Source organism: Pseudomonas sp. IT-347P, from assembly GCF_949768005.1.
Classification (GTDB): Bacteria; Pseudomonadota; Gammaproteobacteria; order Pseudomonadales; family Pseudomonadaceae; genus Aquipseudomonas.
Map to the genome: position 1 here is coordinate 114236 of NZ_CATKPQ010000033.1, position 113889 is coordinate 228124.

General features: G+C 60.0%; 105 protein-coding genes and 1 pseudogene (2 of these 106 only partly in view). 68 read left to right on the plus strand and 38 right to left on the minus strand.

What is annotated here, in order from left to right; genetic code table 11:
• The 3 genes in view from ACM6IV_RS13290 to ACM6IV_RS13300 are tightly spaced (at most 3 nt apart) and all read right to left on the minus strand, a layout consistent with a single transcriptional unit that may run on beyond the window.
• Positions 1-692, minus strand: the beginning of a protein-coding gene (locus ACM6IV_RS13290; RefSeq protein WP_414870341.1) for a mannose-1-phosphate guanylyltransferase/mannose-6-phosphate isomerase. The gene continues 751 nt to the left of window position 1, outside the view; only the first 692 of its 1443 coding nucleotides appear in the window; the start codon lies at positions 690-692; the stop codon falls past the left edge of the window.
• Positions 693-695: 3 nt separating this feature from the next.
• On the minus strand, positions 696-1667 hold the full coding sequence (gmd, locus tag ACM6IV_RS13295) for a GDP-mannose 4,6-dehydratase (protein WP_414870342.1): 972 nt from the start codon (positions 1665-1667) through the stop codon (positions 696-698).
• Positions 1664-2578 carry a GDP-mannose 4,6-dehydratase gene (locus ACM6IV_RS13300; protein ID WP_414870343.1) on the minus strand — a complete coding sequence of 305 codons (915 nt, stop codon included), beginning with the start codon at positions 2576-2578 and terminating at the stop codon, positions 1664-1666. The genes gmd and ACM6IV_RS13300 overlap by 4 nt, the downstream gene beginning before the upstream one ends.
• 427 nt (positions 2579-3005) lie before the next feature.
• Here ACM6IV_RS13300 and ACM6IV_RS13305 point away from each other — a divergent pair, with 427 nt between their 5' ends.
• The 7 genes from ACM6IV_RS13305 to ACM6IV_RS13335 all read left to right on the plus strand — a co-directional run bounded on the left by ACM6IV_RS13305 (position 3006) and on the right by ACM6IV_RS13335 (position 12225).
• Positions 3006-4631 (plus strand): glycosyltransferase, encoded by a 1626-nt coding sequence (locus ACM6IV_RS13305; RefSeq protein ID WP_414870344.1) that lies wholly within the window; start codon positions 3006-3008, stop codon positions 4629-4631.
• Complete coding sequence (locus ACM6IV_RS13310; RefSeq protein WP_414870345.1) at positions 4625-5929, plus strand: glycosyltransferase; 1305 nt, start codon at positions 4625-4627, stop codon at positions 5927-5929. Before ACM6IV_RS13305 ends, ACM6IV_RS13310 begins: the two co-directional genes overlap by 7 nt.
• Positions 5926-6801 carry a class I SAM-dependent methyltransferase gene (locus ACM6IV_RS13315; protein ID WP_414870346.1) on the plus strand — a complete coding sequence of 292 codons (876 nt, stop codon included), beginning with the start codon at positions 5926-5928 and terminating at the stop codon, positions 6799-6801. Before ACM6IV_RS13310 ends, ACM6IV_RS13315 begins: the two co-directional genes overlap by 4 nt.
• Positions 6798-7952, plus strand: coding sequence for an acyltransferase family protein (locus ACM6IV_RS13320; protein WP_414870347.1), 1155 nt, complete (start codon positions 6798-6800; stop codon positions 7950-7952). Before ACM6IV_RS13315 ends, ACM6IV_RS13320 begins: the two co-directional genes overlap by 4 nt.
• Positions 7946-8773: a class I SAM-dependent methyltransferase gene (locus ACM6IV_RS13325; RefSeq protein ID WP_414870348.1), complete on the plus strand. Its 828-nt coding sequence runs from the start codon at positions 7946-7948 to the stop codon at positions 8771-8773. The genes ACM6IV_RS13320 and ACM6IV_RS13325 overlap by 7 nt, the downstream gene beginning before the upstream one ends.
• A 142-nt stretch (positions 8774-8915) precedes the next feature.
• Complete coding sequence (locus ACM6IV_RS13330) at positions 8916-10100, plus strand: DUF3142 domain-containing protein (protein WP_414870349.1); 1185 nt, start codon at positions 8916-8918, stop codon at positions 10098-10100.
• The gene (locus ACM6IV_RS13335) at positions 10087-12225 is read left to right on the plus strand and encodes a hypothetical protein (RefSeq protein WP_414870350.1); all 2139 of its coding nucleotides are present in this window, start codon (positions 10087-10089) and stop codon (positions 12223-12225) included. The genes ACM6IV_RS13330 and ACM6IV_RS13335 overlap by 14 nt, the downstream gene beginning before the upstream one ends.
• Here ACM6IV_RS13335 and ACM6IV_RS13340 read toward each other — a convergent pair.
• A complete protein-coding gene (locus ACM6IV_RS13340) occupies positions 12222-12851 on the minus strand; it encodes a LysE family translocator (RefSeq protein ID WP_414870351.1) in 630 nt (209 codons plus the stop codon). The two genes, ACM6IV_RS13335 and ACM6IV_RS13340, sit on opposite strands and share 4 nt — an antisense overlap.
• 144 nt (positions 12852-12995) lie before the next feature.
• On the opposite strand from ACM6IV_RS13340, the gene ACM6IV_RS13345 reads away from it, so the two are divergent.
• Positions 12996-13469, plus strand: a complete 474-nt coding sequence (locus tag ACM6IV_RS13345; RefSeq protein ID WP_414870352.1) for an Lrp/AsnC family transcriptional regulator — start codon at positions 12996-12998, stop codon at positions 13467-13469.
• Between the two features lie 131 nt (positions 13470-13600).
• On the opposite strand, the gene lpdA is transcribed toward ACM6IV_RS13345, so the two are convergent.
• Complete coding sequence (lpdA, locus tag ACM6IV_RS13350) at positions 13601-15001, minus strand: dihydrolipoyl dehydrogenase (protein WP_414870353.1); 1401 nt, start codon at positions 14999-15001, stop codon at positions 13601-13603.
• 210 nt (positions 15002-15211) lie between these two features.
• On the opposite strand from lpdA, the gene hflK (ACM6IV_RS13355) reads away from it, so the two are divergent.
• The 6 genes and pseudogenes from hflK (ACM6IV_RS13355) (at position 15212) to cfaB (ending at position 22558) form a co-directional block, all read left to right on the plus strand.
• Positions 15212-17173 (plus strand): protease modulator HflK, encoded by a 1962-nt coding sequence (hflK, locus tag ACM6IV_RS13355; RefSeq protein WP_414870354.1) that lies wholly within the window; start codon positions 15212-15214, stop codon positions 17171-17173.
• Entirely contained in the window at positions 17170-18207 is a 1038-nt protein-coding gene (gene hflC / locus ACM6IV_RS13360; RefSeq protein ID WP_414870355.1) for a protease modulator HflC, read from the plus strand. Before hflK (ACM6IV_RS13355) ends, hflC begins: the two co-directional genes overlap by 4 nt.
• Positions 18204-19253 carry a protease modulator HflK gene (gene hflK, locus ACM6IV_RS13365; protein ID WP_414870356.1) on the plus strand — a complete coding sequence of 350 codons (1050 nt, stop codon included), beginning with the start codon at positions 18204-18206 and terminating at the stop codon, positions 19251-19253. The genes hflC and hflK (ACM6IV_RS13365) overlap by 4 nt, the downstream gene beginning before the upstream one ends.
• Positions 19250-21157 carry a heavy metal translocating P-type ATPase gene (locus ACM6IV_RS13370; RefSeq protein WP_414870357.1) on the plus strand — a complete coding sequence of 636 codons (1908 nt, stop codon included), beginning with the start codon at positions 19250-19252 and terminating at the stop codon, positions 21155-21157. Before hflK (ACM6IV_RS13365) ends, ACM6IV_RS13370 begins: the two co-directional genes overlap by 4 nt.
• Positions 21158-21184: 27 nt before the next feature.
• Positions 21185-21286, plus strand: a pseudogene (locus ACM6IV_RS13375) (DUF2063 domain-containing protein); the annotation flags it as partial.
• An 84-nt stretch (positions 21287-21370) separates the two neighbouring features.
• Positions 21371-22558, plus strand: coding sequence for a C17 cyclopropane fatty acid synthase CfaB (gene cfaB / locus ACM6IV_RS13380; RefSeq protein ID WP_414870358.1), 1188 nt, complete (start codon positions 21371-21373; stop codon positions 22556-22558).
• A 33-nt stretch (positions 22559-22591) separates the two neighbouring features.
• Here the strand turns inward: cfaB and cls are convergent, their stop codons facing one another.
• Entirely contained in the window at positions 22592-24031 is a 1440-nt protein-coding gene (gene cls, locus ACM6IV_RS13385; protein ID WP_414870359.1) for a cardiolipin synthase, read from the minus strand.
• A 131-nt stretch (positions 24032-24162) separates the two neighbouring features.
• On the opposite strand from cls, the gene ACM6IV_RS13390 reads away from it, so the two are divergent.
• Positions 24163-24681: a DUF3617 domain-containing protein gene (locus tag ACM6IV_RS13390; RefSeq protein WP_414870360.1), complete on the plus strand. Its 519-nt coding sequence runs from the start codon at positions 24163-24165 to the stop codon at positions 24679-24681.
• Between the two features lie 81 nt (positions 24682-24762).
• Here the strand turns inward: ACM6IV_RS13390 and ACM6IV_RS13395 are convergent, their stop codons facing one another.
• Genes ACM6IV_RS13395 through folE2 form a run of 6 tightly spaced genes read right to left on the minus strand, consistent with a single transcriptional unit; the run spans position 24763 to position 29969 of the window.
• Positions 24763-26094 (minus strand): dihydroorotase, encoded by a 1332-nt coding sequence (locus ACM6IV_RS13395; RefSeq protein WP_414870361.1) that lies wholly within the window; start codon positions 26092-26094, stop codon positions 24763-24765.
• A 3-nt stretch (positions 26095-26097) separates the two neighbouring features.
• The gene (locus ACM6IV_RS13400) at positions 26098-26658 is read right to left on the minus strand and encodes a carbonate dehydratase (protein ID WP_414870362.1); all 561 of its coding nucleotides are present in this window, start codon (positions 26656-26658) and stop codon (positions 26098-26100) included.
• On the minus strand, positions 26655-27530 hold the full coding sequence (locus ACM6IV_RS13405; protein WP_414870363.1) for a metal ABC transporter substrate-binding protein: 876 nt from the start codon (positions 27528-27530) through the stop codon (positions 26655-26657). The genes ACM6IV_RS13400 and ACM6IV_RS13405 overlap by 4 nt, the downstream gene beginning before the upstream one ends.
• Before the next feature lie 11 nt (positions 27531-27541).
• Positions 27542-28408, minus strand: coding sequence for a metal ABC transporter permease (locus ACM6IV_RS13410; protein ID WP_414870364.1), 867 nt, complete (start codon positions 28406-28408; stop codon positions 27542-27544).
• A complete protein-coding gene (locus ACM6IV_RS13415; RefSeq protein WP_414870365.1) occupies positions 28408-29076 on the minus strand; it encodes a metal ABC transporter ATP-binding protein in 669 nt (222 codons plus the stop codon). The genes ACM6IV_RS13410 and ACM6IV_RS13415 overlap by 1 nt, the downstream gene beginning before the upstream one ends.
• Positions 29073-29969, minus strand: coding sequence for a GTP cyclohydrolase FolE2 (folE2, locus tag ACM6IV_RS13420; protein WP_414870366.1), 897 nt, complete (start codon positions 29967-29969; stop codon positions 29073-29075). The genes ACM6IV_RS13415 and folE2 overlap by 4 nt, the downstream gene beginning before the upstream one ends.
• Positions 29970-30053: 84 nt before the next feature.
• Between folE2 and ACM6IV_RS13425 the strand changes: the two genes are divergently transcribed.
• Positions 30054-31256, plus strand: a complete 1203-nt coding sequence (locus tag ACM6IV_RS13425; protein ID WP_414870367.1) for an N-acetylmuramoyl-L-alanine amidase — start codon at positions 30054-30056, stop codon at positions 31254-31256.
• On the opposite strand, the gene ACM6IV_RS13430 is transcribed toward ACM6IV_RS13425, so the two are convergent.
• On the minus strand, positions 31253-31630 hold the full coding sequence (locus ACM6IV_RS13430; RefSeq protein ID WP_414870368.1) for a glutamine synthetase: 378 nt from the start codon (positions 31628-31630) through the stop codon (positions 31253-31255). The two genes, ACM6IV_RS13425 and ACM6IV_RS13430, sit on opposite strands and share 4 nt — an antisense overlap.
• A 221-nt stretch (positions 31631-31851) precedes the next feature.
• On the opposite strand from ACM6IV_RS13430, the gene zigA reads away from it, so the two are divergent.
• Both zigA and ACM6IV_RS13440 read left to right on the plus strand, forming a co-directional pair.
• On the plus strand, positions 31852-33057 hold the full coding sequence (zigA, locus tag ACM6IV_RS13435; protein ID WP_414870369.1) for a zinc metallochaperone GTPase ZigA: 1206 nt from the start codon (positions 31852-31854) through the stop codon (positions 33055-33057).
• Entirely contained in the window at positions 33057-33701 is a 645-nt protein-coding gene (locus ACM6IV_RS13440) for a DUF1826 domain-containing protein (protein ID WP_414870370.1), read from the plus strand. The genes zigA and ACM6IV_RS13440 overlap by 1 nt, the downstream gene beginning before the upstream one ends.
• 4 nt (positions 33702-33705) lie before the next feature.
• Here the strand turns inward: ACM6IV_RS13440 and ACM6IV_RS13445 are convergent, their stop codons facing one another.
• Positions 33706-34062, minus strand: coding sequence for an NADH:ubiquinone oxidoreductase (locus ACM6IV_RS13445; RefSeq protein ID WP_414870371.1), 357 nt, complete (start codon positions 34060-34062; stop codon positions 33706-33708).
• Between the two features lie 29 nt (positions 34063-34091).
• Here ACM6IV_RS13445 and ACM6IV_RS13450 point away from each other — a divergent pair, with 29 nt between their 5' ends.
• The gene (locus ACM6IV_RS13450) at positions 34092-35057 is read left to right on the plus strand and encodes a CobW family GTP-binding protein (RefSeq protein ID WP_414870372.1); all 966 of its coding nucleotides are present in this window, start codon (positions 34092-34094) and stop codon (positions 35055-35057) included.
• Positions 35058-35086: 29 nt separating this feature from the next.
• On the opposite strand, the gene ACM6IV_RS13455 is transcribed toward ACM6IV_RS13450, so the two are convergent.
• The gene (locus ACM6IV_RS13455) at positions 35087-35500 is read right to left on the minus strand and encodes a DUF3301 domain-containing protein (RefSeq protein WP_414870754.1); all 414 of its coding nucleotides are present in this window, start codon (positions 35498-35500) and stop codon (positions 35087-35089) included.
• Between the two features lie 117 nt (positions 35501-35617).
• Between ACM6IV_RS13455 and pdxY the strand changes: the two genes are divergently transcribed.
• Positions 35618-36490: a pyridoxal kinase PdxY gene (gene pdxY, locus ACM6IV_RS13460; protein WP_007912061.1), complete on the plus strand. Its 873-nt coding sequence runs from the start codon at positions 35618-35620 to the stop codon at positions 36488-36490.
• Positions 36491-36615: 125 nt separating this feature from the next.
• Here pdxY and ACM6IV_RS13465 read toward each other — a convergent pair whose 3' ends face one another.
• A complete protein-coding gene (locus ACM6IV_RS13465) occupies positions 36616-37098 on the minus strand; it encodes an acyl-CoA thioesterase (protein WP_041073853.1) in 483 nt (160 codons plus the stop codon).
• A gap of 279 nt (positions 37099-37377) precedes the next feature.
• Here ACM6IV_RS13465 and ACM6IV_RS13470 point away from each other — a divergent pair, with 279 nt between their 5' ends.
• A complete protein-coding gene (locus ACM6IV_RS13470; protein ID WP_414870373.1) occupies positions 37378-39141 on the plus strand; it encodes a cation:proton antiporter in 1764 nt (587 codons plus the stop codon).
• 21 nt (positions 39142-39162) lie between these two features.
• Here ACM6IV_RS13470 and ACM6IV_RS13475 read toward each other — a convergent pair whose 3' ends face one another.
• The 3 genes from ACM6IV_RS13475 to uvrD form a co-directional block, all read right to left on the minus strand.
• On the minus strand, positions 39163-39570 hold the full coding sequence (locus tag ACM6IV_RS13475) for an SMI1/KNR4 family protein (RefSeq protein WP_122596783.1): 408 nt from the start codon (positions 39568-39570) through the stop codon (positions 39163-39165).
• Positions 39571-39708: 138 nt separating this feature from the next.
• Complete coding sequence (locus ACM6IV_RS13480; protein WP_122604635.1) at positions 39709-40584, minus strand: Tim44 domain-containing protein; 876 nt, start codon at positions 40582-40584, stop codon at positions 39709-39711.
• Between the two features lie 298 nt (positions 40585-40882).
• Positions 40883-43066: a DNA helicase II gene (gene uvrD / locus ACM6IV_RS13485; protein WP_414870374.1), complete on the minus strand. Its 2184-nt coding sequence runs from the start codon at positions 43064-43066 to the stop codon at positions 40883-40885.
• Between the two features lie 257 nt (positions 43067-43323).
• Between uvrD and ACM6IV_RS13490 the strand changes: the two genes are divergently transcribed.
• The 3 genes from ACM6IV_RS13490 (at position 43324) to ACM6IV_RS13500 (ending at position 47630) form a co-directional block, all read left to right on the plus strand.
• Positions 43324-46194, plus strand: a complete 2871-nt coding sequence (locus ACM6IV_RS13490; RefSeq protein WP_414870375.1) for a putative bifunctional diguanylate cyclase/phosphodiesterase — start codon at positions 43324-43326, stop codon at positions 46192-46194.
• A gap of 127 nt (positions 46195-46321) precedes the next feature.
• Positions 46322-47188 carry a transcriptional regulator HexR gene (gene hexR / locus ACM6IV_RS13495; RefSeq protein WP_007962240.1) on the plus strand — a complete coding sequence of 289 codons (867 nt, stop codon included), beginning with the start codon at positions 46322-46324 and terminating at the stop codon, positions 47186-47188.
• A 238-nt stretch (positions 47189-47426) separates the two neighbouring features.
• Entirely contained in the window at positions 47427-47630 is a 204-nt protein-coding gene (locus ACM6IV_RS13500) for a PA3496 family putative envelope integrity protein (protein ID WP_414870376.1), read from the plus strand.
• Here ACM6IV_RS13500 and ACM6IV_RS13505 read toward each other — a convergent pair.
• Positions 47572-48534, minus strand: a complete 963-nt coding sequence (locus tag ACM6IV_RS13505) for a LysR family transcriptional regulator (RefSeq protein WP_414870377.1) — start codon at positions 48532-48534, stop codon at positions 47572-47574. The genes ACM6IV_RS13500 and ACM6IV_RS13505 overlap by 59 nt on opposite strands.
• 189 nt (positions 48535-48723) lie before the next feature.
• Here ACM6IV_RS13505 and ACM6IV_RS13510 point away from each other — a divergent pair, with 189 nt between their 5' ends.
• Both ACM6IV_RS13510 and oadA read left to right on the plus strand, forming a co-directional pair.
• On the plus strand, positions 48724-50139 hold the full coding sequence (locus tag ACM6IV_RS13510; RefSeq protein WP_414870378.1) for an acetyl-CoA carboxylase biotin carboxylase subunit: 1416 nt from the start codon (positions 48724-48726) through the stop codon (positions 50137-50139).
• Positions 50140-50150: 11 nt separating this feature from the next.
• Complete coding sequence (gene oadA / locus ACM6IV_RS13515; RefSeq protein ID WP_414870379.1) at positions 50151-51959, plus strand: sodium-extruding oxaloacetate decarboxylase subunit alpha; 1809 nt, start codon at positions 50151-50153, stop codon at positions 51957-51959.
• Positions 51960-52156: 197 nt separating this feature from the next.
• On the opposite strand, the gene ACM6IV_RS13520 is transcribed toward oadA, so the two are convergent.
• Entirely contained in the window at positions 52157-54454 is a 2298-nt protein-coding gene (locus ACM6IV_RS13520; protein ID WP_414870380.1) for an autotransporter domain-containing protein, read from the minus strand.
• 506 nt (positions 54455-54960) lie between these two features.
• Between ACM6IV_RS13520 and ACM6IV_RS13525 the strand changes: the two genes are divergently transcribed.
• Positions 54961-56313: a type II toxin-antitoxin system HipA family toxin gene (locus ACM6IV_RS13525; protein ID WP_414870381.1), complete on the plus strand. Its 1353-nt coding sequence runs from the start codon at positions 54961-54963 to the stop codon at positions 56311-56313.
• The gene (locus tag ACM6IV_RS13530; RefSeq protein ID WP_414870382.1) at positions 56310-56588 is read left to right on the plus strand and encodes a helix-turn-helix domain-containing protein; all 279 of its coding nucleotides are present in this window, start codon (positions 56310-56312) and stop codon (positions 56586-56588) included. Before ACM6IV_RS13525 ends, ACM6IV_RS13530 begins: the two co-directional genes overlap by 4 nt.
• Before the next feature lie 32 nt (positions 56589-56620).
• Here ACM6IV_RS13530 and ACM6IV_RS13535 read toward each other — a convergent pair whose 3' ends face one another.
• Both ACM6IV_RS13535 and ACM6IV_RS13540 read right to left on the minus strand, forming a co-directional pair.
• Entirely contained in the window at positions 56621-57457 is an 837-nt protein-coding gene (locus tag ACM6IV_RS13535; RefSeq protein WP_414870383.1) for an amino acid ABC transporter permease, read from the minus strand.
• On the minus strand, positions 57454-58275 hold the full coding sequence (locus ACM6IV_RS13540) for an ABC transporter substrate-binding protein (RefSeq protein WP_414870384.1): 822 nt from the start codon (positions 58273-58275) through the stop codon (positions 57454-57456). The genes ACM6IV_RS13535 and ACM6IV_RS13540 overlap by 4 nt, the downstream gene beginning before the upstream one ends.
• A 113-nt stretch (positions 58276-58388) precedes the next feature.
• On the opposite strand from ACM6IV_RS13540, the gene ACM6IV_RS13545 reads away from it, so the two are divergent.
• Complete coding sequence (locus ACM6IV_RS13545) at positions 58389-59288, plus strand: homocysteine S-methyltransferase family protein (protein WP_414870385.1); 900 nt, start codon at positions 58389-58391, stop codon at positions 59286-59288.
• A gap of 63 nt (positions 59289-59351) precedes the next feature.
• Here ACM6IV_RS13545 and ACM6IV_RS13550 read toward each other — a convergent pair whose 3' ends face one another.
• The 3 genes from ACM6IV_RS13550 to ACM6IV_RS13560 are packed head-to-tail and all read right to left on the minus strand — an operon-like array spanning position 59352 to position 61116.
• The gene (locus tag ACM6IV_RS13550) at positions 59352-60023 is read right to left on the minus strand and encodes a GNAT family N-acetyltransferase (RefSeq protein WP_414870386.1); all 672 of its coding nucleotides are present in this window, start codon (positions 60021-60023) and stop codon (positions 59352-59354) included.
• Positions 60024-60035: 12 nt separating this feature from the next.
• The gene (locus ACM6IV_RS13555; protein ID WP_414870387.1) at positions 60036-60482 is read right to left on the minus strand and encodes a GNAT family N-acetyltransferase; all 447 of its coding nucleotides are present in this window, start codon (positions 60480-60482) and stop codon (positions 60036-60038) included.
• Between the two features lie 10 nt (positions 60483-60492).
• On the minus strand, positions 60493-61116 hold the full coding sequence (locus ACM6IV_RS13560; protein WP_414870388.1) for an FMN-binding negative transcriptional regulator: 624 nt from the start codon (positions 61114-61116) through the stop codon (positions 60493-60495).
• A 92-nt stretch (positions 61117-61208) separates the two neighbouring features.
• On the opposite strand from ACM6IV_RS13560, the gene ACM6IV_RS13565 reads away from it, so the two are divergent.
• The gene (locus tag ACM6IV_RS13565) at positions 61209-62759 is read left to right on the plus strand and encodes a PLP-dependent aminotransferase family protein (RefSeq protein WP_414870389.1); all 1551 of its coding nucleotides are present in this window, start codon (positions 61209-61211) and stop codon (positions 62757-62759) included.
• Between the two features lie 59 nt (positions 62760-62818).
• Here the strand turns inward: ACM6IV_RS13565 and ACM6IV_RS13570 are convergent, their stop codons facing one another.
• On the minus strand, positions 62819-63844 hold the full coding sequence (locus tag ACM6IV_RS13570) for a histone deacetylase family protein (RefSeq protein WP_414870390.1): 1026 nt from the start codon (positions 63842-63844) through the stop codon (positions 62819-62821).
• A 141-nt stretch (positions 63845-63985) separates the two neighbouring features.
• Positions 63986-64978: an AraC family transcriptional regulator gene (locus tag ACM6IV_RS13575; RefSeq protein ID WP_414870391.1), complete on the minus strand. Its 993-nt coding sequence runs from the start codon at positions 64976-64978 to the stop codon at positions 63986-63988.
• A 307-nt stretch (positions 64979-65285) separates the two neighbouring features.
• On the opposite strand from ACM6IV_RS13575, the gene ACM6IV_RS13580 reads away from it, so the two are divergent.
• Entirely contained in the window at positions 65286-65669 is a 384-nt protein-coding gene (locus ACM6IV_RS13580) for a hypothetical protein (protein WP_414870392.1), read from the plus strand.
• A 72-nt stretch (positions 65670-65741) separates the two neighbouring features.
• Here ACM6IV_RS13580 and ACM6IV_RS13585 read toward each other — a convergent pair whose 3' ends face one another.
• The 3 genes from ACM6IV_RS13585 to aspA all read right to left on the minus strand — a co-directional run bounded on the left by ACM6IV_RS13585 (position 65742) and on the right by aspA (position 70329).
• Entirely contained in the window at positions 65742-66758 is a 1017-nt protein-coding gene (locus tag ACM6IV_RS13585; protein WP_414870393.1) for an asparaginase, read from the minus strand.
• A gap of 170 nt (positions 66759-66928) precedes the next feature.
• Positions 66929-68371 (minus strand): alanine/glycine:cation symporter family protein, encoded by a 1443-nt coding sequence (locus tag ACM6IV_RS13590; RefSeq protein WP_414870394.1) that lies wholly within the window; start codon positions 68369-68371, stop codon positions 66929-66931.
• A gap of 533 nt (positions 68372-68904) precedes the next feature.
• Positions 68905-70329 (minus strand): aspartate ammonia-lyase, encoded by a 1425-nt coding sequence (aspA, locus tag ACM6IV_RS13595; RefSeq protein WP_194935750.1) that lies wholly within the window; start codon positions 70327-70329, stop codon positions 68905-68907.
• Positions 70330-70509: 180 nt separating this feature from the next.
• Here aspA and ACM6IV_RS13600 point away from each other — a divergent pair, with 180 nt between their 5' ends.
• The 5 genes from ACM6IV_RS13600 (at position 70510) to ACM6IV_RS13620 (ending at position 74323) form a co-directional block, all read left to right on the plus strand.
• A complete protein-coding gene (locus tag ACM6IV_RS13600) occupies positions 70510-71418 on the plus strand; it encodes a LysR substrate-binding domain-containing protein (protein ID WP_414870395.1) in 909 nt (302 codons plus the stop codon).
• A 332-nt stretch (positions 71419-71750) separates the two neighbouring features.
• The gene (gene purE, locus ACM6IV_RS13605; protein ID WP_007954291.1) at positions 71751-72242 is read left to right on the plus strand and encodes a 5-(carboxyamino)imidazole ribonucleotide mutase; all 492 of its coding nucleotides are present in this window, start codon (positions 71751-71753) and stop codon (positions 72240-72242) included.
• Between the two features lie 10 nt (positions 72243-72252).
• Positions 72253-73335 carry a 5-(carboxyamino)imidazole ribonucleotide synthase gene (locus ACM6IV_RS13610; protein ID WP_414870396.1) on the plus strand — a complete coding sequence of 361 codons (1083 nt, stop codon included), beginning with the start codon at positions 72253-72255 and terminating at the stop codon, positions 73333-73335.
• 112 nt (positions 73336-73447) lie between these two features.
• Positions 73448-73693, plus strand: coding sequence for a GlsB/YeaQ/YmgE family stress response membrane protein (locus ACM6IV_RS13615; RefSeq protein WP_007920223.1), 246 nt, complete (start codon positions 73448-73450; stop codon positions 73691-73693).
• Positions 73694-73786: 93 nt separating this feature from the next.
• Entirely contained in the window at positions 73787-74323 is a 537-nt protein-coding gene (locus tag ACM6IV_RS13620; RefSeq protein ID WP_027610367.1) for a DUF3299 domain-containing protein, read from the plus strand.
• A gap of 124 nt (positions 74324-74447) precedes the next feature.
• Here the strand turns inward: ACM6IV_RS13620 and ACM6IV_RS13625 are convergent, their stop codons facing one another.
• Together ACM6IV_RS13625 and ACM6IV_RS13630 are read right to left on the minus strand one after the other, a co-directional pair.
• Positions 74448-75347, minus strand: a complete 900-nt coding sequence (locus tag ACM6IV_RS13625; RefSeq protein WP_414870397.1) for a D-hexose-6-phosphate mutarotase — start codon at positions 75345-75347, stop codon at positions 74448-74450.
• Positions 75348-75406: 59 nt separating this feature from the next.
• Positions 75407-75811, minus strand: coding sequence for an acyl-CoA thioesterase (locus ACM6IV_RS13630; RefSeq protein ID WP_003229628.1), 405 nt, complete (start codon positions 75809-75811; stop codon positions 75407-75409).
• A gap of 377 nt (positions 75812-76188) precedes the next feature.
• Between ACM6IV_RS13630 and ACM6IV_RS13635 the strand changes: the two genes are divergently transcribed.
• From ACM6IV_RS13635 to ACM6IV_RS13670, 8 genes are all read left to right on the plus strand, one after another.
• The gene (locus ACM6IV_RS13635; protein WP_414870398.1) at positions 76189-77487 is read left to right on the plus strand and encodes an MFS transporter; all 1299 of its coding nucleotides are present in this window, start codon (positions 76189-76191) and stop codon (positions 77485-77487) included.
• Between the two features lie 233 nt (positions 77488-77720).
• The gene (locus tag ACM6IV_RS13640) at positions 77721-78719 is read left to right on the plus strand and encodes a phosphate ABC transporter substrate-binding protein PstS (protein ID WP_042608073.1); all 999 of its coding nucleotides are present in this window, start codon (positions 77721-77723) and stop codon (positions 78717-78719) included.
• Between the two features lie 479 nt (positions 78720-79198).
• Entirely contained in the window at positions 79199-81232 is a 2034-nt protein-coding gene (locus tag ACM6IV_RS13645; protein ID WP_414870755.1) for an ABC transporter permease subunit, read from the plus strand.
• A gap of 16 nt (positions 81233-81248) precedes the next feature.
• Positions 81249-82919: a phosphate ABC transporter permease PstA gene (pstA, locus tag ACM6IV_RS13650; protein ID WP_007920248.1), complete on the plus strand. Its 1671-nt coding sequence runs from the start codon at positions 81249-81251 to the stop codon at positions 82917-82919.
• 169 nt (positions 82920-83088) lie between these two features.
• The gene (gene pstB, locus ACM6IV_RS13655; protein WP_007920249.1) at positions 83089-83922 is read left to right on the plus strand and encodes a phosphate ABC transporter ATP-binding protein PstB; all 834 of its coding nucleotides are present in this window, start codon (positions 83089-83091) and stop codon (positions 83920-83922) included.
• A 71-nt stretch (positions 83923-83993) separates the two neighbouring features.
• Positions 83994-84755 (plus strand): phosphate signaling complex protein PhoU, encoded by a 762-nt coding sequence (gene phoU, locus ACM6IV_RS13660; protein WP_007954334.1) that lies wholly within the window; start codon positions 83994-83996, stop codon positions 84753-84755.
• 177 nt (positions 84756-84932) lie between these two features.
• Positions 84933-85883, plus strand: a complete 951-nt coding sequence (locus ACM6IV_RS13665) for a response regulator (protein ID WP_414870399.1) — start codon at positions 84933-84935, stop codon at positions 85881-85883.
• A gap of 207 nt (positions 85884-86090) precedes the next feature.
• Positions 86091-86987: a peptidoglycan DD-metalloendopeptidase family protein gene (locus tag ACM6IV_RS13670; RefSeq protein ID WP_414870400.1), complete on the plus strand. Its 897-nt coding sequence runs from the start codon at positions 86091-86093 to the stop codon at positions 86985-86987.
• Positions 86988-87115: 128 nt separating this feature from the next.
• Here ACM6IV_RS13670 and ACM6IV_RS13675 read toward each other — a convergent pair whose 3' ends face one another.
• From ACM6IV_RS13675 to phoB, 3 genes are all read right to left on the minus strand, one after another.
• Positions 87116-88456 carry a hemolysin family protein gene (locus ACM6IV_RS13675; RefSeq protein ID WP_016772486.1) on the minus strand — a complete coding sequence of 447 codons (1341 nt, stop codon included), beginning with the start codon at positions 88454-88456 and terminating at the stop codon, positions 87116-87118.
• 122 nt (positions 88457-88578) lie between these two features.
• Positions 88579-89901: a phosphate regulon sensor histidine kinase PhoR gene (phoR, locus tag ACM6IV_RS13680; protein WP_414870401.1), complete on the minus strand. Its 1323-nt coding sequence runs from the start codon at positions 89899-89901 to the stop codon at positions 88579-88581.
• Between the two features lie 38 nt (positions 89902-89939).
• Positions 89940-90629: a phosphate regulon transcriptional regulator PhoB gene (gene phoB, locus ACM6IV_RS13685; protein ID WP_007896474.1), complete on the minus strand. Its 690-nt coding sequence runs from the start codon at positions 90627-90629 to the stop codon at positions 89940-89942.
• Between the two features lie 151 nt (positions 90630-90780).
• Between phoB and ACM6IV_RS13690 the strand changes: the two genes are divergently transcribed.
• Entirely contained in the window at positions 90781-91164 is a 384-nt protein-coding gene (locus tag ACM6IV_RS13690; protein WP_414870402.1) for a hypothetical protein, read from the plus strand.
• Between the two features lie 113 nt (positions 91165-91277).
• Here the strand turns inward: ACM6IV_RS13690 and ubiA are convergent, their stop codons facing one another.
• Positions 91278-92168 carry a 4-hydroxybenzoate octaprenyltransferase gene (gene ubiA / locus ACM6IV_RS13695; RefSeq protein ID WP_414870403.1) on the minus strand — a complete coding sequence of 297 codons (891 nt, stop codon included), beginning with the start codon at positions 92166-92168 and terminating at the stop codon, positions 91278-91280.
• The gene (locus tag ACM6IV_RS13700; RefSeq protein WP_414870404.1) at positions 92168-92728 is read right to left on the minus strand and encodes a chorismate--pyruvate lyase family protein; all 561 of its coding nucleotides are present in this window, start codon (positions 92726-92728) and stop codon (positions 92168-92170) included. Before ACM6IV_RS13700 ends, ubiA begins: the two co-directional genes overlap by 1 nt.
• Positions 92729-92929: 201 nt before the next feature.
• On the opposite strand from ACM6IV_RS13700, the gene ACM6IV_RS13705 reads away from it, so the two are divergent.
• The 23 genes from ACM6IV_RS13705 to icmH all read left to right on the plus strand — a co-directional run.
• The gene (locus ACM6IV_RS13705; protein ID WP_003177199.1) at positions 92930-93097 is read left to right on the plus strand and encodes a rubredoxin; all 168 of its coding nucleotides are present in this window, start codon (positions 92930-92932) and stop codon (positions 93095-93097) included.
• A 20-nt stretch (positions 93098-93117) separates the two neighbouring features.
• A complete protein-coding gene (locus tag ACM6IV_RS13710) occupies positions 93118-94266 on the plus strand; it encodes an NAD(P)/FAD-dependent oxidoreductase (RefSeq protein ID WP_414870405.1) in 1149 nt (382 codons plus the stop codon).
• Between the two features lie 190 nt (positions 94267-94456).
• Positions 94457-94732, plus strand: coding sequence for an HU family DNA-binding protein (locus tag ACM6IV_RS13715; RefSeq protein WP_003213368.1), 276 nt, complete (start codon positions 94457-94459; stop codon positions 94730-94732).
• A gap of 638 nt (positions 94733-95370) precedes the next feature.
• Positions 95371-96933, plus strand: a complete 1563-nt coding sequence (tssA, locus tag ACM6IV_RS13720; RefSeq protein WP_414870406.1) for a type VI secretion system protein TssA — start codon at positions 95371-95373, stop codon at positions 96931-96933.
• Between the two features lie 32 nt (positions 96934-96965).
• The gene (gene tssB, locus ACM6IV_RS13725) at positions 96966-97469 is read left to right on the plus strand and encodes a type VI secretion system contractile sheath small subunit (protein WP_414870407.1); all 504 of its coding nucleotides are present in this window, start codon (positions 96966-96968) and stop codon (positions 97467-97469) included.
• Positions 97470-97494: 25 nt separating this feature from the next.
• Complete coding sequence (gene tssC / locus ACM6IV_RS13730; protein WP_016772499.1) at positions 97495-98970, plus strand: type VI secretion system contractile sheath large subunit; 1476 nt, start codon at positions 97495-97497, stop codon at positions 98968-98970.
• 9 nt (positions 98971-98979) lie between these two features.
• Positions 98980-99387, plus strand: a complete 408-nt coding sequence (gene tssE / locus ACM6IV_RS13735) for a type VI secretion system baseplate subunit TssE (protein ID WP_007920274.1) — start codon at positions 98980-98982, stop codon at positions 99385-99387.
• Positions 99388-99398: 11 nt separating this feature from the next.
• A complete protein-coding gene (locus tag ACM6IV_RS13740) occupies positions 99399-99899 on the plus strand; it encodes a PAAR domain-containing protein (RefSeq protein ID WP_095119779.1) in 501 nt (166 codons plus the stop codon).
• A gap of 14 nt (positions 99900-99913) precedes the next feature.
• Positions 99914-100738, plus strand: a complete 825-nt coding sequence (locus ACM6IV_RS13745) for a hypothetical protein (protein WP_414870408.1) — start codon at positions 99914-99916, stop codon at positions 100736-100738.
• Positions 100728-101072 (plus strand): hypothetical protein, encoded by a 345-nt coding sequence (locus ACM6IV_RS13750; protein WP_110718146.1) that lies wholly within the window; start codon positions 100728-100730, stop codon positions 101070-101072. The genes ACM6IV_RS13745 and ACM6IV_RS13750 overlap by 11 nt, the downstream gene beginning before the upstream one ends.
• 22 nt (positions 101073-101094) lie before the next feature.
• On the plus strand, positions 101095-101502 hold the full coding sequence (locus ACM6IV_RS13755; protein WP_401168064.1) for a hypothetical protein: 408 nt from the start codon (positions 101095-101097) through the stop codon (positions 101500-101502).
• A 23-nt stretch (positions 101503-101525) separates the two neighbouring features.
• Positions 101526-101903, plus strand: coding sequence for a hypothetical protein (locus ACM6IV_RS13760; protein WP_122660257.1), 378 nt, complete (start codon positions 101526-101528; stop codon positions 101901-101903).
• Entirely contained in the window at positions 101900-102316 is a 417-nt protein-coding gene (locus tag ACM6IV_RS13765) for a hypothetical protein (RefSeq protein ID WP_150647521.1), read from the plus strand. Before ACM6IV_RS13760 ends, ACM6IV_RS13765 begins: the two co-directional genes overlap by 4 nt.
• Entirely contained in the window at positions 102309-102734 is a 426-nt protein-coding gene (locus ACM6IV_RS13770) for a hypothetical protein (protein ID WP_122660255.1), read from the plus strand. Before ACM6IV_RS13765 ends, ACM6IV_RS13770 begins: the two co-directional genes overlap by 8 nt.
• Before the next feature lie 27 nt (positions 102735-102761).
• Entirely contained in the window at positions 102762-104549 is a 1788-nt protein-coding gene (tssF, locus tag ACM6IV_RS13775) for a type VI secretion system baseplate subunit TssF (protein ID WP_122594482.1), read from the plus strand.
• Positions 104513-105520, plus strand: coding sequence for a type VI secretion system baseplate subunit TssG (gene tssG, locus ACM6IV_RS13780; protein WP_007920288.1), 1008 nt, complete (start codon positions 104513-104515; stop codon positions 105518-105520). The genes tssF and tssG overlap by 37 nt, the downstream gene beginning before the upstream one ends.
• An 11-nt stretch (positions 105521-105531) precedes the next feature.
• A complete protein-coding gene (gene tssH, locus ACM6IV_RS13785) occupies positions 105532-108189 on the plus strand; it encodes a type VI secretion system ATPase TssH (protein WP_414870409.1) in 2658 nt (885 codons plus the stop codon).
• A 10-nt stretch (positions 108190-108199) separates the two neighbouring features.
• Positions 108200-109720: a sigma-54 interaction domain-containing protein gene (locus ACM6IV_RS13790; RefSeq protein ID WP_414870410.1), complete on the plus strand. Its 1521-nt coding sequence runs from the start codon at positions 108200-108202 to the stop codon at positions 109718-109720.
• A 93-nt stretch (positions 109721-109813) separates the two neighbouring features.
• Positions 109814-109954 (plus strand): hypothetical protein, encoded by a 141-nt coding sequence (locus tag ACM6IV_RS13795; protein ID WP_003229566.1) that lies wholly within the window; start codon positions 109814-109816, stop codon positions 109952-109954.
• An 18-nt stretch (positions 109955-109972) separates the two neighbouring features.
• A complete protein-coding gene (tagH, locus tag ACM6IV_RS13800; protein ID WP_414870411.1) occupies positions 109973-111169 on the plus strand; it encodes a type VI secretion system-associated FHA domain protein TagH in 1197 nt (398 codons plus the stop codon).
• Positions 111170-111174: 5 nt separating this feature from the next.
• Entirely contained in the window at positions 111175-111675 is a 501-nt protein-coding gene (gene tssJ / locus ACM6IV_RS13805) for a type VI secretion system lipoprotein TssJ (RefSeq protein WP_186613293.1), read from the plus strand.
• A gap of 2 nt (positions 111676-111677) precedes the next feature.
• Positions 111678-113009 (plus strand): type VI secretion system baseplate subunit TssK, encoded by a 1332-nt coding sequence (gene tssK, locus ACM6IV_RS13810; RefSeq protein WP_064389585.1) that lies wholly within the window; start codon positions 111678-111680, stop codon positions 113007-113009.
• 5 nt (positions 113010-113014) lie between these two features.
• Positions 113015-113889 carry the 5' portion of a type IVB secretion system protein IcmH/DotU gene (gene icmH, locus ACM6IV_RS13815; RefSeq protein WP_007920301.1) on the plus strand. 1 nt of this gene lie beyond the right edge of the window, so 875 of the gene's 876 nt are visible here — the first part of the coding sequence; the start codon lies at positions 113015-113017; its stop codon straddles the right edge of the window (only 2 of its three bases are visible, at positions 113888-113889).

The window sequence follows — 113889 nt, forward strand, 5'->3', positions numbered from 1 at the left end:
CTGGCGGCCATGCAGGCTCGGGTCTGCTCCAGCAGCTCGGGTGCATGCTGCTGCAACTCTGCAATCACGTTGGCGGTGGTGAAGCAGAACATGCCCGAATTCCACAGGAAGTTGCCGCTCTCCAGATAATGCGTAGCCGTTTGCAGGTCGGGTTTCTCGACGAAGCGCTGCACTTTCGCCGCGCCTTTGGCATCCAGCGGGGCACCGGTCTCGATGTAACCGAAGCCAGTTTCCGGTGCGGTCGGGATCACGCCGAAGGTCACCAGATAACCCTCCCTGGCCAGATTGACCGCGTGCTCGACCGCTGTTTTCAGTGCGTCCTGATTGACGATCAAATGGTCGGCGGGCATCACCACCATGATTGCGTCGTCACCGTGCAGCGCTTGCAGCGACAGGGCGGCGGCGGCAATCGCCGGCGCGGTGTTGCGCCCGGCCGGCTCCAGCAGAAAGTGGCCGCGATGGCGCGACACATGCGCCGCGCCATAGTGATCCTTGCTCTGGAAGTAGTACTCGCGGTTGGTCACCGTGACAATGTCGCCCCAGCCGTCGAGTAACCCGGCGGCACGCTGATAGGTCTTGCCCAGCAGCGACTGGCCGTCGGGCAGGGTCATGAACGGCTTGGGATGGCCCTCGCGGGACACCGGCCACAAACGGGTGCCGGCACCGCCGGACAGAATCACGGGGATCAGCATGGCCTACTCCTTGGCGACGCGTTTCATGTCCGCATCCATCATCATGCGGATCAAGGTATCCAGGTCGGTTTTCGGCTTCCAGCCCAGCACTCGCTGAGCCTTGGCCGGATTGCCGAGCAGCACTTCAACTTCCGCCGGGCGGAAGAACGCCGGGTCGATCTTCACGTAGTCGCGGTAGTTGAGGCCCACGTGATCGAAGGCGATACGGCACATTTCCCGCACCGTGGTGGTGACGCCGGTGGCGACCACGAAATCGTCAGGTTTGTCCTGTTGCAGCATCAGCCACATGGCTTCGACGTAATCACCGGCAAACCCCCAATCGCGTTTTGCATCGATGTTGCCCAAGGCCAGCTCATGCTGTTTGCCTTGTTTGATGCGTGCAGCGGCATCGGTGACCTTGCGGGTCACGAACTCGATGCCGCGCAAGGGCGATTCGTGGTTGAAGAGGATGCCGCTGCTGGCGTGCAGGTTGAAACTTTCGCGGTAGTTGACGGTGATCCAGTGGCCATACAGTTTGGCCACACCGTAAGGACTGCGCGGATAGAACGGTGTGTTCTCGTCCTGCTGCTCGGCCTGGATCAGACCGAACATTTCGCTGGTCGAAGCCTGATAAAACCGGGTGTGCGGGCTGAACTGGCGGATCGCTTCAAGCACGTGGGTGACACCCAGGCCATCGACAATGCCGGTGGTCACCGGTTGATTCCACGAGGCGGCGACAAAGCTTTGCGCGGCAAGGTTATAGATTTCGTCCGGTGCCGACTGGATGACCGCACGCTGCACCGAGCAGGCATCGGCCATGTCCCCGTCCAGGTAGACGATGTCGGCTTCGACCCCCAACTCGCGCAGGCGCCAGCGTGAATCGCTGCTGCGCCGTGCGACCAGTCCGTGAACCTTGTAGCCCTTGTCGAGCAACAGTTTTGCCAGATAAGCGCCATCCTGGCCGGTGATCCCTGTGATCAATGCACTTTTAGTCATTGTTGTTTTACTCGCTTCTCCCAGTCGGACAGGATCGCCCGCAGGGATTGTTGTGTAGTGATTTCAGGCGTCCATCCAGTGGTCTGCGTCAGCCGGGTGTGGCTGCCGCAAACGCGACGCTGATCGGCACGGCGCATGCGCGCGGGATCTTGCACCAGTTGCATTTCGACTTCGGCCAGATCGCCGAGCTGCTCGATCAGGCTGCGAATGCTTTGCTCGCGGCCCGAGCAGATGTTGTAGACCTGCCCGGGCGTCCCTTTTTCCAGCAGTGCAAAATAGGCCGAAATCACATCGCCGACATCGAGGAAGTCTCGCGTGACGTCGATATCGCCGACTTCCAGTTGCGGCGCTTGCAGGCCCTGCTTGATGCGGTTGATCTGACGGGCGGCACTGGCGATGACAAAGCTTTCTTTCTGGCCGCTGCCGATGTGATTGAACGGGCGCGCCACCAGCACCGGCCAGCCTTCGCTCAGGCCCCATTGCAGGCTGAGAAACTCTGCCGAGAGTTTGCTTACTGCATAAGGATTGCGCGGGCAGGGCGGTTGTTGCTCGGTGATCGGCAGGTCGCTTTCGCTCACCTGGCCGTAGACGTCACCGGAACTGACATACAGGAACGTGCCAGCGAAACCGCGCGCCTTGAGGGCTTGCAGCAGGTTGAGGGTACCGAGCAGATTGATCTCGAGCGTACGCGCCGGATCGCGGAAGGCTTCGGGGACGAAGGTCTGGCCGGCCAGATGAATGACGGCATCCGGCAGCTGCGGCCACAGGTCGGCGAGGCTGTGTGGATCAGTAAGGTCGTAGAGAGACGCGGCAGGCACCAGCTCCCACGACGAGTCCGGCAATGCCAGACGCGACTGAATATGTTGTCCCACGAATCCATTGAGACCCGTGACGAACAGACGCTTTTTCAAACAGCGGCCCCTTGGTGTTGAACTTGCGCCACTTTCTCACAGGCTTCAGGGAAAGGTCTGTCAGACCGAAGGAAAAGCCGGGTGAAAGACTGGCGAAGTCAGTTGTTGTAGTTGTTTGTTACCAATCTGTTCCAATTGCTCGGCAATTTCAACAGGGCAAACCGTGACCGGTCGGTTCTCGTCAGCGTAGTACGATTTATTCCCGGCGGGCGGTTCCCGGATCCTTGATGGATGTGTTTAGAATGGCCCTCGTCGCTATATCCTCCGGTCTGCCGTGGGCGTAGCGCAACGGGGTGAAACTGACCACTAAAACAAAAACGAAGACGGGTCCGAGGTTGCTGGACAAGCCGCGGCCATGCCGACTTGATCCAGCGCCCGTTCGTCATAGCATGAGGTTGCCGGGACGGCTGCTTCATCGTGGGATGCCATGAATTTCATTCTTTACTCGGACGTCAACGCCCGCTCCATCAGCCAAAGTCTCGGGCGTCCCGAATATAGCTATTACTTTGTGCTCAAGGCTTATCGCCCGGTGCTGGAAAGTCTTGGCCGCGTGCATGTGGTGGCGTCAGCTGACGACGTCGATCCGCTGTATCTGCAATTGCGCCAGGCCGGTGAGGAGTGTTTGTTCCTTTCGTTTGCTCCGCCACACAAGACCCCGATCGGCCTGCAGTGCCCGATGGTGTGCGTGATTGCCTGGGAATATGACTCGATCCCCAACGAATACGCTGACAACGACGCCTGCCACGACTGGCGCCAGACGCTCACCCGGCATGGCCGGGTGATTACGTTGTCCACCCATACGGCGCAGGCCATCCGGCGCAGTCTGGGGGACGATTTCCCCGTGCTGGTATTGCCCACACCGCTGTGGGAGCGTTTCGCTCAGGTACGACGAGATTATCCAAGTGTCCCGGTAAACCCCGGCAGCACATTGCAGATCAAGGGCTGCATCATCGACAGCCACGCGCTGGGACTGTCGGCTGATGGCTTGATCGCACCGATACTCAACGAGCAGGAACTGCAAACACCGCCAGTGATCGAGCAAGTGCCGGAGCCGATCCCGCAACCGCCGCCGGCATTGACCCTGCGACGGCGTGCTTTCATCACCAGGCATTACCTGGCCGAAGGCTACAAAGCCGTCACGATGGCTTCCGAACATCGACCCCTGTTTCTGCTCAAGCACAATCTTTTGCAGTGGTACCGCGAAGCCGTCAGTGATTTGCTGCCGGGTGCGGTGCGTGACAACCGCGCCGGGTTGCCCGGCCCTGTCGAACCTGTTCCGCCGGCTCCCGCCGTGAGTGAAACGCCGGCGGTGGCTGAGCACCCGCAAGCCTTGCTGCCCGATACCAGTCAGCACGTACAAATCGACGTCAGCGGCGTGGTGTATGTCAGCGTGTTCAACCCTGAAGACGGACGCAAGAACTGGCATCACCTGATCACCGCGTTCTGCTGGGCCATGCGTGATGTCGACGACGCGACGCTGGTGCTGAAAATCACCCAGAACGATCTGTCGAGCTATTACGTCCATCTGATTACATTGCTCTCGCAACTTTCGCCATTCGCCTGTCGCGTGGTGGTCATGCATGGCTATCTGGAAGAGGACGAATTCGCCCGGCTGTATGGCGCTGCGAGTTTCTACGTCAATGCGTCACGCTGCGAGGGTTTGTGCCTGCCATTGATGGAGTTCATGTCGTGTGCACGGCCGGTAATCGCGCCAAACCACACCGCCATGGGCGACTACATCGACGAACGCGTTGCCTTTATCGTCAAGTCCAGCCGCGAGCCGACCATCTGGCCGGATGACATGCGCATCCTCTACCGCACTCTGCGCCATCGTCCCGACTGGGGATCGTTGAAAACCGCCTACGAGGACAGCTACGCCATGGCCAAGAATCATCCACAGGCTTACCTGGCGATGGCCGCTGCCGCCGATGAACGCATGCGTGAATACTGTGGGTTGGCGCAGGTGCAGGAGCGCGTGGAGGCGTTTTTCGGTCTGAAGGCCGATAGCGAAAATGCCTCGTTGGCGGTCGAGACCGGAGCGGCATCATGCTGATCATCATTCATTCCGAAACCAACAAGAGCAACATCCAGCAGAACCTCGGCCGGCCGGAGTACAGCTACTACTTCGTGCTCAAGGAGTTTCGCCCCGTGCTGGAACGCATCGGTCAGGTGATTGAGGTGAGCAACCCTGACGAATTGGTGGATCGTTTGTATTTCGACTGCTTGAGCCGCGGGGAGGACTGCGTCTTTCTGTCGTTCTCGCCGCCGCACCGCACGCCCGTCCATTACGCCTGCCCGACCATCCCGGTGTTCGCCTGGGAATTCAGCACCATTCCCACCGAAAGCTGGCAGGGCGAACCCCGCCACGATTGGCGTGTGGTGCTGCAGGCGTGTGGCCGGGCGATTACGCATTCGACATTCACGGTGAACGCGGTGCGCGACGTGATGGGGGCGGACTACCCGATCTGCGCGATACCGGCGCCGGTGTGGGACCGCTTTGCCGCTCGTGGCGAGCCATTGGCCAAGCGTCCGGTGGTTGACCCGGTGACGCTGAGTCTGCGCGGATTGCTGATCGACAGTCGTCGCACGGACTTGCGGCCGTATGGCCCGGCCGGATTGCGCGAAGGCATACCGGTGTCCTTTGCCGGACCGGCAGAAGAGTGCCAACTGCAGCTGGAGGGCGTGGTCTACACCTCGGTGTTCAACCCTTACGACGGCCGCAAGAACTGGCAGGATATGATCAGCGCGTTCTGCGCGACGTTTCGCGAGATCAGCGATGTGACCCTGGTGCTCAAGCTGACCCACCATGACATCGCCGACGCACTCACCGACATGCTGCACCACCTGTACAAGAACCAGTCGTATCAATGCCGGATCGTGCTGATCCACGGTTATCTGGCGGATGCCGATTACGAAGCGCTGGTGCAGGCCACCAGCTACGTGGTCAACAGCTCTTACGGTGAGGGACAGTGCCTGCCGCTGATGGAATTCATGTCCTGCGGCAAACCGGCGATTGCGCCGTTGAACACCGCAATGGCTGATTATGTGAGCAGCGATAACGCCTTTATCGTCGACTTCACCGAAGAACTCACCGCCTGGCCTCATGACCCGCGCGCAGCCTATCGCACGATGCGTTACATCACCGACTGGGATTCGTTATGTCTGGCGTATCGCGCCAGCTATGACGTGGCAAAAACCGATCAGCCGCGTTACGCCGCCATGTCTGCCGAGGCGATTCACAGCCTGCAGCGCTTCTGCAGCCAGGCCGGTACCGAGCAGAGATTGCGCACGTTTCTCGCGCAGTCACTGCCAGCCCCCGGATCGTTGCCTGCACAAGTCTCGGTCGCATGATCCGGCGCCTGCTTGCTCGATGGCGTCCGGCGCCTGCCGCGCAACTGCCGCCGGCCCCGTCTGCCAAGGTGTCGCCACGCGACGTCGGCTTACATGACGCCGTGCTCGACGGTTGGTTTTTGAATGACAGCGGCGAGTTGCTCAAGGGCTTTGCGATCACCGCTGAAGATACGTTGCTGGATGTGGGGTGCGGCGAAGGCGTGGCGACACTGTTTGCCGTGCGCCAGGGCGCTTCAGTGATTTTTACCGACAGTGAACACACCAAGGTGCACGAGCTCGCCCGGCAGGTCGAAGCGCAAGGCGGCAAAGCCAGTCTGGGTCTGGTCAGTAACAGCCTGCCGTTGCCGTTGGCTGACGGCTGCGCCAGTAAAGTGGTGTGCATGGAGGTGCTGGAGCATATCGATCAGCCCCAACCGTTCATGGCCGAACTGGTGCGCATGGGGCGCCCCGGTGCGCAGTATCTGTTCAGCGTGCCGGCACCGACCGGCGAACACCTGCAAAAAGGCATCGCCCCGGACAGTTACTACCAGTCGCCCAATCATGTGCAGATTTTTACCCCGGAGCGCTTCGCTGCACTGGTTGAAGAGGCCGGCCTGGTGATCGAACATCGTCAGGCCAGCGGGTTCTTCTGGGTGATGGGCATGATCTTTTTCTGGGCGGGCGAACGGGCTGCCGGGCGTGACCCGGGCGGTGCGGTGCGTGACCGGATTCAGGAGCCCTTCATGCCGTTGATGGAGAATTGGGCCAAGACCTGGCAGGACCTGCTCGCTCAGCCGGGCGGGCTGGCGATCAAGCAGACGCTTGACCGCTTCATGCCCAAGAGCCAGGTGATCATCGCCCGCAAGCCAACGGGTGTGGGGGAGGCACCATGAGCGGCAAGCGCATCATGGACATTGAAGTCCTGCGCGCAATTGCCGTATTGGGCGTGCTGTTTCATCACTTGCAGGGAAGCCTGTTCACCGATGTCGTGCCGTCGTTGGAAAAGATCCATGCCTGGGCGCAGCCGTGGTGGGGTGTCGATCTGTTTTTTGCCATCTCCGGGTTTGTCATTGCCCGAAGCCTGATCCCGGCGCTGCAAGGCTGTACAACCCGCCAGGAATATTGGCAGCAGACGCGCAATTTCTGGCTTCGCCGGGTTTTCCGCTTATTGCCGTCGGCCTGGTTATGGCTGGCGCTGATGTTGCTGGCGTGCATGTTTCTCAATCGTTCGGGGGCGTTCGGTACGTTGTCCGCCAACCTGCAAGCGACGTTGGCCGGGGTGTTGCAGTACGCCAACTTCCGGTTTGCCGACAGTTTCTTGCGCTACGAGTACGGCAGCAGTTTCGTTTACTGGAGCCTGTCGCTGGAGGAGCAGTTCTATCTGCTGTTCCCGCTACTGATTCTGCTCTGTCGCAAATATCTGGTCTGGGCACTGCTGGCACTGGTCGCGGTGCAGATCTTCACCCTGCGCACGCCGTTGTTGATGGTGGTGCGTACTGATGCGCTGGCCCTCGGCGTATTGCTGGCGATGTGGAGCTCGCAACCGAGTTATCAGCGTTGGCGGCCGCATGTTCTCGATCGGCCATGGGTCGGGATTTCGGCATTGATTCTGATCGGCGCACTGTTGAGCTTTATGGCTACCGATCGCTTCACGTTCGCCTGGTACCGTATCGGTTCAATTGCCGTACTGAGTGCAATACTGGTGTGGATCGCATCGTATAACCGCAATTACCTGATGCCCGCTGGCGCGATGCAGCGGTTGCTGGGGTGGATCGGTAGCCGGTCCTATGGCATCTACCTGATTCACATACCCGCCTATCAATTGGTACGGGAAATGATCTTTCGCTTGCAGAGCGCCGGTCTCTCCAGCCCTGCCGGTCACCCGGTGCTGACGCTGCTGATCGCCTTCGGCCTGATCGTGTTGCTCAGCGAACTCAATTACCGCCTGGTCGAAATGCCCATGCGCAACCGTGGTGCCGCGCTCGTGCGGCGCCTTGGTTCATCCCGATCCACCGTCCCGTCCTCTGGAGCCACCTCATGCTGAGCCTACTGAAGAAACTTACAGCGGCGACGCCGGCAGCGGTCCCGACCCAGCCCGGGGAACCGGTTGCCAGCAGGGTCGATCCGTACGAGCTCGGCTTGTACGATGCCAGGCTCAGCGGCTGGTTCAACCAGGAGACCAACGAGCTGTTCAAAGGCTTTGTGGTGAGCGCCGATGACACCCTGCTCGATGTCGGCTGCGGTGATGGCGGCAATGTACATTTCTGCGGCATGCGTGGGGCGAAGATCATTATTGCCGACATCGACGAGGCCAAGATCGAAGCGACCCGGCAGCGCCTCAGCGACACCCTGGCGCGGGATATCGAATGCCACGTTACCGATTGCAACCCGCTGCCGATTGCCGACGGCACGGCCACGCGCGTGGTGTCCACGGAAGTCATCGAGCACGTCGACGACCCGGCGCAGTTCCTTGCCGAACTGGTGCGCGTCGGCAAACCGGGCGCCCTGTACCTGCTGAGCGTGCCGCACCCGAGCTCTGAAGACCTGCAAAAAGACATCGCCGCGCCCCAGTATTTCCAGAAACCCAACCACATTCGCATCATCAGCGAAGAACAGTTCAAGGCACTGGTCAGTGAAGCGGGGCTGGAGATCATCAGCCACAGCCAATACGGTTTTTACTGGTCGATGTGGATGCTGCTGTTCTGGGAAGCCAAGGTCGATTTAAGTCACCCGGATCACCCGTTGCTCAATCACTGGGCCGAGACCTGGCAAGCGGTGCTGGGCTCACCGCGTGGTGCGCAGATCAAACAGGCGCTGGATGCGGTGGTGGCGAAAAGTCAGGTGATCATCGCCCGCAAACCCTGAACATTTTCCCTGTGGGAGCAGGCTGGCGAAGAGGCCGTGTCAGTCGACCTAGGGGGGGATGCCACAACGCCTTCGCGAGCAGGCTCGCTCCCACAAGGATTTGTGTAACCTTGCAGCTTTGGGGTGTCAGGGGTTGGAAGGTATGCGGTTTCTCGTCGGGCTGTTGGCATTGATTGCGCTCTCTGCTTGCAAGCAACACGACACGCCTCCCCTCGACCAACAACTCTACATCTGGCAACGCCTATGGACGCCCAGCCATGAGGCGGCGTTGCGCGACAGCCGCGATGACTTCTCGACGCTGCGCGTTCTGGCGCTTCAGGCCTTTCCAAACGCCGGATGGAGTCGGGCGCGGATCGATGCGCACTTATTGAAAGTTGATGGCCGTCCGGTGATCGCGGTGATTCGTCTCGACGGACAGCTCAACTCGCTGGATCAGCATCAGGTCACCACGCAGATTCTCCAGGTGCTTGCCGATTGGCAGGCGCAGGGCCTGACGCTGAGCGGTGTGGAGATTGATCACGACGCGGGGAACGCGCGTTTACCGGCTTACGCGAAATACCTCAAACAGCTGCGCTCGGCATTGCCGGTGTCACTGCCGCTGAGCATCACCGCACTGCCAGCCTGGCTCGACAGCGCGCAATTGCCCGCGCTGCTGCAAACCGTCGACAGCAGCGTGTTGCAAGTCCACGCCGTCAGCGATCCGCGGCGCGGTCTGTTCGATCCTGATCAAGCCTTGAAGTGGGCCAACGCATGGGCGCGCGTCACCGACAAACCGTTTTATCTGGCGCTGCCGGCGTACGGCGTGGCGTTGTTGCCCGATGACGGCGGGGCGCCGGTGGTAGAGAGCGAGGTGCAACTTGAACGGGGTGGTGAACGCCGCGAGTTGCTGGCTGATCCGCTGCAGCTGCGCCAGCTCGGTCAAGCATTGCGTGAAGATCCGCCGGCGCATCTGTCAGGGCTGATCTGGTTTCGCTTGCCGCTGGCCAATGATCGCCGCGCCTGGAGCCTGACCACCCTGCGCGCGGTCGCCCGTGGTGATCAACTCGTCAGTCAGCTCGGCGTGACGTTCAGCGAACACGACGGCCTCTACGACATCAGACTCGATAACCCCGGCAACCTCGACAGTGCCTGGCCCGCCAAAATCACCTTGCGGGCAAAAAGCTGTGAAGGTGCCGATGCGCTCGCAGGTTACACGTTGCAACAAAGCCCGGATCTGCTTACCTTCACCCGCCTGCGCGACGGCCGCTTGCCGGCGGGTGGGCAGCGCGCCATCGGTTGGGCGCGCTGCGCCAATATTGATCAAGGAGGTTCGCATGTTGACCCGTAACTGGCCCCGCCATCTGCTCTGCCTGAGCCTAAGCCTGCCGCTGGGGTCGGCGCTGGCGTGCGGACCGGATTTCCCGATGCGCCTGCTCGACAATCGCGGTCAGACGCTGGCGGATCTGCCTGAAGGCAGCTTCAGTTTCGAACTCAGTCGCCTCGGCAAAACCATCGCCGGGCTGAAGAACGTCACCGCTGCGACACATAATCCGAACGATGTGTACGGTGACGAAAACGCCTCCGCCGAGTCTCGGGAAATCGCCGAACACGCCGGCCTGAGCGCCGAGCAGCAAGGGTTGGTCAAACGGTTGCGTGGCCTGACCGATGCGCGTCAGGTCGAGGCGCAGGGCGCCAGTCTGCCGGCGGAAATTCGTTTGTACGTCGCCGGTGCAGTGGCATTTGCCACGGGCGAACATCAACTCGCGATCGAATATTTCAACAAGCTGCTGGCCTTGCCGGGGGAGCAGCGTCCTTTGCGCAGTACCTGGGCGGCGTATTCGCTGGGCCGCAGCTGGTTTGCCATGAGCAGCGAAGGCGCGGATGCGGTCGAGGCGCTGGAGCAAGCGCGCGGCGCCTTCCGCCAGACCCGCCAGATGAGCATTGACGGTTTCAGCGATCCGCTGGAGCTGGGTGTCGCCAGCCTTGGTGAAGAGGCGCGGGTCCTGCGCACCGGTGGCGACTGGAGCGGCGCCATCGAGTTGTATGAAGCGCAAAACCGCCATGGTTCGGGCGTGGGCTACACCTCGCTCAAGCAATTGATGAATGAACTGGCCGAGTTACCCGAGGCAGAGCTGGCCGGATTGTTCCAGCACAAAGCGGTGCAGCAACTGGTCACGGCATCGCTGGTCAGCCGCGCTGGCTGGTCGTATGGCGATGAACCCCCGAACGAGAAAAAGCTCGTCAAGTTGCTGCAGAACAGCACGCGCGGCAGCCTCGAAAACGCAGATCGTCTGGCGGCGATGAGTTATCAGCAGGGCGACTACGCTGGCGCCAAGGCCTTCCTCGACAACGCTGGCGACGGCGGCCTGGCGTGGTGGCTGCGGGCGAAACTGGCAGTACGTGACGGCGATAAGAATGCCGCTGCAGCCGCTTATTCGAAAGCCGCGCAGGCCTTCCCGCAGAATGAAGACTGGGGTTATCGACGCACGCCCGACTGGGCATTCGAAAGCGTTCAGCCCAAGTGCCGGGTTGAAGGTGAGAGTGCGATTCTCGCGTTGCAGCGCGGCGAATATTTGCAAGCGTTCGTGCAGTTGTATCGCAGCAATAGCACCTATTGGTTCGACGCCGCGACTGTGGCTGAGCGTGTGTTGACGGTTGAGGAATTAAAACGCTACGTCGATGAAAACGTGCCGGCGCCGCCAGCGTTGACCCAGCAGGAGCGCGACAATTACGTGCCGCTGCCAGTGGCCGCCAGCCTGCGCAATCTGCTCGGTCGGCGCTTGTTGCGCGAAGGGCATTACGCCGATGCGGTCGCTTATTTCGACAATCCCGACCTGCAAAACAAGGCTCGACTCTACGGCGAGCAACGGCTGAAGGCCGATGCCGCCTGGTGGCCGACCAAACGTGCCAGTGCCTTGTACAACGCCGCGTGGACGGCCCGCGAGTGGGGCATGGATATTCTCGGTTACGAGATGGCGCCGGACTATGCCACGTTCGGCGGCAACTACAGCCTGGAATCCACTGAGCTGAAAGTCGGTCCGCTGGTGAGCGAAGCCGAAGTGCAACGGCAGGTTGCCAGCCAGGCGAAACCGGATCAGCGCTATCACTACCGTTTTGTCGCCACCGAACTGGCCGGGCGCGCCGCTGACAATCTGCCGCATACCAGTCAGGCGTTTGCTGCCGTGCTGTGCAATGCCGCGGGCTGGAACAGCAGCCTCGAAGATCAGGGCGCGCTGTATCAGCGTTACGTCAAGGAAGGTCCGTTCGTGCCGTGGGCGGCGGATTTCGGCAATCAGTGCCCGTACCCGGATTTCGAAAACGCCGACAAGCGTTACGTCACTCAAGTGACGGATGCCGTGCGCGCTTTGCTGCGGCCGTACAAGTGGCCGGTGCAGATCGGCGCGATCGTGCTGGTCGCGGCCGCCGCGTTGCTGTTGATCAGCCGTCGCCAGCGCAAGGCGCGCAAAGGCTAAGCCTGCTGGACGAACGTCAGGCGCAAGGCGAAACCGATCAACAGGCTGCCGAACAGCCATTGTTGAACGCGCTGGGCCGTTGGACTGTGTTGCAGCCAACGACCCAGGGCGGCGCCCGTAAGGGCGTAAGCGCTGTCGAACAGCAGGCCGACGCCGACCAGCAGCATGCCGAGCACGGCGAACTGGCTCAGCACCGGGGCGCCATCCGTGACGATGAATTGCGGCAGCAGCACCGAGCAGAACAACAGCGCTTTGGGGTTGAGCAGGTTGGTCAGCAAACCGCGGCGGACGGCTTCGCGCCATTGCCCGTGTGCCTCACCAGCCTCACCGCCGTTCAGGTTCGGCAGCAGGGTGCTGCGCAGGCATTGAATGCCGATCCATAGCAGATACGCCGCCCCTGCCAATCGCACCACCTCGAATGTCCATGGCGCCGCTTTGAACAGCGCCGCCAGCCCCAGTGCCGCCAGAGCCACGTGGCAACCACGGGCCACGCCCAGACCGATAGCGGTGGCCAGTGCCGCGCCGCGTCCCTGCCGGGCACCGGTTTGCAGCAGCAGGATCATGTCCGGACCGGGCAACAGATAGACCACCACCAATGCCAGGATAAACAGCCAGAGACTTGCCATGTTGCAGCCCTTTCGTTGTCGATTCGGTGCGCCAAGTCTAGAGCCGAAGGGCAGGGCAGGTGCTTGCGTAGTCAGCTTCAAAAACACGCCGGATTGGCATAACCTGCTGGTTTTTAGCGTTATGACTATCGGGATCTGCCAACCATGAAACTCGACGCCTACGACCGCAAGATTCTCGCGGCGCTGCAACGCAACGGACGCCTGAGCAATGTCGAACTGGCGGATGAAATCGGCTTGTCGGCCTCACCGTGTCTGCGCCGGGTGCGGATGCTCGAAGAGGCCGGGGTGATTCGTGGTTATCAGGCCAATCTTGATCGGGACGAAGTGGGGCTGGGGCTGACGGTGTTTGTCGGGGTCAAGGTCGAGCGCCACAACGATGAACAGGCCGCGGCGTTTTACAAAGCCGTGACCGCTTTGCCGGAAGTGATTTCGGCGTTTCTGGTGTCGGGTGAATCGGACTTTCTGTTGCAAGTGGTGGTGCCGGATTTGCGTGCGTATGACCGTTTTCTCAGTGGCTGCCTGCTGAAGCTGCCGGGGGTGAGCGACATTCGCAGCAACTTTGCGATTCACACGGTGAAGACCCCGGGCGCTTTGCCATTGGGGCATCTTCCTGCCTGAGTCCGAGTTGTCGCCAATCGCGAGCAGGCTCACTCCTACATAGATCGCGGCGTTTCGGAGGGACCCGGGTCAGCTGTAGGAGTGAGCCTGCTCGCGATAGCGGACGCCCAGTCACCAGATAATTTTCCTGCTTACATCTGCGTTGCCATCCCCTCGACGTTCATTGCCGCCTGACGCAACGCTTCCGACCGCGTTGGATGCGGATGGCAGGTCAGCGCAATGTCCTCAGCCGACGCACTGAACTCCATCGCTACACAAAATTCGCCAATCATTTCACTCACGCTCGGACCGACCAGGTGTACGCCGAGGACTTCATCGGTGCGCTCGTCGGCGATGACTTTGGCAAAACCCTCGGTCTCGTGGTTGATCTTCGCCCGGCTGTTGGCGGTGAACGGGAATTTGCCGACCTTGTAGGCGCGCCCTTCAGCCTTGAGCTGCTCTTCGGTCTTGCCGACGCTGGCCAGCTCCGGTCTGGTGTAGATCACGTTGGGGATCAGCTCGTAATTGACCTCGCCGGCCTTGCCGTGGATCTGCTCGACGCAGGCCATTGCTTCATCTTCAGCCTTGTGCGCGAGCATCGGGCCGGAGGTCACGTCGCCGATCACCCAGACGCCAGCGGCTTCGGTGCGGTGCTGTTTGTTGGCGAGCATGCCGCGCTTGTCAGTACTCAGGCCGACGTTCTCCAGACCGAGGCCTTGGGTGTAAGGACGGCGGCCGATGGCCACCAGCACGTAATCGGCTTCCAGCAACTCGGCTGTGCCACCAGCGGCCGGCTCGACGCTGAGCTGTACGCCGTTGGCGGAAGAGGTGGCGCTGGTGACTTTCGAACTCAGCTTGAAGGCGATGCCCTGTTTGCTGAGCGCGCGTTGCAGGGTTTTGCCGGCCTCGCCATCGACGCCCGGGCAGATGCGGTCGAGGTATTCGACCACCGTGACCTGCGCGCCCAAACGCCGCCACACCGAACCCAGTTCCAGGCCGATCACCCCGGCACCGATCACTACCAGATGCTTGGGCACTTCGTTGAGGGACAGCGCACCGGTCGAATCAAGGATGCGTTTATTGTCGATCTCGACGCCGGGCAGGGGAGTGGGCTCGGAACCGGTGGCGATAATGATGTCTCTGGCCGTGAGCTCGACTTTGCTGCCCTGATCATCGGTCACTGTGACCTTGCCCGGGCCGTCGATGTGGCCCCAGCCTTTGATCCAGTCGACCTTGTTCTTGCGAAACAGAAACTCGATGCCTTTGGTCAGGCCGGCCACGCTCTCGTCTTTCTGTTTCATCATTTGCGCGAGGTTCAACATCGGTTTGACCTCGATGCCGAGGTTGGCGAATTCCGCACCCATCGCTGCATCGTAAAGCTCTGATGCATGCAGCAAGGCTTTGGACGGCATGCAACCGACATTCAGGCAGGTGCCGCCGAGGGTCGCCCGGCCTTCGACGCACGCGGCCTTGAGGCCCAACTGACCGGCGCGGATTGCCGCGTTATAACCACCGGGGCCGCCGCCCAGAATCACCACGTCATAGTTGCTCATGCGCTTGCTCCTGATGGATGGATGCGGATCGCTAAAAGTAGTACCGGATAAAAATTACGAACGTAATATGTGCGTATCCGGACATTTCGGTCAAGGCTTCAGGCAAGCGACAGGTTGAGCATCTTTGAATAAGGGTAATTGTGTACGAATATTTCACGCTTTTCGTTATATCGTAACGCTATGCAGTGTGGCTGATGAATTTGGGGTGATATGCAAGTCGATCTGGAAGTGGATGGCACGCAAGTGACCGCCCTGCCGCGCTTTCAGCAGGCGGCCGCGCAGAGCCGGCGTCTGCGCCGATGGATGTTCGGCCTCGGCGGATTGGCCGGGGCAGGGTGGATGCTGGCGTTTTTTGTCGGGCTGTTTGCCCCGCAGTCATTGTGGTTGCCGCTGCTGATCAATCAGAGCGCCGCGCTGCTGGTGCTGGTTGCCGGGCTGCAATCGGCGTGGTGGGTGACGCGATGGCGTGCGCGGGTGATCAATCCTGTTGTGCTGGCGCCGCTTGCCGTGGAGGAACACTCCGCGCCGCAAGGTTGGTATGAGCGGCTGCTGGATCGCTTGAGTCAGCGCGGTCTGCATCTGCTTGGTCAGATCGGTGCGGCGACGCTGTGGTTGGGCGGTTGGGCGCTGCTGGTGGTGCTGAGTATCGATCAGGCGTGGAATCTGACCTTGCCCGCCGCTGCCGTGGGTCTAGCCGCAACGGTGGGCGCCGCGTTGGCCTTGTTGCTGGCGTTCGGTTTGCTGGTGCTGGAGCGGCAACTGGCCCAGGAACACCCGACGCAATGGCCCGAAGCGGGTTCACTGGCGCAACTGACGCGTGTGGCGATCATCAGTCTGGTGCTGGGTGCGCTGTGTTTGTTGTTCGCTGCCGAGAACGCCGTGTGGCCAGTTCGCGTTGTCGTATTGATCGGTATCTTGCCGGGACTGGTCGCAATCGAGTTGTTATTACGCGCCATTCTGTCCATCTTCAGTCCCCGCCGCGAACTGCTTGAGCCGACACTGCTGGCACGCAGCTTTGTCGCCGATATGCTGCGCTGGCCGCCACAACCGTTGCTCGCTTTGCAACATGAATTGCACAACCGGTTTGGTATCGATTTGCGGCAGATCTGGGCGGTCAGTTACATGCGCCGCGCCTTTTTTCCGGTGCTGGCGCTGGTAGCGGCAGTGGGTTGGTTGCTCACCGGTATTCATGAAATTCCGCTGCAGGGGCGTGGCATTTATGAGCGCTTTGGCAAACCGGTGCAGGTGTTCGGCCCGGGCTTGCACGGCGGTTTGCCTTGGCCGCTGGGGCGGGTTTTGCACGTCGAAAACGGCGTGGTGCATGAGCTGGCGACGAGCGTCGGCGAGAACCCGATCCCGTTGCAAGTCGACCCTGCAGAAGGCCCGGCGCCAATCAGCGCCAACCGTTTGTGGGACGCCAGCCACGTCAACGACAAGTCTCAAGTGATTGCCAGCAGCCGTGGCGAGCAGCAGAGCTTTCAGATCGTCAACATGGATGTACGCTTCGTCTATCGCATCGGCCTCACTGATCAGGCCGCGCTGGCGGCGACCTACAACAGCGCGGATGTGCCGACGCTGATCCGCAGCACTGCCAGCCGGATTCTGGTACACGACTTTGCCTCGCGCACGCTGGACGGTTTACTCGGTGAAGACCGGGTAGGGCTGGGCGAAGAGATTGGTCGCGCGGTGCAAAGCGATTTGGAAAAACTCAATAGCGGTGTGGAAATTCTCGCCACGGTCGTCGAAGCCATTCACCCGCCGGCCGGTGCTGCCAATGCCTATCACAGCGTGCAAGCCGCGCAGATCGGTGCGCAGGCGTTGATTTCCCGTGAGCGCGGCGCGGCAGCTGAAGCGAGCAATCAGGCGCAGTTACAGGCCAGCCTTGCGCGCGATCAGGCCAGCGCCAATGCGCGTGAGACCCAGGCCACGGCGCAGGTGGCGGATCTGCGCTTCAGCGCCGAGCAAAAAGCCTACGCCAGCGCTGGCCAGGCCTTTGTGCTGGAGCAATACCTCGGCCAGCTCGGCCAAGGCCTGAGCAAAGCCAAATTGCTGATACTCGATCACCGTCTGGGCGGCAGCAGCAATGCGCCGACCATCGACCTGCGTACGTTCACGCTGCCGGCTGACCCGACGCCCGCGCGCACCACCGCTCAACCAGGAGTCGCCCATTGAGCCAGTCGCACACACACGATCATCCTGACCACCGTGGCCACGATCACAGTCATGGCGGGCATCACCATCACCACGGCCACCATCACGGTGCGCCGGAGGAGGCGGGGCGTTTTCCCTGGCGACGGATGGGCTGGGCAGCCTTGTTGGTAGCGTTTGCCGTTGCGGCGGCGAGCCTGGTGCAAGTGCGCTCCGGTGAGGCCACGGTTATTACACGGTTTGGCAATCCTTCGCGGGTGTTACTCGAGCCGGGTTTGAATTGGCGCTGGCCGGCGCCTTTCGAGGCGGCGATCCCGGTCGACTTGCGTTTGCGCACCACGTCCAGTGGCTTGCAGGACGTCGGCACCCGCGACGGATTGCGCATCATTGTGCAGGCCTACGTGGCGTGGCGGGTGCAGGGCGATGCGGACAATGTGCAGCGATTCATGCGTGCGGTGCAGAATCAGCCGGACGAAGCGGCGCGGCAGATTCGTACGTTTGTCGGCTCGGCGCTGGAAACCACCGCCAGCAGTTTTGATCTGGCGAATCTGGTCAACACCGATGCCAGTCAGGTGCATATCGCCGATTTTGAAGCGCAGCTGCGCCAACAGATCGATCAGCAATTGCTTGCGACCTATGGCGTGCGGGTTGTGCAAGTCGGCATTGAGCGTTTGACTTTGCCATCAGTGACGCTCACCGCTACGGTCGATCGCATGCGCGCCGAGCGTGAAACAATTGCCACTGAGCGTACGGCCATAGGCAAACGCGAAGCCGCGCAAATCCGTTCAGCCGCTGAGCGCGATGCGCGAATTGTGCAGGCTGACGCGACGGTGAAAGCGGCGGATATCGAAGCGCAGTCTCGCGTCGAAGCCGCGCAGATTTATGGTCGTGCGTACGCCAGTTCGCCGCAGCTCTACAATTTGCTGCGCTCGCTCGACACTCTCGGCACCATCGTTACGCCAGACACCAAACTGATTCTGCGCACCGACGCCGCGCCATTCCGTGTATTGGTCGACGGCCCGCCGACACTCGACAGCAAAACCGGGTCGCAGCCATGAATGAACAAGTTCCACGTGGAACACATGCGCTGAACAGTCCGTGGATTCAAGCTGGGCGGCTGGCATTTTTTGCCTTGTACGCGGTGACGATCCTGGCGGCATTGGCCTGGGTGTTTTCCAATGTGCGGCAGATTGATCCGCAAAATCGCGCAGTGGTTTTGCATTTCGGCGCGCTGGATCGCGTCCAGAATGCCGGGTTGCTATTGGCTTGGCCGCAGCCATTCGAACAGGTAATTTTGCTGCCAGCAGCCGATCGGGTAATCGAGCGTCGCGTCGAGAATCTGTTGCGCAGTGACGAGGCGCTGAAGGCCGATCGGGTCGCTTCCTTTGCCACCCCCCTGAGTGATGCGCTGGCTGGATCCGGTTATTTATTGACCGGTGATGCCGGCGTGGTGCAACTGGATGTGCGGGTGTTTTACAAAGTCACCGACTCTTATGACTTCGTGTTGCAGGGCGATCATGTATTGCCGGCGCTTGATCGTCTGGTCACACGCAGCGCGCTGGCGCTGACCGCCGCACGCGATCTGGACACCATTCTGGTCGCTCGTCCGGAATTGATCGGCGCTGACAATCAAGCCGCAGAGCGTCGAGAAAAACTTCGTGGCGATCTGGTGCAAGGCATCAACAAACGCCTGGCCGAGTTGAAGGCAGGCGGGCAGGGCATCGGTATCGAGGTGGCGCGAGTCGATGTGCAATCGAGTCTGCCCGATCCCGCGGTCAGTGCTTTCAACGCGGTGCTGACTGCCAGTCAGCAGGCCGACAAAGCTGTAGCCAATGCGCGTACCGAAGCCGAGAAACTCACCCAGACTGCCAACGAACAAGCCGACCGCACGCTGCAGGTTGCTCACGCGCAGGCCGGCGAGCGCTTGGCCAAAGCCTCCGCCGACACGGCCACGGTGTCGAGTCTGGCCAAAACTACCGACCCGCAAATGCTGCTGCGCCTGTACCGCGAGCGCATGCCGAAGATTCTCGGTCAGGCCGGATCGGTGACCACGGTTGACCCGAAAGACGATTCCCGCCTGATCATTCAGGGAGCCACTAAATGACTGCGACGACCGCCGCACCGAGCCTGTTGTCCTCGGCCGAACAATGCCGCGCTGCACGGCAACTGACCTTGGCGATGCTTGCGCTGGGGCTTTTGGGTCTGGGTTTGATCTGGCGCTGGCAGATGCCCGAGCAAACCGGCGTCAGTCAGTTGCTGTTGGGGGTTGCTTCTTTATTGGTCGCCGTGCCAGTGATGCGTTCGGCGTGTTACAGCCTGCGCTATCCGAGCCTGCACGGCATTACTGATCAACTGATCGCCCTGGCCATGCTCGGCGCCTGGGCGACCGGTGATCTGCTGACCGCCGCGTTGCTGCCGATCATCATGATCTTTGGCCATGTACTGGAGGAGCGCAGCGTCATCGGCTCACAGGAAGCGATCCACGCCCTCGGTCAACTGACGCGCAGCCGTGCGCGCAAGGTTCAGGCTGACGGCTCGATCATCGAGGTAGACAACGGCGCGCTGAAGGCCGGTGACACCGTTGAAGTGCGCGCCGGTGATCGGGTTCCCGCCGATGGGCGAGTGTTGTTTGGTCAGGCCAGTCTCGATACTGCGTCGATTACTGGTGAATCGGTGCCGGTCGAGGCGGGTGTCGGCATGGTGGTGTTCGGCGGTGCAATCAATCTCGACGGGCTGCTGCGTATCGAAGTAACGCGCACTGGCGATGAATCGACGCTGGGCAAGGTCATCGCATTGATGCAGAACGCCGAGCGCTCGAAACCGCCAATCACCCGCTTGCTCGAACGATACGCCGGCAGCTACATGGTGCTGGTTTTGCTGCTGGCGGCAGTGACCTGGTTTATCACTCACGATGCGCAGGCGATGCTCGCAGTGTTGGTCGCTGCCTGTCCGTGTGCGTTGGTGCTGTCGGCTCCGGCCACGGCGATTGCCGGTGTGGCGGTGGCCGCACGTCACGGCATTCTGATTCGCAGTTCGGCGTTCCTTGAGGAACTGGCCGATCTGACCTCGCTGGTGGTCGACAAGACCGGCACCCTGACTTACGGCACTTTGCGTTTGCAATCGATCAACAACCCGCGTGCGGAGTCATCCATGATCATTGCGCTCGCTGCCAGTCTCGGCGCGGCGAGCAGCCATCCGGTCAGTCGTGCGCTCGCGGGGTTGGTCAGCCAGGAAGACAGTTTGGCGCTCAGCGATATCCATGAGCGCCAAGGCCTCGGCGTTGTTGCCATGACGGAGCAGGGCGAATCTGCTCTCGGCCGCCCTGAGTTGTTCGCGCAACTGGGCATCATCACGACACCGGTTCCCGATCACGACGGACCCATCGCCGGGTTGGCATTGGACGGTGAATTCCTTGCCTGGTTGTTGCTCGCCGACACGGTTAAACCGGAAGCCCGTTTCGCCCTCGACGAGCTGCGCGAGTTGGGACTCGGCCGGCAGTTACTGCTGACGGGCGACCGCCACAGCGTGGCTCAGTCACTGGCTAAAGAGGTTGGCTTGCATGAGATCGAGGCCCAGGCCTTGCCGGAAGACAAACTCAATCGTGTGCTCAAGGAAATCGACAATGGTTTCCGGCCGATGGTGGTCGGTGATGGCATTAACGATTCCCTCGCGCTGAAGGCGGGCGTGGTCGGTGTGGCGATGGGTGCGGGGGGAGCGGACATCGCACTGGCCTCGGCCGATATTGTGTTGATTGGCAGTGACCTGCGCCGACTCGGTACCTGTGTGCGGCTCAGTCGCCAGTGCCGCAGGACATTGCAGGTCAATGTGATCATCGGCCTGGGCTGGACGCTGGCCATTGTGGTGTTCGCTGCATTCGGCTGGCTCGGTGCCGCCGGGGCGATGATCGCTGCGCTGCTGCACAACCTCAGTACGTTGCTGGTGCTCGGTAACGCCGGGCGCTTGCTGCGCTTTCAGGAGCCGTTGCTCAAGCTCAAGGCCGAACGATGAATTGTTGTCGACTTCCTCGAACTGTAAGCATCGTTGGCAGTCACTTATTGTGAGGGCGCGCCACTCAAAGCGGTTACCTGGTTGAAACAGTGGATACAGGACTGTTTGCTGGAGCGTCTGCAACCATAGACAGGGTTAATCAAATCGATAGCCTGCTATTTTTCTGGGATGGTCTACCCTCAGATCAGACGTCTGAAACAAGGGGGATTTTCCATGCTCGCGCAACTTCCACCGGCCTTACAGAATCTGCAGCTTCCGCTTCGCCTGCGGCTCTGGGACGGTCATGAATTCAATCTGGGACCGACGCCCAGCGTCACCATCGTGGTCAAGGACCCACAGATGGTTAGCCAGTTCACCCATCCAAGCCTCGATGCGCTCGGAGCGGCATTCGTTGAAGGCAAGCTTGAGCTGGAGGGCTCGATCAGCGAAGTTATCCGGGTCTGCGACGAATTGAGCAGTGCCTTGCTCGATGAAGACGAAGGCAGCCAGCCAGTGCGGGCCTTGCACGACAAGGAAACTGACGCCAAAGCCATCTCCTACCACTATGACCTGTCCAATGCGTTCTACCAGCTCTGGCTGGACAGCGACATGGCCTATTCCTGCGCGTATTTCGAAACGGGCAGCGAAACCCTCGAACAGGCGCAACAAGCCAAATTCCGCCACTTATGCCGCAAGTTGCGTCTGCAGCCGGGTGATTATCTGCTGGACGTCGGTTGCGGTTGGGGTGGACTGGCCAGATATGCCGCGCGGGAGTTCGGGGCGAAGGTATTCGGCATCACCCTGAGCAAAGAACAATTGGAACTGGCCCGCGAACGGGTCAAAGCAGAAGGTCTGGAAGACCAGGTCGAACTGCAATTGCTCGACTATCGGGATCTGCCCCAGGACGGGCGTTTCGACAAGGTGGTCAGCGTCGGCATGTTCGAACACGTGGGCCATGCCAACCTGGCCGAGTACTGCAAAACCCTGTTTGGCGCGGTGAAGGACGGCGGTCTGGTGATGAACCATGGCATAACCGCCAAACACACCGACGGCCGTCCGGTGGGACGCGGTGCCGGGGATTTCATCGAGAAATATGTATTCCCCAACGGCGAGCTGCCGCACCTGGCGATGATCTCGGCCGAGATCAGCGAAGCCGGGCTGGAGATTGTCGACGTCGAAAGCCTGCGCCTGCACTACGCACGCACGCTGGATCACTGGAGCGAGCGGCTTGAGGACAACCTCGAAGCGGCTGGCAAACTGGTGCCGGATCAAGCGCTGCGCATCTGGCGTCTGTACCTGGCCGGCTGCGCTTATGCGTTTGCGCGTGGCTGGATCAATCTGCATCAGATCCTCGCGGTGAAGGCACATGCGGATGGCAGTCATGAACTGCCGTGGACTCGCGACGACATCTATAACCCTTGATCCTTGTTGAGTCCTCTGCGTGTGAGGGGACTCTCAAAGAATCGGTGAAATCAGCCGGGCGATCCGCATGCCGATCTGTTGCAGGCGGTGGATCTCCCGGCTTTCTTCTTTGGCGACTTCGTAGGCTTGCTCGAAATCGGCAATGAGCATGTTTTCCACGCTGGCGGCGAAGTCGCTGTCGACGGTCAGCAGCATCACTTCGAAATTCAGCCGGAACGAACGGTTATCCAGGTTGGCGCTGCCGATTGCACTGATCTCACTGTCGATCAACACCACTTTCTGATGCAGGAAACCGGGTTCGTAACGGAATACCCGCACGCCGGCACGCACGGCTTCAAAGGCGTAGAGGCTGGAAGCGGCGTAAACGATGCGGTGATCGGGGCGCGATGGCAGCAGCACTCGCACATCGACGCCACGCAGCACCGCCAATCGCAGTGCGGCGAATACGGCTTCGTCGGGAATGAAATACGGGCTGGTGATCCACACCCGTTCGGTCGCCGCGTGGATCGCTTCAACAAAGAACAGCGAGCAGGTTTCGTAGGCATCCGCCGGGCCGCTGGCGAGCAATTGGCAGAGCACGCCGTCGTCCGGGTATTCGTCGGGCAGGATCAGTGGCGGCAGGGTGCGCGCCGCCCAGAACCAGTCTTCGGCAAAGGATTCCTGCATGCACGCGACCACGGGGCCGCGTACCTTCACATGAGTATCGCGCCATGGCGCCAGCGGTGGTTTTTCACCCATGTACTCATCGCCGACGTTATGACCGCCGACAAACCCGACGACGCCGTCGACCACGACAATCTTGCGGTGGTTACGAAAGTTGACCTGAAAGCGATTGAGCCAGCCACTGCGCGTGGCGAAAGCTTTTACTTCGACGCCGCCATCGCGTAGTGCCTGCACATAACTGTGGGGCAGGGCATGGCTGCCAATGCGGTCGTAAAGCAGATGGATGGCTACGCCCTCAGAGACTTTCTTCAGGAGCAGATCACGCAAGCGCTGACCGAGCCGATCATCGTGGATGATGAAAAACTGCACCAGCACGGCTTCTTTGGCTTGATCGATGGCGTGGAAAATCGCCTCGAAGGTGGCCGCACCGTTGACCAACAATTGCACTTCGTTGTTGGCCAGACACGGCATGCGCCCGAGTTTGGGCATCGCGCGTAGCGAGGCGTAGGCATTTGAAGCGCGCGCGGTCAGGGCCTCTTCCACCCAAGGGCGCCAGTTCAACTCGGAGATGGCTTGGCGCATGTGCTCGTTCGCCTGACGCCGTGCCTTGATGTAACCATCGAAGGTGCTGCGTCCGAACACCAGGTACGGAATAAGCGTGAGATACGGAATGAAGATCAGCGACAATGCCCAGGCGATCGAGCCTTGAGCCGTGCGTACGGTGAGCACCGCGTGAACGGCGGCGATCAAGCCGAGGGTGTGTATCAGGGCGATCAGATAACCGAAAATGTGCGGTCCAAAATAATCCATGGGGCAGCCTTGCTCCGGAAGATTCAATGCTTAACAGACCATGTTCTGTCGCGAATGTCGCTATTTAATTGGGGCATGAACCGAAGCCATTGGCCGACGTCTAACGGCCACTACTGATCAGGAGTTTTTCGATGAACGTTCGTCTGCTGGGTTTGGCGCTGGGCCTGGGTTTGGCATTGCCGCTGGTTGCGCAGGCGCAGATGCTGCAGCCGGGGCTGTGGGAAATGACATCGAGTAACGTCAAGGTCGATGACCAGCCGATGGATGTGCAATCGATCCTCGGGCAGCTGCAGGGCCAGATGACCCCGCAACAGCGCGCGGCGCTGGAGAAGAACGGGATCAACATCGGCGGCAAGGGCATTCGTGCCTGCCTGACGCCGGAACAGGTGGCGACCAACGATATTCCATTGGCCGACCCGCAATCGGGTTGCAAACAGCAGATCACTGATCGCACGGGCAACCAGTGGAAATTCCGTTTCAGTTGCCCGAAAGCGCAGGGCACCGGGGTGGCGACATTCCTCAGTGATCGTGAGTTCACCACCGTGGCCAACGGTACGTTCAACGCAATCGGGATCAATCAGAAGGGCAGTCTGGAGACTCGCGCGGTTTGGTTGGGCCAGGACTGCGGCACCGTTAAACCCAGGGCCTGAAAGCTTCGTGAGCAAACCCGCTCCCACATTGGAATGCATCCAAGTGTGGGAGCGGGCTTGCTCGCGAAGGCTTCATAACATTTAGCGCATAAACCTGAGCGCCAGCCCGCGACACCCATCATTCACCCGACCCTCCCGCCAGGCAATCTGCCCCGACACGATTGTCGCAATCACCCGATGCCGAAAGCTGCGCCCGGCAAACGGCGTCCATCCGCACTGCGACAGAATCGGCTGCCGATCGACCTCCAGCCTCTGCGCTTCAACCAACACCAGATCCGCCCAGTACCCTTCACGCAGGTATCCACGATCGGGAATCGCAAACAGGTCCGCCGCTCGATGGCTGGTCTTCGCCACCAACGTAGTGATCGGCAGCACATCGTCCGCCACCAATTCCATCAGTGCCGGCAACGCGTGCTGTACTAATGGCAAACCCGCAGGTGCTTGCGCATAAGGTCGCTGTTTTTCCTCCCTGGTATGCGGTGCATGGTCACTGCCAATCACATCCAGCCGATTGCTGTTCAGGGCCGCGCGCAATGCATCGCGATCGGCCCGGGTTTTGATTGCCGGATTGCATTTGATCAGGTTGCCGAGGTGGGAATAGTCGCGATCATCAAACAGCAAATGGTGCAGACAGACTTCCGCAGTGATGCGTTTTTGCGCCAGCGGCCTGTCCTCGAACAACGCCAGTTCACGTGCCGTGGTCAGATGCAAAACATGCAGGCGCGTGCCATGACGTTTCGCCAGATCAACCGCCAGCGAAGAAGAGCGATAACAGGCTTCGGCATTGCGGATGAGCGGGTGAGCGCCGGGGGGGATTTGTTCACCGAACAACTCGCGCAGGTTGGCTGCGTTGGCGTCGATCGTCGGCGTGTGCTCGCAATGAGCCAACAGAATTGTCGGCACCTCGGCGAACAGCCGCTCAAGGATCTGCGGATCATCCACCAGCATGTTGCCGGTCGACGCGCCCATGAACACTTTCACACCGGCCACTTCGCAGGGATTGAGTGCCGCCACCGTGTCGAGGTTGTCCTGGCTCACGCCAAAGTGAAAGCCGTAATTGGCCACTGAGGACATCGCAGCCCGGCGCTTTTTATCCGCCAATGCGTCGAGGGAGAGGGTGGCGGGACTGGTGTTAGGCATGTCCATGAAGCTGGTGATGCCACCCGCGACCGCCGCACGTGACTCGGAATGAAGGCTGCCCTTGGCAGGCGCACCGGGCTCACGAAAATGCACTTGGTCGTCGATCATCCCCGGCAGCAGCCATTGGCCGTTCGCATCGATTTCCACTTGGGCGTTTTCGCCTTCGATGCTGCGGGCAATCTTGACGATGCGTCCATTGCTGAGCAACAGATCGCCGTCGAACACACGTCCTTCGTTGACCATTCTTGCGTTGCGGATCAGCACGCTGCTCATGGCTCAGAACTCGTTCTGCAGGGCTTTGTAGCCACGCACCAGATCGACGTTGGTGCGCGCCACGTCTTCGGAAAACTCCGAGGCACTGACGCTCACCGGTGGGAATTGCGAGAGGTCGGTGTTCGGACCGATACGGGTGGTGGAGGGCACATAAAACGCGTCCGGCAAATCGCGACCATCGACCACCGAGTTGTGCCGCACCACGCAACCGTTGCCGACGACGCAGTTGAACAGCACGCTGTTGAAGCCGATGAACACCCGGTGGCCGACGACGCAGGGACCGTGCACGATCGAGCGATGGGCGATGGAACTGTACTCGCCGATGGTCACCGCCGCGCCGGATTTGGAATGGATAACCACGCCATCCTGGATGTTCGAATTCGCGCCGATGGTGATCGGCTCCATCGCGCCCGATGCGTCCACTTCATCGGCACGGATTACTGCGTAGGGCCCGACGAAAACGTTTTCGCCGATCACTACTTTGCCGCAGATGATCGCGGTCTTATCGACGTAGGCCGACTCGGCAATGTGCGGTAAATCACCTGAAGGATTCTTGCGGATCATGGCTGGCTCAGTGCGTCGCAAAGGGTGTTGAGGTTGTATTCGAACAGACCGGTGAAGGTACTGGCGGGACCACTGGCCGCGAGAGCATCCGAGTAGAGCGTGCCGCCGATGTGTGCGCCGCTCTCGTCGGCGATCTGCTGGAGCAGGCGTGCGTCCTTGATGTTTTCCATGAACACCGCTTTGACGTGGGTCTGACGAATCTGGGTGATCAATGCAGCGACTTCGGCCGCCGAGGGTTCGCGTTCGGTGGATAGACCTTGCGGCGCCATGAAGTCGATGCCGTACGCCTGACCGAGATAACCGAAAGCATCATGGCTGGTAACGATCTTGCGGTTGCCCGGAGGCAGCGCACCGAGTTTGGCTTTGGCTTCTGCGAGGAGGGCGTAAATCTGCTTCAGGTAGGTTTTGCTGTTGCGTTCGTAGTCGGCTTTGTTCGCAGGATCGGCGGCACTCAGGGCTTTGGTGATATTGGCGACGTACAGCTCGGCGTTCGCCAGATTGTGCCAGGCATGCGGGTCGGGCACGGTTTCGCCGTCTTCATCCAGCGAGCGTGGAATCACGCCGCGGCTGGCGCTGACGACCGTGGCCTTGGTCTCCGTACTGGTGACCAGACGATCCAGCCATGGCTCGAAACCCAAGCCATTCTTGATGACCAGTCTGGCCTTGAGCAGAGCTTTGGCATCGTCCGGTGTTGGTTCATAAGTGTGGGCATCGGCGTCAGGGCCGACCATGTTAGTGATCTGCACATGCTCGCCGCCGACCTGATGGACCATATCGGCGAGGATGCTGAAGCTGGTGACCACGGGCAGTTTTTCCGCGGCCGACAATGACATCGACAGCATCAGGCTGAACAGCACGAGTAGAGCGCGCATCGGGAAACACCTCATTGGGATGTGAGCAAAGGCGGGCGGCGCAACAGACCGTGCACCGGCCCGAACACCACGGACAACAGATAGCCGAGGCCTGCGACCAGCACGATGGCCGGGCCGCTCGGCAGCGAGTAGTAGAACGACAGCAGCAAGCCGAACCAGACCGAGAGGCAGCCGATGATGGCCGCGATGGCAATCAGGGTCGGTAGACGACGGCTCCAGAATCGCGATGCAGCGGCGGGCAGCATCATCAGTCCGACCACCATCAGCGCGCCGATGGCCTGGAACCCGATCACCAGATTGAGGACGACCAGCGTCAGGAAGACGCCGTGGGCAAGGGGGCCGAGGCGGCTGACCATTCTCAAGAACAACGGGTCGAGGGTGTCGAGCAGCAGCGGTTTGTAGATCAGGGACATGGCCATCAGGCTGAATCCCGAGACCCACAACATGCCGGTGAGTGTTGGCCCGTCGACGGCCAGTGCCGAGCCGAACAGCAGGTGCAACAGATCGAGGCGTTTGCCGGCGATGCCGAGGATGAGTACGCCACAGGCCAGTGAGATCGGATAGATTGCCGCGAGGCTGGCGTCTTCGCGCAGGCCGGTGCGACGGGTAATCCAGGCGGCGAGGCCGGCCATGCTCAGACCTGCGCCCAAGCCTCCCAGCGTTAACGCGGGCAGACTCAGTCCGGCAAACCAGAAACCCAATGCCGCGCCGGGAAGAATGCCGTGGGCGACGGCGTCACCGATCAGGCTCATCCGTCGCAGAATCAGGAACACGCCGAGCGGCGCGGTGCTGCACGCTAACACCAGTCCGCCGAGCAGGGCGCGGCGCATGAACACGAATTCATTGAATGGTTGCCAGAGATGGGCGACGGTGAGCATCAGGCCACCTGCGTGTGAGGGGTTTGCTGAATGAGTTCTGCGCTCGTGCCGAACACGCAATCACGGTTTTTGATCAGCAACGTTTTGGGGATGTGTTGGCGCACGGCTGCGAGGTCGTGACACACCACGACCAGAGTTCGACCCTCGCCGTGCCAGGCGTGGATGTGCTGCCAGAGCAACTGCTGACCGAGTTCATCGAGTGCGGCGTGGGGTTCGTCGAGCAGCAGCACGGGCGCGTCAGTCAGACTCAATCTGGCGAGCAGGGCGCGTTGCAGTTCACCGCCGGACAGGGCCATGATTGGACGGTGCTGGAGTCCGCTCAGGTGCCAGTTCGCCAGTGCGTCTTCCATGCGCTGGCTGCGTAGTCGGGTCGAGAGCCTGCGTCCCCAGAAACCGGCGGCGATCAGTTCTTCGAGGCTGATGGGGAATTGGCGATCCAGATGCTGTTGCTGGGGCAAGAAGGACAACCCGCTTTGGCGTGGAACGCTCAGAGCGACATTGCCTGCCAACGGCTTTTGCAGCCCGGCAATGACCTTCAGCAGGCTACTTTTGCCGCAGCCGTTGGCGCCGATGATCGCCGTCAGGCTGCCGCTTTCGAACTCCAGGCTCAGGGGCGCAGTCAGTGGTTGTCCAGGTGCACCCCAACTCAGGGATTGGCAGCGGATCATGCTTGCTCTCGCTGCCAGCGGCTTTCGGCGACGGCGTCGTGGGCGTGCAAACTTTCGGCATGGATCACTCGCAGGTGAAATGCACTGACTCCCGGCGTGCGTCGCAGGGCCAGATTCAATCGGCGCGCGGCATCTTCGCAGAACATCAGGTTTTGCCCGTTGGCGAGAGCGAAGGCTTGTTCATCTGCGCGCTTCACCGCAGTTTGTACGGCAGTGCCGAGCGCGGCTTCAGCGTCATTGATGATTACGCTTAGCGGTAACTCATCAATGAAATCGTCGAGGTGAAGGTGCAGTTGTGCTGTGCTGCGTTGGCTATGAGGCGTAGCAAGGATGCCTTGGGTCGAGCCAAGCCACGCCAAAACGTCGGCGTGCTGAAGATTTTTGTTAGCGAAGTCGTCGATGAATTGTTGCTGGATCAACTGTCGCGCCAATGCCGCAGAGCAAGGGCAAGTGGAGGAGTAGGGCACGTCGATTTTGAGTTCCACGTGGAACACTTCATTTATCAGACTGGCGAAAATGCTCGCCGGATAAGACTTCCACCCGGCCAGTGGGCTGATAAGCGCTGCCCTTTTCAGCAGTAGGTCGGTGTGGATATTCAGGTAGGCGCGGGTGGATAAACCTTGATGGCTTTGCAGGAAATGCTTGAGCACCTGATGCAGTCGCGCTGGGGATAGGCTCTTCCGTTCGAGTGCTTCCAAGGCCAGATACAGCCGTGACATATGAATGCCGCGCGCGTCGCCATCATCAAGACTTACACCCGCATCAGCCTTGGCGCTCAGGCGTTGACCCTCTAACAAGACAGGTAACGCAATCCCGTGCATGCCCACCCATTCGAGCGGCAAAGCCTGGCGAGTGACCTGCGCGGCGATATCCGGAAGTGTCATCGAATTCATGTTCGGAACCATCGTGTTGATTGAATTGAATGTTACATTATAACAATACAACCGACGATGCTTTTTTCATGAACAGGTTTTCATATGCACAGACGCCATCTGCTTAATCTGATCCTGGCCAGCGCGGCTTTGGCCCTACCTTTCAGTGTGTCAGCCACGCAGATTCGCAACGCACGCCTGTGGCGCTCGGATGAAAAACTGCGGTTGGTGTTCGATTTGAGTGGTTCCGTCCGTTACAAAACCTTCGCGCTAACGGCTCCGGAGCGTTTGATTATTGATGTGTCCGGTGCGAGCGTCGGCGCTGATTTGAATCAGCTGGCGCTAAAGGGAACGGTGATTCGTTCGATTCGTTCCGCTCCGCTTGGTCGTGGGGATACGCGGATTGTTTTGGATCTGAACGATCCGGTGCTGTTGAACAGCTTCCTTTTGGCGCCGCAGGACGGCCAAGGTCATCGCTTGGTTCTGGATTTGGTCAGCGTTAAATCCACGCCCAATACGCCGATAGTTCCACGTGAAACATCTCCGATTAAGACGCATCCGAGACGCGACATTATTGTTGTTGTTGATCCTGGGCACGGCGGAAAGGATCCCGGCGCAGTCGGCGCAAAGGGAGAAAAAGAAAAAGATGTGGTGCTTGCCATCGCGCAGCTGCTCGCCAAACGCCTGAAAAAAGAGAAAGGCTTCGACGTGAAACTGGTGCGCAATGACGACTTTTTCGTACCGTTGCGCAAGCGCGTGGAGATCGCGCGTCAGCACAAGGCCGACATGTTTATCTCGGTGCATGCCGATGCAGCTCCGCGTCTTACCGCTTCCGGAGCGTCGGTCTACTGCCTGTCGGAGGGCGGTGCGACATCGGCGACGGCACGCTTCATGGCGCAGCGTGAGAACGGCGCGGACCTGCTCGGCGCCACCCGTCTGCTCAATCTGAAAGATCAGGATCCGATGCTGGCGGGGGTGATTCTCGACATGTCGATGAACGCTACGATCGCCGCCAGTCTGCAGTTGGGCAGTACGGTGCTTGGCAGTCTCGCCGGCATCACCACACTGCATCAGAAGCGCGTGGAACAGGCAGGTTTCGCGGTTCTGAAATCGCCAGATGTACCCTCGATTCTGGTGGAGACCGGCTTCATTTCCAACGTGCGTGACAGTCAGCGACTGGTCACGGCGCGGCACCAGCAAGCCGTGGCCAACGGATTGTTTGAAGGGTTGCAGCGTTACTTTGAAAAGAACCCGCCGATCGACAGCTACATGGCCTGGCAGCAAGTGCAGCAAAACCCGCCGGTTTAGCAGCCGGTCATGCGGCTGCAGGTGAATTTGGCACTGCTGCCGCCCGAACTGGAGACACGGTTGATGGTCGTCCAGCCGACACGCCGGGTATAGCCAACCCAAACCTCGCCATCAGAGGCGATGCCGGTAAAGAACGTCAATTGCCCGAAACGACTGTTGGTCTGCGCCCAATAACGCCGACCACTTTTCTCAAATCCACGCAGATAAAGGGTGTCGCCGGCTGTGTTGACGCTATAAGCGTTCCCTTCGGCGTCGACACACGCCAAGAGGTTGGCGCTGCGTGTGCAGCTGGCGAGCGCTGGTAATTGCGCAAAAGCGTTGCCGGCCAGCAGCATCCCAAGGCTCAAGATTGAGCATTTCAGCGCACTTTTCATGGTGATTTCCGAACTCGGGATGGGCACAGCCTGCTGTTCTTGATCGATCAAGACAAGAGAAGGCTGGTTTCTTTCTGTTGTTATACTATAACATTAATCCGAATTAAGCTTTGGCAGGTCGATTTAAAGGCGTCGGTTTTCTACATGATCCATGTGGGAAGCGCGAAAACGCCACGCGCAGCAAAAGCGCTGATTGACTGCCTCCTGAAGAGGATTATCCAATGTCAGAAAAGTTACCCGTCACCGTACTTTCAGGATTTCTAGGTGCTGGAAAAAGTACACTTTTGAATTACGTACTACGTAATCGAGACGGTTTGCGAGTAGCCGTCATCGTCAATGATATGAGCGAGATCAACATTGATGGCAGCGAAGTGCAGCGAGATGTCAGCCTGAATCGTGCGGAAGAAAAAATAGTCGAAATGAGTAACGGCTGTATCTGCTGTACGTTACGCGAAGACCTGCTGGAAGAGGTCAGCAAGCTCGCTCGTGAAGATCGCTTCGATTATCTGCTGATCGAATCCACCGGGATTTCCGAGCCGATGCCCGTGGCAGAAACGTTTACCTTCCGCGATGAGCACGGCCAGAGCCTCTCCGACATCGCGCGTCTGGACACGATGGTCACTGTAGTCGACGGTATGAACTTCCTGCCGGACTACCAGGCAGCGGAAAGCCTCGCTTCCCGTGGCGAGATCCTTGGCGAGGAAGATGAGCGCTCCATCACTGATCTGTTGATCGAGCAAATCGAGTTCGCCGACGTGCTGTTGATCAGCAAGATCGATTTGATCAGCCAGCGCGAGCGCGAAGAATTGATCGCCATCCTCCAGCGTCTCAACGTCCGTGCGGAAATCATCCCGATGGTGATGGGCGAGGTGCCGTTGGCAAAGATCCTCAATACCGGATGCTTTGACTTCGAGAAAGCTGCACAGGCACCGGGATGGTTGCAGGAATTGCGCGGTGAGCATGTGCCGGAAACCGATGAGTACGGCATCGCCTCCACCGCCTATCGCGCTCGCCGGCCCTTTCACCCGCAACGTTTTTTCAGCTTTATTGACCGTCCGTGGCTGAACGGTAAATTGCTGCGCTCCAAAGGTTTCTTTTGGCTCGCGAGCAAACCCACAGACGCCGGCAGTTGGTCGCAGGCCGGTGGTTTGATGCGCCACGGTTTTGCCGGGCGCTGGTGGCGTTTCGTGCCGAAGGAACAATGGCCGCAAGATCAGGACAGTACCGCTGCCATCATGGAAAACTGGACGCCGAGCGTAGGAGACTGCCGCCAGGAAATGGTGTTCATCGGTCAGAACATCGATTTCCTACAGCTCTCAGCCGAACTGGACGCCTGCCTGCTCACCGATGAGGAAATGTCCCTCGGTGTAGAGGGTTGGCGTTCGCTTCCCGATCCGTTCGGCCCTTGGCATGAAGAGGCCGCCTGATGCTTGCCCTCAAACAAACGCAAATCCGCACGCGTCATCAGCACCAAGGCCCGACCCCAAAAACGCTGACGCGCATTCTCGACGACGACACCAACCTCGCCGTCTGGCAACGCCAACTGCCGTTGCACATTAGCGAATTTGCCCACCTGCTGCTGTCGCTCAATGAACCCTTGGCGCAGTCTTTGTGCCTCGAGTTGCCGGATGAGGACGCCGAGCCTGATCTCACTGGCCTGGCATCAGGCTTTCGTGATCTTGAAGGCTACGAGGGCTTTATCGCCGACCTGAAATGGCTGGTCAGCGCCTTCGCCTGCTTGCTGGGTGCGCGGCGAATCGGACTGCGCCTGCGCGTCCTCGATAAAGCCATGTGCCCACGCTTCCATGTCGATCACGTGCCGGTACGCCTGATTACGACCTATGCCGGCGGTGGCAGCCAATGGTTGAGGGAGGGCGCGATGGATCGTACTCAGATGGGGCAGGCCAACGCCGAGCCCCACCTGCAAATCCAGCAACTCAACAGCGGTGAGGTGGCATTGTTTAAAGGCGAGAAATGGCACGGCAATGAAGGCTTCGGCCTGATCCACCGCTCGCCGCAACCGGCGGTGGGCGAGCGCCGTCTGATACTGACCCTCGACTGGCTCGGTTGACGCCTCAAGGCTTCAGCCACTTACCCTGGCTCTGGCCTTCGCAATAGGGCTTTAGATACGCTGCGTCCGTGGCCACACCGTAATAGTGGATATCCTGGCGATAAGGCATATTGGCGACTTGCGCGTTGCTGCATACGCCAAACGCACCGCTCGGGCACCGATCGACGTACTGTACGTCGACTTTCTGCCCGGCCAGCGTCGGTTGGCAAAAACCGTCGTTGAACAGTTTCTCCGGAATATTGCGGTTCTGCTGGCAGACTTTGACGTCGAGCCGCTCGCCCTGACTGTGCACCACGCAGGCCTGGGCCCATGCTTCGCTCGACAGCAGCGCCATCAGCAACGACCATCCCCTCCAACGCATCTTTGAATCTCCCAAGAAAGCTCCCGGCCATGTTGCAGAACATTCCCACCCATGTCATTGCTGGCCCTTTGGGCGCTGGCAAGACCAGCCTGATTCGCCAACTCATGGCCCAGCGTCCGGACGGCGAGCGTTGGGCGGTGCTGATCAACGAGTTCGGCCAGATCGGTCTCGACGCCGCCTTGTTGACGAGCGATGCCGATGGTATCGCACTCGGTGAAGTAGCCGGCGGCTGCCTGTGTTGCGTCAACGGCGCGCCGTTTCAGATCGGCCTCGGGCGTTTGCTGCGCAAGGCGAAACCGGATCGCCTGTTCATCGAACCGTCCGGACTGGGGCATCCGGCGCAGTTGATCAAACAGTTGAATGAGGCGCCGTGGCTGGGTGTGCTGGCGGTGCAGCCGTGTGTGCTGGTGCTGGATGCTCAAGCGCTCAACGCGGGAAAGGTTCTGCCGGCAGCGCAACAGCAAGCGTTGGCCAGTGCGGGATTGTTGCTGCTGAACAAGGCGGAAAACCTTGATGAAAATGAACGGCAGAGCATCGCCGGTCAGCTTCCGCCGGTCCGGCATGTCTGGACGCAGCAGGCGCAACTCGCCTTGAGCGAGCTACCGGGGCTGGCGGCGCAAGCGGTCAGCGGTGTGGATAACCTGGTGGTGCCCAGAGGATTGGCGCAGATGCCGGCAGTCTGGAGCGACCCGACGCTGCCGATTTGCCTGAGTCAGGCGCAAGAGGGGGGCTGGAGCATCGGATGGCGCTGGCATCCGGGGCAAACGTTCGACACGCGTCGCATTGCCGATTGGCTAACGCGGCTCAATTGGAAAAGGGCGAAACTGGTTATCCACAGCGTGGATGGCTGGGTGTCGGCGAATGCGCTGGAGCACGCAGCGTTGATCTGGCAGGCCAGTGAATGGCGAAAAGATTCGCGAATCGAGTTGATCTTCAGTGAGGCGCAGGATGTTGAGGTGCTTCAGAGAACGTTGTCGGAGTGCCGTGAAGGTTAATACCAGCAGATCGCAGCCATCGGCAGTGTTTACGGTTTCCACTTGGTGTGTTCTTGCCGCCACTGGCTCAACTCGATGACTTCCGCCCGTGGTTTGTGCACTTCAACCACCGGCGGCGTGTCATCGAACGGTGCCGGGTAGGGCGCCAGTTCGATCTGCGCACTGTGCGCGCCAAACTGGGTGATGGTGCCGTTATGGCGGGTTTCGCCGGTCACGGTGAACTCGAAGTTGTACACCCGCGCCAGCCGTCGGCGACCGTTGGCGTCCTTGATGAATCCGATCTTCCTCAGGGCAACGTTGCCGTCGAGCAACTCGACCCGTACGTTCAGGCAATGCTGTTTGACCCGCTCCAGCGCGCGTTCGCGCAAGCCGTGGTTGTGCCACAGCCAGGCGCCGGCAGTGGCGAACAGTATCAGCACGAAGATGTTTTCCAGGGTCAGCATCAACATCGAACTCCAAAAGATAGCGTCAGCTTAACTGCGTCGCCGGTCTGTCGTACAGGCTGCGTTTCGTCGCATACTGCGCGGCTTGAATTTCAATCGTTTTACGGAATGACCCGAATGAAACGTACGCCTCATCTGCTCGCCATTCAGTCCCACGTGGTGTTCGGCCACGCTGGCAACAGCGCCGCGGTTTTTCCGATGCAGCGGGTCGGGGTCAATGTCTGGCCGCTCAACACCGTGCAGTTTTCCAACCACACCCAATACGGTCAGTGGGCCGGTGAGGTGCTGGCGCCGCAACAGATTCCCGAGCTGGTCGAAGGTATCGCGGCGATTGGCGAGCTGGGTAATTGCGATGCGGTGCTGTCCGGTTACCTCGGCAGCGCGGCGCAGGGGCGGGCGATTCTCAGCGGCGTCGAGCGCATCAAATCGGTTAACCCGAAGGCGTTGTATTTATGTGATCCGGTGATGGGCCACCCGGAGAAGGGTTGCAGCGTGCCGACCGAGGTCAGCGATTTCCTGCTGGAAGAGGCCGCGGCCGTGGCGGACATCATGTGCCCGAACCAGTTGGAGCTGGACAGCTTTTCCGGACGCAAGCCGCAGTCGCTGTTCGATTGCCTGGCGATGGCACGGGCGCTGCTGGCGCGTGGGCCGAAAGCGGTGCTGGTCAAACATCTGGACTATCCAGGCAAACCGGCCGATGGTTTTGAAATGTTGCTGGTGACAGCCGAAGGTAGCTGGCATCTGCGCCGTCCGCTGCTGGCTTTTCCGCGTCAGCCGGTGGGCGTGGGCGATCTGACGTCCGGCCTGTTTCTGGCGCGGGTGCTGCTGGGCGACAGTTTGGTGGCGGCGTTCGAATTCACCGCAGCGGCGGTGCATGAGGTGTTGCTGGAGACTCAGGCGTGTGCCAGTTATGAGTTGCAACTGGTGCGGGCGCAGGACCGGATTGCACATCCACGGGTGAAGTTTGAGGCTACCGCGATCAGTCTGTAAGAGCGCGTCGCCACATTCGCGAGCAAGCCCGCTCCCCCATTGGATCTGTGGCGTACACAAAACCAATGTGGGAGCGGGCCTGCTCGCGAAAGCTATAGACCAAACAGCATCAATCCAAAGGCTGATCAGGCGTCGCCCTTGATCTCCTGATAGCGCTTTTCCAGCTCCTGGCGAATCTGCCGGCGTTGCTGCGCCTGCATATAACGACGCTTGTCTTCGCTGTTCTGTGGTTGCAGCGGCGGCACCGGTGCCGGCTTACGCTGGTCATCCACCGCCACCATGGTGAAGAAGCAGCTATTGGTGTGGCGCACCGAGCGCTCGCGGATGTTTTCGGTGACGACTTTGATGCCGACTTCCATCGAGGTGTTGCCGGTGTAGTTGACCGACGCGAGGAAGGTCACCAGTTCGCCGACATGGATCGGCTCGCGGAAAATCACCTGATCCACCGACAGGGTTACCACGTAGCGGCCGGCATAACGGCTCGCGCAGGCGTAGGCCACTTCGTCGAGGTATTTGAGCAGGGTGCCGCCGTGAACATTGCCAGAGAAGTTGGCCATGTCGGGGGTCATCAGTACCGTCATCGACAGCTGGGCGTTTCCGGGTTCCATAACGTTCTCACGGATCAAGGCTGGTTACTGGAAGCACCTCTGCGGGTGCCTGGTCGCTTTTCAAAAGCACCGTTATCGGGACGCCGGGCGACTGGCCGCCGTCACGCCGGATTCGATCTGTTTCCATATATTGCACCGCCTTCCAGGCGGAAGTCGCGGTGTTACCCTGCAAAAGCCCGCCTCAAGGGCAATTCCCACACGAAAAGCGGATTTTTACCTAGCTCGCTCAGACATTTCTGACGTCTGTGCGCGAGCCTCGTCATTCAAGGAGCCCACGCCATGCATGCCATCAGTTTTATTCAGGACTTGGCAGTGATCATGTTGGTCGCAGGTGTGGTGACCGTGTTGTTCCACCGGTTCAAGCAGCCGGTGGTGCTTGGTTACATCGTCGCTGGTTTCATCATTGGCCCGCACACGCCGCCGTTCGGTCTGATCCACGATGAAGAAACCATCAAGACCCTCGCCGAGCTCGGGGTGATTTTCCTGATGTTCTGCCTCGGCCTGGAGTTCAGCCTGCGCAAGCTGTTCAAGGTCGGTGCCACGGCGTTTATCGCGGCATTCCTCGAAATCGTCCTGATGATCTGGATCGGCTACGAAATCGGCCGCTGGTTCGACTGGAATACCATGGACTCGCTGTTCCTCGGCGCGATTCTGGCGATCTCCTCGACCACCATCATCGTCAAAGCCCTCAATGATCTGAAGATGAAGAACGAGCGCTTCGCGCAGTTGATCTTCGGTGTGCTGATCGTCGAAGACATCCTCGGCATCGGCATCATTGCGCTGCTCTCCAGTATTGCCGTCAGCGGCACGGTCAGCTCTGGCGAAGTGTTTTCCACGGTCGGCAAGTTATCGCTGTTCATGATCGTCGCGCTGGTCATCGGTATTCTGCTGGTGCCGCGCCTGCTGGCCTACGTGGCCAGATTCGAAAGCAACGAAATGCTGCTGATCACCGTGCTGGGGTTGTGTTTCGGCTTCTGCCTGCTGGTGGTCAAGCTTGAATACAGCATGGTGCTTGGCGCGTTCCTGATCGGCGCGATCATGGCCGAGTCGCGACAATTACTGAAGATCGAGCGGCTGATCGAGCCGGTCCGCGACCTGTTCAGCGCGATCTTCTTTGTCGCCATCGGGCTGATGCTCGACCCGCTGATTCTGCTCGAGTACGCATGGCCGATTGCGGTGATCACCGTAGCCGTTGTGCTCGGGAAGATGTTGTCCTGCGGCCTCGGAGCGTTTATCGCCGGCAATGACGGACGCACCTCACTGCGCGTGGGGATGGGCCTGTCACAGATTGGCGAATTTTCCTTCATCATCGCCGCGCTCGGGATGACCTTGCAGGTGACCAGTAACTTCCTCTATCCGGTCGCCGTGGCGGTGTCGGTGATTACCACGTTGCTGACGCCGTATCTGATTCGCGCGGCGGATCCACTGTCGATCAAGCTGTCGGCGGCCGTGCCCAAGCGTTTGGGGCGTGTGCTGGGCATGTACGGTGAGTGGCTGCGCAGTATCCAGCCGCAAGGCGAGGGCGCGATGCTGGCGTCGATCATCCGCAAGATCTTGCTGCAGGTCGGAGTCAATCTGGCACTGGTGATCGCGATTTTCTTCGCCGGCGCGTATTTCGCCGAGCGCATCTCGCTATGGCTACAGGACTGGATCAGTGATCCGAGCTGGCAGAAGGCGTTAATCTGGGGCGGGGCGCTGTTGCTGTCGTTGCCGTTCCTGATCGCCGCCTATCGCAAGCTCAAGGCGCTGTCGATGCTGCTGGCGGAGATGGGCGTGAAGCCGGAGATGGCCGGGCGTCACACGCAGCGAGTGCGCCGGGTGATCGCCGAAGTGATCCCGATCCTCTCGCTGCTGGTGATTTTCCTGCTGTTGGCAGCCTTGTCGGCCAGTATCTTGCCGACCAACAAGTTGCTGGTGCTGATCGCCGTGGTCGCGGCCGCCGTTGCAGCGCTGCTCTGGCGCTGGTTCATCCGCGTGCACACGCGGATGCAGGTGGCGTTGCTGGAAACCCTCGACAACCACAAGGAGTCGTCAGGGCATTGACCCGCCGGGGCGGCTGGCCGATCAGCTTTCCAGCCAGACGTCCCGCGCCCAGTGCCATACCGATTCCCAGGTTTCTTCGGCAATCAGCTCTTCTTCCGCCTGCCACAGCACCACGGTGCCATCTTCCTCAACGCAGTAGTAGTCGTCACCGTCCTGACAGATCGGGATCAGGCTGCGATCAACACCGACATCCCAGGCGTTGGCGGCAACCTCCGGCAAATAGGTGTGGGACTGCGGGTCGGTGACGGTCACCGGCTCGAGGCTGCCGTAAACCACATCGCTGACGGTCAGCAGAAACTCTTTGAAGACAAATGGAATGTCGATGAACAGTTGTTCTTCGATTTCGACCAGCAGATCTTCGTCAGGCAACTCCAAAGGAACCGGCACGGGTTCGTTGGCTTCACGCAGTTGTTCGATGATTTCTTCCACGTCCGGGATCCTCTTGCTTGAATGGCGCGGTTTATATGGGCCGGTTTATACAGTAGCTCGCTATAGATGCAACCGCGAAATAGAAAACCCCAGCCGAGGCTGGGGTTTTTTATTACGGCAGGTGACGCCCGGAAGGGATCAGCCGTTCTGGCGGATACCGGCCACGAGCCAAGGCTGGTTTTCACCCTGCGGACGTTCCATGTTCCAGCTTTCGCTGAACACTTCGCCCTGGTCGAAGCGCGAGGTTTTCGACACACCGCTGAAGGTCAGGGTGGCGATGGTCTTGTCGGCACGGTCATCGACGCCGTCCAGTTGCACCTGAAGGTTGTCGATGTAGGTCGACTGGAAGCCGTCGCCCAGATCCGCACGCTCACGCTTGAGGAACTCAAGCATTTGCGGGGTCACGAACTCGGCGATCTTGTCCATTTCGTTGGCGTCCCAGTGCTGTTGCAGCGACTGGAAGTGGCTGCGTGCAGCTTCAAGGAAGTTCTGCTCGTTGAACCAGGCGGGTGCGTTGATCACCGGACGAGCGGCAGCAGGCGCGGCCGAACCACCGAAGATCGAGCCCATGGCAGCTGGCTTCTGCTCGAACACTTCACGCTGCATCGGCGCGCCGGCCGGAGCGAACTGCTCTTGCTGCTTGCGTCGACGCGCGGCGATGAAGCGGAAGATCACGAAAGCGATCACGGCCATGATCAGGATGTCGAAGATCTGCATGCCCTGGAAGCCGCCGCCCATGAACATTGAAGCGAGCAGGCCACCGGCGGCGATGCCGGCCAGAGGGCCGAGCCATTTCGAAGCACCGCCGGCCTTGGCGGCAGCGCCTGCGGCACCGGCAGCACCAGCGGTTGCAGCGGCACCGCCGACGCCTGGAGAAGAAGGAGCCATCTGGCTGGTCTGGTGCGTCGGCGCAGCGCCGGCGCTTTTGCCACCACCAAAGCGCTTGGCGTTGGCGTCGAGGCTCATCGTCAGGCCGATGCACAACGCCATGGCGATGCTAAGAAAACGTTTCATAAAGGGTATTCCCGTTTGTGGAGACACGCGCGCCATGTTGCACAGCTGAAGTGTTACTGGCTAGCGAGAGAGTGTTTCGGGCTTTTGCCTGACAGGTCGCGTTCAGCTTCGCGAGGCAATCAGCCTATGTACTTTTGTCTGTAGGAAAAGGAGATAGGTTCAGAGGGATTGTTGGCTCAGAACAGCGAACTCTGTGGGAGCGAGCCTGCTTGCGAAGGCGTCGTGTCAGACAAATGAATGCTTGATGACACACCGCTTTCGCGAGCAGGCTCGCCCCCACATGGTTCAGTACAGGTCGCTAGATGGCTTCCAGCTTGGCGTAGCCGAGCATCAGCCACTTGCTGCCTTCGCTGAAGTTCACCTGTACTCGGGCCTGGGCGCCGGAACCTTCGAAATTGAGGATCACCCCTTCGCCAAAGATCGAGTGGCGCACCGCCTGACCGAGGCTGAAACCCGTTTCCGGGATTTCGCTGCCGCTGAACAGGTTGCTGCCGCTCATCGACTGATTACCGCCGAACGGTCGGCTGACGCTGTTCGACAAACGCACTTCCTGAATCAGCCCTTTCGGTACTTCGCGTACGAAACGCGAAACCTTGTTGTAGGTTTCGCTGCCGTACAGGCGTCGGGTTTCGGCATAGGTCATCACCAGATTCTGCATCGCCCGGGTAATGCCCACATAGGCCAGACGCCGCTCTTCTTCGAGACGACCCGGTTCTTCCAGGCTCATCTTGTGCGGGAACAGGCCTTCTTCCATGCCCACGAGGAACACGTAAGGGAATTCCAGGCCTTTGGCGCTGTGCAGGGTCATCAGCTGAATGCTGTCTTCGTGCTCGTCGGCCTGGGTGTCGCCGGCCTCCAGCGACGCATGACCGAGAAACGCCGCCAGTGGCGTCAGTTCTTCATCTTCTTCGGTGTTCTCGAAGTTGCGTGCGGCGCTGACCAGTTCCTCAAGGTTTTCCACCCGGGCCTGGCCTTTCTCGCCTTTTTCCGCCTCGTGATAAGCGATCAGGCCGGACTGCTCGATCACGGTTTGCGTCATCAGGTGCAGCGGCATCTCGGCGCATTTGGCGGCGAGGTTCTCGATCAGCTCGATAAAGGCACCGAGGGCACTGGCTGCGCGACCGGTCAGGCCTTTGTTGGCGACCAGTTGGCGCATCGCTTCCCACATCGACACATCGCTGTGACGGGCGTGCTCGCGAATGGCCTCGACAGTTTTTTCACCGATGCCACGGGCTGGAACGTTGATGACCCGCTCCAGCGCCGCATCGTTGCCACGTCCTTCGAGCAAACGCAGGTAGGCCATGGCGTTCTTGATTTCGGCACGCTCGAAGAAGCGTTGACCACCGTAGATGCGATACGGAATGCGTTCGCGCAGTAAAGCTTCTTCGAGAACGCGCGATTGGGCGTTGGAGCGGTACAGAATCGCGATATCGCTGCGAGCGAGGCCGGTTTTCAGCGCACTTTCGATGGTTTCGACAACGTAGCGTGCTTCATCGTGTTCGTTGAACGCGGCGTACAGATTGATGGCTTCGCCGTCACCGCCGTCGGTCCATAGCTCTTTGCCCAGACGCCCGGTGTTGTTGGCGATCAGGGCGTTGGCCGCCTTGAGGATGCCGGCGGTGGAGCGATAGTTCTGCTCCAGACGAATGGTCACCGAATCCGGGAAGTCGGACGAGTACTGATGAATGTTCTCGATCTTCGCGCCACGCCAGCCGTAAATCGACTGGTCGTCGTCGCCGACCACCATCAGGCTGTCGCCACCCTTGCCGAGCAGGCGCAACCAGGCGTACTGCACGGCGTTGGTGTCCTGGAACTCGTCCACCAGAATGTGCCGGAAGCGTTTTTGATAATGCGCCAGCAGGCCCGGGTGATCGCGCCACAGGTCAAGGGCACGCAGGAGTAATTCGGAGAAATCGATGACGCCGGCACGCTGGCACGCCGCCTCGTAGGCTTCGTAAATGCCGCGCATGGTCGCCAGGTACAGATCGCCGCTGGCCTGAATGTGTTGCGGGCGCAGGCCTTCGTCTTTCTGGCCATTGATGAACCATTGCGCCTGACGCGCCGGCCAGCGTTGCTCGTCGAGGCCCAGTTCGCGGATCACTCGCTTGACCAGGCGTTGCTGGTCATCGCTGTCGAGAATCTGGAAGGTCTGGCTCAGGCCCGCTTCCTGCCAGTGCGCCCGCAGCAAGCGGTGCGCCAGGCCGTGGAAGGTGCCGACCCACATGCCGGCCGGGTTGATCCCCAGCAACTGCTCGATGCGGTGACGCATCTCGGCAGCGGCCTTGTTGGTGAAGGTCACCGACAGAATGGAGTGGGGCGAGGCGTTTTCGACCTGGATCAACCAGGCGATACGGTGCACCAGCACTCGGGTTTTACCGGAGCCAGCACCGGCCAGGACCAACTGACGGCCAACGGGGGCTGCTACGGCCTGGCGTTGGGCATCGTTGAGGGAGTTCAGCAGAAGGGAGAGATCATCGCGCATCGGGGCATTCTAGGGTGCGCCGCAGGCCCGGGCAAACCGAGCTTTGCATTAGCCGATGAAACTCCCGTCGATGACGACCGGTCGGTCACTGGCTACAGGCATCGGCCCGCCGCGCTTCAAGGGTTTGAACGGCGGCAAAGGGTGGAACAGTTTCGCTGAAATTATGATGTGGGGCAGTTTGGCAACGGGATCGGCTTGTGTATGCTCCGTCCACGTTTCGGGCGCACGCCCTCCTTATAAGAACAAGAACGTTGCCCATGACCCTCAGCTCCGAACTGTCGGGCCCCTCCGTGGAACCCCGGGTTATCCGCAAGCACTATGCCGTCGAGATGGCGGTCGAGCGCACGCGTCTGCTGTATCAGGGCTCGTTGTTGCCCACACTGTTCATGTTGATCAATGGTCTGGTCTGCGCCGCTTTGCTCTGGAGCCCGCAGCGCTACTTCGTGGTCAGCGTCTGGTTGGTGTGGTTGCTGTCGCTGGTGGCGTTGCGGGTGATTCAGGTGGCGGCGTTCGACTCGGCAATTCCTGATCGTCAGGCGCAACCGATCTGGCGGCGGATGTTTCTGCTTGGCTCGACCCTGACCGGCCTGACCCTGGCCGGCGCCGGCATTGCCCTGGTGCCTGCCGACAACTTCATTCAGCAGGCCTGGGTATTCGGCCTGATCGGCGCCGCAACCCTCTCGGCCAGCGTTGCTTATGCGGTGAGCCTGCCGGCGTTTCTGTCGTTTACCTTGCCCTGTCTATTGCCGGCGATCGGTTATCTGTTCTGGGGCGGTGACGAGCAGGCGCGCGGCTGGGGCTGGCTCGGCCTGATCCTGCTCGGCTCGCTGAGTGTGGTGGCGTGGCAGGTCAATCGGCTGATCGATCGCGGCTTGCTGCGGCGCTTCCAGAATCAGCATTTGATCGAACACCTGCAACAGGCGCAGTCGCGCAGCGAACAACTCAATCAGGAGTTGGCCCAGGAAATCGACCAGCGCCGCTGTGCTGAAGGGAAGCTGCGCGAAGCTCAAGTTGAACTTGAGGGCCGCGTCGCCCAGCGCAGCCTTGAGCTGGACGTGGCCAATCAGGCCCTGAGTAAAAGCGAGGCGCGGCTGGCGCTGGCGTTGAAGGCCAGTGAGCTGGGTCTGTGGGACTGGAACCTGCAAACCGACGAGGTTCACCACACGCAGATTCAGGAGCTGTTCGGCCTTGCTCCGGAATACGTTACGGCGATCCTGCGCGACCTCAAGCCACGTCTGCATCCCGACGATGTGCCGACGCTGAAATATGCGTTGATCGAGCATTTGAAGGGGCGCACCGAGGACTATCAGATCGAATACCGCGTGCGTCACGGCGATGGCCATTGGGTCTGGATCGAAGACCGTGGCCGCGCCGTAGAGCGCAGCGACAGCGGCCGAGTGATCCGCATGGTCGGCACCCGCCGCGACATCAGTGCCAGCAAAAGCCTTGAAGAGCAGCAGCGCCTGGCGGCGACCGTATTCGAAGCGGCCAGCGAAGGCATCGTCATTCTCGACCCGAACTATGCGCTGATCGCGATCAATCAAGCGTTCAGCCGCGTCACCGGTTACGACATCGAAGACATGCTCGGGCGCAACGTCGTCGAATTACCCTGCAGCCGCGATGCTCGCCGCCATTACGTGGCGATCCGGCATGCCTTGGAGCAACACGGCAGTTGGCAAGGCGAGCTGGTGGAGACTCGTAAGAACGGCGAGCTGTATCCGCAGTGGCTGCAGCTGAATGCGGTGCGCGATAGTCGGGGAAATGTCAGTCATATCGTCGGCTTCTTCGCCGATCTGTCGGCTCGCCGTGAATCCGAAGAGCGCATGCGTTACTTGACCCATTACGACGAGCTCACCGGGTTGGCCAACCGCTCACTGTTCCGCGAGCGTTTGCATGAAGCGCATCAGCGTTCGCGTCAGGGCCGGCGCAGTCTGGCGTTGCTGCACATCAATCTGGATCGTTTCAAATTGCTCAACGACAGTCTCGGCCATGAGATTGCTGACCAGTTGCTACAGAAAATGGCGCGGCGTTTGGTCAACGCCTTGCCGGAAGCGGACACCATTGCCCGCCTGTCTGGCGACGAGTTTGCCGTGCTGTTCGATGCCTACGGCAACCTGTCGAGTCTGGCCCGGGTCGCCACGCGCCTGTCGAGCAAGCTGCGGCTGCCACTGACGGTCGAAGGACATGAGCTGGTGGTCAGCGCCTCGATGGGCATCAGCATGCTGCCGGACAATGCCCGGGAAATCTCCGCACTGGTCAGCCAGTCGAACATGGCCATGCAACACGCCAAGCACCTGGGCGGCAACAACTTCCAGTTCTACACCGATAGCCTGCAGGCCAGCACCCTTGAGCGTTTGCAGCTGGAAAACCAGTTGCGCAAAGCTATCGAAGACAAGCAGCTGAAAGTGTTCTATCAACCGAAGCTGTGCCTGCTAAACGGGCGTTTGAATGCGGCAGAGGCGTTGGTGCGTTGGGATCACCCGACCATGGGCCGGGTGCCGCCGGGGGATTTTATCGGGCTGGCCGAGGAAACCGGTTTGATCGGACCGATCGGCGAATTCGTCCTGCGTCAGGCGTGCTGGCAGGCCTGTGAGTGGCAGCGTCAGGGGCTTGAGCCGATCCGTGTTTCGGTGAACCTGTCGGTGCATCAATTGCGTCAGGGCAAACTGGTCAGCCTGGTGCGTCAGGTGCTGGAGGAAACCGGTCTGACGCCGCACTATCTCGAACTGGAACTGACCGAGAGCCAGTTGCTCGACAGCGTCGAGCACATCATCGCGACGTTCCAGCAACTGCGTGATCTGGGAGTGAAACTGGCCATTGATGACTTTGGCACCGGGTATTCGTCGCTGAGCTACCTCAAGCGCATTCCGGTGGATTACGTGAAGATTGATCAGGCGTTCATTCGCGGTCTGGGGCAGGGCAGTGAGGATGCGGCGATCACTCGGGCGATTATTGCCATGGCGCATGGCTTGTCGCTGAAGGTGGTGGCTGAAGGTGTCGAACGCCAGGAGCAACTGGATTTTTTACGCGCCGAGCGTTGCGATGAAGTGCAAGGTTATCTGATCAGCCGTCCGGTCGAAGCCACTGCTCTGGCTGGGCTTTTGCGCGAACAGGACAAACCGCTTTAAGGGCTACATGCGCTCCATCGCGCCTGATACGGGGACATGGAGTTACGCATTGAGCAGGCAAAAAGCCAATTCATGTAGTATAACTACAAGCGTGCTACATCCTTGCCCATAAGAAGAGTCCAGCCCCTTGAATCTGCTGCAACACATCGCCCAGTCACGTCACCTGTTACGCAAGTCGGAGCTCAAGGTCGCCGACCACGTGCTGCTTGACCCGGCGGCGGTGATGCACAGTTCCATGGCCGACCTGGCCCACAGCGTTGGCATCAGCGAGCCGACCATCGTGCGCTTCTGCCGCGCCATCGGTTGCTCCGGTTTCCAGGATCTCAAACTCAAACTGGCGCAAAGCCTGGCCGCCGGCGCCAGCTTCGGCCAGTTCGCGATCCATGAAGACGACTCGGTTGCCGATTACAGCCTGAAGATTTTCGACACCACGTTGCACACCTTGATGGAGGTTCGCGAGAAGCTCGATCCGGTAGAGCTGCAGCGTGCAGTGACGCTGATGTCGCAGGCGCAACGGGTCGAGTTCTACGGCTTCGGCGCGTCGGGCGCGGTGGCGGCTGACGCGCAGCACAAGTTTTTCCGGTTGCTGCTGACCGCTGCGGCGTATTCCGACCCGCATATGCAGGCGATGTCGGCGGTAACGTTGAAACCGACCGACGTGGCGATCTGCATTTCCCAGTCCGGGCGTTCCAAGGATCTGCTGATCACCGCCAACCTGGTGCGCGAGAGCGGCGCGTCGTTGATTACCCTGTGCCCGAGCCAGACGCCGCTGGCCGAACTGTCGACCGTCAATCTGGCAATCGATGTGCACGAAGACACCGAAATTTACACGCCGCTGACTTCGCGTATCGCGCATCTGGTGGTGATCGATGTGCTGGCGATGGGCGTGGCGATGGCGCGTGGGCCGAGCCTGGTCAATCACCTGAAGAGCGTCAAGCGCAGTTTGCGTAGCTTGCGCTTGTCGCCGAAAGCCGTGAAAGCGCTGGATGACTGAAGTCATCCAAGGTCGTTCCGACCTTGACCGCGAGCAGGCTCGCTCCCACATTTGATCTCGGTAAGACACAGAATTTGTGCTCACAGACGATCTGCTGTGGCAGCGAGCCTGCTCGCGAAGGCGTCCTCATAAACACCAAACCCTTCGCAAGTTTCACCGCATTGTCATCCCCGCGCAGCCAAACCGTCATCCGTCCTGCCTATCGTGAAACTCCCGTACTCGCCTTGGGAGAATCGAAATGGCTCAGCCCTACGAAGAACGCAACAGCGCCGCGAAAACCCGTCGTCAGCAGGAAGACCAGCGCCGCATGGAGTTTCGCCGCGCTATCGAAGATCGCTTCGAACTGCGCCAGCTTCAGGCCGAAATCGGCGATTTTCCCGAGATCAACCACTGGCAGGCTGCTCCCGCAGTTTCCCGTCGAAGCGCTCAACCAGCGCGCTGATCTGTACCCGTTCACTGCGGATAAACGCCAGGAAGGCGTGCGCCACCGGTGACAAGCGTTTGGCTTTGGCTTGCACCAGGCACCAGCTACGGAACAGCGGCAGTTCTTCGACTGGCAGCTCGACGAGTCCGCCGGTCGCCAGCTCCAGGTTCAGGGCATGGCGCGTCAACAGCGCCAGGCCCAGACCCGCCAGCACGCATTCACGCTGAGCTTCGGCCGAGGCGACTTCCTGAGTCTGGGTGAAGTGCACGCGTTTCTCTTTGAAGTACTCTTCGCAAGCCAGTCGTGTGCCCGAACCGGGTTCGCGGATCAGCAGCGTGTAGGGTTCCAGATCCTGCAACCGCAGCGGGCCCATGTGTGCCAGCGGGTGATCCGGGCGCGCCACGGCAACAATCGGATTGTTGAGAAACGGCAGGAATTCCAGGCCCATGTCCTGCGGCACCATCGACATGATTACCAGATCGTCGCGGTTGTCCGAAAGTCGCCTGATCACTTGGCCACGGTTGACTACGGTCAGTTGCAGATTCACTTCCGGGTGCTGACGCTTGAACGCGGCAAACAGGTGCGGCACGAAGTATTTGGCGCTGGACTCCACTGCGAGCTTCAGTTGGCCTTGCAGCGAGCCCTGCATGTCCGACAGCTGCATATCGAGGTTTTCCAGGCGTCCGAAAATGTCCCGGCTGGCGCGTTGAAGAGCCTCGGCGGCCTCGGTCATGTAGAGTTTTTTGCCGACATAATCGAATAAGGGCTGGCCGATCAGCTCTTCGAGCTGACGAATCTGTAGGCTGACGGCCGGTTGTGTGAGAGACATTTCGTCAGCTGCGCGGCTGTAGGAGCGTAAATCACACACTTCGTTGAAAATCTGCAATTGGCGCAATGTCATACGCATCAAGGACTTACGCATTTTTATAGGCTCTGACGGCAGGCTGATCGCTTAACTATAAGTCTTTACTTATGCCTGACCCAATTTTTATTCATTTTTGTTAATCCCTTGTGAGCGCTAGTGTGGACCTGCGACTAAATTGAAACATTTGGTCACGCGTCGACCTGGGTCTAGCAGGTCGTGGTGCCACCGGCTCAAGGGAACCTCCAAGTGATAACAAAGATCCTGATCGCCAACCGTGGTGAGATTGCCGTACGAATCGTACGAGCCTGCGCCGAAATGGGCATTCGCTCGGTTGCGATTTTTTCCGACGCCGACCGGCATGCGCTGCATGTGAAGCGTGCGGACGAAGCGCACAGCATCGGTGCCGAGCCACTGGCCGGTTACCTGAACCCGCGCAAGCTGGTGAACCTGGCGGTGGAAACCGGCTGCGATGCGCTGCACCCCGGTTACGGTTTCCTCTCGGAAAACGCCGAGCTGGCCGACATCTGCGCCGAGCGCGGGATTAAATTCATTGGCCCGTCGGCTGAAGTCATTCGCCGCATGGGCGACAAGACCGAAGCGCGCCGCAGCATGATCAAGGCCGGTGTGCCGGTGACGCCGGGCACCGAAGGCAACGTTGCCGATATCGAAGAGGCTTTGGCTGAGGGCGACCGCATCGGTTACCCGGTGATGCTCAAGGCCACCTCCGGTGGTGGCGGTCGTGGTATTCGTCGCTGCAACAGCCGCGAAGAACTGGAACAGAATTTCCCTCGGGTGATTTCCGAAGCGACCAAGGCCTTCGGTTCGGCCGAAGTGTTCCTGGAAAAATGCATCGTCAATCCCAAGCACATCGAAGCGCAGATCCTCGGCGACAGCTTCGGCAACGTCGTGCACCTGTTCGAGCGTGACTGTTCGATTCAGCGCCGCAATCAGAAACTCATCGAAATCGCCCCGAGCCCGCAACTGACCCCGGAACAGCGCGCCTACATCGGCGACCTGTCGGTGCGTGCGGCCAAGGCGGTGGGTTACGAGAACGCCGGCACCGTGGAGTTCTTGCTCGCCGAGGGCGAGGTGTATTTCATGGAGATGAACACCCGGGTTCAGGTGGAGCACACCATTACCGAGGAAATCACCGGGATCGACATCGTTCGCGAACAGATCCGCATCGCCTCCGGCCTGCCGCTGTCGGTGAAGCAGGAAGATATCCAGCACCGCGGTTTCGCCTTGCAGTTCCGCATCAACGCCGAAGACCCGAAAAACAATTTCCTGCCGAGCTTCGGCAAGATCACCCGTTATTACGCCCCCGGTGGGCCGGGCGTGCGCACCGACACGGCGATCTACACCGGCTACACCATTCCGCCGTTCTACGACTCGATGTGCCTGAAGCTGGTGGTCTGGGCACTGACCTGGGAAGAGGCGTTGGACCGTGGCCTGCGTGCGCTGGACGACATGCGCCTGCAAGGGGTGAAAACCACTGCTGCCTATTACCAGGAAATCCTGCGCAACCCGGAATTCCGAAGCGGCCAGTTCAATACCAGCTTCGTTGAAAGCCACCCGGAACTGACCAACTACTCGATCAAGCGCAAACCCGAAGAGCTGGCCCTGGCCATCGCCGCCGCCATCGCCGCCCACGCAGGCCTGTGAGGAATACAACAATGAGCAAGAAGATCTTCGTTACCGACACCATCCTGCGCGACGCTCACCAATCGCTGCTCGCCACCCGCATGCGCACCGAAGACATGCTGCCGATCTGCGACAAGCTCGACAAAGTCGGCTACTGGTCGCTGGAATGCTGGGGCGGGGCGACGTTCGACGCCTGTGTGCGCTTTCTGAAAGAAGACCCGTGGGAGCGCCTGCGCCAACTGCGTGCGGCGCTGCCTAACACGCGCCTGCAAATGCTTCTGCGCGGGCAGAATCTGCTCGGCTACCGCCACTACAGCGACGACGTGGTCAAGGCGTTCGTCGCCAAGGCTGCGGTGAATGGCATCGACGTGTTCCGTATCTTCGACGCGATGAACGACGTGCGTAACCTGCGTGTGGCCATCGAAGCGGTGAAAGCTGCTGGCAAACATGCGCAAGGCACCATCGCTTACACCACCAGCCCGGTGCACACCATCGATGCGTTCGTCACTCAGGCCAAGCAGATGGAAGCCATGGGTTGCGACTCGGTGGCGATCAAGGACATGGCCGGTCTGCTGACCCCGTATGCCACTGGCGAACTGGTTCGCGCGTTGAAGGCCGAGCAATCGCTGCCGGTGTTTATCCACTCGCACGACACCGCAGGTCTGGCGACCATGTGCCAGCTCAAGGCGATCGAAAATGGCGCCGATCACATCGACACCGCGATCTCCAGTTTCGCCTCTGGCACCAGCCACCCGGGCACCGAGTCGATGGTCGCGGCGCTCAAAGGCACCGAGTACGACACCGGGCTGAACCTTGAACTGCTGCAAGAGATCGGCTTGTACTTCTACGCCGTGCGCAAGAAATACCATCAGTTCGAAAGCGAATTCACCGCCGTCGACACCCGTGTGCAAGTCAACCAGGTGCCGGGCGGGATGATCTCCAACCTCGCCAACCAATTGAAGGAGCAGGGTGCTCTCAATCGCATGGCCGAAGTGCTGGCGGAAATCCCGCGGGTGCGTGAAGACCTCGGCTTTCCGCCGCTGGTAACTCCGACCTCGCAGATCGTCGGCACCCAGGCGTTCTTCAACGTGCTGGCCGGCGAGCGCTACAAGACCATCACCAACGAAGTGAAGCTCTACCTGCAGGGCGGCTACGGCAAGGCACCGGGCGTGGTCAACGAGAAACTGCGTCGTCAGGCCATTGGCAGCGAAGAAGTCATCGACGTGCGTCCGGCCGATCTGCTCAAGCCGGAAATGACCAAGCTGCGGGCCGACATCGGTGCACTGGCGAAATCCGAAGAAGACGTGCTGACCTTCGCCATGTTTCCGGACATCGGTCGCAAATTCCTCGAAGAGCGTGCCGCTGGCACCCTGACGCCAGAAGTGCTGCTGCCGATTCCGGAGGCTGGCAGCGTTGCTTCGGCGGGCGGCGAAGGCGTACCGACCGAGTTCGTCATCGACGTCCACGGCGAGACCTACCGCGTCGACATTACCGGTGTCGGCGTCAAGGCCGAAGGCAAGCGTCATTTCTACCTGTCCATCGATGGCATGCCGGAAGAAGTGGTGTTTGAACCGCTCAACGAATTCGTCAGCGGCGGTAGCAGCAAGCGTAAGCAAGCGTCGGCACCGGGCCACGTCAGCACCACCATGCCGGGCAACATCGTCGATGTGCTGGTCAAGGAGGGCGACACCGTCAAGGCGGGCCAGGCTGTGCTGATCACCGAAGCGATGAAGATGGAAACCGAAGTCCAGGCCGCAGTTGCCGGCAAGGTCACCGCGATTCATGTGGCCAAGGGCGATCGGGTGAATCCGGGTGAAATCCTGATCGAGATCGAAGGCTGAAATAACCGCCGCGATCCAACGCTTTAAACCTCGGGGGGGCATGTGCTCCCCTTTTTTTGCCTGCGATCGGTCTGATTTACACACATTCCTTGTAGGAGTGAGCCTGCTCGCGATGGCGCTAGATCAGTCAAATTTAGTGAGCCTGATACGCCGCCATTGCGAGCAGGCTCACTCCTACAGGGGAAATGTTCAGGCCGTCAGAACGCCATGCGCCATTGGCCCATCACGCCGTGAGTCCGGCTGTCAGTGGCCATTTCAGCGGTGAGACCCACACCGACCGTGTGATTGGCGGAAAGCCCGAGGTCAAGGCCGGCGTCCACGGACAGGCTGTTGCGATCCAGCGCCGCACCGGCAATTTCAAAGCGTTTGCCACCCTTGACCAATTGCTGGCGGGTCTCGTTTTCAATCTCGCCAAAGGTGTGTTTCCAGCCGGCACTGAATCGCGGTGTCAACGTCATGCCGTTGTCCAGTCGATTGATTTTCGCTGTGCGCAGGCCAAATGTACTACTGAGGTTGTCACGGGTTTGCCCAAAGACTTTCAGCGCCGCATCCCCGCCTTTTTCACGGTAGCTGTCGCGTTGATAGCGCTGATAGCCGAGGCTGGCGAACGGCTCGAGCGTCGCGTTATGCCGGCCAACGTTGAGCGCCAGTTCGGCAAAGGCTTGCTGGGTGTTGGCGTCGTAATTGCCCTTGAGGCGATCGCTGAAGCCGTTGAAGGCTAAGCGGCGTTTGCTGTCACCGTCATGACTGGCGTAGGTCGCACCGAGGCGCAGCGACACGGGGCCGTCCTGGCGCACGGCGTAGGCGCCGAGGTGCCAGCTGTCTAGAGCACCGTCATATTGGCGGGCGTCGAGTCTGGTCTGCGATTGACCGCCGAGCAGGCCGACATGCCATTGCTCGTTGAGCCGCCAGTCGGCCCCCATGACCAGGCCATGGGTGGCGTGTTTGAGCGTGCTGTCGAACTCGCGGTCGACCCTGCCGCCGTGACCGAGTGCCTGAATCCATACCCGCCCGGATTCGGCAGCGCCGGCGGCCTGACGCGGCGAGTTGCCGGACCGGTAGGCCGAACCGTAACGGCTATTCAATTGCTGCATGGCCGAAAGCATGCTCGCGCTCACCGGAGTGATGCTGCTCAGGGTGGCTTTGGCGAGGTTGGCGTTGCTGCCGGCGGCGAGTTGTTCGATGGCGAGGGGGGCGGTGGATTTGTCGCTGGTCAACAACGCGGCGACTGCTGCGTTTAGAGGTTTTTCTGGTTGAGGGGCTGGCTGCCCGGTAGTGCCGTTGGCGCGCGCAGCAACGGTTTCGTCCGGCATTGCCGGGGGCGCTGGCGGCGTAGTTGCAATCGATTCAGCTACTGATGCAGTCAATTCAGCTGCTGATGCAGTCAATGGTGCTGCTGATGCAGTCAATGGTGCTGCTGATGCAGTCAATGGTGCTGGTGCTGGTGCTGGTGCTGCGGATGCCGGGGCGGCTTGTGGCTCTTCAATACTGTTGGCAATCGCACGACCATTGTCAGTCGTAGCCACGCTCTCAATGTCTGCCTCGTTACGGAAATAAGTCAGCCCGACTTTTTTCTCCTCGTAATGCAACGCTGGCGTCATGAAGGCCAGTTTGTTTTCGATGTTGGCGAAGCGACCTTCGATGGACGCAGCGGTGAGGATGGTGTGTCGGAAGCTACGCGGGTAATCACCGGCAGTGACCAGCTTCAGGGTTGCATCGCCAAGCCGTGCAGTGCCGCCGACCACGATCGTCGGGCTGTCACCGTCAGCATCAACGGCATATGAAAGCACGGCTGTCCTGGCCAGGTTCAGGTCTCCCGCAAGCGTTGGCGCGCGGTAAACCTCATCGACCGAAAGATGACCGTGGACGTTCAGATCATTCAGCGTCCCCCAACCCGCATATTGGCCGTTTTCCTGAACAGTGACGTCTCCTCCGATCAGTCCCTGATTGGTGAGATCGCCGCCACTCAGGACGGTGGCATTGCCGACAATCGAACCTGCGTTGATCAGGATGCCTCCGGCTACCGCATCCCCCAAAATGTTCCCCTCATTGGTCAGTAAAGCTTTCGGCCTGACCAGGACGCCAACATTGAAATCGCCGTCGCCATTTCGACGCCAGGCGCCTTGCTTGACCTCCAGCCCAGCGAAGTTGATGGTTTTCCCCAGCGTTCCCTTGGCAGCATCGAGTTGCAGGACATTGACGCCACCCCCGCCATCGACCAGTCCGGCAAAGCTGCCCCGGCTGCCCACGGTAATAAGGTCGTTGCGATCATCGAACCGCAGGGAAATACCGTCGGTGGCGCTGACCTTTGATTTGGTGGGAGGGTGTTTGACGGTGTCAGGATCACTGATAAAGGTGTCGAGTATCCCGATCAGTCTATCCGCGTTGGGTAAGGGTTTAGGGGGGAGTTCAGCGTAAGCGAAGGGGGAGCATCCCAGCGTTAACGCGATCGCCAGGGCGATTTTTTTTGCTTGGTACGTGTGTTGAGCGGGCATCGAATAGAGCCTTTCTTTGGGAGAAGACCCAACTCTATTGATGCACTCCAAAAACCGATGTCGGCTGCTTCTCGCGCACTTGCAGGCGACATCGTTTCATTTTGAAGAAAATGATCACGGGATCCGTAACCAAGGTTTTTACTCGGCCGCAGCGGCCCCTTTTCCTACAACGAATCAAGACCCCGCCAGCTGTTCAATCTCAAAAACTCATTTGCCACCGCCCGATCAGCCCGTGATTGCGACTGTGGCTGCCGGTCATGAACGCTTGCCGCGTGGACTGCTGACATCGCCGTAGGTGTGTTTCCAGTCAGCGACAATGCGCGGCGTCATGCTCATTCCGTTATCCAGATTGTCAGGTGCATTGTTTTGCATTCGAATATGGATGATTGGCTCCGATCTGCATTTTTTTGCAGATTAACGCGTTCTGTCAGGCTTGAGATGCACTATATTGCATCCAGCACCCAAGAAAGACCTGTTGAAATGCATTTAAATGCAGGTGGAAAAGCATGTACGACCTGACCTTACAAATATTCACGGCGGGTAAATGGCAAGACGCGATGACTCTGAGCTTCGACGATCCTGAAAAGGGTTTCGAGAGTCGCTGTAGTTTTGGTTACGAGACGGCCTACCTTGCTGAAAATATTGAAGCCATAGGCTCCCCGTTTTCCAGGGCCGTGAGTGCATTGTATCCATTGGATTGGGACGGTCGCCGTTCCAAAACGCCGGCCTTTGTGCACGACATTGCCCCAGCAGGGGCAGCCAAACGCTTTTTGCTTGCGCGTCTAGGTCAAGAAAAACCGGCGAACATCAGCGCTGATTTATATCTGCTCGGTCGCAGCACGCCAGCCCCCATCGGCAATATGCGCATAAAAGAGTCGGCCGAGGTGGTCGATGAGCGTAAGCCAATCGGATTCAAGCGTGAAGATGTCATCCACCGTGACAACCGCTTTCTTGAATACGCCTACGAACTGGGCGCGGCGATTGGTGGCGCTACCGGCGCGGGGGGGGAAGCACCGAAGCTGCTGTTGGCCGAAAACAAGGACGGTCTTTTATACCCAGATGCGGTACTAAACGACGGAGAAGTTCGGCAGCACTGGTTCGTGAAGTTTTCCAGGAGTAAAGGGAGTCTGACCGATCAAGACATCCTGCGAAGCGAATTCCATTACTACAAGGCACTCCAGAAACTCGGCATCGAAACGGTCGCGGGCGAAGGCGTGGCACTGGAAGAAGCGAACAAACCAAGTTTGTGGATGCAGCGTTTTGATCGCAAGGTGAGCGATGGCGAGGTAAGCCGCTTGGCTGTCGAATCGATTTACTCGTTGGCTCAAGTGACGACGCCGGGAAGTGCGATGAACCATATGGAGGTCATCCGCATGCTCGCCGGGCTCTGGCGCAAAGCAGGGCAGGCCAGTCAGATACCCGCTCTTGTGACGGACTACTTACGCCGGGACCTGATCAACAAGATCCTTGGTAACTCGGATAACCATGGTCGTAACACCGCGATCATTCGTCAGGCAAACAACTTTCGCCTGGCGCCGATTTATGACCTGGCGCCTATGGTCATGGATGACGAGGGCGTGACCCGTACGACCAAATGGCCAAGAGAACTGGAGAGAGCGGGAGACGTCGATTGGCGTGGAGTGTGCTGCGCATTGGCGGACATTGCTGAACCGGATGACCCATTGGCAACGCTGTGTGAGGCGTCAGCTCTTTTCGAACGATTGCGCGAAGATGTCCAACGTCTGGCGGCGCTGCCCGACATACTGACGGCCAGTGGTTTGCCCGACAGAACAATGAACCACCCGGGCGTTCATCTGAAAAATCTGGAGCAACGCTTGAAAGAGTGGGACCTGCAATGAGCATGACGGTAGCCGAGCGCACGGTGCTCATCGAAAGCATTCAAGAGGCGCTGGCCCAAGGGACGCTGGAGATCGGTGAAGCCGTTCGCCGTTTGCGCGTGGAAGTGACCGGTCTGCATCAGACCCAGTTCGCCAAGATGTGCAAAATATCGGTGCGCACACTGGTACATATCGAACACGGCGAGGGCAATCAGACACTTAAATCGTTGAATGCGGTGTTTCGTCCGTTTGGTCTGAAAATGGGCGTCGTGCGGGTTCGCCGAGAGATCAATTAAAACCCGACGCTGCCCGCAAGGTGTCGATCACCCTAGCTACGCCGCACGTAAGCCTTGCCGTAATGCCGCTCCATCCGCGCCTGAATCAACTCCAGCCCAATTGACATCAACCAATAAATGATCGCCGCCGTCGTCAGCATTTCGATGTAGCGGTAGCTTGAGCGTCCATAGGACTGGGCGAGAAACATCACTTCCCAGACCCCCATCACCGAAATCAGCGACGAGTCTTTGAGCATCGAGATGAACTGGTTGGTGGTGGGCGGGATGATCGTGCGCATGGCTTGCGGCAAGGTGATGCGCCAGAAAATCACTGTCTCGCGCATTCCCAAGGCCAGCGAAGCTTCGCGCTGGCCGTGGTCGACGCCGAGGATGCCGGCGCGAAAGATTTCACTGAGATAGGCGCCGTAGTTCAACGACAGGGCAATGATGCCTGCGACGATGGCGCCAGGCACGATGCCCAGTTGCGGCAAGCCCAGGTAAATCAGCAGGATCTGGATAAGCAGTGGCGTACCGCGAAAGAACGAGGTGTAAAAACTGGCGATGCCGAACGCCACGGCGCTTTTCGACAGGCGTGCCAGTGCCGTGATGAAGCCCAGCAATGACGAGGCGACGATCGAACACACACAGAGGAAAAGCGTCAGCGCCGCACCCTGCAAGAAGCCATTGGGCGCCAAGTGCAAGCCGAGCAGATTGGGCAGTTTGTCGAGGATGATCGAGAACTTCAGATCGAAGCTCAGGAAGAACCCGGCGAACAGGCAGAACAACGCTGCCCAGGTCAGGTACAGCCGCGTGCGAAAACCGAACAGTCGTTGCAAGCGTGATTCAGCCACCGGTTGCGGTGGCTGTGGAGGTGTCGGGAAAGAAGTCATTGGCTGATGTCAGCGCCGATCCATTTTTGCGACAGCTTGCTCAGGGTGCCGTCCTGTTTCAGTTGCGCGAATACCTCGCGCACTTTGGCATCCCATTGCGCGTCACCCTTTTCGATGGCCACCGAGTTTGGCTCCGAATACAGCGGCGCGCCGGCCAGTTTGAAGCGTTTGTCTTGATCAAGACGCGGCTGTGCGGTGACGAGGTTGGTGAGGATTGCATCCAGGCGCACGCCCGGGCCCAGCCCCAGATCCTGAAAGGCGACGTTGTCGGTGTCGTACGGCGCGATCTGCACATCCTCGAACGGGTACTGCAACTGCGTGTCTTCGGCGCCTTCGATCACCAGGTTCTTGTTCAGATAGCTTTCGTAACTGGACGCGCTGGTGAGGCCGACTTTTTTGCCACTCAGATCCTTGGCGTCGTGGATCCGCTCATCCTTGGCGTTGACCACGATCACGGCCGGCGAAGCGTAGTAATCGACCGGGAAATCGAACACTTCGGCGCGGGCCTTGCTCGGCGTCATCGAGCAGATGCAGATATCGTAGCGTCCGCTCCAGCGGCCGGCGGCAATGACGTCCCACGATGGCGTTTCGAGGCGCAACTTGACGCCCAATTTATCGGCTACGGCTTTGGCGACATCCACGTCGAAGCCATCGAGTTGGTTCTGCTCATTGAGAAACGAGAACGGTGGATAGCTTTCCATCAGCACGCCGACCAGTTCCTTCTTTTGCTCGATGCGGTCCAGCGTAGTGCCACCCAAGGCTTGCGTGGAGGCGGCCAGAATGGTCAGGCTCAGGGCCAGTAGTGGTTGAAATTTCACAGTCGATCCCTGAGAAAAAAAGAGGTTGTTATTAACCGGATGGTGCGTATTAAATAGTTATAAGAACGACTCTGATAGTGAGTTATTTTCATAAGCATATGAGTGAAAAGCATATGGGCGCAGCAAGCACGATTATTCTCGATGGCGGCATGGGCCGTGAGTTGCAGCGCGCCGGTGCGCCATTTCGTCAGCCGGAGTGGTCGGCGCTGGCGTTGAGCGAGGCGCCGCAAGCGGTCGAGGCGGTACACGCCGCTTATATCGCCAGTGGCGCCAACGTGATTACCACCAACAGTTACGCCGTGGTGCCATTCCATATTGGCGAAGCGCGCTTCGCCGCTGAAGGGCAGGCGCTGGCAGGATTGGCTGGTGAGCTGGCGCGGCGCGCGGTGCAGGCCTCGGGGAAATCCGTGCGTGTGGCCGGCTCATTGCCGCCGCTGTTCGGCTCCTATCGTCCGGATCTGTTCGAAGCCGCCCGAGTGACCGAGTTGCTGGCGCCCTTGGTCAATGGCCTGGCACCGCACGTTGATCTGTGGCTGGCGGAAACCCAGAGTTCGATCGTCGAGGCGCGCGCCATTCACGCGGGGTTGCCGAAGGATGGTAAACCCTTCTGGTTGTCGTTCACCTTAAAGGATGAAGACACTGATGAAGTGCCACGCTTGCGCTCCGGTGAGCCTGTTGCCGAAGCCGCTGCAGTAGCCGCTGAGTTGGGCGTCGAAGCGTTGTTGTTCAATTGCAGTCAGCCGGAAGTGATCGGCGCCGCGATTGATGCCGCGCGTAACACCTTCGAGCGTCTGGGCGTGAAAATTCACATCGGTGCCTACGCCAATGCGTTTCCACCGCAGCCAAAAGAAGCCACCGCCAATGACGGCCTTGATCCATTGCGCGAGGATCTTGATCCGCCGGGTTATCTGCACTGGGCGATTGACTGGCAGCAGCGGGGCGCCAGCCATTTGGGCGGTTGCTGCGGGATCGGGCCGGAACACATTGCGGTGCTGGCGCAAAAGCTGGGCTGACAGCAGAGCAAAAGATTGTCCGAACGCGGCCCGGGCCTTCGGACGATCTTTTGCTTCGACGATTTACCTACGGCATTCAACCAAGCCTTTCACCTGCCCGTCGGGCGTCTGATTTTCATCGGACAGCCACCGCACGAAACCTGCCGCAATCGCCGGCCACTCGCCATCCAGTATCGAGTACCACGCGGTGTCACGGTTCTGGCCCTTGACCACCATGTGCTGACGGAACACGCCTTCGAAGCTGAAACCCAGACGCTCGGCGGCGTATTTGGAGCGGGCGTTGCCGTTGTTGCATTTCCATTCGAGGCGGCGGTAGCCAAGGTCAAAGGAATATTTGGCCAACAGGTACACCGCTTCGGTGCTTCTCGGCGAGCGCTGCATCGGCGCACCGAAGGTGACGTGGCCGATTTCGATACGGCCCTGGGCTGGAACGATCGACATCAGGCTGAGGATGCCTTGCACCTGACCGCTGGCGCGATCAACGACGCTGAAGAAATACGGGTCGCTGGCGGCCGCGTGGTTGTTCAGCCAGGCGTTGAACGCATGGCGCTCCGGAAACGGCCCGTAGGGCAAATAATCCCAGAGTTTCGGGTCGGCACCAGGACCTTCGAGGGCGGCGAACAGCTGGTCGCCGTGGCGCGCCGGGTCGAGTCGTTCCAGGCGAATGAAGCGGCCTTCGAGCAGGGTGGCAGTGGGGGCGGGGACGCCTTTCCAGTCAGCAAGTGAAGCGGTCATGCGTGCGTCTCCTTAAAGGGCTTTGCGAAACTGGATGAAGCCCGGGCGTTCGGCGATGCGCTCGTAGAGCTGGATCGCAGTGGCGTTGGTTTCATGGGTCAACCAATGGACTTTGCAGCAGCCATCAGCCTTGGCGGTAGCGTAGACGTGTTCGATCAGCAGACGGCCGACGCCGCTGCCACGAGTCTCCGGCACCACCAGCAAGTCCTGCAGGTAGCAGGAGTTTTCGATGCTCCAGTTCGAACGATGATAGATGTAATGCACCATGCCCACCGCTTTGCCATCGGCCCACGCCAATGCCGCGTGGGTCGGTTCGCTCGGGTCGAGAAAGCGCTGCCAGGTGCTGTCGGTTACAGCGTCTGGCAGTTCGGTATTGTAGAAACGCAGGTAGGCCTGCCACAGCGGCAGCCACGCAGCGTGGTCGTCGGCGCTGACCGGGCGAATGTCGATTTGACTCATGGGGATTTCCTTAGCGCACCAAGCGGGCGAGGGTTTGATCATTGATGTCCGGGCTGGCGGCCAGACCTTCGCGCACGCCGGCAATGTCTTCGGCGCTGCGGTTCTGGCTGAGTTTGCGCTTGCCTTCGAGACGATCAATGGGAATGGCAAAGCCGACAATCGCTTTGAGCATGCCGTCGATGTAATCGGCCGGTGCGTCGGCAACCGACCACGGTTGCGCGCGGCCGGCTTCATGACGGTCGGTGAGGGTGCTGACGATGTCGAGCAGGCGCCCGCCGTCGCTGAAGGTTTCGGCGTGGCCATAGGCGTGCACGGCGATGTAGTTCCAGGTCGGCACGACTTTGCCGTGCTCGGCCTTGCTCGGGTAAAAGCCAGGGCTGACGTAGGCATCGGCACCGGCGAAGATCAGCATGGCTTCGGCGCCGTCGCGCAGGTCTTTCCACTGTGGATTGGCGCGAGCCAGGTGTCCGTACAACGTGCCGTACTCGCCTTGTTCGCAATGCAGCAGCACCGGCACATGGCTGGCCTGCAAACCGTTTTCGCCGTGGGTCACCAGAATGGCGAGGCGGGTGGCGAGGATCAGTTCGTGCAGTTGGGACAACTCTTCGATGGCAAAGGCGCGTGGCGTGTACATGGGCAGATTTTCCTTGGCGAATGCCAGCATCCTAGGCAGGCTATTGGTCTGTTGTAAGAGCCATTGATGAGCAATTTCATAGGTCCATTGCCATGACCGACTCACCGCCGTTATCCATGCCCTTCAACCCTGCGGGTATCGAGCTTGATCGCCGTCAGGGCTTGAGCCGCCAGTTGTATCAGGCTTTGCGCCTGCGGGTGCTGGATGGACGGCTGGCAAGCGGCACGCGCTTGCCGGCCACTCGCGATCTGGCGGCGGCGCTGGGGATTTCGCGTAACAGTGTGGTGCGCGCCTACGATCAGCTCTACGCCGAAGGCTTCATCGAGGGGCGAGTCGGTGACGGGACTTATGTCGCACAGGTGATGCCGGTGGCTTCGCCGAAGAAATTATCCACAAAACTATCCACAGGGTTTTCAACAGGCTTACCCACAGCCTTATCCACAAATTGGCTGGATTTGCCTGTGGTTCCATCCAGTAAAGTTATCCACAGTGGCGGTTTTTCGCGCATCGAAAACAATCATTTACCGAGGCCGCCCAGTGGTCCGCCGCGAGCATTTCGGGTCGGGGTGCCGGCATTCGATCTGTTCCCTTTTGAGGTGTGGGCCAAGCTGAATGCGGCTTTCTGGCGTAAGCCGGATCTGGAGCAACTGTGCTACGGCGATCCGTCCGGCGATGCGCGTTTGCGCGCCATGATCGCCGCCTATCTGCGCAGTTCGCGCGGCATGCAGTGCTCGCCTGAACAAATAGTGATCACCAGCGGCGCACAGCAAGGCATCAGCCTTTGTGCACAGTTGCTGGTGGAGCCGGACGATGGTGTGGCCATCGAGAATCCGGGCTACCGCGCGGCCGGTCATGCGTTTGCGGTGGCGGGCGCTCGTTTGCACGGTATTGCCGTGGACGAAGAGGGCATGGACTGCTCGGCCTTGTCGGCCTTCGGGGACTGTCGGGTGGCGTATGTGACGCCTTCTCATCAGTACCCGACCGGCGTGGTGATGAGCCTTGCCCGGCGCCTCGAACTGCTCGCCTGGGCCGAGCGCAGCCAAGGCTGGATTGTCGAGGACGACTACGATGGCGAGTACCGCTACACCGGTGCACCACTGGCGCCGTTGGCGGCACTCGATCGGCAGGGGCGGGTGCTGTATGTCGGCACGTTCGGCAAGGTTGCCTTTCCGGCGTTGCGCCTCGGTTATCTGGTGCTGCCGCCGGCGCTGGTCGATGCTTTCTCGCAGCGCCGGGCGGTGGATGTCCGCCATTCCGAGGTGAGTACCCAAGCGGTGATGGCCGAATTCATGGCGGCCGGGCATTTCCAGCGGCATATCCGGCGCATGCGCCGCGCGGCCCTGAGCCGCCGCAATACCTTGCTCGACGGTTGGCCAACCGCCATCGACGGGGTAGGCGATTTGCCCGCCGTCTCCGCCGGGCTGCACCTGGCCGTCGCCGTGGACAGCATCGAGCGTGAGCAGCAGTTGATTGCGCAAGCCGCTGGCGCGGATGTGGAGATCAACGGCTTGAGCAGCTACTGGCTGCCGGACTCCACGACGCCGCTGGATCAGCGCGCCGGACTGGTACTGGGCTTTGCAGCCGTACCTGAACCGGGCATTACAGCGGCACTGAAGCGCTTGCAGCAGGCTTGGCAGGCTTGAGCAACAGCGCCTGCGCAGCCTGGGCGGGTCTGGCTTTTACGGTTGCAACGTGAGCTGGATTATTGTTCGAAGCCCTCCAGCACGTTCACTGCGTTGATGCCGATTTCTTCTACGGCATAGCCGCCCTCCATGACGAACAGCGTCGGTTTGCCAAGGGCGGCGATGCGTTTGCCCATCGCCAGGTAATCCGGGCTGTCGAGTTTGAACTGCGAGATCGGGTCATCCTTGAAGGTGTCGACGCCGAGCGACACGACAATGACGTCGGCGCCGTAGCGATTGATCTCGTCGCAGGCCTGATCCAGCGCTGCACTCCAGACGTCCCAACCGGAGCCGGCGGGCAGCGGGTAATTGAAGTTGAAACCTTCACCGGCGCCTTCGCCACGCTCATCCTCGTAACCAAGGAAGAACGGAAACTCCGCTTCCGGGTGACCGTGGATCGAGGTGAACAGCACGTCGCTGCGCTCGTAGAAAATCGACTGCGTGCCGTTGCCGTGGTGGTAGTCGACGTCGAGGATCGCAACCTTTTTGTGGCCCTGATCAAGGAAGGCCTGCGCAGCGATGGCGGCATTGTTGAGGTAGCAATAGCCGCCCATCAAATCGCTGGCGGCGTGGTGTCCCGGCGGACGGCACAGGGCGAAGGCACTGCGTGCGCCGCGCTGAATTTCGGCTTGCGCGGTCAAGGCCACTTGCGCTGCGCTATACGCTGCTTGCCAGGTGCCGGCGGTGATCGGTGCGCCGCCATCGAAGCTGTAATAGCCGAGCTGACCGTGCAGGCTGGTCGGTTTGATTGCACGTAGCGTGCGCGCCGGCCAGGTGTAGGGCAGCAGATCGCCGTCGGTGTTGAATTCCGTCCAGCGCGCCCACGCGCCTTTGAAGAAGTCGAGGTACTCGCGGCTGTGGATGCGGGCGATCGGCTCCAGACCGAAATCCTTCGGCGCTTCGACCGCGCCGAGGTTTCGGTGTTTAACGCGCTGCAGAACGTGGTCGGCACGCGACGGCATCTCGAAGCACGGTTTGAGCTGGCCATCGATGAGTTCGCAACGGCCATGGTGCAGGTGATGATCGTCCGAGTAGATCGTCAGCATTTGTTGTTCTCCGCAGGGCTGATTCGGTTGCCCTCAGTGTTGCGGCCCGCGGCGAATCGGAAAACGGCAGGAAAGGCCAAAAGGGGATGGATATGGCCAAAAACACTGACCGCAATTCGCCCCTTTTAGGTCTGTTGATCTTCAGGCCCTGAACTGACTCGGTGCCACGCCGCTCCAGCGCACAAACGCATGGCGGAAACTGGCTGTCTCACTGAACCCGAGCGTTTCGGCAATGCGATAGATCGGCAACTGATCCTCACACAACATCTGCTTGGCCCGCTCGAAGCGCAATTCGTCGAGCAGCTCCTGATAGCTGCTGCCCATGTCCTTGAGATGCCGGCGCAGGGTGCGCGGCGAGCATTTCATTTGCTGGGCCAATCCCTCCAGCCCAGGCGCCGCATTCAACTGTGCACTGAGCAACTGACGGATTCGCCCCAGCCACGCCTGACGCCCGGTGAACTCCAGGTTTTGCTTGCGGCAGCGTTCGGCCATGGCTTGATGAGTGATGGCATCGGCCAGCGGCAGCGGTTGATCGAGCCAGTGGCGATCAAAGGCGAAGGCATTGTCCTTGGCGGCGAAATGCAGCGGGCTGTCGAAGTGCTCGGCATAACTGTCGCGATAGTCCGGGGCATCGTGTTCGAATCGGGTCGCGAGCAAGGGCAGCGGATGCCCGAGCAGGTCATCACAAATGACTTTCAGCGACACCAGGCAGAATTCGGCGTTGAACACCGCCATCGCCGCACTCTCACGATAGTCGGCAGCGACGAACCAGATACGCTCGCCATCGTCTTCCAGGCCCAGTTCGAAAAGTGTTCCCAACAGCGCCGGATAACGGATCGCCAGACGCAAAGCGTCACCGAAGGTGGCACAGGTGAGCAGGGCGTAACCAAGGATGCCGTAGCAGGAAACGTGCATGCGCCGGCCCAATTCCAGACCGATATCGTGTTTGAGCGCTACCGCGTTGGCGCAGACCTGCATCTCCTGATTGGTGGTGATGCGCGTGTCGGCGCGCTGCAGATCCGCCGCCGTGATGCCGCTGCCGGCCAGCAACGCCTCGCTCGACAAGCCTTCGGCGTTGAAGGTGTTGAGGATCAGAGAGACGGCGTTGAGGGTGGTGAGGTGGGAGTGGAGCATGGGTGCTTCCAGGTCAGGGGCCTGATTGAAGGTTAGCAAGGTGCATGCCGGGCAGCAGTCTGCTCAGGGAGCAGAAGGATCTTACTGTTTCACGGGGATAATTAAATATATTGGATTTGTCTCGTGAGATTAAGCAGATAATCAGTTGTCGGCAACTGTCAATGTTGACAGTTGTAAGGTGTGCAAGGTGTAGGTATATCGTAGGGTTGTTTTCGTTTGTAAGTTCCTTGCGTTTTAATGTTTGTCGGTCAATAAAGTTTTGCTTTTTAGTATAACTATCTGAATTCTGGAGTAAGGGAATACAATTATGAGTGCTAAAGAAACGGAAATAAATTTTAAGTCTGGTCGCTCGAAAAAAACCATAAACGGCACGATGAAAGCGGAGGTTGATGGGGCCGCTAAAGAGTTTGCCGCTTTCTTCTTTATTGAAGAGAGTAATGGTATTAGTGCAGCCTTTGGCAAGCGGGAGGGAGATTACGTGTCAGTGAGTAATATCGATGGTTATCTGCTTGTTTCCTATAATGTTGAAGGTGCTTCAATTCCTTGGGATACTGACGGCAGGGTGTTGGACATTAAGAAAGATTCTGTCAGTGGTAGATATTTTGGGAATTTTACGGCGCAATTCAGTGCGAGTGTTCCGCCCGATATCCCTAAAGCAGTGAGCGGTATCTTTGAAGTATGGGAAGATTGATAGTTATTGCGAGCCGCTGTCTTTGAGGTTCAATGAGAGCGGCTCGTCATTTCAATCCACGACGATGCTGGTTTAATTCTCAGGGTTGATCAGCTCGCCGCAGAGGTCGAGTTCAATCAGTCGGCGGACTTCAGCTGTTTCAACGCCTGCACCGAGCAGACCGTGCAACTTGCCGAACGCCGCCTCGCGGGTCATGCCGCCACCGGACAACACGCCAACGCCACGCAGCCGGCTGCCGGCCTCGTAAACGTCCAGCTCGACTCCACCTTCATGGCATTGCGTTACGGCAACTACTACCACGCCGTTATCCCGTGCCCGGTCAAGGCTTGCCAGAAACTCAGGGTTGTCGCTCGGCCCGGTGCCGCTGCCGTAGCACTCCAGTACCAGACCCTGGATGCCGCTGTCGAGCAGTCCGTCGAGGACTTCCGCGCTGATGCCGGGGAACAGTGGCAACACCGCCACCTTGGCCAGTTGCTTCGGCTGGTTGTAGTTCAACGATGCTGGGATCGAAGGCGCTTTGACACCGCCGCCCTGACGCTCCAGACGCTTGAACGGATGACGGCCGAAGCTGCGCACTTTCGCGCAACGGGTCGGCGCCAGCAGTTCGCCGTGGAAGTACAGATGCACGCCCGGCGCCAGGCCTTGGCCGAGGGCAACCAGTGCGCCGCTGAGGTTTTCCCAGGCATCGCTGTCAATCACACCTGCGGGCAACATCGAGCCGGTAAAGCACACGCGGGCATTCAGTCCCAGCAGCTGGAAGCTCATCGCCGCCGCACTGTAGGCCAGCGTGTCGGTGCCATGCAGGATCAACACGCTGTCGCAGCCTTGCACATCGACGGCATCGACCACTGCTTCGCGCAGTTGCTGCCAATAGGCGGGGGTCATGTTGGCGCTGTCGATCAGTGGCGACATCTCGCGAAAGCGCCACTGCGGCACAACGAGTTCAGGCTGACTGTGCAGGTAGTCGCGCATCCGCGTTTCGAAACCGGAGGCCGGGGCCAGACCGTTGGCGCTGGCCTGCATACCGATGGTGCCACCGGTGTAGAGCACCATGACGTGTTGGGCGGCGGGGTAGGAATTGGCAATCATCTGAGGTCTCCACAAGAGATGACATTGTAGGAGTGAGCCTGCTCGCGATAGCGGTTTGTCAGCCAACATAAATGTTGAATGAAGAACCGCTATCGCGAGCAGACTCACTCCTGCAAGTTATTGCATCACAATAACTGACGGGCGCAGGGGATGCGCCCGTCATTCACCTGTCAGCGTTGCGCTGCAGGCACGCCTTGCGGCTCGGCTTCGGTCTTGCCGGCTGGCGGGTTGGCCGGCCAGGCATTCAGGTCCAGATCCAGATCGGCAAATTTGCTGGAGTCGAACACGGGTTGCTTGACGCCCGCGCGGCGCTGCTCGTCGTAGTCGCGCATCACGCGCATGCCGACCTTGAACAGCATCGCCAGGGCCATCAGGTTGACGAAGGCCAGGCAGGTCATGGTGATGTCGGCGAAGGCGAACACGGTCGAAAGATCCTGCATCGAACCCCATACCACCAGCGCCAGTACCAGACCGCGGAAAACCATCAGCAGGGCGCGGTTGCGGCTGAGGAACTGCAGGCTGTTCTCGCCCAGGTAGTAGTTGTAAAGGATGCAGGTGAAGACGAACAGCGACAGCGCGACGCTGACGAATATACGACCCCAGTCACCGACCACGGCGGCCAGCGAGTTCTGCGTCAGGACGATGCCGTCACCTTCGAAGCCCGGAGTGTAGAAGCCCGACAACAGGATCAGCAGCGCGGTGCAGGTGCAGATCACGAAGGTGTCGAGGAACACGCTGAAGGCCTGAACCACGCCCTGAGCGCCCGGGTGTTTCACCGAGGCCACGGCGGCGACGTTCGGCGCACTGCCCAGGCCCGCTTCGTTGGCGAACACACCACGCTTGACGCCCATGACGATGGCGCTGCCGAGCAGGCCGCCGAAGGCCGGGTCGAGGCCGAAGGCGCTCTTGAAGATGGTTTCCAGCATGGCTGGCACGTGTTCGATCTGCGTGCCGATCACGTACAGGGTCACGCCGATATAGGCCAGGGTCTTGACCGGTACCAGCAGGTCGGACACTGCGGCGATGCGCTTGATGCCGCCGATGAAGGTGATGGCCAGCAGCACCGCGAGGACGATACCGGTGTGGCTCGGATCGAAATCAAAGGCGTTCTGCAGCGAGTGGGTCACGGTGTAGGACTGCAGGCCGATGAAGGCGAAGCCGTAGGTGACCAGCAGCAGGATCGAGAACACCACCGCCATGCCTTTCAGTTTCAGGCCGTGCTGGATGTAGTAGGCCGGGCCGCCACGGTACAGGCCGTCACCATCGGCGCGCTTGTAGACCTGAGCCAGGGTGCATTCGAAGAAGCTGCTGGACATGCCGACCAGTGCGGTCACCCACATCCAGAACACCGCACCCGGCCCACCGAGGGTCACGGCGATGCCGACACCGGCGATGTTGCCTGCACCGACGCGGCCGGCGAGGCTGAGCATCAGGGCCTGGAACGAGCTGAGTTGCCCGCCGCTGCTTTTCAGGCTGTCGCGGAACACCGCGAACATGTGCAAGAAGTGGCGCAATTGAACGAAACGCGAGCGAATCGTGAAGTAGCTACCGAGCCCGACAATGAGCACGATCAGTACTTTCCCTGAGAGGAAGTCGTTGATGACTTCGAGCATGGATTTTTCCTCGCTGTTTTTTGTGTGAGCAAATGCTGGATGGTAGAAATATCGTGTTACACCGGTGCGCGCGCGGCACGACAGGTGAGGCGATGGTTTCGTCCCGGATCCATTTCGCGGGTTTGTTATTAGTTCGGGTTTCGCATGGGTTATGGCCTCGTTACCGACGACCGCTCATGCGAAGAGGGGCGGCACTATACCGATCAGTGGCGCGCCCGTCTGCACAGTCGTGGTGCAAGCGACGAAACGAGGCTTTGAAACACCCGGCGTTACCGGCGCCGGGCTTGTGTGGGGGCTGCTCTTGTGTGGGAGCGGGCTTGCTCGCGAATGCGCTGTGTCAGGTTCCGTTGATGTCGACTGAAACGACGCTTTCGCGAGCAAGCCCGCTCCCACCTGAAGCAGTCCCCAGACATACGGGTCTCAGGGCAGAAAGTTAAAAAAAAGGGCTCGGGGACTAAATCCCCAAGCCCTCAAAAGGTGAGAGGTGTCTAGTCCCTCGACCTGGTGAGCGGTGCTACACGTAACGCGTCGGTTCAGGCTTTAAGCGGAACCAGACGCGGAGCAATCATGTTTTCCGGGCGCAGGATGTCGGCGAGCATGGCTTCGTCGAGCAGACCTTCTTCGCGCACCAGTTCCAGCACGCCGCGGCCGCTTTCAAGAGCAAGACCGGCGATGCGGGTGGCGTTTTTGTAGCCGATGTACGGGTTCAGTGCGGTGACCAGACCGATCGAGTGTTCGACCAGTTCGCGGCAGCGCGCTTCGTTGGCGGTGATGCCGACGATGCAGTGCTCGCGCAGCATGTCCATGGCGCGTTGCAGCAGGCGGATCGAGTCGAAGATCTTGAAGGCGATCAACGGCTCCATCACGTTCAGCTGCAGTTGGCCGCCTTCGGCTGCCATGGTCAGCGCCAGATCGTTACCAATGACCTGGAAGGCCACCTGGTTCACGGCTTCCGGGATGACCGGGTTGACCTTGCCGGGCATGATCGAGCTGCCTGGCTGACGTGCCGGCAGGTTGATTTCGTTGATGCCGGTGCGTGGGCCGCTGGACAGCAGGCGCAGGTCGTTGCAGATCTTCGACAGCTTGACCGCGGTGCGCTTGAGCATGCCGGAGAACAGCACGAAGGCGCCCATGTCGGAAGTCGCTTCGATCAGGTCGGCCGCCGGCACTACCGGTTGACCGCTGATCAATGCCAGACGCTGTACCGCCAGCGCTTGATAACGCGGGTCGGCGTTGATGCCGGTACCGATCGCGGTGCCGCCCAGGTTCACTTCAGTCAGCAGTTCCGGGGCCAGCGTCTTCAGACGGGCCAGGTCTTCGCCCATGGTGGTGGCGAAGGCACGGAATTCCTGGCCGAGGGTCATCGGCACGGCGTCTTGCAGCTGGGTGCGGCCCATCTTCAGGACGTGATCGAACTCTTTGCCCTTGGCCGCGAACGCCTGAATCAGGCTGTCGAGGCTGGCCAGCAGGGTGTCGTGACCCAGCAGCAGACCCAGGCGGATCGCCGTCGGATAGGCGTCGTTGGTCGACTGCGCCATGTTGACGTCGTCGTTCGGGTGCAGGTACTGGTACTCGCCTTTCTGGTGACCCATGGCTTCCAGAGCAATGTTGGCGATCACCTCGTTGGCGTTCATGTTGGTGGAAGTACCGGCGCCACCTTGAATCATGTCGACCACGAACTCTTCGTGGAAATCACCGCGGATCAATCGGGCACAGGCTTCGCTGATGGCAGCGTGCTTGGCTTCGCTCAGGTGACCCAACTCGCGGTTGGCGTCAGCAGCGGCCTGTTTGACCATTGCCAGACCGACAACCAGTTTCGGGTAATGCGAAATCGGAACGCCGGAGAGACGGAAGTTGTTCACCGCTCGCAGGGTCTGGATGCCGTAATACGCTTGAGCCGGTACTTCGAGGGCGCCAAGCAGGTCGTTTTCTGTGCGGAAAGATGCAGCGGAGGACATGATAGAAATCATCTCGATATGGACCCGGTCTGTGCCGGAACGCTGCGAATGCTAGGCTTGTGGGAAATTTTGGGCCAATGCTGTTCAGCGCTGCCCTATGCACATTCGGCATAATGCCCGTGTGACGCCGCGTACGCGGCAGACGTGTGACCTGTTTTGGTGCGTGTCCGGGAGGACGTGATGAATCTGGAAAGCAAATGGCTCGAGGACTTCAGTGCTCTGGCCGCCACCCGCAGCTTCTCGCAGGCGGCTGAACGGCGCTTCGTGACCCAGCCGGCCTTCAGCCGACGGATCCGCAGCCTGGAGGCTGCATTGGGACTGACCCTGGTCAATCGCTCGCGCACGCCGATCGAACTGACGGCGGCGGGGCAGTTGTTTCTGGTGACCGCACGCACCGTGGTTGAACAACTCGGGGAAGTGTTGCGCCATTTGCATCATCTGGAAGGCGGGCAGGGCGAAGTGATGCAAGTCGCGGCTGCTCACTCGCTGGCGCTGGGCTTCTTCCCGCGCTGGATTGCGCAGCTGCGAAATGAAGGGTTGAACATCGCCACGCGGTTGGTCGCGACCAACGTTGGCGATGCGGTGCATGCATTGCGTGAAGGTGGCTGCGATCTGATGCTGGCGTTCTACGACCCGGATGCGGCGATGCAGATGGATCCGGAGATCTTTCCCTCGCTGCATTTGGGCCAGACGGAAATGCTCCCGGTGTGTGCGGCGGATGCCGAGGGCAAGCCGATGTTCGATCTGGAAGGTGATGCGAGCGTGCCGTTGCTGGCTTACAGCGCCGGGGCGTTTCTCGGGCGTTCGGTGAATGGTTTGCTGCGCCAGCGTCAGTTGCGCTTTACCACCATTTACGAAACCGCCATGGCGGACAGCCTGAAGAGTATGGCGCTGGAAGGGCTGGGCATTGCCTGGGTGCCGCAACTGAGCGTGCGCGCGGAACTGGCCCGTGGCGAGCTGGTGGTGTGCGGCGGCCCACAGTGGCATGTGCCGCTGGAGATTCGCCTCTATCGCTGTGCGCTGGTGCGCAAGGCCAACGTGCGATTGCTGTGGCGCAAGCTCGAAGGCGGCGCTGCCCAAAACTCTTGAACCCACCCGCAGCCCCTGTGGGAGCGAGCTTGCTCGCGAAAGCGGTGTGCCAGACAACATCAATGTTGCCTGACACTCCCTCTTCGCGAGCAAGCTCGCTCCCACAAGGGATTTGCGGTGTTCTGTCGCTGACCTTCAGGTCAATAAAACCGGGCATTTGCAGCAGATGACAGATGGTCGTGCGGGGGGCTGTTTATTGCTTTCTTTGCGGTATACTGCGCGGCCTTCGGCCGGCACGTCCGGCCATTTTTCGTACAATCAAGCCACGCAACCTGCGTGGCTTGTTGTTTTATGACGCGCCTGCGGGCGCTCCAGAGAGAAGAGGCGCGACGATGAGTGCACTGGTTGGCGTGATCATGGGCTCCAAGTCCGATTGGTCCACCCTTAGCCACACCGCCGATATGCTGGAAAAGCTCGGCATCCCGTACGAGGTCAAAGTGGTCTCTGCCCACCGCACCCCGGATCTGCTGTTCCAGTACGCCGAAGAGGCTGAAGGCCGCGGCATCGAGGTGATTATCGCCGGTGCCGGTGGCGCAGCCCACCTGCCAGGCATGTGTGCGGCCAAGACCCACCTGCCGGTGCTGGGTGTGCCGGTGCAGTCGGCCATGCTCTCGGGCGTCGACTCGCTGCTGTCGATCGTGCAGATGCCAGCGGGCATTCCGGTCGCCACTCTCGCTATCGGTAAAGCGGGCGCAATCAACGCCGCGCTGCTCTCGGCGAGCATCCTCGGCGCCAAGCATCCACAGTTCCACGCGGTACTGAAGACCTTCCGTGCCGAGCAGACAGACAGCGTCCTGGACAATCCAGACCCACGTATTGCCTGAGGTTGTTGAGATGAAGATCGGTGTAATCGGTGGCGGCCAGTTGGGTCGCATGTTGGCTCTGGCGGGCACCCCGCTGGGCATGAACTTCGCTTTTCTCGACCCTGCGCCGGACGCTTGCGCCGCGGCCCTGGGCGAACACCTGCGGGCCGATTACGGCGATCAGGATCATCTGCGCCAACTGGCCGATGAAGTTGATCTGGTGACCTTCGAATTCGAAAGCGTCCCGGCCGAAACCGTGGCATTCCTCTCGCAATTCGTCCCGGTCTACCCGAGCGCCGAAGCCCTGCGCATCGCTCGCGACCGCTGGTTCGAAAAGAGCATGTTCAAGGATCTGGGCATTCCGACCCCGGCTTTCGCCGACATTCAGTCGCAAGCCGATCTGGATGCCGCCGTGGCTTCGATCGGTCTGCCGGCCGTGCTGAAAACCCGCACCTTGGGTTACGACGGCAAGGGCCAGAAAGTCCTGCGCAAGCCGGAAGACGTGGCTGGTACTTTTGCCGAACTGGGCAGCGTTGCCTGCCTGCTGGAAGGCTTCGTGCCGTTCACCGGTGAAGTCTCGCTGATCGCCGTGCGTGCCCGCGATGGCGAAACCAAATTCTATCCGCTGGTGCACAACACCCACGACAGCGGCATCCTCAAGCTGTCGGTGGCCAGTACCGATCACCCGTTGCAGGCGCTGGCCGAAGATTACTCGAGCCGTGTGCTCAAGCAGTTGAACTACGTCGGCGTGATGGCGTTCGAGTTCTTTGAAGTCGACGGTGGCCTCAAGGCCAACGAAATCGCCCCACGCGTGCACAACTCCGGGCACTGGACCACTGAAGGCGCCGAGTGCAGCCAGTTCGAAAACCACCTGCGCGCCGTTGCCGGCCTGCCGTTGGGTTCGACGGCCAAGGTTGGCGAGAGCGCAATGCTCAACTTCATCGGTGTGGTTCCGCCGGTCGAGAAAGTCATCGCTATCGAAGACTGCCATCTGCATCACTACGGCAAAGCCTTCAAGGCCGGGCGCAAGGTCGGTCACGCCAACCTGCGCTGCGCCGACATGGCCAAGTTGCAAGCGCAGATCGTCAAGGTCGAGGCGCTGATCGCCGAGTAACGACAGTTTCATGCGGCAGCGGCGGAACCATTCAAGGGCCGCCGTTCTCTCATGGCAGGATGCCAAAGTCTGACTAGGCTTTCGCATATCTACCAAATCAGAGGGAAATGCCATGGGAATTATCGGAACCATCTTTATCGGCTTGATCGTCGGCCTGCTGGCGCGGTTCCTGAAACCGGGCGATGACAGCATGGGCTGGATCATGACCATCCTGCTCGGTATCGGCGGTTCGCTGGCGGCCACTTACGGCGGCCAGGCTCTGGGCATCTATCACGCGGGCGAGGGCGCAGGTTTCATCGGTGCACTGGTCGGCGCGATCGTGTTGCTGGTGATCTACGGTCTGATCAAAAAGAACTGATCCAAAGCGACAAAGCCCTCTCTGCCAAAGTGGCCGGGAGGGCTAGAATGCTCGGCGATTCACTGTTCCTTCCTTCCTATACCGAGCACCTTCATGCGCCGTCTTCTGTTGACTCTCCTTTTACTGGGCAGCGGTTTGGCCCACGCCGGCGAACTGCCGGAAACCGACTGGCTCGAACTGATGCCCAAGTCGGACCAAAAGGCCCTCGAGGCCATGCCTGAAATCGACCATAACTCCCCGGAAGCCACCGGCACTTTCACCGAGAAGGGCGGGATGAAACAGGCCAAAGGTCTGCCGGCGGTGATGTACTCGACCAAAACCGTGGCCTCGATGAACGACAAACACATCCGCATCGGTGGTTACCCGGTGCCGCTGGAGTCCGACGCCAAGGGCCGCAGCACGTTGTTTTTCCTCGTACCGTATCCGGGCGCGTGCATCCACGTGCCGCCACCGCCACCGAATCAACTGGTGCTGGTGCGTTATCCGAAGGGTTTGAAGCTGGATGACATCTACACGCCGCTGTGGGTGACCGGCACGCTGAAGATCGAGAAGGTCAGCAATGATCTGGCTGATGCGGCGTATGCGCTGGAGGCGGACAAGGTGCGGGTGGTGCAGGAATCTGATCTCTAAGACCTGCACATAACAAATGTGGGAGGGGGCTTGCTCCCGAAGGCTATGCGTCAGTCAATGGATTCGTCGACTGACCATCACCTTCGGGAGCAAGCCCCTCCCACAATAGGTTTTGCGGTTTTGGTTAGAGCGGTTTGCTGGCGACGCTGACGCCCATCGTGTGGCTCGCACCCGGTGCCAGCGTGACCACGTCGTCCATCACGTTAGCGGTCTCGATGCACAGCATGCGCTGCCAGCCATCGTTATCCATGTCGGCCAACGCTGCCGCGCGATCGATCCACGGGTTCCAGATCACCGCCGTGCGCGAACCGGTGGCGGTCAACACAATGCGCCGTTCCCAGGTCGGGTCGACGATGCTCAACTGTGGCGGAGCGTCGAGGTAGATGCGGTCGGTTTCGCCGGCAAACTGCAGGTCACCTTGCTGACTGTTGATCTTCCAGTCATCCAGCGTCTCGATGTATTTCAAGCCATCCACGCCGTCGACGTGCACCTGGCGCACGTCGCTCACGGCGAAATATGTATGCAGCGCCTGACTGAGGGTAACGGTATCGGTGCCACGGTTATGGCTGGTCAGGCTGTAATGCAATTGATCCGACAGATGCAGGGTCAGGGTCAGATCGACTTCGTGCGGCCAGCCCGGCAGACCCGCTTCGGGATAAGGCAGCCTGAATTGGACCTTGATACCGCCAGCCTCTGATTCGATACCGCCCAGCTCCCAATCCATCGCCCGTACCAGACCGTGTGCGGGGGCCGGTTGCTCACCGGTATACATGGCCTGCACGCTCTGCGGGTTGCGTTCGAACTTGCCGAACCACGGCCAGCACACCGGCACGCCGGCGCGAATGCTTTTGCCAGTCTTGAACTCGGCCTTGTCGTTGAGCCAGATGATCGGCGGCTGGCCATCGACCTGATAACTGAGGATGTGCGCGCCTTGCTGGGCCACCAGTACTTCGGCCTTGCCGTGGCGGATGCGCCAGCAGTTCAGTTCATCCTGTTTCACGGCTTCAACGTTGGGCGTGTTCATGGGACAGCTCTCGATCAGACACTTGGGACGATTTATCGACCGCAAAACGGCCGCGAGGTTTAACGCGCGCGCGGTGGCACCGAGCGAGTGCGCCCGCTGCCGTCGATGGCAACGAAGACGAACACCGCTTCAGTGACTTTACGCCACTCGCTGGACAGCGGGTCGTCGCTCCACACTTCGACCATCATCTGAATCGAGCTGCGGCCGATCTCCAGGGTCTGGGTATAGAAGGACAATTGCGCGCCAACGGCGACAGGAACCAGGAACGCCATGCGATCGATGGCGACGGTAGCGACGCGACCGCCAGCGACGCGGCTGGCCATTGCGGTGCCAGCCAAATCCATCTGGGCCACCAGCCAGCCGCCGAAAATATCGCCAAAGCCGTTGGTTTCGCGTGGAAGTGCGGTGATTTGCAGGGCCAGGTCGCCCTGTGGGATCGGATCTTCTTGTTCGAGCTCTATCATGCCGGGGGGCCTCTGACCCGTGACTCTTCGTGGGTATTGCGGGTGGTAGCCGTCTTCAAGAAAAACGATTCAACACCGAACACACTGCGTTCGTCACGTTTTCCATCAGGCGCCTAAAGGGAAACTCTGCGAAAAAGGCTAAATCCCGAGCAAAGGCCGGGCCAACAACGTTTTCGCACAGTAACCTCTTACAAATCCTGCGCAGGTGGCGAGTATATCGGTCGGTAGACTCCGCGACGACCATCCGGTTCTGATTTTGACCGTCAATTACGCGCCTCTATGTGCTTTTTCGAACAATTTGCTATGGTGCCGAACCTGTCCAAGCCACCGCCAGCGTTGTTGTGGCGACAGATTCGACTATAAGAGAAGCCCTTGCCATGACCACAGCGCCTTCGAGCCTCGCGCAGCCCGAGCAACCCGCACGACCGTTGACCCGCAATGACTACAAGACTCTGTCGCTGTCCGCCCTCGGCGGGGCGCTGGAGTTCTACGATTTCATCATCTTCGTCTTCTTCGCCACTGTGGTCGGCAAGCTGTTCTTCCCGGCCGACATGCCAGAGTGGCTGCGCCTGATGCAGACCTTCGGCATCTTTGCTGCCGGCTATCTGGCGCGGCCGCTGGGCGGCATCGTCATGGCGCACTTCGGCGACCTGCTGGGGCGCAAGAAGATGTTCACCCTGAGCATTTTCATGATGGCCGTGCCGACCCTGATCATGGGCCTGCTGCCAACGTACGCGCAGATCGGCCTGTGGGCGCCGATCCTGTTGCTGCTGATGCGGGTCATTCAAGGCGCGGCGATTGGTGGGGAAGTGCCGGGCGCGTGGGTCTTCGTTTCCGAACACGTGCCGCAGAAGCATATCGGTTATGCCTGCGGCACCCTCACCAGCGGCCTGACCGCCGGTATTCTGCTCGGCTCGCTGGTCGCTACAGCGATCAACAGCATTTATACACCTGCCGAGGTTTCCGATTACGCCTGGCGGATCCCGTTCCTGCTCGGCGGCGTGTTCGGCCTGTTTTCGGTGTATCTGCGCCGCTGGCTGCACGAAACCCCGGTGTTCGCCGAACTGCAATTGCGCAAAGCGTTGGCCGAGGAAGTGCCGCTGCGTGCGGTGTTGCGTGATCATCGCGGGGCGATTGCGATCTCGATGCTGCTGACCTGGTTGCTGTCCGCCGGCGTCGTCGTGGTGATTCTGATGACCCCGACCGTGTTGCAGACGGTTTATCACTTCTCGCCGACCACGGCGCTGCAAGCCAACAGCCTGGCGATTATCTTCCTCAGCCTCGGCTGCATTGGCGCCGGCGCCCTGGCCGATCGCTTCGGCGCTGGTCGTGTATTCGTGTTCGGTTGCCTGGGCCTGCTGATCAGTTCGTGGACCTTTTACCACAGCCTCGCCGATCACCCGGACTGGCTGTTCCCGCTGTATGCGCTGACCGGATTGCTGGTCGGCACTATAGGCGCGGTGCCGTACGTGATGGTCAAGGCGTTCCCGCCGGTGGTGCGCTTCAGCGGGCTGTCGTTCTCGTACAACGTCGCTTACGCGATCTTTGGTGGCTTGACGCCGATGGTGGTCAGTCTGCTGCTGAAGGAAAGCGCGATGGGCCCGGCCTACTACGTGGCGGTGCTGTGCGCGATGGGGATTCTGGTCGGGGCATGGCTGTGGAAGAAGGGGCGCTGATCCAGACTCCGCATCAGTTGTTCTGATGCCATCGCGAGCAGGCTCACTCCTACATTTGGAACGCATTTCAAGTGTAGGAGTGAGCCTGCTCGCGATGGAGGCAACACGAATCATCCTGCAAAGAATCGAATGCTGGCCTTTCATCCAATTGTCATATTTCAGCCATAGAGTGTTCACACGGCCTGCTGATACTTGGCCCCGACTTAACACACCCTATCTGCTAGGAGTAAGGCATGAAACTGAAGCGTTTGATGGCGGCAATGACTTTTGTCGCTGCTGGCGTTGCGACTGCCAACGCGTTCGCCGCTGTTGACCCTGCTATCCCGAGCTACACCAAGACCACTGGTGTGTCGGGCAACCTGTCCAGCGTCGGCTCCGATACCCTGGCCAACCTCATGACCCTCTGGGCTGAGAACTACAAAAAAGAATACCCGAACGTCAACATCCAGATTCAGGCCGCTGGCTCCGCCACTGCGCCACCGGCGCTGACCGAAGGCACCTCCAATCTGGGCCCGATGAGCCGCAAGATGAAGGACACCGAACTGGCGGCCTTCGAGCAGAAGTACGGCTACAAGCCAACCGCTATCCCGGTTGCCGTGGATGCCCTGGCGGTATTCGTGCACAAGGACAACCCAATCCAGCACCTGACCATGGAACAGGTTGATGCGATCTTCTCGTCGACCCGTCTGTGCGGCGCCAAAGCCGACGTGAAAACCTGGGGCGACCTGGGCGTGACCGGCGACCTGGCCAACAAGCCAGTGCAACTGTTCGGCCGTAACTCGGTATCCGGCACCTACGGCTACTTCAAAGAAGAAGCCCTGTGCAAAGGTGACTACAAGCCAAACGTCAACGAACAGCCGGGTTCGGCGTCGGTGGTGCAGTCGATCAGCTCCTCGCTGAACGGCATCGGTTATTCGGGTATCGGTTACAAGACCGCTAGCGTGAAGACCGTTCCTCTGGCCAAGAAAGGCAGCTCGGAGTTCATCGAGGACACCGAAGAAAACGCCCTGAACGGCAAATACCCGCTGTCGCGTTTCCTCTACGTTTACGTCAACAAAGCCCCGAACAAGCCTCTGGCGCCGCTGGAAGCCGAGTTCGTGAAACTGGTGCTGTCGAAACAGGGCCAGGAAGTTGTGGTGAAAGACGGCTACATCCCGTTGCCAGCCAAGGTTGCTGCAAAAGCACTGGCTGACCTGGGTCTGCAGGAAGGCGGCGCTGTCGCAAAGAAGTAACAAATTGAGTCCGGAGTAAACACCTTCGGATTCCTGTGTGGGAGCGGGCTTGCTCGCCAAGAGGCCTTCAGATTCAGCATCTTCAGTGACTGAATCACCGCTTTCGCGAGCAAGCCCGCTCCCACACGACCCTCGAATTTTCCGATCCTCCTCCAGTCTCCGCTGGCGGTGGATTTGCTGCGTCACTGCATTGTCATCTTTCTGTCATACAGGATCGCTAGGGTGAGCGCATGAATGATCTGGCCAATTCCCACATGACTACTAATCCTCCCAAGCGCATTGATTTCAATACGCCTGAGCTGCAACGCAAGCGCCGCATTCGCGCGCTCAAGGATCGCTTCACCCGCTGGTACGTCCTCGTTGGCGGCTTGGCGGTGCTGGCAGCCATCACCCTGATCTTCTTCTTCCTCGCGTACGTGGTTGCGCCGCTGTTTCAGGGTGCCGACCTGACTGCGAAAGACCCGATCACCCCGGCCTGGATGCAGGACGCCGGCAAGCCGCTGATGATTTCGCTCGAAGAGCAGAATCAGGTGGCCATGCGCGTTTCCGACAAGGGTCAGGCATTGTTCTTCGATATCGACAGTGGCGCTGAACTGAAGCGCGTCGATCTGCCGGTGCCGGCCGGCGCCACCGTGACCTCGATTGGTGAAGATCAGCCGGGCCATCCGCTGGTGGCCGTAGGCCTTTCCAATGGTCAGGCACTGGTGTTCCGTCACACCTACAAAGTCAGCTATCCCGATGGCAAGAAAACCATCACCCCGGCGATTGAATATCCGTATGGCGAGACCCCGATCGCGCTGAACGAAGCCGGCGGTGCGCTTGAACATGTCAGCCTGAATGCTACCGACACGACCTTGATGCTGGTGGGTTCCACCGGTTCGCAACTCAATGTGTTGTCGCTGACCAGCGAAGAAAACATGATGACCGGCGAAGTCACCAACGAGCAGAAGCGTATCGATCTGCCGCAGATGACTGAGCCGGTGAAAAACATCTTCGTCGACCCGCGCCAGCAGTGGTTGTACGTGGTCAACGGTCGCGCTCAGGCCGATGTGTTCAGCCTGCGCGACAAGAGCCTCAACGGCCGCTACAAACTGCTGGAAAACGCTGACGCCGAAGTCACCGCAACCACGCAACTGGTCGGTGGTATTTCGCTGATCGTCGGCGACTCCAAAGGTGGTCTGGCCCAGTGGTTCATGGCCCGCGACACCGATGGCGAGCAGCGTCTGAAGCAGATCCGCACCTTCCAGATGGGCACCACGCCGATCGTTGAAATCAGCGCTGAAGAACGCCGCAAAGGCTTCCTCGCGCTGGATGCCAGCGGCAAGCTCGGTGTGTTCCACAGCACCGCGCACCGCACCTTGCTGGTCGATCAGGTGGTTGAAGGCCAGGGTCTGTTTGGTCTGTCGCCCCGCGCCAACCGGGTAATCGTCGAAGCTGGCGGCAAGCTGCAACCGTTGCTGCTCGACAATCCGCACCCGGAAGTGTCGTGGAGCGCGCTGTGGAGCAAGGTCTGGTACGAGAACTACGACGAGCCTAAATACGTCTGGCAATCGACTGCGGCCAACACTGATTTCGAACCGAAACTGAGCCTCTCGCCACTGACTTTCGGCACCCTGAAAGCCGCGTTCTACGCAATGCTGCTGGCGGCGCCACTGGCCGTCGCCGCGGCGATCTACACCGCGTACTTCATGGCCCCGGGCATGCGCCGCAAGGTCAAACCGGTGATCGAACTGATGGAAGCGATGCCGACGGTGATCCTCGGTTTCTTCGCCGGCCTGTTCCTCGCGCCCTATGTCGAAGGGCATCTGCCGGGGATCTTCAGCCTGCTGATGTTGCTGCCGATCGGCATTCTGGTCGCCGGTTTCACCTTCAGCCGCCTGCCTGAATCGATCCGCCTGAAAGTCCCGGATGGCTGGGAAAGTGCGCTACTGATTCCGGTGATCCTGTTTGTGGGCTGGCTGTCGCTGTACATGAGTCCGTTCATGGAGAACTGGTTCTTCGGCGGTGACATGCGCATGTGGATCTCCCACGACCTGGGCATCACCTACGACCAGCGCAACGCTCTGGTGGTCGGTCTGGCCATGGGTTTTGCGGTGATCCCGAACATCTACTCGATCGCTGAAGACGCCGTGTTCAGCGTGCCGCGTGGCCTGACCCTTGGTTCGCTGGCTCTCGGTGCCACGCCGTGGCAGACCATGACTCGCGTCGTCATCCTGACCGCCAGCCCGGGGATCTTCTCGGCGCTGATGATCGGCATGGGCCGTGCGGTCGGCGAAACCATGATCGTGCTGATGGCCACCGGTAACACTCCAGTCATGGAAATGAACCTGTTCGAAGGCCTGCGCACCCTGGCCGCCAACGTCGCGGTGGAAATGCCCGAGTCGGAAGTCGGCGGCAGCCACTACCGCGTGCTGTTCCTCTCGGCGCTGGTGCTGCTGTTGTTCACCTTCGTCATGAACACCCTGGCAGAACTGATTCGTCAGCGTCTGCGCAAGAAATACTCGTCGCTTTAAGCAAAGGTAGAAGTCTGTGAAACAGAACTCCCTGAAAGGATGGTTCAAGAGCGGCGCCCCGGGCGTCTGGATCAGCGGTGGCGCGGTGTCCATCGCGGTCATCATGACCATTGGCCTGCTGGCGGTGATCGCCGTGCGCGGTCTGGGTCACTTCTGGCCGGCGGACCTGGTCCACGCTCACTACGATGTACCGGGCCAGGCCAATCACCTGGTCATCGGTGAAGTGGTACAGAAAGAAGAAGTGCCCCGTGCCCGGTTGAAGAGCGCCGGTTTGCCGGTGCCGGATGAAGGCCCGGAATTCATGACTCGCGAGCTGATCAAGGTCGGTAACCGTGACCTGAACGGCAACGACTTCACCTGGATCGTCGGCGAGTGGTTGACCAATCAGACCACGCCGCCGGAGTTGATGGCGATCGAACGTCGCGAGTGGGGCAATTTCTACGGCTACCTGGTCAACGTCAAACAGGATGGCAAAGTTATCGCCGAGGGCGAGGCGGCGTGGCCTGAGCTGCAAGCGCGGATCAACCGTGTAAACGGTCTGGCGGCACAACTTAAGTCGCTGGAAAAGACCGACATTGGTGCAATTAACGCCGGTCTCGAACGCATCCGTCTGCACGGCCGCAAACTGGAACTGGAAGGCAAACTCGACGCCACCGCGCAAGCGGACATGGAGTCCGAGCGTGCCGAGCTGAACGCGCGGTATCAGGACATCGAAGCGCGTCTGGCTGATCTGCATGCGCAGTTCAACCGCGACGCTTTGACCGCACGTGATGCCAACGGCAAAGAAATCGAAATCGGTCTGGGTAAAGTGGTTCACGCCTATCAGCCGAACGCGATGAGCACCTTCACCAAGGTCGGTTTCTACTTCAGCAAGATCTGGGAATTCCTTTCGGACGACCCGCGTGAAGCGAACACTGAGGGCGGGATCTTCCCGGCAATCTTCGGCACCGTGATGATGACCCTGATCATGGCGATGATCGTCACCCCGTTCGGCGTACTGGCGGCGGTGTACCTGCGTGAATACGCCAAACAGAACACCCTGACGCGGATCATCCGTATTGCGGTGAACAACCTCGCGGGTGTGCCGGCGATCGTTTACGGCGTGTTCGGTCTGGGCTTCTTCGTGTATGTGTTGGGTGGTTCGGTTGACCGCTTGTTCTTCCCCGAAGCATTGCCGGCACCGACGTTTGGTACCCCGGGTCTGCTCTGGGCCTCGCTGACCCTGGCGCTGCTGGCGGTGCCGGTGGTGATTGTGGCGACCGAGGAAGGTCTGGCGCGTATTCCGCGTACCGTGCGTGAAGGTTCGTTGGCCCTCGGCGCGACCAAGGCTGAAACCTTGTGGAAGATTGTCATCCCGATGGCCAGCCCGGCGATGATGACCGGCATGATCCTCGCCGTGGCCCGTGCCGCCGGTGAAGTGGCGCCGCTGATGCTGGTGGGTGTGGTGAAACTGGCGCCGTCGCTGCCGGTGGATGGCAACTACCCGTACCTGCACCTGGATCAGAAGATCATGCACCTGGGGTTCCACATCTATGACGTCGGCTTCCAGAGCCCGAACGTCGAAGCGGCCCGTCCGCTGGTGTACGCCACGGCGCTGTTGCTGGTGTTGGTAATCGCGACCTTGAACCTGTCGGCGGTGTATATCCGCAACCACCTGCGTGAAAAATACAAAGCACTGGATAGCTAAGGACGACGCGAACCCTGTGGGAGCGAGCTTGCTCGCGAAGCTTTTGGCGGCCTCAAGGGCCCCTTCGCGAGCAAGCTCGCTCCCACATTGAACCGCGTCCACTGGAATATTGATGGAAGCTGCAACAAGCAGTGTTCCGAACCGAATTTGTCAGCACAGGGAGCCTCCCATGCAGCACGAAACACATAGCCACGGCATCAACATGTCTGCCCTGGGCCGCGACAAGCAAAGCCTCAACCTGGCGCAGGAAACCGTGGCCATCGAAGTACCGGGCCTGAGCCTGTACTACGGTGAGAAGCAGGCGCTGTTCGACGTCAGCATGAACATTCCGAAACAGCGCGTGACCGCGTTCATCGGCCCGTCCGGCTGCGGTAAGTCGACCTTGCTGCGTACCTTCAACCGCATGAACGATCTGGTTGACGGCTGCCGCGTTGAAGGCGCGATCAACCTGTACGGCAACAACATCTATCGCAAGGGCGAAGACGTCGCTGAGCTGCGTCGTCGCGTCGGCATGGTGTTCCAGAAGCCCAACCCGTTCCCGAAAACCATCTACGAAAACGTGGTTTACGGCTTGCGCATCCAGGGCATCAACAAGAAGCGCGTCCTTGACGAGGCGGTCGAGTGGGCGTTGAAAGGCGCGGCACTGTGGGACGAAGTCAAAGACCGTCTGCATGAATCGGCCCTCGGTTTGTCCGGTGGTCAGCAACAGCGTCTGGTCATCGCCCGTACCATTGCGGTTGAGCCGGAAGTGCTGCTGCTCGACGAACCGTGCTCGGCCCTCGACCCGATCTCGACGCTGAAAGTCGAAGAACTGATCTACGAGCTGAAATCCAAGTTCACCATCGTCATCGTGACCCACAACATGCAACAGGCCGCGCGGGTGTCCGACTACACGGCGTTCATGTACATGGGCAAACTGGTGGAATTCGGCGACACCGATACCCTGTTCACCAATCCGGCGAAGAAGCAGACCGAAGACTACATCACCGGTCGTTACGGCTGACAGTTGCGGGTTATTCACAGAATTGACGCTGCGGCCCACCGCACCTTACCGGACGCTCCAAGGACGCCAACATGATTAGTAAAGAAGGCCTTACCCACCACATCTCCGCGCAGTTCAACGCCGAGCTTGAGGAAGTGCGCAGCCACCTCCTGGCCATGGGCGGGCTGGTCGAGAAGCAGGTCAACGACGCGGTCACCGCGCTGATCGAGGCCGATTCCGGCCTGGCTCAGCAGGTGCGCGAGATCGACGATCAGATCAACCAGATGGAACGCAACATCGACGAAGAATGCCTGCGCATTCTCGCCCGTCGTCAGCCGGCGGCGTCCGACCTGCGTTTGATCATCAGCATCTCCAAGTCGGTGATCGACCTTGAACGCATCGGTGACGAAGCGACCAAGATCGCTCGCCGGGCGATTCAACTGTGTGAAGAAGGCGAAGCGCCGCGCGGTTACGTCGAGGTTCGTCACATCGGCGACCAAGTGCGCAACATGGTTCGCGATGCACTGGACGCGTTTGCCCGTTTCGATGCCGATCTGGCCTTATCGGTGGCGCAGTACGACAAGATCATCGACCGCGAATACAAGACTGCACTGCGTGAGCTGGCCACCTACATGATGGAAGACCCGCGCTCTATCTCGCGGGTCTTGAGCATCATCTGGGTGCTGCGTTCGCTGGAACGCATCGGCGACCACGCGCGCAACATCTCCGAACTGGTCATCTACCTGGTGCGTGGCACCGATGTGCGCCACATGGGCCTCAAGCGGATGAAAGAAGAAGTTGAAGGGACAAGCGGCGAAACCGCTAATGTTCCGGGCGATGCTGACGATAAGTAAGATTGCCTGAGAAAAGCGCCCGGCCCTTTGGCCGGGCGTTTTTGTTTGTGCTTTTCATGGGCAGATTCGAATTAAAAAGCAGCACCCGCGAACGAAAAGTCCCGGCGTGACTGAAGAGTTTTGGCAATGTGCCATCAGCCAGCGTTATGCTTGCCGGGATTTTAATAGGGGTGTTGGATGAGCAAGATCAGTGTGTTGGTCGTGGACGATGCTTCGTTCATTCGTGACCTGGTGAAAAAGTGCCTGCGTAATTACTTCCCGGGGATCCGCACCGAGGACGCCGTCAACGGCAAGAAGGCCCAGGCCATGCTGGCCAGAGAAGCCTTCGACCTGGTGCTGTGTGACTGGGAAATGCCGGAAATGTCCGGTCTCGAGCTGCTGACCTGGTGCCGCGAGCAAGACAACCTCAAGACCATGCCATTCGTCATGGTCACCAGCCGTGGCGACAAGGAAAACGTCGTGCAGGCGATTCAGGCCGGCGTTTCCGGCTATGTCAGCAAGCCGTTCACCAACGAGCAGTTGCTGACCAAGGTCAAGCAGGCGCTGAACAAGGTCGGCAAGCTCGACACCCTGATGAACAGCGCGCCGACGAAGATGAACTCGGCGTTCGGCAACGACTCCCTGAGTGCCTTGACTGGCGGCAAGCCTGCGGTGGTCGGTGGCGCCCCGGCTGCGGCCAACCCGTTCGCCAAACCGGCAGCTGCCGCACCAGCGCCTGCCGCTGCGCCGTCCCGTGGCCTGCTCAACAGCCCACCGGTCAAGGCACCCGTCGCCGCGTCGGCTCCGGCCAGCGGTCGTGGTCAAGGCCAATTGCGCCTGCCAAGCGGTACTCAGCAATGCGTGATCAAGGCTTTGAGCATCAAGGAAGCGTTGCTGGTGGTGAAACGCACCGACACCCTGCCGCAGATCCTCGACAGTGCCGTGCTCGATCTGGAGCAGGGCGATAACGCTGAAATCGCCCGCCTCAACGGCTACCTGCACGCTGTCGTTGCATTTGAGCCGAAGCCTGACAGCGATTGGCTGCAACTGACGTTCCGTTTCGTCGACCAGGATGCGCAGAAACTCGACTACATCTCGCGCCTGATCGCCCGCGGCACGGCGCAGAAGCATTTCGTTCCGGGCGCGTGATCTTCGTCGCCTGACCGTCAATCTTCGCGAGCAGGCTCGCTCCCACCTTGGAATGCATTCCAAATGTGAGCGAGCCTGCTCGCGAAGTGGCCATCAAATGCACCACCCATCCCCCGCACCTGCCAATTTGAAACATCTGTCGACTAGCCTGGTCTGCTTCACCTGCTAGGCTCATTTCCAGGCCTTCCTTTCGACAGACTCTTGCCCATGCTCGCGCGCCTGCTGTTTTTCTGTGGTCTCTTCATGGCATCCGCCTCGGCTGTGGCCATGACCATTTACAAATCCACCGACGCCAACGGCGTGGTCTCGTACAGCGACCGGCCGAGCAAAGGCGCGCAGGTGTTCGTGTTTCAGGACCGCATGGTCGAGCGCCTGGAGCGGCAGGTGTACCTCGATATCAAAAAGCAGAAGGGCACCGACGTGGTCTTCGTGCGCAACGATCTGTATGCGCCGGTCAAAATTGCCCTGGCATTCACCGGGTTGAGCAATGTGCGTGGTGCGCCGGCGCAAACCATCCACCGGGTGCTGCCGGCGCGCAGCAACACGCGGTTGGCGTTGCTGACGGCGATATCCGGCAAGCAGTCGCTGGTGTATACGCCGCAGTTCCATTACTCCCTCGGCGACCCCACTGGCATCGCGCAAGGCTATCGCTATCCACTCCCATGGCGTGGCGGGCCGTTCCGCCTGAGCCAGGGCGCCAACGGTCAGTACAGCCACTATGGGCCGAAGAACCGCTATGCGATGGACATTGCGATGCCGGTGGGCACGCCAATCATTGCCGCGCGGGCCGGGGTGGTGGTGAAGACCGAGAACTCCCAGAGCGGGCGCGGCTCGGATGCATCCGGCAATTTCGTGCGGGTGCTGCATGACGACGGCACCATGGGCGTGTATCTGCACCTCAAACAAGGTTCGGTGAGCGTACGCGAAGGGCAGCGGGTGGCAGTGGGCAGTCCGCTGGCGTTGTCAGGCAATACCGGCAACAGCAGCGGCCCGCACCTGCACTTTGTGGTGCAGCGCAATACCGGTGAGGGGTTGGTTTCGATTCCGTATCAGTTCATCCAGCCGCTGGGGGCGTTGCCCAACTTTGCGTTGGGCAAACAGTGATGAGGTGACGGTGTTGGCCCCTTCGTCGGAACGCCGCCCGGAGCCGGCTCGTTCCCACAGTTGAAATGCATTCCAGGGTGGGAGCGAGCCTGCTCGCGAAAGGGGCGGCGCGGTGCCGGATCAGCCCATCAATCCAGCATCAATACCTTGGCCAGCACAATCTTCGGCCCTTTCATCTTCTTGATGATGATCCGCAGGCCTTCGACTTCCAGCACTTCTTCCTCTTCCGGCACCCGTTTCAGGGTTTCGTAGACCAGCCCGGCGAGGGTTTCCGCTTCAATGTGATCCAGATCGATGCCCAGCAGGCGTTCGACCTTGAACAGCGGCGTGTCGCCACGTACCAAGAGCTTGCCCGGCTGATAAGCGAGAATGCCGCGCTCAGCCTTGCGGTGTTCGTCCTGAATGTCGCCGACCAGTACTTCGAGCACGTCTTCCATGGTCAGGTAGCCGATGATGTTGCCGTCAGCCTCCTCGACGACGGCGAAGTGCGAGCCGCCCTTGCGGAACTGTTCCAGCAACTGCGACAGCGGCATGTGCCGCGACACGCGCTCCAGCGGACGGGTCAGTTCGGCGAGGTTGAACGACTCGGGAATGTGGTCCAGCGCCGCCAGTTCCAGCAGCAGGTCCTTGATGTGCAGCAAGCCGACGAACTCCTGGCGCTCGCTGTCGTACACCGGATAACGGCTGAACTTGTGGCGACGGAACATCGCCAGGATTTCTTTCAGCGGCGCGTTGAATTCCAGCGTGATCAGGTCTTCCCGGGAGTTGGCCCAGTCCACCACTTCCAGCTCGCCCATTTCCACCGCTGACGCCAATACACGCATGCCTTGGTCGCTCGGATCCTGGCCGCGGCTGGAGTGCAGGATCAGTTTCAGTTCTTCGCGGCTGTAATGGTGTTCATGGTGCGGGCCGGGCTCGCCCTGGCCGGCGATGCGCAGAATTGCGTTGGCGCTGGCGTTGAGCAGGTAGATGGCCGGGTACATCGCCCAGTAGAACAGATACAGCGGCACCGCCGTCCACAGCGACAGCAATTCCGGTTTGCGAATCGCCCACGACTTCGGGGCCAGCTCGCCGACCACGATGTGCAGGTAGGAAATGATGAAAAACGCGGTGAAGAACGACACGCCTTTGATGATCTCGGGCGAGTCGACACCGACTGCGCTCAGCAGCGGTTCGAGAATGTGCGCGAACGCGGGTTCACCGACCCAGCCCAGGCCAAGGGAAGCGAGGGTGATACCCAGCTGACAGGCTGAGAGGTAGGCATCGAGCTGACTGTGTACGGTGCGCAGGATGTGTCCGCGCCAGCCGTGTTGTTCAGCGATGGCCTCGACCCGGGTCGAGCGCAGTTTGACCATGGCGAATTCCGCCGCAACGAAAAAGCCGTTGAGCAAAACCAGGATCAGAGCAAAAAGGATCATGCCGAAATCGGCGAATATTGTTGCGAGGGACAAGCCAGGGGAAGGGTCCATGATGGAGTTTTGCGGGTTCCGTGTGATTCAAGAAAGGGAAAAATCGCGCCTGAAAGGCAGGCACAAGTCAGCCAATGTAGCGGCTGACATGGCGATTGCCTAGTGGCGAGTGCCGGCCGGTCTTACTCGGCGGCGCTGATGGCCCGTGTCTGGGCGACCTGAGCCGGGGCGAAATGGCAGGTGAACGTGCTGCCGTGACCAGGCACGCTGCTGATCTCCATGCGCGCGCGATGGCGCAGCAGCACGTGCTTGACGATGGCCAGACCCAGGCCGGTGCCGCCGGTGTTGGAGTTGCGGCTGGAGTCGACGCGGTAGAAACGTTCGGTCAGGCGTGGCAGGTGTTTGCTGTCGATGCCGATCCCGGAATCCTGCACGCTCAGGTGGGCGCCCTGATCGTCACCCCACCAGCGAATGCGGATGTTGCCTTCGGCCGGGGTGTACTTCACCGCGTTGAACACCAGATTGGAAAACGCACTGCGCAATTCCGCCTCGCTGCCCTTGAGCAGCAGGCTGGCGTCGGCCTCCAGAGTAATGCGCTGGTTCTTCGCGCCGGACAATTGCTGAGCATCGCTCTTGATCGACTGCAGCAAGGTGTCGACCTGCACTGGCTGGTTGTCCGACGGATAATCGGTGGCTTCCAGTTTCGCCAGCAACAACAAATCGTTGAGCAGCGTCTGCATGCGTCCGCCCTGTTGCTGCATCTGCTGCAGGGCGCGGCTCCAGCGTGGATTCACTTCTTCGACGTTGTCGAGCAGGGTTTCCAGATAGCCGCAGATCACCGTCAGCGGCGTGCGCAACTCGTGGGAAACGTTGGCGATGAAGTCTTTGCGCATCTGTTCCAGCTGATGGATACGCGTGACATCGCGCACCAGCATCAAGTGTTCGTTGTTGCCGTAGCGGGTCAGGTACAGCTGAATGCGCACGCGATCATTGGTCGGCGAGGGGATTTCCAGCGGTTCGGCGTAACTGTCCTGCTCGAAGTATTCCTTGAAGCGCGGATGCCGCACCAGGTTGGTCACCGGTTGGCCGCTGTCTTGCGGAGTCTTGAGACCGAGCAGGGTTTCTGCGGCGCGGTTCCACCATTCCAGGTTGCCGTCGCTGTCGAGCATGATCACCGCGTCTTTCAGCGCGGCGGTGGATTCCTGAACCCGGTCGATCACCGCTTGCAGGCGCCCGCGTACGCGTTGGTCGCGGCGTTGCAGGTGGTAGATGCTGTCGAACACCTCGCCCCACAGGCCATAGCCATCGGGTGGTGCTTCGTCGGGTTGATGCTGGCGCAACCATTCGTGCAGACGCAGCAATTGCTTGAGCGTCCAGGCCAGATAAATCCCCAGGCCCGCCGCGAGGCTCCAGCCGTAATAGCCGGTGATCAGGCCGATCACCAGGCAGGCGGTGACCAGCAACAGCATGTGGCGAATCAGGGTGCCATGCCAGTTTTGATTCACGGTCGATACGGTCCTTGTCAGCGAGTCTGGCGGGCGGATCAGGCTTTGGTGGAGAACCGGTAGCCAGTGCCGCGCACGGTTTGTACCAGATTTTCGTAGGCGTCGCCGAGGGCCTTGCGCAGGCGGCGGATATGCACGTCGACGGTACGCTCTTCAACGTAAACGTTGCCGCCCCAGACCTGATCCAGCAACTGGCCACGGGTGTAGGCGCGTTCCTGGTGGGTCATGAAGAATTGCAGCAGACGGTATTCGGTCGGGCCCATCTCCGCCGGTTTGCCGTCGATGGTCACGCGGTGGCTGATCGGGTCGAGAAGCAGGCCACCGACTTCGATTGGCGCTTCGCCGTCGGTCGGGCCGGCACGGCGCAGTACGGCTTTGAGACGGGCGACCAGTTCGCGCGGGGAAAACGGTTTGGTGATGTAGTCGTCGGCGCCGACTTCCAGACCCTGGATCTTGTTGTCCTCTTCGCCCTTGGCGGTGAGCATGATGATCGGGATGTCCCCGGTCAGCTCATCGCGTTTCAGACGTCGAGCCAGCTCGATACCGGAGGTGCCGGGCAGCATCCAGTCGAGCAGGATCAGGTCCGGCTTGCGGTCGACGATGATGGCGTGTGCCTGCTGCGAGTTCTCTGCCTCGAGGCAGTCATAGCCGGCCATTTCCAACGCAACGGCGATCATTTCGCGAATGGGCGCTTCGTCGTCGACGATCAGAATGCTCCTGCCAACCATGCCTTAATCCTCTTGTCATTTAACTGTCTTGCGCCGCATTAGATAACGGAATTATTGCAGTCGTGTGACAGTATTTCAGGCTGGCGGCGATTGTACGAATGCTGAACTAAGCTTTAAGTCCGAATCCTGACAACCACAAAAGAAGGTTTCCATGACTCAAATGACTGTTTCTTTCAAAGCCCTGCTGATGGCTGCCGCCCTCACGCTGCCGGGACTGGCCATGGCGGCCGATCCGGCGATGGAGAAGGACGGCATGTACACCGATCACAAGGGCATGACCCTGTACACCTTTGCCAAGGACTCCGCCGGCAAATCCTCGTGTAACGATAAATGCGCTGCGAATTGGCCACCGTTGAAGGCTGAGGCCGGCGATAAGTCGATGGGCGACTGGACGGTGATCAAGCGTGACGACGGCTCGATGCAGTGGGCTTATCAGGGCATGCCGCTGTATACGTTCGTGATGGACAAGAAGGCCGGTGACATGACCGGTGACGGCAAAATGGACGGCGCCTGGAAAGTCGCCAAAGCCAAGTAAACGCAAATCCCCTGTAGGAGTGAGCCTGCTCGCGATAGCGGTGTATCAGTCGGCATTTTCGTTGACTGCTACACCGCTATCGCGAGCAGGCTCACTCCTGCATTGATTTGCGTTTAGCGCAATGCGTAATCCAGCACGATCCCGACGAAAATCGCCAATCCGGCCCAATGATTGTGCAAAAACGCCTTGAAGCAACGCATGCGGTCGCGATCGCGGGTGTACCAGAACTCCCACGCGTAGCACCCGGCCGCCACCAGCAAACCGAGATGGAACCAGATACCCAACTCGAATTTCGAACCGGCCAGTAACAGGCAACCCAGCGAAAGAGCCTGCAGACTCAGGATGATCACTCGGTCCGCCTCGCCGAACAGAATCGCCGTCGACTTCACGCCAATCTTCAAATCGTCATCGCGATCGGTCATCGCGTAATAGGTGTCGTAACCCACCGTCCACAGCAGGTTGGCGATCCACAGCAGCCACGCCGCTGCCGGCAGTTCGCCGGTCTCGGCCGTGAACGCCATCGGCATGCCCCATGAGAACGCCGCGCCCAGCACCACCTGCGGGTAATAGGTGTAACGCTTCATGAACGGATAAGTAAAGGCCAGCGCCAGACCACCCAGTGACAGCCAGATCGTCGGCGCATTGGTGCACAGCACCAGTAGAAAACTCACCCCCATCAACAGCGCAAAGAACACCAGCGCTTCTTTCGAGCTGATTCTGCCGGCAGCCAGTGGCCGCTGCGCGGTGCGTTTGACGTGGCCGTCGACCTTGCGATCGGCCCAGTCGTTGATTACGCAGCCGCCGGCGCGGGTCAGTACCACGCCAAGGACAAAAATCACGATATTGGCCAGCGACGGCGAGCCTTTGCCGGCGATCCACAATGCCCAAAGCGTCGGCCACAGCAGCAGGTAAATGCCGATCGGCTTGTCCATCCGCGTCAACTGAATGAAATCCCAGGCGCGCGGGTTCAAGCGGTTCAGGGACTTGAGCAGGCTCTGATACATCAGCAGTTCTCCGGATGGGCGCGGGCGGCGGTCCACAGGCTCGGCAGGAAGATTTCCGCGACCAGGACGCTCAACGCGCCACGGTCGAAACGCGAGCGACGGCCCCACAGCCCGGGTGCTCTGGCATCCGCCGGCAACCAGTCTTCAGGGTAATGGCAAACTTCAATGGCGCGGCGCTGGAACGCCTGATCGCAAAACAGCAGTTCGCCCAGCGAGCGGCTGCCCAGTTCATCCATGTGCAAGCCGTCGCCCTGCAAGGCAGAGCGCGACGCTACGCTGCGAGCAAATACCCAGGCCTCGCCATGGCCGCGCAAATACACCTCGCGCACCCACCCCTCGCTGCCCTCGGCCAGATCCAGCGCCGCGCATTCGTCAGCGCGCAGGATGTCCCAGCCTTCGAACAACGGCGTGACGCTGAAGCCATCATTGGACAGCCGGGTCAGGCGGCGGGTGAGGGAGCCTTCGTCGAACAGCCAGTCGAGGGTCAACGAATCGGGGAGGGGCGTCAGTCGGCTTTGAGTCAGCCAGAGCGGGGCCGGGCAGGCATTTGAATGTTGCACAATGAGTCATTATTGGCCGCAAATGAGGCGGCGAGCTTACCATGGCGAGCGGCGATATTGATTGATCCGGGTCGCCGTTGCGCCGAACAGGCTTGCATCTGCCCGGCACCATCAGTACAAAACGCCCTGAGCCGGATGGCAGCGCACCACCCATCGACCGTCCGCGCCGGCACCCAGCCTGAACCCTGAGGAAGTACCTGAATGAAAAAGTGGCAATGCATCGTCTGTGGCCTGATCTACAACGAAGCCGACGGTTGGCCGGATGACGGCATTGCGCCGGGCACCCGTTGGGAAGATGTACCGGCAGACTGGCTGTGCCCTGACTGCGGCGTCGGCAAAATGGACTTCGAAATGATCGAAATCAACTAAACACAGACAAGGAGTAAGGCATGAGCGCACCTGTCGTCATCATTGGCACTGGCCTTGCGGGCTATAACCTGGCCCGCGAGTTTCGCAAGCTCGACAGCGAAACCCCGCTGCTGTTGATTACGGCTGATGACGGCCGCTCTTACTCCAAACCGATGCTCTCCACCGGTTTTGGCAAGAACAAGGACGCCGACGGCCTGAGCATGGCCGAACCGGGCGCCATGGCCGAGCAGTTGAAGGCCGAAGTGCGCACGCACACGCGCATCAGCGGCATCGACGCCGGCCACAAGCGCCTGTGGATCGGTGAAGAGGCGGTGTACTACCGCGACCTGATCCTCGCCTGGGGCGCAGAAACCGTGCGCGTGCCGATCGAAGGCGATGGCAGCGATCTGGTCTTCCCGATCAATGATCTCGAAGACTACGCACGTTTCCGCGTCGCTGCGGCCGGCAAGCGCCGGGTGCTGCTGCTCGGCGCCGGCCTGATTGGCTGCGAGTTCGCCAATGACCTGATCCTCGGTGGTTATGAAGTGCAACTGGTGGCGCCCTGCGAACAAGTCATGCCGATGTTGCTGCACCCGGCCGCTGCGGCAGCGGTGCAGGCCGGGCTGGAAAGCCTGGGTGCGAAATTCCACCTCGGCCCGGTGCTGACCCGTCTGCAAAAAGTCGCCGACGGACTGGAAGCGCATCTGTCCGACGGCCAGGTCATTCCTTGCGACGTGGTGGTTTCGGCCATCGGCCTGCGACCGCGCATCGATCTGGCGGCGGCCGCTGGCGTACAGGTCAATCGCGGTGTCGTGGTGGACCGGCATCTGAAAACCTCCCACGCCAATATTTACGCCTTGGGCGATTGCGCTGAAGTCGACGGGCTGAATCTGCTGTACGTGATGCCTCTCATGAGCTGTGCGCGAGCGCTGGCACAAACCCTCGCCGGCAACCCCACCGCCGTGAGCTATGGGCCAATGCCGATCACCGTGAAAACCCCGGTGTGCCCGCTGGTGGTTTCGCCGCCGCCACGGGGCCGCGAAGGTGTCTGGACTGTCGAAGGGCAGGGCGCCGACATCAAGGCGCTGTGCCACAGTGCCGACGGGCAATTGCTCGGTTACGCGCTGACCGGCGCGGCAGTCATGGAAAAACTCGCCCTGAACAAACAGCTTCCGGCCCTGCTGGCGTAAATACCGGTCGTTCTGTCGGAATCACCCCGCTTTTGCCCCGACAAAGGTCGCGGGGAGACTGGCGCCGCCGGTATCCGCGTGCCATTCTCACTCCCGTCTGCCGCAGAGTAGAGCCTGCGGCGCCTTGGGCGCTGTTCCAACGAGAACAGCACGGACATAACAACAAAAAACCGTCAAAGGGGCTTCACTAATGCGTAAACCAGAACTCGCCGCTGCAATCGCTGAAAAAGCAGATCTAACCAAAGAGCAGGCTAACCGCGTACTCAACGCCGTTCTCGAAGAAATCACCGGCGCCCTGCACCGTAAGGACAGCGTGACGCTGGTCGGCTTCGGCACCTTCCTGCAACGCCACCGCGGCGCCCGCACCGGCAAAAACCCGCAGACCGGCGAGCCGGTGAAAATCAAGGCCAGCAACACCGTTGCGTTCAAGCCTGGCAAATCGTTGAAAGACAGCGTTAATCCTTAATTGCGGCGAACTCCTCGAATAACGAGGACAACCGCATAAAAAAATGGGCACACCGATTGCGGTCGGGTGCCCATTTTTTATGGCCCTCTATTTGTTATGCCATACGGTAATAATGAAGGCTGCTTAACGGGGTGCATTGTTTGGCTATCGATCTGCCATGCATTTAAAGCAATACCTATATATAAAGCCATCATTATGATGGCACTTTTGCAATTGTTGGTTGTCTCGCTGTGAATTGTTGAAACAACACCGAAACCTTTCGGAATCATCCTACATCCGAATTTTTCAAAACCCGTCATGCTCCGCCGCATTCTCGCCAGCTCGGTTTACGGTGAGCGATGGCATGTGGAACGATCGCTCTAAATCAAGCCTTTCAGGCATTTTGTATGGGTATTTGAATATAAACACTGGATCGGGGATTCCCTGACGGAATATAGGGAAAACTCCTACAACAAACAAAGAACACTTCGTCTTGTTGTTTAATCAGATGCTTGCTAGTGGCCATCATAGTGATTACGATGCGCCCACTTGAAAGAGCACATCTCAATTGGATGAGTCGCTGCACTGCTCTTCGATACTGTCCCGCGCCGCGGTAACTCCAACAGGCGCCTGACTGTAATCCTTAATAAAGGCCATGGATGTCCTACTCAAGCAAACTTTCCGCCCATTACCTCGAACTCGCCAAAGTCTCTGTTTCCAAAGAGAATTTCGCGGGCGAAGACGTTCGTTTTTCGAGCGAATTCGAGGCGCTGGAAAGCGAGCTGGCCAAAGCCTCGTCGATGCATGAAAGCGGGCAGATCGACTGGCTGAAAATTCGCGAAAACAGCGAAAATCTGCTGCGTACCCAATCCAAGGATTTGCGCGTCGGCGCCTGGCTGACCTGGTCTCTCTACCAGCGCGAATCCTTCCCCGGGCTGCTGGCCGGCCTCGGCCTGCTGCACCATCTGTCGGAAAACCACTGGGCCGACGTTCACCCGCTCAAACCCCGCACCCGTGCCGCCGCCATCGGCTGGCTGGTGCCGCGTCTCGAGCAGGTCATCACCGAAAATATTGCGATCAAAGAGCAGTTGCCGATGTTCCGGCAGCTCTCCGAGCACCTGTCCGGTCTTGAAGCGGCGTGTGCTGAGCATCTGGGCGATGATTCGCCGCTGTTGTTGCCGATCTCCCGTCGCCTGAAAACCATGATCCAGCGCGCGGCCGACAACCAGCCGGCCCCCGGCGTGGTCGGTGCGGCGGTGGCGCAGGTCAAGCAGGCGGCGAGCCAGTTGCTCACCCCCGGCGCGCCGATCGACAACGAACGCGATGCGCACAAAGCCCTGCGCGCGCAACAGGAAAGCGCCCGCCCGCTGTGCGCCTGGTGGCTCAAGCAGAAGGCCACTGACCTGCGCGCCCTACGCCTGAACCGCACGCTGCTGTGGATGACCATCGACGCAGTGCCCGAGCGCAATGCCGAGCAGATCACCGTGTTGCGCGGCCTGCCACTGGAAAAGCTCAAGCTCTACCAGGACCGCTTCGATCAGGGCAAATACGCCGACCTGCTGGTGGAACTGGAGGCGAGCCTGGCGAAGGCGCCGTTCTGGTTCGATGGCCAGAGGATGGTCTGGGAATGTCTCCAGAACCTCAACGCCGAGCTGGCCATGCGCGAAGTGGAAATCCACTTCGCGCTTTTGGTTCAACGGCTGCCCGGCATTGTCGAGTTGCGCTTCCATGACGGCGCGCCGTTTGCCGATCCGTCCACCCGGGCGTGGATCGCCGCCAACGTCATGCCGCACCTGCAAAGCGCCAGCGCGCCACGCAAGGTCGAAAGCGAAAACGTCGAAACCCAGCCGGCCTGGGAAAAGGCCCTCGAAGAAGTCCTGCCGCTGCTGCGCAAGGAAGGCCTGAAGCCTGCCGTGCAGACGCTCAAGCAGGGCTTGCAGTCGGCCCACGGCGGCCGCGAACGCTTCTTCTGGCAGTTCGCCCTCGCGCGCCTGTGCTTCATGGCCAAGAAATACGAACTGGCCAAGAACCAGCTGGAAACCCTCGATCAGACATTACAGGACTCAGGCCTGCACGCCTGGGAGCCCGATCTTGCATTGGAAGTGCTGCACCTGCTGCACAGTTGCTGCGAGTTGTTGCCGCAGAACCATGCCGTACGTGAACGCAAGGAAGAGATTTATCGCAGGCTGTGCCACCTCGACCTCGAAGTGGTACTCGAATAGGCCCCAGGGCCACAACCGCAAGGAGAAAAGCCATGGCCAAAGAAGGCTCGGTAGCCCCCAAGGAACGCATCAACGTCACCTTCAAACCCGCCACCGGCGGTGCTCAGGAAGAGATTGAACTGCCGCTGAAGCTGCTGGCAATCGGTGACTACACCCACCGCAAGGACGATCGCAAAATCGAAGATCGCAAGCCGATCAGCATCGACAAGATGACCTTCGACGAAGTGTTGGCCAAGCAAGAACTGGGTCTGACGCTGAGCGTGCCGAACCGTCTGCAGGAAGATGGCGAGGCCGACGAGCTGGCTGTGCAATTGCGCGTCAATTCGATGAAGGACTTCAACCCGGCCAGTCTGGTCGAGCAAGTGCCTGAGCTGAAAAAACTGATGGAACTGCGCGATGCGCTGGTGGCCCTCAAAGGCCCGCTGGGTAACGCACCTGCGTTCCGTAAAGCGATCGAAGGCGTGCTCGCCGACGACGAATCCCGCGGTCGCGTACTCGGTGAGCTGGGCATGAACGCCGCAGCCCCGGACGCCTGAGACTCCAGCCAAGGAAGCCAACACAATGAGCACTAGCGCAGCACAAGAGAAGAGCGCCGCCAGCGGTGAATACAGCATTCTCGACAGCATCATCGCCGAAACCCGTCTGACTCCGGACGACGAAGCCTACGACATCGCCAAGCGCGGTGTGTCGGCGTTCATCGAAGAACTGCTCAAGCCGCAGAACAACGGTGAGCCGGTCAAGAAGGCCATGGTTGACCGCATGATCGCCGAGATCGATGCCAAGCTCAGCCGTCAGATGGACGAAATCCTGCACCACCCGGACTTCCAGGCTCTGGAATCCTCGTGGCGTGGTCTGCAGTTGCTGGTCGACCGCACCAACTTCCGCGAAAACATCAAGATCGAAATCCTCAACGTCTCCAAAGAAGACCTGCTGGACGATTTCGAAGATTCGCCGGAAGTCATGCAGTCGGGCCTGTACAAGCACATCTACACCGCTGAATACGGCCAGTTCGGTGGTCAGCCTGTGGGCGCGATCATCGCCAACTACTACATGTCGCCAAGCTCGCCAGACGTCAAGCTGATGCAGTACGTGGCCAGCGTTTCGTGCATGTCCCACGCGCCGTTCATCGCTGCGGCCGGCCCGAAATTCTTCGGTCTGGAAAGCTTCACCGGCCTGCCGGATCTGAAAGATCTGAAAGACCACTTCGAAGGCCCGCAATTCGCCAAATGGCAGAGCTTCCGTACTTCGGAAGACTCCCGCTATGTTGGCCTGACCGTGCCGCGTTTCCTGCTGCGTAACCCGTACGATCCGGAAGAAAACCCGGTCAAATCGTTCGTGTACAAGGAAACCGTTGCCAACAGCCACGAGCACTACCTGTGGGGCAACACTGCTTACGCGTTCGGCACCAAGCTGACCGACAGCTTCGCCAAATTCCGCTGGTGCCCGAACATCATCGGCCCACAGAGCGGTGGCGCGGTTGAAGACCTGCCGTTGCACCACTTCGAAAGCATGGGCGAAATCGAAACCAAGATTCCTACTGAAGTTCTGGTTTCCGACCGTCGTGAATACGAACTGGCCGAGGAAGGCTTCATCTCCCTGACCATGCGTAAAGGCTCCGATAACGCGGCGTTCTTCTCCGCCAGCTCGGTGCAGAAGCCGAAGTTCTTCGGCATCAGTGCAGAAGGCAAGGCGGCAGAGCTGAACTACAAGCTCGGCACCCAACTGCCGTACATGATGATCGTCAACCGCCTGGCTCACTACTTGAAAGTGCTGCAGCGCGAGCAACTCGGTTCGTGGAAAGAACGTACCGACCTCGAGCTGGAACTGAACAAGTGGATCCGTCAGTACGTTGCCGACCAGGAAAACCCGAGCGCCGAAGTCCGTGGCCGTCGTCCGCTGCGCGCTGCGCAAGTGATCGTCAGCGACGTTGAAGGCGAGCCGGGCTGGTACCGCGTGAGCTTGAACGTGCGTCCGCACTTCAAGTACATGGGTGCCGATTTCACCCTGTCGCTGGTTGGCAAGCTGGACAAAGAGTAAGAGCGACTCATGGACGGATACGGCAGCCTGTTCGAACGCCTCAACGGCGACGCGCAACTACGCAAGGGCAACAGCCTTGAGGCTTGTGCCATGGCGTCAGTGGCTGCCCATCTGGCCAAAATGCTCAGCACCCGGGCCGGCAGCGTGCAAACGCTGGCCGACTACGGGTTGCCCGATCTCAATGACATGCGTCTGAGCCTGCACGACTCCCTGAGTCAGGCCCGTCTGGCCATCGAAAACTTCATCGAAGCCTACGAGCCGCGCCTGAGCAATGTGCGTGTCATTTCCCTGCCGCGTGACCACGATCAACTGCGCCTGGCCTTCAGTATCGAAGGCCTGCTGGAAGTTGAAGGGTTCAAGCGTCAGGTCAGTTTTTCCGCGCGCCTGGATGGCAGCGGTCAAGTGAAGGTCACCTAAGGAGATCCCCGATGTCTGGCAAACCCGCAGCACGCGTATCCGACCCCACCGCTTGCCCGCTCCCCGGCCACGGCACCAACCCGATCGCCGCCGGTTCCGGCGACGTGTTCTTCGACGGCCTCGCGGCCGCCCGCCAAGGCGATGCCTCGGCGTGTGGTGGTGCGATGGTCGGCGATCTGGCGACCACGGTTTTGATTAACGGCAAACCTGCTGCAACGGTCGGTTCGGTGGGTTCGCATGGGAACAAGGTCACCGCCGGTTCTGGCACGGTGATTATCGGGAATTCGCATTCGCCTGTGGCGTTTGTGCCGCCAGTGCCTTTGATCATTCCGGGCTTCGATGCTCAGTTCCAGCTGAAAAACGGTCTGGGCAATCCGCTTGCGGATACGAAATACCTACTCCGTCGAGCGGATGGTTCTCTCGAAAGTGGAATCACCAATGAGTTGGGCCTGACTCATCGCGTGAAGGCCCACACAGCTTCCGAAAAAATCGAAGTTTTCATTGAGAGCTGAGGGAGTACTCATTCATGGCCGAGGCTGAAAAAATCAATAAGGACGGGCAGGAATATGTGCCAGCTGGCGCGGCCGTGAGCACAAAAACCTCTGAGGTTGCGCCGGTAGAGTTGCAGGTTTGCCGCTGTAACGGAAAAGAAGTCACAACGCTGGCTGGCTACGACAGCATCCCGAGCTATACCGGCGAGCTGCCTTCTCCGTTGCAAATTATGTGGTACGTGCCAAAAACCAAAGAAATGCTCAAGGCAAGTTTCTCTGATACAGAAATTCGTGTCTGGATAAAGCAGGCGGCTGAATATTATGGCGTCCCGCATATTTTGCTGGCGGTTATTCTGCAGCAGGAGAATGGACCTAAGGGCAGTAAATTTCTTCAAACCATGCAATTCGGCGAACGGTCGCTGACTACTCTGCTGGCAATTGTTGACAACTTGGCTTTCGATGCCGTCCCGGACAAGTTGGCCGGTGGCTCCAGCGGCTTTGCCAATATGAGTAGGGCAACATTGCAGAAGTCCGTTCAATACACAGAGAACTATTACTGCAAGAAACCTTTGCCCGAAGACGTTCAGTACCGGATTTTTGGCTGGAACCAGGACACGCGAATCCCGGGCGATGATTGGAAGGCAGACCTCTACTATTGCGCCGGCCATCTACGTGAACTGGTTGACCGGGCTACCGGGACTCGCTGTCACTCCGGAGCGCTGACCGCCGACCAGCTGAAAAAGGTGATTGCTTCCTACAACGGTTCGGGGCCGCTTGCCGAAAAGTATTCAACCGATGCTATGACGTTGTTAGACGCAGCGAAAGCAGGTACGGCGTGGTTGTATTTTTATGAAAGGTAAACTCTCGACGTCTACCACTCTTGCGCTTGCTGCCGGCATTTTGGCTGTGGGGGTTGTCGTGTGGACAAATATTTTCTCCAATTCGCTGATGCTGTTAATGGACGGCGTTAATTTTATTCCTGCGGAATCCTCAATCCTCGCCTTTGAACCTTATGAGATAAATCAAGGGTCGTCTTCCTATTGGATCTACGGTCAGGATGGGGAAAATTATTATTATTTTTCTTATGACGCGGCTGCGCCTTACATTTTTATTTCCAAAGCAAATGTTTGTCAGGGGTTTGATCGCCTGAATTTCAAAACATGGTGCAGTGCGAAACAAGGTACGAAGAAATGATCAGCGAGGCATCGATCTGCTCATGAAACAGTCAAGGATGATTTCGATGTCGGGGTGGGCAGTGTTTTTCACGTTTTTCATCCCAGTGACTACCTACGCCGCTCAGCAGGTCTACAGCAATAATGTTTTCCTGCTGAACACCTGTGGCGTGCCTCTGGAATTGTCCGTGGTGCATGACTCCAACTATGACGATAAAGCCCGCCGCTTGGTGTTGGATCCAAATCAGCGCAGAACTATCGCCAACTACAGATCGTTCGGCGAGGACGTAGCCGGTCAGATCAGCGACCAGTACAGCCTGTCGATCAAGAGCCCGACGGCGACCAAAACCATCGACGCGCAGACGTTGCGAAAGGCTGTCGCAAGCACCGAAAGAACTGAACAAAAAGCTGTTCGTTCATGGGTCATTACTGATGGTTCTTTCTGCCCATGAAGTTTTTTAGCGGGAACGGCTCAGTGAAATCAAGAGCGTGGCAATGCCTGGCCGCTTTCCTCTGCTCGGTCGGTTTGCTGACGATTCTGGTCGGCTTCGCGCTGCTGTTGCGAATGGAAAGCTCGACCAAACCAAAGCTGTTCGCTCATCCCAACGCGTTGTGGGTGGGCGCCGAGGATGGCGGTGTATTCGTTGAAGTTACCAGGAACGAGGCGCCGGACTATTACGTCGAGATTCGCCACGAGAGTGGCGGAATGTGGACTGAGGGTTGGGTTCGATACGGCACACGGGACAGCTATCCGTTGAGCGCTGCCGCCATCGGCGGCTACGACGGCGTTGAACTCTATGTGTATTCGGCGATGGCGATCACGCCGAAAAAACAGGGAGTGGCGCAGCGATGAATATCTACGCGCGTCTTGCACTCTGTCTGGCGATTCACGCGGCGGGATGCGTGGCCTACGTGTTTCTGAATAACGCAGTGGTGGTGGCCTACAAGGCCTTCAACGGCGGATTCACCACCCGTGGCGTGGCGATTGGCATCGCCCACTACATGTTCATCTACATATTTTTTGGCATAAACGCGCTGGCCGCGATCATCCCGAACCTGTGGGCCAAGCTCGGTCTGCTCGCACTGATGGTTGCCTGGATTCTGTTCATGATGGTGCCGAACAACCCGCTACGTGCGCTGTTCTACACCGTGGCCCAAGGCGGAGTCACGTTGTTGGCGATTCTGCTCACGCAGGTGATTGAACTGCGTTGGGAAAGACTTGCGCTGATGCGGCAGACGTCGCCTGCGAGCCCTGCTCATGCTTAGTCGTGCGCAACTGAGCTTCTTCATGGCGGCCTTGTGGTGGCCACTGCTGGCGGTGTTGGCGATCAGTTCCTATGACCTGTGGAATGGCGAGTATTTAACATCCGAGTCGACCGGGATTTATTGGCAGTACCTGTTGTGGTGGGGAATTCCCGGGCTTCTGGGTTTCTCGCTGTGGATGTCCCGATCGGCGCAAAGCCGCAACGAGCAACAGGCACTGCGGATGGTTTGGTGGGCGCCGGTGAAGTTCATCCCGTTCTACGCCGTGCCATGGATGCTGTATGGCTTGTTCAGTCTGTTCGTCGGGCCGTCCAGGGACGCTTACATGGCGTACGGCTGGATCTCGATTGTGCCGTTTCTCCTGATTGGCGGTTACGTCTGTGCCGGCGTGACAGTCGCGCTCTACAGGATATTTTTTTGATGAGTTCCACTACCAGGCAGGTAACCCGTGTCGTTTAACCACTACTACCAAAGCGAACTCACCGCACTGCGCCAACTCGGTCGCCGTTTCGCCGAGCGTAGTCCGGCGCTGGCACCGTATCTGGGGCAGGCCGGGCGGGATCCGGATGTGGAGCGGTTGCTCGAAGGCTTTGCGTTTCTGACTGGGCGTCTGCGCCAGAAGCTCGATGACGAGCTGCCGGAGCTCAGCCATTCGTTGATGCAATTGCTGTGGCCGAACTACATGCGTCCGCTGCCGGCGTTCAGCATTTTGCAGTTCGATCCGCTCAAGCGATCCGGGCCGGCGTTGCGCGTCGAGCGTGATACGCCGATCGAAAGCAAGCCGATCGAAGACGTGCGTTGCCGCTTCCGTACTTGCTACCCGACCGAGGTCTTGCCGCTGGATCTGGCCGCGCTGAATTACTCGGTGAAGGGCGACGGCTCGCTGCTCAGTCTGCGTCTGGAAATGAGTGCCGACGGCCACCTCGGTGAATTGGAACTGAGCAAACTGCGCCTGCACTTTGCCGGTGAGCGCTACATCAGCCAGATGCTTTACCTGAGCCTGCTACGCAACCTTGAAGGCATCGAACTGATCCCTCTCGACGGCGCCGGCAAGCCGATCGATGGCGTCAGCGGCAAGCCGATGGCGTTCAAGATTCCCGGTGATCGGGTCAAACCGGTGGGCTTTGCCGAAGAAGAAGCGTTGATCCCGTATCCGCTGAACACCTTCCGCGGCTATCGCTACCTGCAGGAATACTTCGCCTTCCAGGACAAGTTCCTGTTCGTCGACGTCAACGGTCTGGACATCCTCAACGCGCTGCCGGAAGACACCCTCAAGCAGATGCGCGGTCTGGAATTGCGCTTCGATATTCGCAAGAGCGGCATCATGCGCATGCGTCCGACGCTGGATAACGTGAAGCTGTTCTGCACGCCGATTGCCAACCTGTTCGCCCACGACGCACTGCCGATTCGCCTCGACGGCAAGCAGGACGAATACCTGTTGCTGCCGGCGGAATACGATCTGGAAAACTGCGGTGTGTTCTCGGTAGAAACCGTGACCGGCTGGAAGCCCGGCGGCCTCGGTTATCAGGAGTACGTGCCGTTCGAATCCTTCGAGCACGACCCGAGTTTCGACGTGCCCAACAGCCGTCCGCATTACAGCATCCGCCAGCGTTCGTCCTTGCTGCACGACGGCCTCGACACCTACCTGAGCTTCGGCATTCGTCACACCGAAGCCCACGAAACCCTGTCGATCGAGCTGATGTGCACCAACCAGAACCTGCCGCGCAAGCTCAAGCTCGGCGACATCTGCATGGCCTGCGAAGAGACGCCGGAGTTCTTGAGTTTCCGCAACATCACCCCGGCGACGTCGAGCTTCGCGCCACCGCTGAACCGTGACTTCCTGTGGAAGCTGATCAGCAACATGTCGCTTAACTATCTGTCGCTGGCCGACGTCAATGCGTTGAAGGTGATTCTCGAAACCTACGACCTGCCGCGCTACTACGACCAGCACGCGGAGAAGGTCAGCAAACGCCTGCTCGGCGGCCTCAAGCACATCAAGCATCACCACGTCGACCGCTTGCACCGTGGCTTGCCGGTGCGCGGTCTGCGCACCGAACTGACCATCGATCCGGAAGGGTATATCGGCGAAGGCGACCTGTTCGTTTTCGCTTCGGTTCTTAACGAGTTTTTCGCGCTTTACGCCAGTCTCAATTCATTCCATGAGCTGCGCGTAAAAAGCACACAGGGAGAGGTGTACCAATGGACACCACGTATGGGCCTGCAGCCCCTGCTTTAAGCGGGCTGACCAAGGTAATACGCGAGTACTCGCTGTTTCAGGCCGTGCTGCTGGTGATCGACCGGCTGCGCGAGGCACACCCGCACCTGAGCGAAGACGATCTGTACGACCACGTGGAGTTTCAGGCCAACCCGAGCCTGGGCTTTCCGCGCAGCGACGTCGATCGCGTGGAGTTTTTCGAAGAGCACGGGCAGATGCGCGCGCGCATGCGTTTCAACCTGATCGGCCTGGTCGGTTCCGGCTCGCCGCTGCCGGCGTTCTACGGCGAACAGGCCTTGGGCGACAGCGAAGACGGCAACCCGACACGCAACTTCCTCGACCTGTTTCACCATCGCCTGCAACGGCTGATGCTGCCGATCTGGCGCAAGTATCGCTACCGCGCAAGCTTCCAGAGCGGCGCGATCGATCCGTTCTCCTCGCAGCTGTTCGCCCTGATCGGCCTCGGCGGCGACGAGATTCGCAAGGCCAAGGAGCTCAACTGGAAACGCCTGCTGCCGTACCTCGGTTTGCTCAGCTTGCGGGCGCACTCGGCGGCGCTGATCGAAGCCGTGCTGCGTTACTACTTCAAGCACGAAGACCTGGTCATCGAGCAGTGCATCGAGCGCCGCGTAGAAATTCTCGAAGAGCAGCGCAATCGTTTGGGCCGCGCCAACAGCCTGCTCGGTGAAGACCTCGTGCTCGGCGAACACGTGCGCGACCGCAGCGGCAAATTCCGCATTCACATCACCGAACTCGACTGGCAGCGATTCCATGAATTCCTGCCGATCGGTTTCGGTTACCAGCCGCTCTGCGCGCTGGTGCGGTTCACCCTGCGTGACCCGCTCGATTACGACATTCGCCTGGTCCTGCGCCAGGAAGAAATCCGCGAACTGCGCATCGGTGAGCAGAACGCCTGTCGCCTCGGTTGGACCAGTTGGCTGGGCCGCGAAAAAGCGGACGGCGTGGTGACCCTGGGCAGCAAAATTCATTAAGGACGTGAGCCATGATCAACGTAGACCTGCAACAACTCATCCAGGCGCTGGACGCCGAAACCCGTCGTGATCTGGAACGTTCCGCCGAGCGTTGCGTGGCCCGTGGCGGCAGCAAGATCCTCGTCGAAGACTTGCTGCTCGGGCTGCTGGAGCGTCCGAACGGCTTGCTGTCGCGCGCACTGCAGGATGCAGACGTCGACGCCGGTGAACTCAGCGCCGCGTTGCAATCGCGCGTCGAACACAGCGCTTCGCGTAACCCGGTGTTCGCCCCGGAACTGGTGCAGTGGCTGCAAGACGCGCTGCTGGTGGCCAACCTCGAACTCGGTCAGACCCAGGTTGAAGACGCGGCGCTGATCCTCGCGCTGCTGCGCAATCCGATGCGCTACGCCGGTAGCCGCTATCAGCCGCTGCTCGCCAAGCTGAACATCGATCGCCTGAAGGAATTTGCCCTCTCGCAACAGGAGCAACCGGCGGCCAATGGCAAACCGGCCGCACAGGGCGAATCGCTGCTGCAGCGTTTCACCCACAACCTGACCCAGCAGGCCCGTGACGGCAAACTCGACCCGGTGCTGTGCCGTGACGGCGCGATCCGGCAGATGGTCGACATCCTCGCCCGTCGCCGCAAGAACAACCCGATCGTGGTCGGTGAGGCCGGTGTCGGCAAGACCGCCATCGTCGAAGGCCTGGCTTCGCGCATCGCCGCCGGTGAAGTGCCGCAAGTGCTCAAAGGCGTTGAACTGCTGTCGCTGGACATGGGCCTGTTGCAGGCTGGCGCCAGCGTCAAAGGTGAGTTCGAGCGTCGTCTCAAAGGCGTGATCGATGAAGTCAAAGCCTCGCCGAAACCGATCATTCTGTTCATCGACGAAGCCCACACCCTGATCGGCGCGGGCGGCAATGCCGGCGGTTCCGACGCGGCCAACCTGCTGAAACCGGCGCTGGCCCGAGGCGAGCTGCGCACCATCGCCGCGACCACCTGGGCCGAGTACAAGAAATACTTCGAGAAAGACCCGGCGCTGGCCCGTCGTTTCCAACCGGTGCAACTGCACGAACCGACCGTCAGCGAAGCGGTGACCATCCTCCGTGGTCTGGCCCAGGTTTACGAGAAGAGCCACGGCATTTACCTGCGTGATGACGCGGTGGTCTCGGCCGCTGAACTGTCCGCACGTTATCTGGCCGGTCGGCAACTGCCGGACAAAGCCGTCGACGTCCTCGACACCGCGTGCGCCCGCGTGCGCATCAGCCTCGCCGCCGCGCCGGAAAGCCTTGAGCGTCTGCGTGGCGAACTGGCTGAAGGCGGCCGTCAGCGTCAGGCCCTGCGCCGCGATGCCGAGGCCGGTCTGTTGATCGACCACGAAGCGCTGGATGCTCTGGAAGCGCGTCTCGACGAAGCCGAAGACGAAATGGTCGCGCTGGAAACCTTGTGGACTGAACAGAAGCAATTGGCCGAGCGCCTGCTGGAACTGCGTCAGCAACTGGCCAAGGCTCGCGAAGCTGCTGCGGTCGAGCCGGTGGTCACCGTTGCGGAAGACGCCGAAGGCACCGTGATCGAAACCGTCGCTGCCGAGGTCGAAGAAGGCCAGAGCGTCGAAGCGCTGGAAGCCCAGCTCAACGAAACCCACAGCGCCCTGACCGCCGCCCAAGTCAAAGAGCGTCTGGTCAGCTTCGAGGTGTGCCCGCGTCTGGTTGCCGAAGTGATCAGCGCCTGGACCGGTGTGCCATTGGCGCAACTGGCCCGCGAGCACAATGCCAAGGTCGCCAGTTTCGCCACCGACCTGCGCACGCGCATCCGTGGTCAGGAACAAGCCGTGCACGCACTGGATCGCTCGATGCGCGCCACCGCTGCCGGCCTGAACAAACCGGACGCACCGGTCGGTGTGTTCCTGCTGGTTGGCCCGAGCGGCGTCGGTAAAACCGAAACCGCCCTGGCCCTGGCTGACTTGCTGTACGGCGGTGATCGTTTCATCACCACCATCAACATGTCCGAATTCCAGGAGAAGCACACCGTTTCCCGCCTGATCGGTGCACCGCCAGGCTACGTCGGTTACGGCGAGGGCGGCATGCTCACCGAAGCGGTGCGGCAGAAGCCGTACTCGGTGGTCCTGCTCGATGAAGTCGAGAAGGCTGACCCGGACGTGCTCAACCTGTTCTACCAAATCTTCGACAAAGGCGTGGCTAACGACGGCGAAGGTCGCGAGATCGACTTCCGCAATACGCTGATCCTGATGACCTCGAACCTCGGCAGCGACAAGATCAGCGACCTCTGCGAAAACGGCGCACGCCCGACCGCTGAAGTCCTCGAAGAAACCATTCGCCCGGTACTCAGCAAGCACTTCAAACCGGCGCTGCTGGCACGGATGAAAGTGGTGCCGTACTACCCGGTCGGCGGCCCGGTGCTGCGCGAGCTGATCGAGATCAAACTCGGTCGTCTCGGCGAGCGCCTGAACCGTCGTCAGCTGGATTTCAGCTGGTGCCAGAACCTCGTCGATCACCTGTCCGAGCGTTGCACGCAGAGCGAAAGCGGCGCGCGCCTGATCGACCATCTGCTCGACCAACACGTGCTGCCGCTGGTGGCGGATCGTTTGCTCGACGCCATGGCCACCGGCGAAAGCCTCAAGCGTGTGCATGCCACGCTCGACGGCGAAGCCAGCGTGACCTGCGAGTTCGCCTGAGGTGGGTGTGATGTTCACTCAGGTGCCGCAGCCGCTGGTCTATGCCGAAGCGTTGCTGGCGCAGTTCGCCAGTCTGTCGCGGGCGGCGGACGGTGCTGCGTTGCTGGGTGACTTCGTGCGCGGTCTGGCCGAGCTGAGCGGTTGCGAATTGACGCAGCTGTATCTGCTCGACGCTACCCACACGTGCCTGGGGATGAACGCCGAATGCCTCGACGGTGCGCTGCAACCGCGTGAAGCGGCGAGCCTGCCGGCGGATTACAACGGTGAGCAACTGCTGCAATTCGCCCTGTGCCAGAACCGCGTGGTGTGCCTCGACGACTTGAGCGGCAGCCTGCACGAAACCAGTTTCCTGCCGGCGGCGGCCTCGCCGTGGCAGTCGCTGTTGTGCGTGCCACTGGTCAATCAGCACAAAGCTGTTGAAGGTTTGCTGCTGTGCGCCAGCCGTCGTCGTACCAACCTGCAAGGTTTCGCCGATTCCCTCGGCCAACTCGGCTCGTTCGTGCTTGGCCAATTGCATCTGCTGCAACGCCTGCGTCAGCCGCTGGCAGAATCGGCAACAGTGGCGCGCAGCGTACCGAGCATCAGTGGCTATGGCTTGATCGGCAAAAGCGCGGCGATGCGCCAGACCCATTCGCTGATCAGCAAAGTCCTGCACAGCCCGTACACCGTGTTGTTGCGCGGCGAAACCGGCACCGGCAAGGAAGTCGTTGCGCGAGCGATTCACGATTGCGGCCCGCGGCGCTCCCAGGCGTTCATCGTGCAGAACTGCGCGGCGGTCCCGGAAAACCTGCTGGAAAGCGAGTTGTTCGGCTATCGCAAAGGCGCGTTCACCGGCGCTGATCGCGACCGCGCCGGTCTGTTCGATGCGGCCAATGGCGGCACGCTGCTGCTCGACGAGATCGGCGACATGCCGCTGTCGTTGCAGGCGAAGATCTTGCGCGTGTTGCAGGAAGGCGAGATTCGTCCGCTGGGTTCCAACGACACCCACAAGATCGACGTGCGCATCATCGCCGCGACGCATCGCGATCTGTCGACGCTGGTCAGCGAAGGCAAATTCCGCGAGGACTTGTATTACCGCCTCGCGCAATTCCCGATCGAACTGCCGGCGCTGCGCCAGCGCGAAGGCGACATCCTTGAACTGGCCGAACACTTCGCCGAGAAGACCTGCACGTATTTGCAGCGCGATCCAGTGCGCTGGTCGAGCGCGGCGCTGGAACACCTGTCCGGCTACAACTTCCCCGGCAACGTGCGTGAACTCAAGGCTCTGGTCGAACGTGCGGTGTTGCTGTGCGAAGGCGGCGAGTTGCTCGCCGAGCATTTCTCCCTGCGCATGGAGCCGATGCCGGAAGACAACAGCCACTTGAATTTGCGCGAACGTCTGGAACAGGTCGAACGCACGCTATTGCTCGACTGCCTGCGCAAAAACGACGGCAACCAGACCCTTGCCGCCCGCGAACTGGGCCTGCCACGGCGCACGCTGCTGTATCGGCTCGGCCGTCTGAACATCAATCTGGGAGATTTCGATGGGTAGGCAAAACATCCTCGAATTCCCCGCAAAACCTCATTTCAGCGCCGCCCGCAAGGGTCGGCGCTTTGTGCTTTGTCTACACCTGGAGACCCTCTGATGTCTGTTCGTCACTGGCACGCTGTCCTGCTGACCCTCGTCGTTCTATGCGGCCTGGGCGGCTGTAGCGGAAATTACAAATTCAACGACAACGACTATCGCCCGTTGGGTGATCCGCAAGCGGTCAATCGCGGCAAGTGACCGCAAGGAGCATCAAACATGGAATTGGTTTTCGAAATGCTGAACACCAAGCAGTTCGTGCCCACCGAGTTGTGCCAGAAGACCTTTAAACAGGCCGGCGGCGTGATCGGGCGGGGCGAGGACTGCGACTGGATCATCCCTGACCGCAAGCGTCACCTGTCCAATCACCACGCGATTGTCAGCTACCGCGAAGGCACGTTCTTCCTCACCGACACCAGCAGCAACGGTGTCCAGGACGGCGGGAGCGGCGCGCGTCTGCACAAGGGCGAACCGGTGCGTATCGAGCACGGCAGCACCTATGTGCTGGGTGACTTCGAAATTCGCGCGCGGCTGGTGCGCGACCCGGCGACGTTTGACGGTGAAGTCGGCCGCCCGCGTGCCGCCGGCAGCATCATTCCTGACGACGCGTTCCTCGATCTCGACCCGCTCAATGCGCTCGAGCAGCAAGAGCGTGTGTACTCGGAAATCGACGAACTGCTGGCGCCGAACACCAAGCCTGAAGACTCCCGTCAGCGTGCCGACTACGCGCGCATCGACATGGAAAGCCTGATGGTGCCGGAGCTGATCGCCGCCCCGGTCGAGCCTGAGCCCGCTCCGGCGCCGAAAGCCGTTGAGCGTCAGAGCGAAGGTTTCTGGGAGCATTTCGGTGCGGCACTGGGTGTCGATGTCAAAGGCCTCAGCCACGACGAGCGCGAAGCCCTGGCGCTGAACGCGGCGCGCTTGCTGCGCCAGAGCATCGGCGGTTTGCAGCAGAGCCTGCGCACCCGCTCGGAGCTGAAAAACGAACTGCGTCTGGCCCAGACCACCGTGCAAGGCACCAACAAGAATCCGCTGAAATTCGCCGTCGATCCGAGCGAAGCGCTGCAGATTCTGTTGCAGCCAAGCAAGCCCGGCCATCTGCCGGCCGAGCAAGCCATCTCCCGCGCGTTCCGCGATTTGCAGGCGCATCAGGTGGCGTTGCTGACCGCCAGCCGCGCCGCCGTGCGCGGCACGCTGGAGCACTTCTCGCCGGAGCAACTGACCCTGCGTTTCGAGCGTGACAACAAGCCGTTGATCGCGACGTCCGGCGGACGCTGGAGAGCGTTCGGCCGTTACCACCAGGCGCTGCGACAGGACGATGACTGGAGCGAGCGTCTGCTGGCCCGCGACTTTGCCCAGGCTTACGAAGAACAGATCCGCCTGATCTCCACCCTACACACCGACCACCAAGGATGATGCGCATGTCTCGCCGCTCGACCGCTTTTTTCAAGACGCTGACTGCGCTCACCATGCTGGTGCTGCTCGCCGGTTGCTCGTCGCTGTCGCCGTACTCGAAAGTGACCAAGATCAACCTGAAGCTGACCGGCAGCGATCAGCTCAACCCGGACCTCAACGGTCGGCCGTCGCCGATTGTCGTGCGTCTGTTCGAACTCAAGCACCCGGTGACTTTCGAGAACGCTGATTTTTTCAGCCTTTACGAACGCGCCAAGGAATCCCTCAACCCGGATCTGGTGGCCAGTGAAGAACTCGAGCTGCGCCCGGGTGAAACCGTGGAGATGAAGCTCAAGGTGGAAGAGGGCAGCCTTTATGTCGGCGTTCTCGCCGCTTACCGCGACTTGCCGGACACCCAATGGCGCCACACCGTTCAGATCACTCCGCTGGAAGTCACCGAAGTCGATCTGACTCTGGACCAGACCGGCATCCGCAACACCAATCAAGTGCTCGCCAAGGCGGATGACTGATCATGAATACCCATAAAGTCATTTGGCAGGAAGGCATGCTGCTGCGGCCGCAGCACTTCCAGCACAACGATCGCTATTACGATCACCAGATGAAAACCCGCACGCAATTGCTCGGTGGCTACACCTGGGGTTTCCTCAATCTGGAGATCGATCTGCAGTTCCTCAACATGGGCAAACTGGTAATCAGTGAAGCCTCGGGGATTCTGCCGGACGGCAGCCTGTTCGAACTCGGTGGCAACACCGAGCCGCTGGCGCTGGACGTACCGCCGAACACCGGCAACACGCCGATCTACCTGGCGCTCCCGCTGGTCACCGGTAACCACATCGAGTCGCGCCGTCCGGAGCAGTCCGACGTGCTCGCACGTTACACCGCGTACGACGCCGAAGTGGCCGACTCCAACGCCGGCGACGATTCCGCCAGCCAAGTCAGCTGCGGTCGTCCGGACTTCAAACTGTTGCTCGGCGAGCAGCAGAGCGATCAGGCCTACGTGAAGCTGAAAATCTGCGACGTGCTCGACACCACGCCCGACGGCGTGATCAGCCTCGATCCGGACTTCGTGCCGACCTACATTCAGGCCCACGCCTCCAGCTATCTGCTGTCGTGCCTGAAAGAAGTCATCAGCATGCTCAGTCACCGTGGTGACACGATTGCCGAGCGGATTCGCTCCAACGGCAAGGTCGGCGGTGCCGAAGTCGGCGACTTCATGATGCTGCAACTGATCAACCGTACCGAACTGCTGCTGCGCCACTACCTCGGCCTTGAGCAGGTGCACCCGGAAGAGTTGTACCGCACGCTGCTGACCATGCTCGGCGATCTGGCGACCTTCTCCGGCGAGAGCAAACGTCCGCGTCTGGACAGCCGCTACTCTCACGCCGATCAGGGCGGCAGCTTCCGCAAACTGATGGAAGCGATTCGTCAGGTGCTGTCGATGGTGCTCGAACAGCACGCCATCGAACTGATTCTGCAAGCGCGGCAGTACGGCATCATCGTCTCGCCGTTGCACGACCACAAACTGCTCGGCTCGGCGTCGTTCGTGCTGGCGGCCAGTGCCAACTGCGACTCCGAAGAACTGCGCCATCGCTTGCCGGCGCACCTCAAGGTCGGCCCGGTGGAGCGCATCCGCCAACTGGTCAACCTGCACTTGCCGGGGATCAAGGTCAAACCGTTGCCGGTGGCCCCGCGGCAGATCGCGTTCCACTCGAACAAAACCTATTTCATCCTCGAACTCAGTTCCGAAGACCTGGCACAACTCGAGCGCTCCGGCGGTTTCGCGTTCCACGTGTCCGGCGAATTTGCCGAGCTTGAACTGAAATTCTGGGCCATCAGGAACTGACCGACATGATCAAGGAAACGGATTACAACCAGGACGATAAAACCGTCCTGCTCGATCGTCAGGGCCACGGACCGGCATCGAGTCCGCTGACCGACTTCGCCGCGCCGCCGCGTTTCGAGCAACTGGAAGAACGCATGATCTACGCCGCGCGCCTGCGCCCGGCAGAAGCGTTCAACATCAGCCTCAATTCGCTGGTCGCTGCCTCGTCCGAGCTGCTTTCGGAAGTGGTGCGCCTCAAGCACAGCGAAACCCGCGAAGACTTGTACGCACTCAACGAGCGCCTGACTGCCGGGCTCAAGTTGTTTGAAGTACGCGCCCTGCACAACGGCGCCGAAAGCAGCCAGGTGATGGCCGCGCGTTACGTGCTCTGCACCGTGGTCGACGAAGCCGTCGTGACCACACCGTGGGGCAACGAAAGCGAATGGTCGCAGATGAGCCTGCTGAGCAGCTTCCACAACGAAACCTTCGGTGGCGAGAAGTTCTTCCAGTTGCTCGATCGGCTGTCGAAGAACCCGGTCAAGCACCTGCCGATGCTTGAGCTGATGTACCTGTGCCTGTCCCTCGGTTTTGAGGGCAAGTACCGCGTACAAGCACGCGGCATGCTCGAACTCGAAGGCATCCGCGACGCCTTGTACCGGCAGATCCGTCAGTTGCGTGGCGACGTGCCGCGCGAGTTGTCGCCGCACTGGGAAGGTCTCAACGATCAGCGCCGCAACCTGGTGCGCATCGTGCCGGCGTGGATGGTGGTGCTCTTTACTCTGGTCTGCCTGGTGGTGATGTATTCGGGCTTCGCCTGGGTCTTGGGCGAGCAGCGCGACACCGTTCTGCAACCTTATCAGCCGCTTGATCCGGCCGCGGTGCAACCGCAGTCGCAGCCGTA

Bases quoted from the DNA above. Each gene is read 5' to 3' on its own strand.
- ACM6IV_RS13670 (WP_414870400.1), top strand. From the start codon at position 86,091: ATGCTCGCGCGCCTGCTGTTTTTCTGTGGTCTCTTCATGGCATCCGCC.
- ACM6IV_RS13445 (WP_414870371.1), bottom strand. From the start codon at position 34,062: ATGCGTTGGAGGGGATGGTCGTTGCTGATGGCGCTGCTGTCGAGCGAA.
- ACM6IV_RS13335 (WP_414870350.1), top strand. From the start codon at position 10,087: ATGTTGACCCGTAACTGGCCCCGCCATCTGCTCTGCCTGAGCCTAAGC.
- ACM6IV_RS13370 (WP_414870357.1), top strand. From the start codon at position 19,250: ATGACTGCGACGACCGCCGCACCGAGCCTGTTGTCCTCGGCCGAACAA.
- ACM6IV_RS13310 (WP_414870345.1), top strand. From the start codon at position 4,625: ATGCTGATCATCATTCATTCCGAAACCAACAAGAGCAACATCCAGCAG.
- ACM6IV_RS13470 (WP_414870373.1), top strand. From the start codon at position 37,378: ATGCATGCCATCAGTTTTATTCAGGACTTGGCAGTGATCATGTTGGTC.
- ACM6IV_RS13575 (WP_414870391.1), bottom strand. From the start codon at position 64,978: ATGCTCCACTCCCACCTCACCACCCTCAACGCCGTCTCTCTGATCCTC.
- cls (WP_414870359.1), bottom strand. From the start codon at position 24,031: ATGGATTATTTTGGACCGCACATTTTCGGTTATCTGATCGCCCTGATA.
- ACM6IV_RS13555 (WP_414870387.1), bottom strand. From the start codon at position 60,482: ATGAGTCAAATCGACATTCGCCCGGTCAGCGCCGACGACCACGCTGCG.
- lpdA (WP_414870353.1), bottom strand. From the start codon at position 15,001: ATGAGCAACTATGACGTGGTGATTCTGGGCGGCGGCCCCGGTGGTTAT.
- ACM6IV_RS13390 (WP_414870360.1), top strand. From the start codon at position 24,163: ATGAACGTTCGTCTGCTGGGTTTGGCGCTGGGCCTGGGTTTGGCATTG.
- purE (WP_007954291.1), top strand. From the start codon at position 71,751: ATGAGTGCACTGGTTGGCGTGATCATGGGCTCCAAGTCCGATTGGTCC.
- ACM6IV_RS13550 (WP_414870386.1), bottom strand. From the start codon at position 60,023: ATGACCGCTTCACTTGCTGACTGGAAAGGCGTCCCCGCCCCCACTGCC.
- ACM6IV_RS13505 (WP_414870377.1), bottom strand. From the start codon at position 48,534: ATGCGTAAGTCCTTGATGCGTATGACATTGCGCCAATTGCAGATTTTC.
- ACM6IV_RS13795 (WP_003229566.1), top strand. From the start codon at position 109,814: ATGTCTGTTCGTCACTGGCACGCTGTCCTGCTGACCCTCGTCGTTCTA.
- ACM6IV_RS13305 (WP_414870344.1), top strand. From the start codon at position 3,006: ATGAATTTCATTCTTTACTCGGACGTCAACGCCCGCTCCATCAGCCAA.
- tssC (WP_016772499.1), top strand. From the start codon at position 97,495: ATGAGCACTAGCGCAGCACAAGAGAAGAGCGCCGCCAGCGGTGAATAC.
- ACM6IV_RS13770 (WP_122660255.1), top strand. From the start codon at position 102,309: ATGCTTAGTCGTGCGCAACTGAGCTTCTTCATGGCGGCCTTGTGGTGG.
- ACM6IV_RS13570 (WP_414870390.1), bottom strand. From the start codon at position 63,844: ATGCTGACGATCTACTCGGACGATCATCACCTGCACCATGGCCGTTGC.
- tssA (WP_414870406.1), top strand. From the start codon at position 95,371: ATGTCCTACTCAAGCAAACTTTCCGCCCATTACCTCGAACTCGCCAAA.
- tssH (WP_414870409.1), top strand. From the start codon at position 105,532: ATGATCAACGTAGACCTGCAACAACTCATCCAGGCGCTGGACGCCGAA.
- ubiA (WP_414870403.1), bottom strand. From the start codon at position 92,168: ATGTATCAGAGCCTGCTCAAGTCCCTGAACCGCTTGAACCCGCGCGCC.
- gmd (WP_414870342.1), bottom strand. From the start codon at position 1,667: ATGACTAAAAGTGCATTGATCACAGGGATCACCGGCCAGGATGGCGCT.
- ACM6IV_RS13330 (WP_414870349.1), top strand. From the start codon at position 8,916: ATGCGGTTTCTCGTCGGGCTGTTGGCATTGATTGCGCTCTCTGCTTGC.
- cfaB (WP_414870358.1), top strand. From the start codon at position 21,371: ATGCTCGCGCAACTTCCACCGGCCTTACAGAATCTGCAGCTTCCGCTT.
- ACM6IV_RS13635 (WP_414870398.1), top strand. From the start codon at position 76,189: ATGACCACAGCGCCTTCGAGCCTCGCGCAGCCCGAGCAACCCGCACGA.
- ACM6IV_RS13625 (WP_414870397.1), bottom strand. From the start codon at position 75,347: ATGAACACGCCCAACGTTGAAGCCGTGAAACAGGATGAACTGAACTGC.
- ACM6IV_RS13320 (WP_414870347.1), top strand. From the start codon at position 6,798: ATGAGCGGCAAGCGCATCATGGACATTGAAGTCCTGCGCGCAATTGCC.
- ACM6IV_RS13560 (WP_414870388.1), bottom strand. From the start codon at position 61,116: ATGTACACGCCACGCGCCTTTGCCATCGAAGAGTTGTCCCAACTGCAC.
- ACM6IV_RS13640 (WP_042608073.1), top strand. From the start codon at position 77,721: ATGAAACTGAAGCGTTTGATGGCGGCAATGACTTTTGTCGCTGCTGGC.
- tssB (WP_414870407.1), top strand. From the start codon at position 96,966: ATGGCCAAAGAAGGCTCGGTAGCCCCCAAGGAACGCATCAACGTCACC.
- ACM6IV_RS13690 (WP_414870402.1), top strand. From the start codon at position 90,781: ATGACTCAAATGACTGTTTCTTTCAAAGCCCTGCTGATGGCTGCCGCC.
- ACM6IV_RS13520 (WP_414870380.1), bottom strand. From the start codon at position 54,454: ATGCCCGCTCAACACACGTACCAAGCAAAAAAAATCGCCCTGGCGATC.
- ACM6IV_RS13395 (WP_414870361.1), bottom strand. From the start codon at position 26,094: ATGAGCAGCGTGCTGATCCGCAACGCAAGAATGGTCAACGAAGGACGT.
- ACM6IV_RS13425 (WP_414870367.1), top strand. From the start codon at position 30,054: ATGCACAGACGCCATCTGCTTAATCTGATCCTGGCCAGCGCGGCTTTG.
- ACM6IV_RS13430 (WP_414870368.1), bottom strand. From the start codon at position 31,630: ATGAAAAGTGCGCTGAAATGCTCAATCTTGAGCCTTGGGATGCTGCTG.
- phoB (WP_007896474.1), bottom strand. From the start codon at position 90,629: ATGGTTGGCAGGAGCATTCTGATCGTCGACGACGAAGCGCCCATTCGC.
- aspA (WP_194935750.1), bottom strand. From the start codon at position 70,329: ATGTCCTCCGCTGCATCTTTCCGCACAGAAAACGACCTGCTTGGCGCC.
- ACM6IV_RS13465 (WP_041073853.1), bottom strand. From the start codon at position 37,098: ATGGAACCCGGAAACGCCCAGCTGTCGATGACGGTACTGATGACCCCC.
- tagH (WP_414870411.1), top strand. From the start codon at position 109,973: ATGGAATTGGTTTTCGAAATGCTGAACACCAAGCAGTTCGTGCCCACC.
- uvrD (WP_414870374.1), bottom strand. From the start codon at position 43,066: ATGCGCGATGATCTCTCCCTTCTGCTGAACTCCCTCAACGATGCCCAA.
- ACM6IV_RS13345 (WP_414870352.1), top strand. From the start codon at position 12,996: ATGAAACTCGACGCCTACGACCGCAAGATTCTCGCGGCGCTGCAACGC.
- ACM6IV_RS13790 (WP_414870410.1), top strand. From the start codon at position 108,200: ATGTTCACTCAGGTGCCGCAGCCGCTGGTCTATGCCGAAGCGTTGCTG.
- ACM6IV_RS13705 (WP_003177199.1), top strand. From the start codon at position 92,930: ATGAAAAAGTGGCAATGCATCGTCTGTGGCCTGATCTACAACGAAGCC.
- ACM6IV_RS13745 (WP_414870408.1), top strand. From the start codon at position 99,914: ATGGCCGAGGCTGAAAAAATCAATAAGGACGGGCAGGAATATGTGCCA.
- ACM6IV_RS13710 (WP_414870405.1), top strand. From the start codon at position 93,118: ATGAGCGCACCTGTCGTCATCATTGGCACTGGCCTTGCGGGCTATAAC.
- ACM6IV_RS13585 (WP_414870393.1), bottom strand. From the start codon at position 66,758: ATGATTGCCAATTCCTACCCCGCCGCCCAACACGTCATGGTGCTCTAC.
- ACM6IV_RS13410 (WP_414870364.1), bottom strand. From the start codon at position 28,408: ATGCTCACCGTCGCCCATCTCTGGCAACCATTCAATGAATTCGTGTTC.
- ACM6IV_RS13535 (WP_414870383.1), bottom strand. From the start codon at position 57,457: ATGACTTCTTTCCCGACACCTCCACAGCCACCGCAACCGGTGGCTGAA.
- ACM6IV_RS13565 (WP_414870389.1), top strand. From the start codon at position 61,209: ATGACCGACTCACCGCCGTTATCCATGCCCTTCAACCCTGCGGGTATC.
- zigA (WP_414870369.1), top strand. From the start codon at position 31,852: ATGTCAGAAAAGTTACCCGTCACCGTACTTTCAGGATTTCTAGGTGCT.
- ACM6IV_RS13715 (WP_003213368.1), top strand. From the start codon at position 94,457: ATGCGTAAACCAGAACTCGCCGCTGCAATCGCTGAAAAAGCAGATCTA.
- tssE (WP_007920274.1), top strand. From the start codon at position 98,980: ATGGACGGATACGGCAGCCTGTTCGAACGCCTCAACGGCGACGCGCAA.
- ACM6IV_RS13455 (WP_414870754.1), bottom strand. From the start codon at position 35,500: ATGCTGACCCTGGAAAACATCTTCGTGCTGATACTGTTCGCCACTGCC.
- ACM6IV_RS13500 (WP_414870376.1), top strand. From the start codon at position 47,427: ATGGCTCAGCCCTACGAAGAACGCAACAGCGCCGCGAAAACCCGTCGT.
- ACM6IV_RS13610 (WP_414870396.1), top strand. From the start codon at position 72,253: ATGAAGATCGGTGTAATCGGTGGCGGCCAGTTGGGTCGCATGTTGGCT.
- ACM6IV_RS13645 (WP_414870755.1), top strand. From the start codon at position 79,199: ATGCAGGACGCCGGCAAGCCGCTGATGATTTCGCTCGAAGAGCAGAAT.
- pdxY (WP_007912061.1), top strand. From the start codon at position 35,618: ATGAAACGTACGCCTCATCTGCTCGCCATTCAGTCCCACGTGGTGTTC.
- ACM6IV_RS13440 (WP_414870370.1), top strand. From the start codon at position 33,057: ATGCTTGCCCTCAAACAAACGCAAATCCGCACGCGTCATCAGCACCAA.
- ACM6IV_RS13450 (WP_414870372.1), top strand. From the start codon at position 34,092: ATGTTGCAGAACATTCCCACCCATGTCATTGCTGGCCCTTTGGGCGCT.
- ACM6IV_RS13400 (WP_414870362.1), bottom strand. From the start codon at position 26,658: ATGATCCGCAAGAATCCTTCAGGTGATTTACCGCACATTGCCGAGTCG.
- ACM6IV_RS13665 (WP_414870399.1), top strand. From the start codon at position 84,933: ATGAGCAAGATCAGTGTGTTGGTCGTGGACGATGCTTCGTTCATTCGT.
- tssK (WP_064389585.1), top strand. From the start codon at position 111,678: ATGAATACCCATAAAGTCATTTGGCAGGAAGGCATGCTGCTGCGGCCG.
- ACM6IV_RS13315 (WP_414870346.1), top strand. From the start codon at position 5,926: ATGATCCGGCGCCTGCTTGCTCGATGGCGTCCGGCGCCTGCCGCGCAA.
- ACM6IV_RS13525 (WP_414870381.1), top strand. From the start codon at position 54,961: ATGTACGACCTGACCTTACAAATATTCACGGCGGGTAAATGGCAAGAC.
- ACM6IV_RS13750 (WP_110718146.1), top strand. From the start codon at position 100,728: ATGAAAGGTAAACTCTCGACGTCTACCACTCTTGCGCTTGCTGCCGGC.
- ACM6IV_RS13530 (WP_414870382.1), top strand. From the start codon at position 56,310: ATGAGCATGACGGTAGCCGAGCGCACGGTGCTCATCGAAAGCATTCAA.
- ACM6IV_RS13765 (WP_150647521.1), top strand. From the start codon at position 101,900: ATGAATATCTACGCGCGTCTTGCACTCTGTCTGGCGATTCACGCGGCG.
- ACM6IV_RS13590 (WP_414870394.1), bottom strand. From the start codon at position 68,371: ATGCTCGAAGTCATCAACGACTTCCTCTCAGGGAAAGTACTGATCGTG.
- ACM6IV_RS13580 (WP_414870392.1), top strand. From the start codon at position 65,286: ATGAGTGCTAAAGAAACGGAAATAAATTTTAAGTCTGGTCGCTCGAAA.
- ACM6IV_RS13405 (WP_414870363.1), bottom strand. From the start codon at position 27,530: ATGCGCGCTCTACTCGTGCTGTTCAGCCTGATGCTGTCGATGTCATTG.
- ACM6IV_RS13740 (WP_095119779.1), top strand. From the start codon at position 99,399: ATGTCTGGCAAACCCGCAGCACGCGTATCCGACCCCACCGCTTGCCCG.
- tssG (WP_007920288.1), top strand. From the start codon at position 104,513: ATGGACACCACGTATGGGCCTGCAGCCCCTGCTTTAAGCGGGCTGACC.
- oadA (WP_414870379.1), top strand. From the start codon at position 50,151: ATGAGCAAGAAGATCTTCGTTACCGACACCATCCTGCGCGACGCTCAC.
- hflK (WP_414870354.1), top strand. From the start codon at position 15,212: ATGCAAGTCGATCTGGAAGTGGATGGCACGCAAGTGACCGCCCTGCCG.
- ACM6IV_RS13620 (WP_027610367.1), top strand. From the start codon at position 73,787: ATGCGCCGTCTTCTGTTGACTCTCCTTTTACTGGGCAGCGGTTTGGCC.
- ACM6IV_RS13630 (WP_003229628.1), bottom strand. From the start codon at position 75,811: ATGATAGAGCTCGAACAAGAAGATCCGATCCCACAGGGCGACCTGGCC.
- ACM6IV_RS13755 (WP_401168064.1), top strand. From the start codon at position 101,095: ATGAAACAGTCAAGGATGATTTCGATGTCGGGGTGGGCAGTGTTTTTC.
- ACM6IV_RS13600 (WP_414870395.1), top strand. From the start codon at position 70,510: ATGAATCTGGAAAGCAAATGGCTCGAGGACTTCAGTGCTCTGGCCGCC.
- folE2 (WP_414870366.1), bottom strand. From the start codon at position 29,969: ATGAATTCGATGACACTTCCGGATATCGCCGCGCAGGTCACTCGCCAG.
- ACM6IV_RS13340 (WP_414870351.1), bottom strand. From the start codon at position 12,851: ATGGCAAGTCTCTGGCTGTTTATCCTGGCATTGGTGGTGGTCTATCTG.
- phoU (WP_007954334.1), top strand. From the start codon at position 83,994: ATGATTAGTAAAGAAGGCCTTACCCACCACATCTCCGCGCAGTTCAAC.
- ACM6IV_RS13325 (WP_414870348.1), top strand. From the start codon at position 7,946: ATGCTGAGCCTACTGAAGAAACTTACAGCGGCGACGCCGGCAGCGGTC.
- ACM6IV_RS13675 (WP_016772486.1), bottom strand. From the start codon at position 88,456: ATGGACCCTTCCCCTGGCTTGTCCCTCGCAACAATATTCGCCGATTTC.
- ACM6IV_RS13480 (WP_122604635.1), bottom strand. From the start codon at position 40,584: ATGAAACGTTTTCTTAGCATCGCCATGGCGTTGTGCATCGGCCTGACG.
- pstB (WP_007920249.1), top strand. From the start codon at position 83,089: ATGCAGCACGAAACACATAGCCACGGCATCAACATGTCTGCCCTGGGC.
- ACM6IV_RS13615 (WP_007920223.1), top strand. From the start codon at position 73,448: ATGGGAATTATCGGAACCATCTTTATCGGCTTGATCGTCGGCCTGCTG.
- hflK (WP_414870356.1), top strand. From the start codon at position 18,204: ATGAATGAACAAGTTCCACGTGGAACACATGCGCTGAACAGTCCGTGG.
- ACM6IV_RS13490 (WP_414870375.1), top strand. From the start codon at position 43,324: ATGACCCTCAGCTCCGAACTGTCGGGCCCCTCCGTGGAACCCCGGGTT.
- tssJ (WP_186613293.1), top strand. From the start codon at position 111,175: ATGTCTCGCCGCTCGACCGCTTTTTTCAAGACGCTGACTGCGCTCACC.
- ACM6IV_RS13545 (WP_414870385.1), top strand. From the start codon at position 58,389: ATGGGCGCAGCAAGCACGATTATTCTCGATGGCGGCATGGGCCGTGAG.
- ACM6IV_RS13415 (WP_414870365.1), bottom strand. From the start codon at position 29,076: ATGATCCGCTGCCAATCCCTGAGTTGGGGTGCACCTGGACAACCACTG.